The sequence below is a fragment of the Streptomyces sp. NPDC054842 genome, from assembly GCF_053611025.1.
On the sequence record NZ_JBSGZN010000003.1, the window covers coordinates 55,846 to 171,188 of the forward strand.

The 115,343-nt window shown below is 73.5% G+C and carries 89 protein-coding genes and 1 riboswitch (2 of these 90 only partly in view); of the genes, 29 read left to right on the forward strand and 60 right to left on the reverse strand.

Annotation, left to right across the window (positions count from 1 at the left end; all coding sequences use genetic code 11):
- Nucleotides 1–354: the final stretch of a hypothetical protein gene (locus tag ACWGIS_RS03370; RefSeq protein ID WP_453360735.1), read on the forward strand. Its footprint begins 360 nt before the window's first position; 354 of the gene's 714 nt are visible here — the last part of the coding sequence; its start codon lies off the left edge, out of view; its stop codon occupies nt 352–354.
- Nucleotides 355–406: 52 nt separating this feature from the next.
- Here ACWGIS_RS03370 and ACWGIS_RS03375 read toward each other — a convergent pair whose 3' ends face one another.
- Entirely contained in the window at nt 407–1,852 is a 1,446-nt protein-coding gene (locus ACWGIS_RS03375; RefSeq protein ID WP_453360736.1) for a glycine hydroxymethyltransferase, read from the reverse strand.
- A 375-nt stretch (nt 1,853–2,227) separates the two neighbouring features.
- Here ACWGIS_RS03375 and rocD point away from each other — a divergent pair, with 375 nt between their 5' ends.
- Entirely contained in the window at nt 2,228–3,442 is a 1,215-nt protein-coding gene (gene rocD, locus ACWGIS_RS03380) for an ornithine--oxo-acid transaminase (RefSeq protein ID WP_453360737.1), read from the forward strand.
- 50 nt (nt 3,443–3,492) lie between these two features.
- Here rocD and pdxR read toward each other — a convergent pair whose 3' ends face one another.
- Nucleotides 3,493–4,941 carry a MocR-like pyridoxine biosynthesis transcription factor PdxR gene (gene pdxR / locus ACWGIS_RS03385; protein WP_453360738.1) on the reverse strand — a complete coding sequence of 483 codons (1,449 nt, stop codon included), beginning with the start codon at nt 4,939–4,941 and terminating at the stop codon, nt 3,493–3,495.
- A gap of 47 nt (nt 4,942–4,988) precedes the next feature.
- Between pdxR and ACWGIS_RS03390 the strand changes: the two genes are divergently transcribed.
- Nucleotides 4,989–5,498: a carboxymuconolactone decarboxylase family protein gene (locus ACWGIS_RS03390; protein ID WP_453360739.1), complete on the forward strand. Its 510-nt coding sequence runs from the start codon at nt 4,989–4,991 to the stop codon at nt 5,496–5,498.
- A gap of 17 nt (nt 5,499–5,515) precedes the next feature.
- Here the strand turns inward: ACWGIS_RS03390 and ACWGIS_RS03395 are convergent, their stop codons facing one another.
- The 5 genes from ACWGIS_RS03395 to ACWGIS_RS03415 all read right to left on the reverse strand — a co-directional run bounded on the left by ACWGIS_RS03395 (nt 5,516) and on the right by ACWGIS_RS03415 (nt 12,774).
- Nucleotides 5,516–6,481: an ABC transporter substrate-binding protein gene (locus ACWGIS_RS03395; RefSeq protein ID WP_453360740.1), complete on the reverse strand. Its 966-nt coding sequence runs from the start codon at nt 6,479–6,481 to the stop codon at nt 5,516–5,518.
- 1 nt (nt 6,482) lies between these two features.
- Entirely contained in the window at nt 6,483–8,441 is a 1,959-nt protein-coding gene (locus ACWGIS_RS03400; protein WP_453360741.1) for an ABC transporter permease, read from the reverse strand.
- On the reverse strand, nt 8,441–9,556 hold the full coding sequence (locus ACWGIS_RS03405; RefSeq protein ID WP_453360742.1) for a quaternary amine ABC transporter ATP-binding protein: 1,116 nt from the start codon (nt 9,554–9,556) through the stop codon (nt 8,441–8,443). Before ACWGIS_RS03405 ends, ACWGIS_RS03400 begins: the two co-directional genes overlap by 1 nt.
- The gene (locus tag ACWGIS_RS03410) at nt 9,553–11,085 is read right to left on the reverse strand and encodes a GMC family oxidoreductase (protein WP_453360743.1); all 1,533 of its coding nucleotides are present in this window, start codon (nt 11,083–11,085) and stop codon (nt 9,553–9,555) included. The genes ACWGIS_RS03405 and ACWGIS_RS03410 overlap by 4 nt, the downstream gene beginning before the upstream one ends.
- 168 nt (nt 11,086–11,253) lie before the next feature.
- Nucleotides 11,254–12,774: an aldehyde dehydrogenase family protein gene (locus ACWGIS_RS03415; protein ID WP_453360893.1), complete on the reverse strand. Its 1,521-nt coding sequence runs from the start codon at nt 12,772–12,774 to the stop codon at nt 11,254–11,256.
- 261 nt (nt 12,775–13,035) lie between these two features.
- Here ACWGIS_RS03415 and ACWGIS_RS03420 point away from each other — a divergent pair, with 261 nt between their 5' ends.
- Nucleotides 13,036–13,956, forward strand: a complete 921-nt coding sequence (locus ACWGIS_RS03420) for a bifunctional helix-turn-helix transcriptional regulator/GNAT family N-acetyltransferase (protein WP_453360744.1) — start codon at nt 13,036–13,038, stop codon at nt 13,954–13,956.
- A 20-nt stretch (nt 13,957–13,976) separates the two neighbouring features.
- On the opposite strand, the gene ACWGIS_RS03425 is transcribed toward ACWGIS_RS03420, so the two are convergent.
- The 5 genes from ACWGIS_RS03425 to ACWGIS_RS03445 all read right to left on the reverse strand — a co-directional run bounded on the left by ACWGIS_RS03425 (nt 13,977) and on the right by ACWGIS_RS03445 (nt 20,869).
- Nucleotides 13,977–15,062, reverse strand: a complete 1,086-nt coding sequence (locus ACWGIS_RS03425) for a hypothetical protein (RefSeq protein ID WP_453360745.1) — start codon at nt 15,060–15,062, stop codon at nt 13,977–13,979.
- Nucleotides 15,063–15,867: 805 nt separating this feature from the next.
- Nucleotides 15,868–16,857 (reverse strand): malate dehydrogenase, encoded by a 990-nt coding sequence (locus ACWGIS_RS03430; protein WP_355790700.1) that lies wholly within the window; start codon nt 16,855–16,857, stop codon nt 15,868–15,870.
- A 442-nt stretch (nt 16,858–17,299) separates the two neighbouring features.
- The gene (locus tag ACWGIS_RS03435) at nt 17,300–18,505 is read right to left on the reverse strand and encodes a DUF2690 domain-containing protein (protein WP_453360746.1); all 1,206 of its coding nucleotides are present in this window, start codon (nt 18,503–18,505) and stop codon (nt 17,300–17,302) included.
- An 857-nt stretch (nt 18,506–19,362) separates the two neighbouring features.
- A complete protein-coding gene (locus ACWGIS_RS03440; protein WP_453360894.1) occupies nt 19,363–19,821 on the reverse strand; it encodes a DUF3017 domain-containing protein in 459 nt (152 codons plus the stop codon).
- A gap of 193 nt (nt 19,822–20,014) precedes the next feature.
- Nucleotides 20,015–20,869 carry a bifunctional methylenetetrahydrofolate dehydrogenase/methenyltetrahydrofolate cyclohydrolase gene (locus ACWGIS_RS03445; RefSeq protein ID WP_453360747.1) on the reverse strand — a complete coding sequence of 285 codons (855 nt, stop codon included), beginning with the start codon at nt 20,867–20,869 and terminating at the stop codon, nt 20,015–20,017.
- A gap of 269 nt (nt 20,870–21,138) precedes the next feature.
- On the opposite strand from ACWGIS_RS03445, the gene ACWGIS_RS03450 reads away from it, so the two are divergent.
- On the forward strand, nt 21,139–21,741 hold the full coding sequence (locus tag ACWGIS_RS03450; protein WP_453360748.1) for a hypothetical protein: 603 nt from the start codon (nt 21,139–21,141) through the stop codon (nt 21,739–21,741).
- A gap of 130 nt (nt 21,742–21,871) precedes the next feature.
- On the opposite strand, the gene purH is transcribed toward ACWGIS_RS03450, so the two are convergent.
- On the reverse strand, nt 21,872–23,434 hold the full coding sequence (purH, locus tag ACWGIS_RS03455; protein WP_453360749.1) for a bifunctional phosphoribosylaminoimidazolecarboxamide formyltransferase/IMP cyclohydrolase: 1,563 nt from the start codon (nt 23,432–23,434) through the stop codon (nt 21,872–21,874).
- A complete protein-coding gene (gene purN, locus ACWGIS_RS03460; protein WP_453360750.1) occupies nt 23,431–24,051 on the reverse strand; it encodes a phosphoribosylglycinamide formyltransferase in 621 nt (206 codons plus the stop codon). Before purN ends, purH begins: the two co-directional genes overlap by 4 nt.
- Nucleotides 24,052–24,513: 462 nt before the next feature.
- Here purN and ACWGIS_RS03465 point away from each other — a divergent pair, with 462 nt between their 5' ends.
- Nucleotides 24,514–25,368 (forward strand): hypothetical protein, encoded by an 855-nt coding sequence (locus ACWGIS_RS03465; RefSeq protein ID WP_453360751.1) that lies wholly within the window; start codon nt 24,514–24,516, stop codon nt 25,366–25,368.
- Nucleotides 25,369–25,540: 172 nt separating this feature from the next.
- On the opposite strand, the gene ACWGIS_RS03470 is transcribed toward ACWGIS_RS03465, so the two are convergent.
- Complete coding sequence (locus ACWGIS_RS03470) at nt 25,541–27,895, reverse strand: cell division protein PerM (RefSeq protein ID WP_453360752.1); 2,355 nt, start codon at nt 27,893–27,895, stop codon at nt 25,541–25,543.
- Between the two features lie 105 nt (nt 27,896–28,000).
- On the opposite strand from ACWGIS_RS03470, the gene ACWGIS_RS03475 reads away from it, so the two are divergent.
- On the forward strand, nt 28,001–29,524 hold the full coding sequence (locus ACWGIS_RS03475; protein ID WP_453360753.1) for a helix-turn-helix domain-containing protein: 1,524 nt from the start codon (nt 28,001–28,003) through the stop codon (nt 29,522–29,524).
- 167 nt (nt 29,525–29,691) lie between these two features.
- On the opposite strand, the gene sucD is transcribed toward ACWGIS_RS03475, so the two are convergent.
- From sucD to ACWGIS_RS03505, 6 genes are all read right to left on the reverse strand, one after another.
- Nucleotides 29,692–30,576, reverse strand: a complete 885-nt coding sequence (sucD, locus tag ACWGIS_RS03480) for a succinate--CoA ligase subunit alpha (RefSeq protein ID WP_121405577.1) — start codon at nt 30,574–30,576, stop codon at nt 29,692–29,694.
- A 21-nt stretch (nt 30,577–30,597) separates the two neighbouring features.
- Nucleotides 30,598–31,776 (reverse strand): ADP-forming succinate--CoA ligase subunit beta, encoded by a 1,179-nt coding sequence (gene sucC, locus ACWGIS_RS03485; RefSeq protein WP_121405576.1) that lies wholly within the window; start codon nt 31,774–31,776, stop codon nt 30,598–30,600.
- 949 nt (nt 31,777–32,725) lie between these two features.
- On the reverse strand, nt 32,726–34,381 hold the full coding sequence (locus ACWGIS_RS03490) for a hypothetical protein (RefSeq protein WP_453360754.1): 1,656 nt from the start codon (nt 34,379–34,381) through the stop codon (nt 32,726–32,728).
- A gap of 152 nt (nt 34,382–34,533) precedes the next feature.
- The gene (locus tag ACWGIS_RS03495) at nt 34,534–35,733 is read right to left on the reverse strand and encodes a VWA domain-containing protein (RefSeq protein ID WP_453360895.1); all 1,200 of its coding nucleotides are present in this window, start codon (nt 35,731–35,733) and stop codon (nt 34,534–34,536) included.
- Between the two features lie 11 nt (nt 35,734–35,744).
- On the reverse strand, nt 35,745–38,705 hold the full coding sequence (locus ACWGIS_RS03500; protein WP_453360896.1) for a DUF5682 family protein: 2,961 nt from the start codon (nt 38,703–38,705) through the stop codon (nt 35,745–35,747).
- Between the two features lie 164 nt (nt 38,706–38,869).
- Nucleotides 38,870–40,024 (reverse strand): ATP-binding protein, encoded by a 1,155-nt coding sequence (locus ACWGIS_RS03505; protein WP_453360755.1) that lies wholly within the window; start codon nt 40,022–40,024, stop codon nt 38,870–38,872.
- Between the two features lie 132 nt (nt 40,025–40,156).
- Here ACWGIS_RS03505 and ACWGIS_RS03510 point away from each other — a divergent pair, with 132 nt between their 5' ends.
- The gene (locus ACWGIS_RS03510) at nt 40,157–41,509 is read left to right on the forward strand and encodes an SWIM zinc finger family protein (protein ID WP_453360756.1); all 1,353 of its coding nucleotides are present in this window, start codon (nt 40,157–40,159) and stop codon (nt 41,507–41,509) included.
- Between the two features lie 319 nt (nt 41,510–41,828).
- Nucleotides 41,829–43,460, forward strand: coding sequence for a DUF5691 domain-containing protein (locus tag ACWGIS_RS03515; protein WP_453360757.1), 1,632 nt, complete (start codon nt 41,829–41,831; stop codon nt 43,458–43,460).
- A 384-nt stretch (nt 43,461–43,844) separates the two neighbouring features.
- On the opposite strand, the gene ACWGIS_RS03520 is transcribed toward ACWGIS_RS03515, so the two are convergent.
- Nucleotides 43,845–44,261: a cobalamin B12-binding domain-containing protein gene (locus tag ACWGIS_RS03520; protein ID WP_356131653.1), complete on the reverse strand. Its 417-nt coding sequence runs from the start codon at nt 44,259–44,261 to the stop codon at nt 43,845–43,847.
- 507 nt (nt 44,262–44,768) lie between these two features.
- Between ACWGIS_RS03520 and ACWGIS_RS03525 the strand changes: the two genes are divergently transcribed.
- Entirely contained in the window at nt 44,769–45,650 is an 882-nt protein-coding gene (locus ACWGIS_RS03525; protein WP_453360758.1) for an esterase/lipase family protein, read from the forward strand.
- A 176-nt stretch (nt 45,651–45,826) separates the two neighbouring features.
- A complete protein-coding gene (locus ACWGIS_RS03530; protein WP_453360759.1) occupies nt 45,827–47,419 on the forward strand; it encodes a M23 family metallopeptidase in 1,593 nt (530 codons plus the stop codon).
- Between the two features lie 139 nt (nt 47,420–47,558).
- Here ACWGIS_RS03530 and pcrA read toward each other — a convergent pair whose 3' ends face one another.
- On the reverse strand, nt 47,559–50,042 hold the full coding sequence (gene pcrA, locus ACWGIS_RS03535) for a DNA helicase PcrA (RefSeq protein WP_453360760.1): 2,484 nt from the start codon (nt 50,040–50,042) through the stop codon (nt 47,559–47,561).
- 463 nt (nt 50,043–50,505) lie between these two features.
- Nucleotides 50,506–50,677: riboswitch (cyclic di-AMP (ydaO/yuaA leader) on the forward strand.
- A 7-nt stretch (nt 50,678–50,684) separates the two neighbouring features.
- Between pcrA and ACWGIS_RS03540 the strand changes: the two genes are divergently transcribed.
- Nucleotides 50,685–51,845, forward strand: coding sequence for an NlpC/P60 family protein (locus tag ACWGIS_RS03540; RefSeq protein WP_453360761.1), 1,161 nt, complete (start codon nt 50,685–50,687; stop codon nt 51,843–51,845).
- A 366-nt stretch (nt 51,846–52,211) separates the two neighbouring features.
- Here the strand turns inward: ACWGIS_RS03540 and ACWGIS_RS03545 are convergent, their stop codons facing one another.
- Entirely contained in the window at nt 52,212–52,565 is a 354-nt protein-coding gene (locus ACWGIS_RS03545; protein ID WP_453360762.1) for a hypothetical protein, read from the reverse strand.
- 532 nt (nt 52,566–53,097) lie between these two features.
- Here ACWGIS_RS03545 and ACWGIS_RS03550 point away from each other — a divergent pair.
- Together ACWGIS_RS03550 and ACWGIS_RS03555 are read left to right on the forward strand one after the other, a co-directional pair.
- On the forward strand, nt 53,098–54,171 hold the full coding sequence (locus ACWGIS_RS03550) for an NlpC/P60 family protein (protein WP_453360763.1): 1,074 nt from the start codon (nt 53,098–53,100) through the stop codon (nt 54,169–54,171).
- A gap of 148 nt (nt 54,172–54,319) precedes the next feature.
- Nucleotides 54,320–54,949: a hypothetical protein gene (locus ACWGIS_RS03555; protein ID WP_453360764.1), complete on the forward strand. Its 630-nt coding sequence runs from the start codon at nt 54,320–54,322 to the stop codon at nt 54,947–54,949.
- A 403-nt stretch (nt 54,950–55,352) separates the two neighbouring features.
- On the opposite strand, the gene ACWGIS_RS03560 is transcribed toward ACWGIS_RS03555, so the two are convergent.
- On the reverse strand, nt 55,353–56,126 hold the full coding sequence (locus ACWGIS_RS03560) for a LuxR C-terminal-related transcriptional regulator (RefSeq protein ID WP_453360765.1): 774 nt from the start codon (nt 56,124–56,126) through the stop codon (nt 55,353–55,355).
- Nucleotides 56,123–57,457 carry an ATP-binding protein gene (locus ACWGIS_RS03565; protein ID WP_453360766.1) on the reverse strand — a complete coding sequence of 445 codons (1,335 nt, stop codon included), beginning with the start codon at nt 57,455–57,457 and terminating at the stop codon, nt 56,123–56,125. The genes ACWGIS_RS03560 and ACWGIS_RS03565 overlap by 4 nt, the downstream gene beginning before the upstream one ends.
- 142 nt (nt 57,458–57,599) lie before the next feature.
- On the opposite strand from ACWGIS_RS03565, the gene ACWGIS_RS03570 reads away from it, so the two are divergent.
- On the forward strand, nt 57,600–59,012 hold the full coding sequence (locus tag ACWGIS_RS03570) for a PspC domain-containing protein (protein ID WP_453360767.1): 1,413 nt from the start codon (nt 57,600–57,602) through the stop codon (nt 59,010–59,012).
- Nucleotides 58,999–59,238 carry a hypothetical protein gene (locus tag ACWGIS_RS03575; RefSeq protein ID WP_453360768.1) on the forward strand — a complete coding sequence of 80 codons (240 nt, stop codon included), beginning with the start codon at nt 58,999–59,001 and terminating at the stop codon, nt 59,236–59,238. Before ACWGIS_RS03570 ends, ACWGIS_RS03575 begins: the two co-directional genes overlap by 14 nt.
- A 28-nt stretch (nt 59,239–59,266) precedes the next feature.
- Here ACWGIS_RS03575 and ACWGIS_RS03580 read toward each other — a convergent pair whose 3' ends face one another.
- The 3 genes from ACWGIS_RS03580 to ACWGIS_RS03590 all read right to left on the reverse strand — a co-directional run bounded on the left by ACWGIS_RS03580 (nt 59,267) and on the right by ACWGIS_RS03590 (nt 62,575).
- Complete coding sequence (locus tag ACWGIS_RS03580; RefSeq protein WP_453360769.1) at nt 59,267–59,797, reverse strand: DoxX family membrane protein; 531 nt, start codon at nt 59,795–59,797, stop codon at nt 59,267–59,269.
- Nucleotides 59,798–60,005: 208 nt separating this feature from the next.
- Entirely contained in the window at nt 60,006–61,118 is a 1,113-nt protein-coding gene (locus ACWGIS_RS03585; protein ID WP_453360770.1) for a hypothetical protein, read from the reverse strand.
- 662 nt (nt 61,119–61,780) lie between these two features.
- A complete protein-coding gene (locus ACWGIS_RS03590; protein ID WP_453360771.1) occupies nt 61,781–62,575 on the reverse strand; it encodes a class II aldolase/adducin family protein in 795 nt (264 codons plus the stop codon).
- A gap of 195 nt (nt 62,576–62,770) precedes the next feature.
- Between ACWGIS_RS03590 and ACWGIS_RS03595 the strand changes: the two genes are divergently transcribed.
- On the forward strand, nt 62,771–63,259 hold the full coding sequence (locus ACWGIS_RS03595) for a pyridoxamine 5'-phosphate oxidase family protein (RefSeq protein ID WP_453360772.1): 489 nt from the start codon (nt 62,771–62,773) through the stop codon (nt 63,257–63,259).
- Between the two features lie 100 nt (nt 63,260–63,359).
- On the opposite strand, the gene guaA is transcribed toward ACWGIS_RS03595, so the two are convergent.
- On the reverse strand, nt 63,360–64,946 hold the full coding sequence (gene guaA, locus ACWGIS_RS03600; RefSeq protein ID WP_453360773.1) for a glutamine-hydrolyzing GMP synthase: 1,587 nt from the start codon (nt 64,944–64,946) through the stop codon (nt 63,360–63,362).
- Between the two features lie 356 nt (nt 64,947–65,302).
- Between guaA and ACWGIS_RS03605 the strand changes: the two genes are divergently transcribed.
- On the forward strand, nt 65,303–65,587 hold the full coding sequence (locus tag ACWGIS_RS03605; RefSeq protein WP_453360774.1) for a chorismate mutase: 285 nt from the start codon (nt 65,303–65,305) through the stop codon (nt 65,585–65,587).
- 745 nt (nt 65,588–66,332) lie between these two features.
- On the opposite strand, the gene ACWGIS_RS03610 is transcribed toward ACWGIS_RS03605, so the two are convergent.
- Nucleotides 66,333–67,130: a hypothetical protein gene (locus ACWGIS_RS03610; protein WP_453360775.1), complete on the reverse strand. Its 798-nt coding sequence runs from the start codon at nt 67,128–67,130 to the stop codon at nt 66,333–66,335.
- Nucleotides 67,131–67,419: 289 nt separating this feature from the next.
- Between ACWGIS_RS03610 and ACWGIS_RS03615 the strand changes: the two genes are divergently transcribed.
- Nucleotides 67,420–68,412 (forward strand): LAETG motif-containing sortase-dependent surface protein, encoded by a 993-nt coding sequence (locus tag ACWGIS_RS03615; RefSeq protein ID WP_453360776.1) that lies wholly within the window; start codon nt 67,420–67,422, stop codon nt 68,410–68,412.
- 95 nt (nt 68,413–68,507) lie between these two features.
- Here the strand turns inward: ACWGIS_RS03615 and ACWGIS_RS03620 are convergent, their stop codons facing one another.
- From ACWGIS_RS03620 to ACWGIS_RS03650, 7 genes are all read right to left on the reverse strand, one after another.
- Nucleotides 68,508–70,370 carry a GMC oxidoreductase gene (locus ACWGIS_RS03620; protein WP_453360777.1) on the reverse strand — a complete coding sequence of 621 codons (1,863 nt, stop codon included), beginning with the start codon at nt 70,368–70,370 and terminating at the stop codon, nt 68,508–68,510.
- 50 nt (nt 70,371–70,420) lie between these two features.
- Complete coding sequence (locus ACWGIS_RS03625) at nt 70,421–72,082, reverse strand: succinic semialdehyde dehydrogenase (RefSeq protein WP_453360778.1); 1,662 nt, start codon at nt 72,080–72,082, stop codon at nt 70,421–70,423.
- Between the two features lie 231 nt (nt 72,083–72,313).
- On the reverse strand, nt 72,314–74,086 hold the full coding sequence (locus tag ACWGIS_RS03630) for a serine/threonine-protein kinase (protein ID WP_453360779.1): 1,773 nt from the start codon (nt 74,084–74,086) through the stop codon (nt 72,314–72,316).
- Between the two features lie 190 nt (nt 74,087–74,276).
- A complete protein-coding gene (locus tag ACWGIS_RS03635; protein ID WP_453360780.1) occupies nt 74,277–75,974 on the reverse strand; it encodes a protein kinase domain-containing protein in 1,698 nt (565 codons plus the stop codon).
- Nucleotides 75,975–76,139: 165 nt separating this feature from the next.
- A complete protein-coding gene (locus tag ACWGIS_RS03640; protein WP_453360897.1) occupies nt 76,140–78,044 on the reverse strand; it encodes a serine/threonine-protein kinase in 1,905 nt (634 codons plus the stop codon).
- Between the two features lie 267 nt (nt 78,045–78,311).
- Entirely contained in the window at nt 78,312–81,353 is a 3,042-nt protein-coding gene (locus ACWGIS_RS03645; protein ID WP_453360781.1) for a protein kinase, read from the reverse strand.
- Nucleotides 81,354–81,558: 205 nt separating this feature from the next.
- Entirely contained in the window at nt 81,559–83,721 is a 2,163-nt protein-coding gene (locus tag ACWGIS_RS03650; protein ID WP_453360898.1) for a serine/threonine-protein kinase, read from the reverse strand.
- Between the two features lie 417 nt (nt 83,722–84,138).
- Here ACWGIS_RS03650 and ACWGIS_RS03655 point away from each other — a divergent pair, with 417 nt between their 5' ends.
- Entirely contained in the window at nt 84,139–85,266 is a 1,128-nt protein-coding gene (locus tag ACWGIS_RS03655; RefSeq protein WP_453360899.1) for a serine hydrolase domain-containing protein, read from the forward strand.
- 593 nt (nt 85,267–85,859) lie between these two features.
- Here ACWGIS_RS03655 and ACWGIS_RS03660 read toward each other — a convergent pair.
- Entirely contained in the window at nt 85,860–87,566 is a 1,707-nt protein-coding gene (locus ACWGIS_RS03660; protein ID WP_453360782.1) for a glycerol-3-phosphate dehydrogenase/oxidase, read from the reverse strand.
- A 272-nt stretch (nt 87,567–87,838) separates the two neighbouring features.
- On the opposite strand from ACWGIS_RS03660, the gene ACWGIS_RS03665 reads away from it, so the two are divergent.
- On the forward strand, nt 87,839–89,047 hold the full coding sequence (locus tag ACWGIS_RS03665; protein ID WP_453360783.1) for a nucleotide sugar dehydrogenase: 1,209 nt from the start codon (nt 87,839–87,841) through the stop codon (nt 89,045–89,047).
- A 121-nt stretch (nt 89,048–89,168) separates the two neighbouring features.
- On the forward strand, nt 89,169–89,747 hold the full coding sequence (locus ACWGIS_RS03670; protein ID WP_453360784.1) for a hypothetical protein: 579 nt from the start codon (nt 89,169–89,171) through the stop codon (nt 89,745–89,747).
- 66 nt (nt 89,748–89,813) lie between these two features.
- Here the strand turns inward: ACWGIS_RS03670 and ACWGIS_RS03675 are convergent, their stop codons facing one another.
- The 4 genes from ACWGIS_RS03675 to ACWGIS_RS03690 all read right to left on the reverse strand — a co-directional run bounded on the left by ACWGIS_RS03675 (nt 89,814) and on the right by ACWGIS_RS03690 (nt 94,410).
- Nucleotides 89,814–90,938, reverse strand: coding sequence for a GuaB3 family IMP dehydrogenase-related protein (locus ACWGIS_RS03675; RefSeq protein WP_355794079.1), 1,125 nt, complete (start codon nt 90,936–90,938; stop codon nt 89,814–89,816).
- 128 nt (nt 90,939–91,066) lie between these two features.
- A complete protein-coding gene (gene guaB, locus ACWGIS_RS03680) occupies nt 91,067–92,569 on the reverse strand; it encodes an IMP dehydrogenase (protein WP_453360785.1) in 1,503 nt (500 codons plus the stop codon).
- A 361-nt stretch (nt 92,570–92,930) separates the two neighbouring features.
- Nucleotides 92,931–93,518, reverse strand: a complete 588-nt coding sequence (locus ACWGIS_RS03685; protein WP_453360786.1) for a sigma-70 family RNA polymerase sigma factor — start codon at nt 93,516–93,518, stop codon at nt 92,931–92,933.
- Nucleotides 93,519–93,798: 280 nt separating this feature from the next.
- The gene (locus ACWGIS_RS03690; RefSeq protein WP_003948568.1) at nt 93,799–94,410 is read right to left on the reverse strand and encodes a response regulator transcription factor; all 612 of its coding nucleotides are present in this window, start codon (nt 94,408–94,410) and stop codon (nt 93,799–93,801) included.
- A gap of 387 nt (nt 94,411–94,797) precedes the next feature.
- On the opposite strand from ACWGIS_RS03690, the gene ACWGIS_RS03695 reads away from it, so the two are divergent.
- Complete coding sequence (locus tag ACWGIS_RS03695; RefSeq protein WP_453360787.1) at nt 94,798–95,130, forward strand: WhiB family transcriptional regulator; 333 nt, start codon at nt 94,798–94,800, stop codon at nt 95,128–95,130.
- An 87-nt stretch (nt 95,131–95,217) separates the two neighbouring features.
- Here the strand turns inward: ACWGIS_RS03695 and ACWGIS_RS03700 are convergent, their stop codons facing one another.
- Nucleotides 95,218–96,114 (reverse strand): LysR family transcriptional regulator, encoded by an 897-nt coding sequence (locus ACWGIS_RS03700; RefSeq protein ID WP_453360788.1) that lies wholly within the window; start codon nt 96,112–96,114, stop codon nt 95,218–95,220.
- An 80-nt stretch (nt 96,115–96,194) separates the two neighbouring features.
- Here ACWGIS_RS03700 and ACWGIS_RS03705 point away from each other — a divergent pair, with 80 nt between their 5' ends.
- From ACWGIS_RS03705 to ACWGIS_RS03715, 3 genes are all read left to right on the forward strand, one after another.
- Nucleotides 96,195–96,863, forward strand: coding sequence for an MOSC domain-containing protein (locus tag ACWGIS_RS03705; RefSeq protein WP_453360789.1), 669 nt, complete (start codon nt 96,195–96,197; stop codon nt 96,861–96,863).
- Nucleotides 96,864–96,959: 96 nt separating this feature from the next.
- Nucleotides 96,960–97,733, forward strand: coding sequence for an SDR family NAD(P)-dependent oxidoreductase (locus tag ACWGIS_RS03710; RefSeq protein WP_453360790.1), 774 nt, complete (start codon nt 96,960–96,962; stop codon nt 97,731–97,733).
- Nucleotides 97,734–97,850: 117 nt separating this feature from the next.
- On the forward strand, nt 97,851–98,558 hold the full coding sequence (locus tag ACWGIS_RS03715) for an ester cyclase (RefSeq protein WP_453360791.1): 708 nt from the start codon (nt 97,851–97,853) through the stop codon (nt 98,556–98,558).
- A 129-nt stretch (nt 98,559–98,687) separates the two neighbouring features.
- On the opposite strand, the gene ACWGIS_RS03720 is transcribed toward ACWGIS_RS03715, so the two are convergent.
- On the reverse strand, nt 98,688–99,551 hold the full coding sequence (locus ACWGIS_RS03720) for a helix-turn-helix domain-containing protein (protein WP_453360792.1): 864 nt from the start codon (nt 99,549–99,551) through the stop codon (nt 98,688–98,690).
- 113 nt (nt 99,552–99,664) lie between these two features.
- On the opposite strand from ACWGIS_RS03720, the gene ACWGIS_RS03725 reads away from it, so the two are divergent.
- On the forward strand, nt 99,665–100,363 hold the full coding sequence (locus ACWGIS_RS03725) for an SDR family NAD(P)-dependent oxidoreductase (protein ID WP_453360793.1): 699 nt from the start codon (nt 99,665–99,667) through the stop codon (nt 100,361–100,363).
- 130 nt (nt 100,364–100,493) lie between these two features.
- Here ACWGIS_RS03725 and groL read toward each other — a convergent pair whose 3' ends face one another.
- The 4 genes from groL to ACWGIS_RS03745 all read right to left on the reverse strand — a co-directional run bounded on the left by groL (nt 100,494) and on the right by ACWGIS_RS03745 (nt 104,577).
- Entirely contained in the window at nt 100,494–102,122 is a 1,629-nt protein-coding gene (gene groL / locus ACWGIS_RS03730) for a chaperonin GroEL (protein WP_453360794.1), read from the reverse strand.
- Nucleotides 102,123–102,234: 112 nt separating this feature from the next.
- Nucleotides 102,235–102,543 (reverse strand): co-chaperone GroES, encoded by a 309-nt coding sequence (groES, locus tag ACWGIS_RS03735; protein WP_019066754.1) that lies wholly within the window; start codon nt 102,541–102,543, stop codon nt 102,235–102,237.
- A 227-nt stretch (nt 102,544–102,770) separates the two neighbouring features.
- Nucleotides 102,771–103,556, reverse strand: coding sequence for a polysaccharide deacetylase family protein (locus tag ACWGIS_RS03740; RefSeq protein WP_453360795.1), 786 nt, complete (start codon nt 103,554–103,556; stop codon nt 102,771–102,773).
- Between the two features lie 49 nt (nt 103,557–103,605).
- Complete coding sequence (locus ACWGIS_RS03745; protein WP_453360796.1) at nt 103,606–104,577, reverse strand: polysaccharide deacetylase family protein; 972 nt, start codon at nt 104,575–104,577, stop codon at nt 103,606–103,608.
- A 90-nt stretch (nt 104,578–104,667) separates the two neighbouring features.
- Here ACWGIS_RS03745 and ACWGIS_RS03750 point away from each other — a divergent pair, with 90 nt between their 5' ends.
- Nucleotides 104,668–105,846: a class I SAM-dependent methyltransferase gene (locus ACWGIS_RS03750; RefSeq protein ID WP_453360797.1), complete on the forward strand. Its 1,179-nt coding sequence runs from the start codon at nt 104,668–104,670 to the stop codon at nt 105,844–105,846.
- A 330-nt stretch (nt 105,847–106,176) separates the two neighbouring features.
- Here ACWGIS_RS03750 and ACWGIS_RS03755 read toward each other — a convergent pair whose 3' ends face one another.
- From ACWGIS_RS03755 to tsaB, 7 genes are all read right to left on the reverse strand, one after another.
- Nucleotides 106,177–107,445: an RNA polymerase sigma factor gene (locus tag ACWGIS_RS03755; RefSeq protein WP_453360798.1), complete on the reverse strand. Its 1,269-nt coding sequence runs from the start codon at nt 107,443–107,445 to the stop codon at nt 106,177–106,179.
- A gap of 44 nt (nt 107,446–107,489) precedes the next feature.
- Nucleotides 107,490–107,846, reverse strand: coding sequence for a YciI family protein (locus ACWGIS_RS03760; protein WP_453360799.1), 357 nt, complete (start codon nt 107,844–107,846; stop codon nt 107,490–107,492).
- Between the two features lie 352 nt (nt 107,847–108,198).
- A complete protein-coding gene (locus tag ACWGIS_RS03765) occupies nt 108,199–109,257 on the reverse strand; it encodes a LacI family DNA-binding transcriptional regulator (protein WP_453360800.1) in 1,059 nt (352 codons plus the stop codon).
- A gap of 113 nt (nt 109,258–109,370) precedes the next feature.
- The gene (locus ACWGIS_RS03770) at nt 109,371–109,634 is read right to left on the reverse strand and encodes a hypothetical protein (RefSeq protein ID WP_453360801.1); all 264 of its coding nucleotides are present in this window, start codon (nt 109,632–109,634) and stop codon (nt 109,371–109,373) included.
- On the reverse strand, nt 109,631–110,737 hold the full coding sequence (tsaD, locus tag ACWGIS_RS03775; protein ID WP_453360802.1) for a tRNA (adenosine(37)-N6)-threonylcarbamoyltransferase complex transferase subunit TsaD: 1,107 nt from the start codon (nt 110,735–110,737) through the stop codon (nt 109,631–109,633). Before tsaD ends, ACWGIS_RS03770 begins: the two co-directional genes overlap by 4 nt.
- The gene (rimI, locus tag ACWGIS_RS03780; protein ID WP_453360900.1) at nt 110,730–111,236 is read right to left on the reverse strand and encodes a ribosomal protein S18-alanine N-acetyltransferase; all 507 of its coding nucleotides are present in this window, start codon (nt 111,234–111,236) and stop codon (nt 110,730–110,732) included. The genes tsaD and rimI overlap by 8 nt, the downstream gene beginning before the upstream one ends.
- A 17-nt stretch (nt 111,237–111,253) precedes the next feature.
- Complete coding sequence (tsaB, locus tag ACWGIS_RS03785) at nt 111,254–111,907, reverse strand: tRNA (adenosine(37)-N6)-threonylcarbamoyltransferase complex dimerization subunit type 1 TsaB (protein WP_453360803.1); 654 nt, start codon at nt 111,905–111,907, stop codon at nt 111,254–111,256.
- A 122-nt stretch (nt 111,908–112,029) separates the two neighbouring features.
- Here tsaB and ACWGIS_RS03790 point away from each other — a divergent pair, with 122 nt between their 5' ends.
- Entirely contained in the window at nt 112,030–112,584 is a 555-nt protein-coding gene (locus ACWGIS_RS03790) for a hypothetical protein (RefSeq protein ID WP_453360804.1), read from the forward strand.
- 117 nt (nt 112,585–112,701) lie between these two features.
- On the opposite strand, the gene ACWGIS_RS03795 is transcribed toward ACWGIS_RS03790, so the two are convergent.
- The 4 genes from ACWGIS_RS03795 to alr form a co-directional block, all read right to left on the reverse strand.
- On the reverse strand, nt 112,702–112,869 hold the full coding sequence (locus tag ACWGIS_RS03795; protein WP_453360805.1) for a hypothetical protein: 168 nt from the start codon (nt 112,867–112,869) through the stop codon (nt 112,702–112,704).
- 160 nt (nt 112,870–113,029) lie between these two features.
- Nucleotides 113,030–113,563 carry a tRNA (adenosine(37)-N6)-threonylcarbamoyltransferase complex ATPase subunit type 1 TsaE gene (gene tsaE, locus ACWGIS_RS03800; RefSeq protein ID WP_453360806.1) on the reverse strand — a complete coding sequence of 178 codons (534 nt, stop codon included), beginning with the start codon at nt 113,561–113,563 and terminating at the stop codon, nt 113,030–113,032.
- The gene (locus ACWGIS_RS03805) at nt 113,529–114,773 is read right to left on the reverse strand and encodes an alpha/beta fold hydrolase (RefSeq protein ID WP_453360901.1); all 1,245 of its coding nucleotides are present in this window, start codon (nt 114,771–114,773) and stop codon (nt 113,529–113,531) included. Before ACWGIS_RS03805 ends, tsaE begins: the two co-directional genes overlap by 35 nt.
- A 227-nt stretch (nt 114,774–115,000) precedes the next feature.
- A protein-coding gene (gene alr, locus ACWGIS_RS03810) for an alanine racemase (protein ID WP_453360807.1) crosses the window boundary here: on the reverse strand, nt 115,001–115,343 show its 3' portion. The gene runs 809 nt beyond the window's last position; 343 of the gene's 1,152 nt are visible here — the last part of the coding sequence; its start codon lies off the right edge, out of view; its stop codon occupies nt 115,001–115,003.

Here is a 115,343-nt window from a genome sequence, read left to right on the forward strand (position 1 = left end):
CGCTCGCCGGGCGGTGACGTCGCCGTCCGGCGGGCTGACCAGCTCTTCCTCGCGGCGGACGGCACGCCCTGGGTGCGTTCGGACCCGGCGCCCGACGTGCCGGACGACGACATCCGCTGGCACCGCGTGCCCCGGTCGCTCTACGAGGGCCTGGACGAGGACCTGTTCGGGCCGCTGGGCGACGCGCCGGACGCGGCGGCGGCCGGACCCCGGGAACAGGTCCGGTGGGCGCTGTGGGGGCTCGGAGCGGGCCTCGTCCTCGGCTGCGGCGGCACCGTCCTGCTGCGGGCCGCGGCGGCCCGGCGCGGGGCCGGACCGCCGCGGGAACCACGACAGGAGCTGATCGACCGGTGAGCCCGGCGGCGGACCGCCCGGCCGGTGACCGGGCGGCCGTGGACGGCCGGTGTCAGCCGAGGTCGATCTCCGGGTACAGCGGGAAGCCGGCCAGCAGGTCGGTGGCCCGGTGGGCGATCTCGTCGGCGATCTTCGGGTCGAGGACGTGCTGCGCCTTGGACGGGGCGCCCTTGGCGGTGGTGCCCGGCTCGGCGGCGGTGAGGACGCGGTCGATGAGACCGGCGATCTCGTCCATCTCGGCCGTGCCGAGACCGCGGGTGGTCAGGGCGGGCGTCCCGATGCGGATGCCGGAGGTGTACCAGGCGCCGTTCGGGTCGGCGGGGATGGCGTTGCGGTTGGTGACGATGCCCGAGTCGAGCAGCGCGGTCTCCGCCTGACGGCCGGTCAGCCCGTACGAGGACGCCACGTCGATCAGGTTCAGGTGGTTGTCGGTGCCGCCGGTGACCAGCGTGGCGCCGCGGCGCGTCAGGCCCTCGGCGAGGGCGCGGGCGTTGTCGACGACGGCGCGCGCGTAGTCGCGGAACTCGGGGCGGCGCGCCTCGGCGAGCGCGACGGCCTTGGCGGCCATGACGTGCGGGAGCGGGCCGCCGAGGACCATCGGGCAGCCGCGGTCGACCTGGTCCTTGAGGGAGTCGTCGCACAGGACCATGCCGCCGCGCGGGCCGCGCAGCGACTTGTGCGTGGTGGTGGTGACGATCTGGGCGTGCGGGACCGGGTCGAAGTCGCCGGTGAGGACCTTGCCGGCGACCAGGCCCGCGAAGTGCGCCATGTCGACCATCAGGGTCGCGCCGACCTCGTCGGCGATCTCCCGCATGAGACGGAAGTTCACCAGGCGGGGGTACGCCGAGTAGCCGGCGACGATGATCAGCGGCTTGAACTCGCGGGCGGAGACCCGCAGGGCCTCGTAGTCGATGAGCCCGGTGGCGGGGTCGGTGCCGTAGGAGCGCTGGTCGAACATCTTGCCGGAGATGTTCGGGCGGAAGCCGTGGGTGAGGTGACCGCCCGCGTCCAGGGACATGCCGAGCATGCGCTGGTTGCCGAAGGCCTGGCGCAGCTCGGCCCAGTCGGCGTCGGAGAGGTCGTTGACGTTGCGGACGCCGGCCTTCGCGAGGGCCGGGGCCTCCACGCGGTCGGCGAGGACGGCCCAGAAGGCGACGAGGTTGGCGTCGATGCCGGAGTGCGGCTGGGCGTAGGCGTGGCGGGCGCCGAAGAGTTCGCGGGCGTGCTCGGCGGCGAGGGCCTCGACGGTGTCGACGTTGCGGCAGCCGGCGTAGAAGCGGCGGCCGACGGTGCCCTCGGCGTACTTGTCGCTGAACCAGTTGCCCATGGCCAGCAGGGTGGCCGGGGAGGCGTAGTTCTCGGAGGCGATCAGCTTGAGCATCTCGCGCTGGTCGGCGACCTCCTGGCCGATGGCGTCGGCGACCCGGGGCTCGACGGCCCGGATCACGTCGAGGGCGCTGCGGAAAGCGGTGGACTCGGTGGAGAGGGGCTCTGGCATGACGGCCTCCGGTCGTGGCGTTCGATCACGGTTCGGCCCAGGCGCTCGGCACTCGGTGCCCCTGTCCTTCCGCGCGACCCTCCGGTCCCCTCGGCCTGTCCGGCCCGGGGCCCGGGGCGGTCCCCGGCAGTCCACGGCACGGGCCGCTCCCCGATGGTCGGTCCCATCCCAGCGCGCCAGTCACGGCCCGCCGTCAGCCTACCGGGCGCGCCGGATCACGGGGTTCCCCGGTCCACCATGCGAGCGACGATAGGAAGGAGCCCACAGCCCCGCCCCCGGCCGGCTCCGCCCGCCGCCTGTCCCCGCCTCCGTCCACCCACCTCCCCCGGCTCCCCCGCCCCGCCCGGCCCTTTCGCCGGGAGAAACGGAGATCACGTGACCGCTGGAAAGACCTCGCAGACGCTCATCGCCTCGGCCGAGGCGCACAGCGCGCACACCTACCACCCGCTGCCGGTCGTCGTGGCGACGGCGGACGGCGCCTGGATGACGGACGTCGAGGGGCGCCGCTTCCTCGACCTGCTGGCCGGCTACTCGGCCCTGAACTTCGGGCACGGCAACCGCCGGCTGATCGACGCGGCCAGGGCGCAGGTGGAGCGGGTGACGCTGACCTCGCGGGCGTTCCACCACGACCGGTTCGCCGCGTTCTGCGCGGAGCTGGCCGAACTGTGCGGCATGGAGCTGGTGCTGCCGATGAACACGGGCGCGGAGGCGGTGGAGACCGCGGTGAAGACGGCCCGCAAGTGGGGCTACCGCGTGAAGGGCGTTCCGGACGGGCGGGCCAGGATCGTGGTGGCGGCCGGCAACTTCCACGGGCGGACGACCACCATCGTCAGTTTCTCCACGGACGAGGAGGCCCGCGCGGACTTCGGGCCGTACACGCCGGGCTTCGACGTGGTGCCGTACGGGGATCTCGCGGCGCTGCGGGCGGCGGTCACCGAGGACACGGTCGCCGTGCTGCTGGAGCCGATCCAGGGCGAGGCGGGGGTACTGGTGCCGCCGGCGGGCTACCTGCGGGGGGTGCGGGAACTGACCCGGGAGCGCAACGTGCTGTTCGTCGCGGACGAGATCCAGTCGGGGCTCGGGCGCACCGGGCGGACCTTCGCCTGCGAGCACGAGGGTGTCGTGCCCGACGTGTACGTGCTGGGCAAGGCGCTGGGCGGCGGGGTCGTCCCCGTGTCTGCGGTGGTGTCGAGCGCCGAGGTGCTCGGCGTGTTCCGGCCCGGCGAGCACGGGTCGACGTTCGGCGGGAACCCGCTGGCGTGCGCGGTCGCGCTGGAGGTGATCGCGATGCTCAGGTCGGGCGAGTACCAGCGGCGGGCGGCGGAGCTGGGGGACCGTCTCCACCGCGAGCTGGGCCGGCTGGCGGACACCGGCCGGGTGACGGCGGTGCGCGGGCGCGGCCTGTGGGCGGGGGTCGACATCGCCCCTCGGTACGGCACCGGCCGGGAAATCTCCGAGAAGCTGATGGACCGCGGGGTGCTGGTGAAGGACACCCACGGCGCGACGATCCGGATCGCCCCGCCCCTGGTGATCGGCGAGGAGGACCTGGACTGGGGACTCGCCCAACTGCGGGCCGTGCTGGGGCTGTAGGGCCCCCCGTCCGGATGGGCCGGCCGTCGTGGGGTCGTGACCGGGTGCCGCTACGGCAGGGCCCGGCACAGGGCGTCCAGCGCTCCCGCCCAGGCGTGGTCCGGGGGTGTGCCGTAGCCGACGACGAGCGCGTCCAGGGGGTCGGTCACGGCGTCGGGGTGGCGGTGTCGGGACAGGCCGTGGAGGGCGAGGCCGTGCCAGGCCGCCGCGCGGACCGTCGCCTGCTCGGTGCCGGGCGGCAGCCGGACGACCGCGTGCAGGCCCGCCGCGATGCCGGTGGGGCGTGCCTCGGGGGCGCGGGCAGCCAGCGCGGCGACCAGGGCGTCGCGCCGCCGCCGGTAGCGCTGGCGCGCCGCGCGGACGTGGCGGTCGTACGCGCCCGAGGTGATGAACTCCGCGAGGGTCAGCTGGTCCAGCACCCCCGAGGACCAGCCGCCGCCGTCCGTCGCCGCGGTGACCTCGGCGGCCAGCGAGGGGGGCAGCACCAGCCAGCCGAGGCGCAGTCCGGGGGCGAGGGACTTGCTGGCGGTGCCCATGTACACGACCTGGTCGGGGCCGAGGCCCTGGAGCGCGCCCACCGGCTGGCGGTCGTAGCGGAACTCGCCGTCGTAGTCGTCCTCCAGGATCAGGCCGCCGGTGCGGCGGGCCCAGTCCACGACCGCGGCCCGCCGGTCGGGGTGGAGCGGCACCCCCATCGGGAACTGGTGGGCGGGCGTCATCAGCACCGCCCGGGTGCCCGCCAGGTCGTCCGGACGGGTGCCGAGGCCGTCGAAGGGCAGGGGCACGGTGCGCAGGCCCGAGCGGTGCAGCAGGTCCCAGTGCACGTCGAGCCCGTAGGACTCCACGGCGAGGGTGCGCAGGCCCCGCCGCCGCAGTATCGCGCCGAGCAGGGTCAGGCCGCCCAGGAAGCCGGCGCAGATCAGGATGCGGTCCGGGTCGGCGCGTACGCCCCGGGCCCGGGAGAGGTAGCCGGCGAGCGCGGTGCGCAGTTCGGGCCGGCCGCGGGGGTCGCCGTAGCCGAGGGCACCGGACGGCGCGGCGGACAGGGCGCGGCGCGCGGCCCTGAGCCACTCCGCGCGCGGGAAGGAGGCGAGGTCGGGGGTGCCGGGGACGAGGTCGTAGGCGGGGCGGCCCTGCCGGCGGCCGGCGGGGGGAGGGTCCGGGGCCGGCTGCGGGACCGTCCGCTCGGCCACGCGGGTGCCGGAGCCCTGGCGTGCGGTGAGCCAGCCCTCGGCGACGAGGTCCCCGTAGGCGTCGGCGACCGTGTTGCGGGCGATGCCGAGGTCGGCGGCGAGGGTGCGGGAGGAGGGCAGGCGGGTGCCCGGGGCGAGCCGGCCGCCGCGGACCGCGTCGCGCAGGGCGTCGGTCAGCCCCCGGCGCAGGCCGGGGCCGGCCGGTTCGAGGTGCAGGTCCACGCCGAGCGAGGCGCTCCGCGCGGCACCCGGCCCGCGCTCGTCCCCGCCGTCGGCGCCGGGGGAAGTGGCCCAGTGTTCCGCCATGGAAATGGACCATACTCCTGGGCTACTCCGCTCGTAGGGTCGAGGGCATGACGACGAACGACGACGACACGACGACCCCCGAGTACGCCCCCGAGGAGGGCCCCCGGCTGGACTGGACGAGGCTGGCGCCCGACGTGTACAAGGCCATGGTCAAGCTGGACGTGGCGGCCCGGCGCGGACTGGACCCCGTGCTCCTCGAACTGGTGAAGGTCCGCGCGTCCCAGCTGAACCACTGCGCGTTCTGCCTGGACATGCACTCCAAGGACGCGCTGGCCGCGGGCGAGAGCGTGGAGCGCCTCCTCCAGCTGAGCGCCTGGCGGGAGTCGCGGCACTTCTACACGGAGAAGGAGCTGGCGGCGATCGAGCTGACCGAGGCGGTGACCGTCCTGACGGACGGCTTCGTGCCGGACGAGGTCTACGCGACGGCCGCCAAGCACTTCGAGGAGGCCGAACTGGCGCAGCTGGTCGCCGCGATCACGGTGATCAACGCCTGGAACCGGTTCGGGGTGACCTGCCGGCTCGTGCCCGGCCACTACGAGGCGGGGCAGCACAAGTAAGCGGCCGGTCCCGGATGTCAGGACGGGAGCCAGGCCCGCCACGTCGACTCGTGCGAGCGGACCCACTTCTCCGCCGCCTCCTGGGGCGACAGCTTCTCGTTGGCGATCATCAGGGAGACCTCGTTCTGGTCCTCGGTCGTCCACCGGAAGTTCTTCAGGAACCGCGCCGCCTTGCCGCCCTTCTTCGCGAAGTCCGCGTTGAGGTACTTCTGCAGCGGGGTGTGCGGGTAGGCGCAGGCGACCTTCTCCGGGTCGGCGTCGCAGCCCTCCTTGTAGGCGGGCAGCTTCACCTCCGTCATGGGCACCTTCTCGAAGAGCCACTGGGGCGAGTACCAGTAGGTGAGGAAGGGCTTCTTCTCCTTGGCGAACTGCTTGATCTGGGTGATCTGCGCGGCCTCGGACCCGGCGAAGACGACCTGGTAGTCGAGCTTCAGGTTCTTCACCAGCGCCTTGTCGTTGGTGACGTAGGACGGGGAGCCGTCGAGCAGCTGGCCCTTGCCGCCGCTCTCCGCGGTGCGCAGCCGGCCCGCGTACTTGTCGAGGTTCCGCCAGTCCTTGACGTCCGGGTGCCGTTCGGCGAAGTAGGTGGGGACGTACCAGCCGATGTGCCCGGTGACGCCGAGCTTCCCGCCGCGGGTGATCGTCTTCTTGTCCTCGACGTACCGCTGCTCCTGCTCGGGGTGGCCCCAGTCCTCCAGGATCGCGTCGACGCGGCCCTGGCTGAGCGCGTCCCAGGCGGGCACCTCGTCGACCTGGACGGTGTCGACGCGGTAGCCCAGCTCGTGTTCGAGGAGGTACTGCGCGACGGCCTCGTTCGACTGCGCGCCCACCCAGGACTGCACGGACAGGGTCACCGTCTTCGCACCCCGCGCGTTGGCGAACGGCGAGCCCTGCTTCGTCATGTCGGCGGCGCCGCAGCCGGTGGCCAGCGCCAGCACCGTCAGCGCTGCGGTCATACGTGTCTTCGTCAGCGTGCGGGACATGTCACGCTCCCTTCTCGGTGCGGCGCCGGGTCGGCTGGGTCACCCGGTCGAGCATCAGGCCGAGGCAGACGATCGCCGCGCCGGCGACCAGTCCGGTGGCCAGGTCGCCCTGGGCGAGGCCGAACACGACGTCGTAGCCGAGCGCGCCGCCGCCGACCAGGCCGCCGATGATGACGACGGCGAGGACCAGGACGACGCCCTGATTGACGGCGAGCAGCAGGGCCGGGCGGGCCAGCGGGAGCTGCACTTGGCGCAGCTGCTGTCCGCCGGTGGCGCCGAGCGAGCGCGCGGCCTCCAGCGCGGCCGGGTCGACCGAGCGCAGCCCCTGCGTGGTGATGCGGACGACGGCGGGCAGCGCGTAGACGACGGCCGCCGCCACGGCGGGCGCCCGGCCGATGCCGAACAGCGCCACCACCGGGATCAGGTACACGAACTGCGGCATCGTCTGGAAGACGTCGAGGACCGGGCGCAGCACCCGCTCGACGCGTTCGCTGCGGGCCGCCGCGACGCCGGTGGCGAAGCCGACGACCAGGGTCACGGCGACGGCCGCGAGGACCTGCGAGAGCGTGTCCAGGGACGGCTTCCAGACGCCGAGGACACCGATCGCGGCCATCGCGAGGACGGCGGTGAGCGCGGTGCGCCAGGTGCCGATCAGCCAGGCGAGGGCGGCGACGAGCAGCAGCACCGCCCACCAGGGCAGCCACTGGAGGCCGTCCCGGAGCGGGTCGAGGACCCAGGTCGTGAAGTGGCCGGCCCAGTCCGCGGTGCCGCCGACGTAGGGGACGCCCGAGTAGAGGTGGTCGGTCATCCAGCCGACGGCGCGGTTCACCGGCTCGGCGATGGGCACGGTCCAGGCGTCGGGCCACTCCATGCGGCCCGCGAGCCGTCCGGCGACCGCCACGGCGACGGCCCCGGCGAGCGGGTACGCCCAGTGCGGGCCCTTCGCCTCGCCGTCCGCGCCGAGCCGCTCGCCCGCCGCGCCGGTGACCCGGTCCAGGACGACGGCGAGCAGCACGATCGGGATTCCGGCCGCGAGGGCGGCGCCCACGTCGACGGAGGCGAGGGCCTGGTAGACGCGGTCGCCGAGACCGCCGGCACCGATCACGGAGGCGATGACCGCCATGGACAGCGCCATCATGATCGTCTGGTTGAGGCCGAGGAGGAGTTCCTTGCGGGCCAGCGGCAGGCGGGCGGTGAGCAGCCGCTGGCGGGCCGTGGCGCCGAGCGAGGCGACGGCTTCCATCACGCCGGTGTCGGCGTCGCGCAGGCCGAGCGCGGTGAGCCGGGCCATGGGCGGGGCGGCGTACACGACCGTGGCGAGGACGGCCGCGGGGACGCCGATGCCGAAGACGAGGACGACCGGCAGCAGGTACGCGAAGGCGGGCAGCACCTGCATGGTGTCGAGGACCGGGCGCAGCGCCCGGAACGTGCGGTCGGACAGGCCCGCCGCGAGGCCGAGCAGCAGGCCCAGGGCGACGGAGGCGACGACGGCCACCACCATGAGCGCCAGGGTCTGCATGGTCGGCACCCACATGCCGAGCAGCCCGCAGGCGAGGAACGCGGCGGCCGTGCCGAGCGCGAGCCGCACCCCGGCGGCCCGCCAGGCGACGGCGGCGGCGACCGCGGTCACACCGGCCCAGCCCGCGGCGAGGAGCAGCAGGTAGACGCCGCGCACGCAGAGCACGACGGCGTTGCTGACGTGGCCGAAGAAGTACAGGAACAGCGGGTGGCTGTCGCGGTTGTCGACGATCCAGTCGCTGGTCCTGCCGAGCGGTCCGGTGAGGTCCACGGTCAGCGCGTGCGGCCAGGAGCCGCTGGAGAAGCGGGCGTCGAGCAGCGGGGCGGCGACGGCGGCGATCACGGCGAGCAGCAGCAGCTTGGAGGCGGCCCGGTGGCGCAGGAGGTTCCTGGCCCGGTCCGCCGGGCCCGTACGGCCGACGGGCGCGGTGGCGGTGGCCATCAGACCGTCCCCTCGCCGTCGCCGTCGCCGTCGCCGGCGCCGGCGCGGTCCGTGCCGGCCACCACCCCGAGCAGTGCCTCCGAGTCGACGACCCCGACGCACCGGCCGTCGTCCACCACGCGCGCCGGGCAGCCGGAGCGCGCGACGGCCTCGATGGCCTCGGAGACCGTCGCCCCGGGGGCCACGGCCGGGCCGCGCCCCGCCTCGGCGGCGGACGCGGCGCGCATCGCCGACCGTACGGTCATGACCTGCTCACGCGGCACGTCGCGGACGAACTCGCGGACGTAGTCGTCGGCGGGCGAGCCCACGATCTCCTCGGGGGTGCCGAGCTGGACGATCCGCCCGTCGCGCATCAGGGCGATGCGGTCGCCGAGCCGCAGCGCCTCGTTCAGGTCGTGGGTGATGAAGACCATCGTGCGGCCCTCCTCGCGGTGCAGGCGGATGACCTCCTCCTGCATGTCGCGCCGGATCAGCGGGTCGAGCGCGCTGAACGGCTCGTCGAACAGCAGGACCTCGGGGTCGACGGCGAGCGCCCTGGCGAGTCCGACGCGCTGCTGCTGGCCGCCGGAGAGCTGTCCGGGCCTGCGCTGCTCCATGCCTTCGAGGCCGACCTTGGCGACGACCTCGGCGGCCCGCTCGCGGCGCTCGGCACGGCCGACGCCCTGGATCTCCAGGCCGTAGGCGACGTTGTCGAGGACGGAGCGGTGCGGCAGCAGGCCGAAGTGCTGGAAGACCATCGCGGCGCGGCGGCGGCGCAGTTCGCGCAGTCGCCCGCGGTCCATGGCGAGCACGTCCTCGCCGTCGATGGCCAGTTCACCGGAGGTCGGCTCGATGAGCCGGGTCAGGCACCGCACCAGCGTGGACTTGCCGGAGCCGGACAGGCCCATGACGACGAAGACCTCGCCCTTGTGAACGTCGAAGCCGACGTCGCGGACGGCGGCGGTGCAGCCGGTGCGGGCGCGCAGGTCGGCGGCGGACAGCGCGGCGAGCCCGGGATCGGCGGGCACGCGCTCGGCCTTGGGGCCGAAGACCTTCCACAGGTTGCGCACGGAGAACACGGGGGACGCGTCCGCCGGTGTCCCGGGGGTCTGCGGGGTTTCCAGGATCGCGGTCATCGGGCCTCGCCTCCGAGCAGATCGGCACACTTCTCGCCCACCATGAGGACCCCGACCATGGGGTTCACGGCGGGCATGGTCGGGAAGACGGACGCGTCGGCGATCCGGATGCCGTCGAGTCCGCGGACACGCAACTGCGGGTCGACCACGGCGAGTTCGTCCTCCGGGTCGCCCATCCGGCAGGTGCCGGCGGGGTGGTACACGGTGTGCGCGACCTGGCGCGCGTACGCGCTGAGCTCCTCGTCGCCGGTGACGTCGGGCCCGGGGCACACCTCGCGCCTGAGCCAGCCGGCCAGCGGCTCGGCCTTCGCGATCTCCCGCGCGATCCTGATGCCGTCGACGAGCGTGCGGCCGTCGTAGTCGTCCTCGTCGGTGAAGTAGCGGAAGTCCAGGGCGGGCTTCTCGGCCGGGTCGGCGCTCGTCAGGTGGAGCCGTCCGCGGCTGTGCGGCTTGGGGATGTTCGGGGTCATCGAGACGCCGTGCTCGGGGCGTTCGTAGCCGAGGCGCTCCGGGTTGTCCGTGAACGGGATCTGGTAGAAGTGGAACATCAGGTCGGGGCCCGGCCGTTGGGGGTCCCGGCGCACGAACAGGCCCGCGTCGGAGTCCATCGCGGAGTTCTCGGGGATGGGTCCCTCGGTCTCCCAGACGATCACGGACTCGGGGTGGTCGAGCAGGTTCTCGCCGACACCGGGCAGGTCGTGCGCGACGGGTATGCCGAGCCGCTCCAGGTCCTGCCGGGGACCGATGCCGGAGTGCAGCAGCAGCCGCGGCGAGTCCACGGCGCCCGCGCACAGCAGCACCTCGTTCCTGGCCCGTACGAGGGTCTCGGTGCCGTCCTTGCCGCGGACGTGCACCCCGGTGGCGCGGTTGCCCTCCAGCTCCAGCCGGTACGCCCACGTCTCCAGCAGGATCGTCAGGTTGGGCCGCTCGTCCATGACGGGGTGCAGGTACGCCACGGAGGCGCTGGAGCGCTTGTTGGTCTCGGGGTGGTAGGCGAGGTCGAAGAAGCCGACGCCCTCGGTGAACGGCTCCTTGTTGAAGCCCTCCACGCGCGGTACGCCGAGCGCGGCCTGGGCGGCGTCGACGAAGTCGCGGGCGATGGCGTTCCGGTCCTTCTCGTCGACCGCCACGATGTTGTTCAGGAGCCGCTCGTAGTACGGCTCCATCGGCGCCGCGCCCCAGCCCTTCGCGCCCGCCGTCTCCCACTCGTCCCAGTCGGACGGCAGCGGCTTGAAGGCGATGAGCGTGTTGTGGGACGAGCAGCCGCCGAGCACCCGGGCGCGGCTGTGCCGGATGTGCGAGTTGCCGCGCGGCTGCTCGGTGGTCGGGTAGTCGTAGTCCAGCTCCCCGCCGAGCAGGCCCATCCAGCGGCGCAGGGTGAGGACGTCCTCGCGGTCGACGTCGCTGGGGCCGCCCTCGATGACGGCGACGGTGACGTCCGCGTTCTCGGTCAGGCGGGACGCGATGACGGAGCCCGCGGTGCCGCCGCCGATGACGACGTAGTCGTACGTGTTCTCGTGCTCGGACATGAAGGGGGATGCTCCTCTGGCGTGCAAGGTGCTGCGCGTGATCGGTGGGGGATGCGCGGCGCTGGGGGACGGTCCGGTCGGGGGTGCGCGCCGGTCCTTGGGGGGACGGTCCGGCTGAGTGCGCGCCCCGGGGGCGGTCGGTCGGGGTCGGTGCGGGGAGGGCCGGTGTCAGCCGGCGAACCAGCGGACCGGCCTGGGTGCGAGGTTCTGGTAGACGTGCTTGGTCTCGCGGTACTCGGCGAGGCCCGCGGGTCCGAGCTCGCGCCCGACGCCGCTCTTGCCGAAGCCGCCCCACTCCGCCTGCGGGAGGTAGGGGTGGAAGTCGTTGATCCAGACGGTGCCGTGCCGCAGGCGTCCGGCGACCCGGCGGGCGCGGCCGGCGTCGGCGGTCCACACGGCGCCGGCCAGCCCGTACTCGGTGTCGTTGGCGAGCTCGACGGCCTCGTCCTCGGTCCGGAAGGTCTCCACGGTCAGGACCGGCCCGAAGACCTCCTCGCGGACCACCCTCATCCCGCGGTGGCAGCCGTCCAGGACCGTCGGCTCGTAGAAGTAGCCGGTGGCGGGCCTGGCCTCGGACGGCTCGGGGCGCTTGCCGCCGCTGCGCAGCACCGCGCCCTCCGCCAGGGCGGACGCGACGTACGCCTCGGTCTTCTCCCGCTGCTGCTCCGAGACGAGGGGGCCGCACTCGACCCCGTCCACGGTGCCGCGCCCCAGCCTGATCCTCCCGGCCCGGGCGGCGAGTTCGGCGACGAAGCGCTCGCTCACGGACTCCTCCACGATGAGCCGCGAGCCGGCCGAGCACACCTGGCCGCTGTGGATGAACGCGGCGTTGAGCGCCTGGTCGACGGCGGTGTCGAAGCCCTCCGGGGTCGCGCAGGCGTCCGCGAAGACCACGTTCGGGTTCTTGCCGCCGAGTTCCAGGGCGACCTTCTTGACGGTGACGGCGGCGGCCTGCGCGACCTTCGTGCCGCTGACCAGGCCGCCGGTGAAGGAGACCAGGTCGACGCCGGGGTGCTCGGCCAGCCGCGCGCCGACGGTGTGGCCGGGACCGGTGACGATGTTGGCGACCCCGGCGGGCAGTCCGGCCTCGACGAGCAGGTCCACCAGGGCGACCGTCGTGAGCGGAGTGATCTCGCTCGGCTTGACGACGAAGGTGTTGCCCGCGGCGAGCGCCGGGGCGATCTTCCAACTGGCCTGGAGCAGCGGGTAGTTCCAGGGGGTGATCATGGCGCAGACGCCGACGGGCTCGTGCACGACGACGCTGTGGACGTCCGCGGAGCCGGCGTCCACGACGCGTCCGCCGCCCTCGCCGACGACGAGGTCGGCGAAGTACCGGAAGGCGTCGGCGACGCAGTCGATGTCGACGCGCCCCTCCTCCACGGTCTTGCCCGCGTCGCGGCTCTCCAGGAGCCCCAGTTCCTCGCGGTCGCGGACGAGGAGGCCGGCGACCCGGCGCAGCAGGGCCGCGCGCTCCGCGACGGGGGTGCGGGGCCACGGCCCCTCGTCGAAGGCGCGCCGGGCGGCCTCGACCGCCAGGTCCACGTCCTTCTCGTCACCCTCCGCGACCAGGGCGAACGGCTCGGCATCCGCGGGATCGAGGATCTCGCGCGTGGCACCGGACGCGGCGTCGCGCCACTGCCCGTCCGCGTGGATGGTCTGCTGTGCCTGTCGTTCGGTCTGTCGCGCCATGAGCGGCATCGCCTTCCGTTCCTGTTCCTGCCCCTGCGTCACGCTGGGTCACCCTTGGGGGCCGTGAGCACCTGCCCATCGGCCCTCCATGCATGCGAACCCCTGACCGAAAGTGCCCGGGGTCACTGAATAACCACGGGAAATGGGGTCACCGCCCGGCGAAACGGGGCATACCACCCCACTCGGGAGCCCTTCCGCCCCCCGGCGCCCCGCGCCCGGTCATGGACAGGCGCCCTTTTCTTTGACTAGGGTCAAAGACATATGGAGCCAGTCTCAGTGGACGACGTACGGACGCTTCGCCGCTTCAACCGGTACTTCACCCGGCGGGTCGGAGCGCTCGACGAGCACTACCTCGGCCGGGAGCGTCCGCTCGGCGAGGCCCGCCTGCTCTTCGAGGTGGGCGAGGGCACCTCGCTGCGGGAGCTGCGGTCCAGGCTCGGACTCGACGCCGGGTACCTGAGCCGGATGATCAAGACGCTGCAGGCCCAGGGACTCATCCGGGTGACCGTGCACCCCGGCGACAGCCGGCTGCGCGTCGCGGAGCTGACGTCCACCGGGCGCGCGGAGGTGACGGAGCAGAACCGCCGGGCCGACGGACTCGCCGCCGGCCTGCTGCGGGGGCTCAGCGAGAAGCAGCGCGGCGAACTGACCGCCGCCGTCGCCGTCACCGAGCGGCTGCTGCGGCTCGCCGCCATCGCCGTCGAGGTCGTCGACGGCGCCTCCCGCGACGCGCGGACCTGCCTCGCGGCGTACGCGGCCGACATCGACGCGCGCTTCCCGGAGGGCTTCGACCCCTCGACGCTGGTCCGGCCGGCCGAGGTCTCGGGCAGGGCGGGCGCCTTCGTCGTGGCGTACGAGGAGGGGCGGCCCGTGGGCTGCGGGGCGCTGCGCCGGCTCGAACGCGGTGTGGGCGAGATCCGGCACGTGTGGGTCGCCCCGGACGCGCGCCGGCTCGGACTGGCCCGGCGCATCCTGCGGGAACTGGAGCGCCAGGCCCTGGAACGCGGCCTCGGCACCGTGCGGCTCGACACGCACGCCGTCCTCACCGAGGCCCAGGCCATGTACCGGGCCTGCGGCTACACGGAGATCCCGCGCTACGACGACAACGTGTACGCCGCCCACTGGTTCGAGAAGCGCCTCGGCCGCACGCCCGGCCGGCCGGGGTCGCGCGCCGCGGGCTGACGGGCCCCTCGGCCGGCCGTTCAGGCGGCCGGGCAGCTCGCGCCCGTCGGGCAGAACGAGTTCAGGGCCGCCCGCAGCGGGCCGAGCACGTCCGTCCCCTCGGCGCCGACCGAGCGGATCGCGTACGCCGTGCCGTCCGCCGCCCGGAAACGGTGGTCGACCACCTCCAGGGCGCCGTCCTGCACGTCGTCGTACCGGTAGCCGATCTCGGCCCAGTCGCCACCGGACCGCCGGTTCAGGACCCGGTAGCCGGCCAGCTTGGTGACGAACCCGAACGACGGGTCGTTCTCGGCCTGGTACAGCGAGTCGGCCGCGCTGCTCTCGATGACCTCGAACAGTTCCAGCTCGGCACCGCCACCGGGGGCCGTGTAATGGACGACGGACGGTTTGCCCTCGCGCCGGTCCACCGAGCGGACCCAGCCCTCCGGCACGTCGACCGTGTAGCCGGCGGCGTCCACCGACCGGCTGTAGCCGGGGGACGGGGACGGGGACGGGGACGCGGAGGGGCTCGCCGTCGGCGACCCGCTCTCCGTGAGGGTGCCCCCGCCCTCCTCGCTGCCCGATCCCTGCGCCGAGGGGACCCCCTGCGTGGCGGTCACCGTCACCGACGACCGCGCTCCGCCGGAGCCGGCCCGGTCGGTGGCGTCGTCGCGGTTCAGCGCCCACACCCCGCCGCCCACTCCCCCGGCCAGCAGCGCCACGGCGACGATCACGAGGAGCAGCCGCCGGGGGCCGGCCGGCCCGGGCGGCGGTGGCTGACCGGTGCCGGGCACGGGGGCACCCCACGACTGCGGACCGGCGTAGGGGGGTTGGGGCTGCGGTTGTTGATGCGGCCGGGGCTGCGGCGGGGCCTGCGGCTGCCGCTGCGGAGGCGGGGGCGGCGCGGGCGGCGGGAAGACGGCCGACTGGGTCTGCGCCGACGCCCACCACTGCTGCTGCGGATCGCGCGGCGCCCCACCCGGGCCCGCGCCGTCCGGCCCCCCTCCGTCCCGGTCCGGGTCCCGCGCCGGTCCGGCGCCGCCCGGCTGTCCGCCCGCCCCGGCCGCTCCGGCCGCTCCGTCGTCGTCGACCCACCGCTGGCCGTCGGCGTCCCACCGCTGTCGCATGTCGTTCCCCATTCCTCACCCCCCGCGATCGCACGCGATCCGGGCCCGTCCGGCGGGGGTGCCCCTCGGATCCCCCGGGTGCCGCGGCGGCTGCCGTGCCCGGCGGCGCGGAGGCCACCGGACGGACGCGCGCCGCGGACCCCTGGCGTCCGAACGGCGTCATCCAGCGCGCGAGTTGCGCGATCGCCTGCACCGCCACCGCCACCGCCGCCGTCGACGCCGGCCCGGCCACCGCGTCGGCGGTGGCCTCCAGCCGCGGCCGTCCGAGCCGCTGCGGATCGGCGGCCCCGGTCAGCCCGGTCTCCCCCTGTACGACGGCGAGTTCACCGTCCGGTCCGGCCGTGCCCTCGGTCCGCGCGAGCAGCGGCAGCCGCTCACGCGGGGTGCGTAGGGCGTCCAGCAGCGCCTCGGTCGCCTCGCCGGCCGCCGCCCGCGACGCCTCGTGGTACTCGGCCCTGCCGTGGTCGCCGAAGCTCACCGCGCCGCGGCCGATGACCCGCGCCCCGAACCGCGCGTCCGCATGCACCTGGGCGCACAGCAGCCGAGCCGGCCCGCTGTGCGCCTACCGCCGTTCCGATCCCGTCATCGGGACCACCCCCGCCATGTGTCCCCCGGCGCCGCCGCCGGTGAACCCCGGGCGGACCGTCCGTCACGACGATAGCGAGGGTTGCTCCCCTTCCCGCGCCCATATGCCGACAAAGCACGTACGTTCGATACGTACTTTCCGTACGCATGCGTCAGCCCCCACCGGAGCGCTGTCCGGTGAGGGCTGACGGAGTGTGAGCCGGTGTCGGCCGGGTTGGACCTAGAGGAGACCGAGGCCGCGGACCGCCTCGCGCTCCTCCTCGAGCTCCTTGACGGAGGCGTCGATCCGGGCGCGCGAGAACTCGTTGATGTCCAGGCCCTGGACGATCTCGTAGGAGCCGTCCTTCGTGGTGACCGGGAAGGAGGAGATCAGGCCCTCCGGGACGCCGTAGGAGCCGTCCGACGGGATGCCCATGGAGGTCCAGTCGCCGTCCGCGGTGCCGTTGACCCACGTGTACACGTGGTCGATGGCGGCGTTGGCGGCGGAGGCGGCGGAGGACGCGCCGCGGGCCTCGATGATCGCGGCACCGCGCTTGGCGACGGTCGGGATGAAGTCCTCGGCGAGCCACTTCTCGTCGTTCACGGTCTCGGCGGCGTTCTTGCCGGCGACCGTGGCGTGGAAGATGTCCGGGTACTGGGTGGCGGAGTGGTTGCCCCAGATGGTCAGGCGCTTGATGTCGGCGACCGTCGTGCCCGTCTTCTTCGCGAGCTGCGTCAGCGCGCGGTTGTGGTCCAGGCGGGTCATCGCGGTGAAGCGCTCGGCCGGTACGTCCGGGGCGGCGGCCTGGGCGATCAGGGCGTTCGTGTTGGCCGGGTTGCCGACCACCAGGATCTTGACGTCGTCCGCGGCGTGGTCGTTGATGGCCTTGCCCTGCGGCTTGAAGATGCCGCCGTTGGCCTCCAGGAGGTCACCGCGCTCCATGCCCTTGGTGCGGGGGCGGGCGCCGACGAGCAGACCGACGTTGGTGCCGTCGAAGGCCACGTTCGGGTCGTCGGTGATGTCGATGCCCTGGAGGAGCGGGAAGGCGCAGTCGTCGAGCTCCATCGCCGTGCCCTCGGCGGCCTTGAGCGCCGGGGTGATCTCCAGCAGGCGCAGCTTGACCGGAACGTCAGCGCCGAGCAGCTGGCCGGAGGCGATGCGGAAGAGCAGTGCGTAACCGATCTGGCCGGCCGCGCCGGTGACGGTGACGTTCACGGGAGTGCGGGTCATGGCGTTCTCCGTATGACAGCTGGCGGTGGGGCGTCCCTGCCCCGGGTGCAGGATCCCCGCCGCCGCCCGGATGGCCGGCGCCGACCGCCGCGATGATCGATCAGAGGTACAGATGATCGATCTCTCGGCGTCAAGAGAGATCCGCGGTCAGGCTATCGCGCATCCACGACGCCGTACGGCCGGGTCTCGTGTGGCCCGTCCCACAGCCGCCGTACGGGGCACGAAAGAGGCGGCCGCCCGTCCGGGAGAGGGGGACGCGGCGGCCGCCAAGGGGGGTACCGGGGTGGCCGGGAAGGGGGGTCTGTCTCCCGAACGCAACCGGATCCCGTGGGGGTACGGTCCGCCTGCCCCGGCCGACGCGGGCCATGCCCCCCTACGGCGAAGTTTTTTCGCACACCGGCGCGCGGAGACAGCGAGCGCGCCCCCGCGTACGCCGTCACGCCTACCGAGTGCAGCCCTTCTGCCCTGACTTGAGGGTCGCGCACGCCTTCGCGTCACCGGCGTCCCGCACGGCCACCATCGGGGTGTACGCGTCCGTGTCCCCGTCGGCCGAGCCCCGCTGCGCCGCCGCCCCCGCCGAGGACACCTCGACCCGGTCGCCGGGCGACGCCTGGGTGACACGGGCCCAGGCGGCACCGCAGGTCTTGCTGTACCGGACCTCGACGAGCGTCGTACCGACGGTGACGCTGGTGGTGGTCCTGGCCAGTTCGCCGCCGCAGCCCATGCGCTCCGGGTCCTCGCCGGCGCAGTCCTCGCCGGCGCACTTCACCCCGGCCGGCAGGTCGGCGCGGGTGCTCGCGGAGCCGGCGGGCGTCCTGGGCGCGCCCTCGTTCTTCCCGTCCCCGCCGCCGTCCCCGAGCAGGACGACCGCCGCGACGACCCCGATCACCGCGACCGCGCCGACGGTGCCCGCGAGGGCCGTCGTGACCCGCCGCCTGCGCCGGGTGCCGTCGGGTGAACCGCCGTCCGGCGGCCGGGTGTCGGCCGGCGGCACCCCGTCCCCGGTGCCGGTCGCCGGCGGCGCGGACCCGGACGGCGTGGACGCACCGGACGCGGACGTCGCGGACGGGCGGGACGGCGGGCCGGTGAGCCCCCACCCGCCGCGCCGGGACCCTCCGGACGCCGTGCCGCCGGAGCCGCCCGCCCCGTCCCCGCCGGACCCCGGCGAGGCGTCCTCCACGTCCCGCGGCGACGGCTGGGGCGGCACCGTGGGCATCACCCCGGCCGGTCCGGCGATCCCCGGTGTCGCCGTCGCGCTGCCGCCCCTGCGGGCCTGTCTGCCGCCCGTGCCGGTGGCCGGCGGCGGCCCGAACTCCCCCAGCGCGGCGCGCGCCTGGGAGATCCGGATGGCCTCCATCGTCATGTCGTGGCGCATCTCCGAGCGGCTCCAGGCGCGCTCGGCCAGCTCCCACATGGTGACCAGGTGCAGGGGGCTGGTGCCGGTCACCTCCGCCAGCGCGACGATCGCCCCCTTGGGCGCCAGCAGCCGGCCGTTCAGATACCGCTCCCAGGACGTCTTGCTGTACCCGGTGCGGTCCGCCACCGCCGCGACGCTCAGCCCGCCGCGGTCGACGAGCCTGCGCAGCTGACCGGCGAACTCCCTGACCTGCGGATCGAGTTCATCCGGCAGGGCCTTCCAACGAGGCATTGCCTCCCCCTCTTTCCCCCCGTACGAGCTTGATCTCCGCCGCACCTTCCCCGCGTGAGGCGCCCGTCGCCGAGTCCCCGTGCTGACTACCCACAGGGATGCTCCGGGCGAGGCTCCCAGTTCCCGCGACGGGGGCGCACGGGAGTGTTTCGGCGCGGTCGCCGTACCGTCGCACGCCGCCTGGCGGCGGTCCGGAGCCCGTACCCGGCGGCCGTGCCGCGCCACCGAACCCCTGTCCCTCGCACAGGGGGTCCGGGACCGCGCTCCGGTCGAACACGCTAGCCCCGCCGCGGACCGCCTTCACGGCGGTTCCCGAACTTGACCGCACACCTGCACAAGAGGAGCGCCCGCGCGGTCACTTGAGTCACGGAACCGACCGGATGCACCAGGAGTCGCACACCGGCGACCGGGGTGGGGCCGTCGCTGGGCGGCCGGGGCCCGGCGCGTGCGGTTCCCGTTGCGGAGCGCGGACACCGTGGCGGAATGGTCACTTCCGTGCCACAGCGAACGGCCGGGTGTTGAACAGGCCGCTCACCGTGCGTGAGTGTGGAACCCGGGCGGAACACCCGCCCGGCCGCGGCTCGTCCTTACTCGGGGGAGAGGATGGGCCGCGGTCACCCCGCCCCCCTGGGCGCGGGTCCGGCCCGGCCGGCGACGGACGCCACGGCGCCGCTCCGGCTGACGACACCGGCGTGGACCCGCGTGGCGGAGCGAGGTCGCGCGACCGCGGGCCATCGCGTCGGAGGGGGAACCGGGGCCCGCGAGGGGGAGTTCGGCGCCGGACCGCAGACGTCCGCCGGTTCCGGCGATGACACAGGTGGCCCGCACTCTCCGGGGAGAGGCGGGCCACTTCCTGCTCACTGGATCGTGAAGTGCAGGGTGTCGTCCAGGAACGGGATCTCCAGCAGCGGTTCGGGCTGCGCCATCAGCGCCAGCAGCACGATGGCCACGCCCAGCACGCCGTAGGTGACCATGTCCGTGAAGCGGGAGCGCACCGCGAGCATGCCCACGTCGGGCACCGCCCAGCGCAGGACGCCACCGGCCAGCAGGGCCACCCCGATCAGGATGGTGCCGACGCGGAACGCGTCCAGCGCGGTCAGCAGGAGCCCCAGGCCGACGCCCGCCAGTACGACGAGGATCGGCCACTGGCGGGCGGGCGCGGGAGCGTCGCTGGGCGCCGCCCGGCCGCCGCCCTCGGGCCGCGCGGTGTCCCGCGTGAACAGCGGGAAGCGCCGGGTGGTGCGGCGCGGCCTGCCCTGCGCGTCCGGCGCGCTGACGGCGTCCCGGACGGTCGGCTCCGCGCTCGTGCCGATCACCTCGTCGACGCTCGTGACCGCCGTGGCCGTCTTGGCCGCCGTGGTCCCGGTGCCCGCATCCGCCGTACCGGTGCCGGCCGTGGCCGCCGTGGCCTCGGTGCCCGCATCCGCGCTGCCGGTGCCGGCCGTGTCCGCCGTGGTGTCCGGGCCCGCCGGGGAGCCCTCGGCGGGCGCGGCGTCCTCGGGCCTGCCGTCAGCCGACACTGCGCTCCGCCGCCTCGACCACGTTGACGAGCAGCTGCGCACGGGTCATCGGGCCGACGCCGCCCGGGTTCGGGGAGATCCAGCCGGCGACCTCGGCGACGCCCGGGTGGACATCGCCCACGATCTTGCCCTCGGCGCTGCGCGACACACCGACGTCGAGCACGGCGGCGCCGGGCTTCACGTCCTCGGGCCGGATCAGGTGCGCGGAACCGGCCGCGGCGACGATGATGTCGGCCCGCTTCAGGTGGGCGGAGAGGTCACGGGTGCCGGTGTGGCACTGGGTCACCGTGGCGTTCTCGGAGCGGCGGGTCAGCAGCAGCGGCATCGGGCGTCCGATGGTCACGCCGCGGCCGACGACGACGACCTCGGCGCCCTTGATCTCCACACCGTGGCTGCGGAGCAGGGTGAGGACGCCGTTCGGGGTGCAGGGCAGCGGGGCCGGCTCGTTGAGGACCAGCCGCCCGAGGTTCATCGGGTGCAGTCCGTCCGCGTCCTTGTCCGGGTCCATCAGCTCCAGGATGCGGTTCTCGTCGATGCCCCTGGGCAGCGGGAGCTGGACGATGTAGCCGGTGCAGGCCGGGTCCTCGTTCAGCTCGCGGACGACCGCCTCGATCTCCTCCTGCGTGGCGGTGGCGGGCAGTTCGCGCTGGATGGAGGCGATGCCCACCTGTGCGCAGTCGCGGTGCTTGCCCGCGACGTACTTCTGGCTGCCGGGGTCGTCGCCGACCAGGACGGTCCCCAGGCCGGGCGTGACGCCCTTCTCCTTGAGGGCCGCCACGCGGGCGGTCAGATCGGACTTGATCGCGGCTGCGGTGGCCTTGCCATCGAGAATCTGGGCGGTCATGACCCCATCCTCGCGGATGACCCGGCCCCGGTTCCAATCCGGGCTCCTCTTGCCGCCGCAGGGCCCTCTACCACGCGAGTCCGCCATGATCATGGATGTTGCACTTGCACAACACATATGGATGACCGCTGGACAAATGAGCGAGGGTTTTACCACCATGAGCCGCACAGTGCCGCGGGCAGTACCGGGGGGACGGACCGCTCTGTAGAACTCTCCTCCGAACCGTGCCGCGCGTAGTCCCCGCATCAGGCATCGGAGGAACACCCGCCATGAGCTACGGCGACCCGAACAACCCCTACGGCCCCCCGCAGGGCGGCCAGCAGCCCGGCTACGGCTACCCCCAGGGCGGCGCGCCGCAGCAGCAGCCCGGCTACGGCTACCCGCAGGCCCCGCCGCTCCAGCAGCAGCCGTACGGCGGCGGCTACCCGGGCGGCTACCCCGGCGGCCCGGCCGTGATCCCCGGCGGGGTGAAGGCCGCGCGCGTCATGCTCTTCGTCATCGGCGGCCTCCAGGTCCTCGGCGCCATCCTGATCGCGCTGTCCGCGGTGGCCGTCTCTGCCGCGAAGAACGACGAGTCCCTCAAGGACGACGTCCAGTTCCAGCAGCTCGCCGACTACTCGGCCGGCGTGCTGTGGGGCGTCACCGTCGCGGTGCTGGCCTGGGGCATCCTCGCCATCTGGCTCGGCGTGAAGGTCGGCAGCGGCGGCAACGGCGTACGCGTCACCATCCTCGTCTTCGGCATCCTCACGGCGATCCTCGGCATCTACCCGTTCGTCGTCATCGGCCTGGCGCACACCGTGATGGCGATCCTCATCGCGGTCTTCGTCGGCAAGGAGGACGGCGCCGCCTGGTTCAACCGCCCGCGGTACTGACGGCAGGCGGGCACCGGGACCGTCCGCGGTACGGGGCACACGCACATGACGGCGGCCTCCGGCACTCCCGTTCGGGGAGAGCCGGAGGCCGCCGTCGTACCCGGTGCCGCCTCGGGCCGAGGCGCGCGGATCAGTGGAAGAAGTGGCGCGTCCCGGTGAAGTACATCGTGACGCCCGCCTTCTCGGCGGCCTCGACGACCTGCTCGTCACGGACCGAACCGCCCGGCTGCACGACCGCCTTGACGCCGGCCGCGGTGAGGATCTCCAGGCCGTCGGGGAACGGGAAGAACGCGTCCGAGGCGGCGTACGAGCCACGGGCACGCTCGGCGCCCGCCCGCTCGACCGCCAGCTTCGCGGAGTCCACGCGGTTGACCTGGCCCATGCCGACGCCGACCGAGCCGCCGTCCTTGGCGAGCAGGATCGCGTTCGACTTCACCGCGCGGCACGCCTTCCAGGCGAAGGCCAGCTCGGCGAGCTCGTTGCCGGTCAGCGCCTCACCGGTGGCGAGGGTCCAGTTCGCCGGATCGTCGCCGTCGGCCTGGAGCCGGTCGGTGACCTGGAGCAGCGCGCCGCCGTCGATCGGCTTCACCTCGACCGGGTTGGCCGGCCCGCGGTCGGCGCGCAGCACCCGGATGTTCTTCTTCTTGGTCAGCGCCTCCAGGGCGCCGTCCTCGTAGCCGGGCGCCACGATGACCTCGGTGAAGATCTCCGCGACCTGCTCGGCCATCTCCTTCGACACCGGGCGGTTGACGGCGATGACACCGCCGAACGCGGACAACGGGTCGCAGGCGTGCGCCTTGCGGTGCGCCTCGGCGACGTCCGCGCCGACCGCGATGCCGCACGGGTTGGCGTGCTTGATGATCGCGACGCAGGGCTCGTCGTGGTCGTACGCGGCCCGGCGCGCGGCGTCGGTGTCGGTGAAGTTGTTGTACGACATCTCCTTGCCGTGCAGCTGCTCCGCCTCGGCGAGGCCGCCCGTGCCGTCGACGTACAGCGCGGCGCCCTGGTGCGGGTTCTCGCCGTAGCGCAGGGTGTTCTTGCGCTCGTAGGTGTGGCCGAGGAACTCGGGGAAGCCGCTGTCGTCGGCGGGCGCGTACCCGTCGGCGAACCAGGAGGCGACGGCCACGTCGTACGCGGCCGTGTGGCGGAAGGCCTCGGCGGCGAGCCGCTTGCGGGTGGCGAGGTCGAAGCCGCCGTCCTTGACGGCGGCCAGGACGTCGCCGTACCGGGCCGGGCTCGTGACGACGGCGACCGACGGGTGGTTCTTGGCGGCGGCGCGGACCATGGACGGACCGCCGATGTCGATCTGCTCCACGCACTCGTCGGGCGAGGCGCCCGAGGCGACGGTCTCGCGGAACGGGTAGAGGTTGACGACGACGAGGTCGAACGGCTCCACGCCCAGCTCGGCGAGCTGCCGGCGGTGGTCCTCCAGTCGCAGGTCGGCGAGGATGCCCGCGTGCACCTTGGGGTGCAGGGTCTTCACGCGGCCGTCCAGGCACTCGGGGAAGCCGGTGAGCTCCTCGACCTTGGTGACCGGGACGCCGGCGGCGGCGATCTTCGATGCGGTGGAGCCGGTGGAGACGAGCTCGACCCCGGCCTCGTGCAGGCCGCGGGCCAGCTCTTCGAGACCGGTCTTGTCGTAGACGCTGACGAGCGCCCGGCGAAGGGGCCGCTTGTTGCTGTCGGCGGTCACTGGATAACTACCTTTCGTCCCTCAATGCGATAGCCGTGGCGGGCGAGCCGCCCCACGACATCGACGAGCAGCCTGCGCTCGACTTCCTTGATGCGCTCGTGCAGAGCGGCTTCCTCGTCCTCGTCCCGCACCTCGACCACGCCCTGGGCGATGATCGGGCCGGTGTCGACGCCGTCGTCGACGAAGTGGACGGTGCATCCGGTGACCTTCGCGCCGTACGCGAGCGCGTCGCGCACGCCGTGGGCTCCCGGGAAACTGGGCAGCAGGGCGGGGTGCGTGTTCACGAACCGTCCGCCGAACCGGGCCAGGAACTCCTTGCCGACGATCTTCATGAACCCGGCGGAGACCACCAGGTCCGGCTCGTACCCGGCCGTCGCCTCGGCGAGCGCCGCGTCCCACTCCCCGCGGGTCCCGTAGTCCGCGACCCGCCGCACGAAGGTCGGCAGTCCGGCCTGCCGCGCGCGCTCCAGACCGGCGATGCCGTCCCGGTCCGCGCCCACGGCCACGATCTCGGCTCCGTAGGCCTCGGCGCCCTCGTCCGCGATGGCGTCGAGCAGTGCCTGGAGGTTCGTGCCTGATCCGGAGACCAGCACGACGAGGCGCTTGGCCTTGGCCACGGCGAGGCCCTTTCTCGGGGAAGCGTTTGTACGGTCGTACGAATGCTTCGCGCCCCGGGATACGGGGAAGTCTACGAAGCGGCCGACCGGCAGCAACGATACCGGCACACCGGGCGGCCCCCACGGGACGGGGGCGCGGCCGGGAGGTAGCGTGCGGTGAGGCCGCCGCCCGGAACGCCGCTCGACGCGGGGAACGCCCCGCACACGTGGGACGTTGACCGGACGGGCACGCATGCCCGGGCACGGGTCCCGGACGTCCGCGTCGGGGCCGGGCCCCGGCCGCGCGTCGCGGGCACGGGTGCCCGGGACGCGAGTCCCGCACCGCACAGCCCGGGGTGAGAGTCCCGGACCCGGACCGCCGGGGCGCGAGCCCCTGCCTCGAACACCCGGGGCGGACGCCGTGAGCGCACAGCTCGCGGCCACCCCGCCCGCCAGAACCACTTAGGGGAAGACGCACACCTGATGCCGGACCGCAGTCTCCGACTCCCTCCGCTCCTGCTGCGCGAGCGGCGCCCTTCGCCCATGTCGCCGCAGGAGAACGGGGACGCCCCCAGCACCGGGCCCGGGTCCACCGGCGGGCGCGACGGCTCGGGCGGCCGCGACTCCTCCGGCGGACGCGACTCCTCGGGTGCCGATTCCGCTTCGGGGTCCGACGCGGACCACAACCCGTTCGCCCCGCCGCCCGAGGGCACCCCGGACCAGCCGTGGCAGCCCCGCCGGCCCGCCGGCCAGGGTGGCGCCGAGGGCCAGGACGAGAACGGGCACTCCCCCTGGGGCAGCCAGTGGAGCGACCGCCAGCCCGGCCCCACGCAGGGCGGCGGCTTCGGCGACCGCCCCGGCGCCCCCGGACCGGGCGGCCCGAACGGCGGCCAGGGCGACAACCGGGAGGGCGGCCCCGGCGGCTCCGGCAGCGGTATGCGCTGGGACCCGGCGGACCCGGCCCAGCGCCGTGCCCGCTACTCCCTGCTCACCGGCATGTGGGCGTTCTTCTTCGCGCTCTTCAGCTGGCCGTACGTGGCGCTGCTGCTGGGCGCACTGGCCATGTACTGGGGCGTCAGCTCCGTGCGCGCCAAGCCCCGCACGCCGGAACCGGGCGCCCGGACCCCCGAACCGGTCGCCCGGCCGCAGACGAGCGCCGCGGTGAGCGGGTTGGTCACCGCGTCCCTGGCGCTCGCCATGGTCGCCGCCACCTTCACCGCCCAGCTCGTCTACAGCGACTACTACACCTGCACGAACGACGCGCTCACCACCACGGCCAAGCAGTCCTGCGACGACCTGCTCCCCAAGGAGCTGCGCGGAATCCTCGGCACGGGCTGACGTCGGACCGACCCCGGGCCCGACCGGACCGGGGTCAGTCAGGACCCGGGGTCGGTCAGGACCGGCTCCGGTCAGAAATCCGGGTTCGGTCAGGACCCGGGCTCCTCATGCCCGGCTTCGGCCAGGACCCGGGGTCGGTCGGGCCCAGGGTCCGGTCAGGGACCAGGTTCCGTCAGGCCCCGGGGCGCGACGGTGGGTCCGTGGAGGCCGCCGCCTCCTTCAGGGCCGCCCAGCGGGAGGCACGGGACGCGTCGTCGTGCCAGCCCGGGGCGTCGGACGGCAACAGGTCGTACGGCGCCAGATCGGGATCGTCGGCCGCGGGTACGGACACCGACCTGGCCGTCTGCCGCGCCGTGTCCCGCTCCGGAGCGCCGTCCCGCTCACGACGCGGGCGCTTCTTCCTCCGGCCGAACCAGGAACCGGACGCGGCCAGGCCCGTTCTCCGAGTGCGCCCCCGGGAAGCCGCTCCGGCCGTCTCCGGTTCCCCGGTGGCGGCCATGTCCTGCTCGGAGGCGTCCCGGCCGGCCGTCGTTCCGGGGCTCGGGCCGACGGCGCCGGGGGCCATGTGCGGGTTCGGGTGCGGGTCGAGGGCGAGGTCCGGGTCCAGGCTCGCCGCGTCGGGGGCCCGCTTCGAGGCGGGGTGCGGGTCCGGGGCCGCGGGCGAGGCAGGGTGCGTGTCCAGGCGGGGGTCCGGGGTCGGAGCCGAGGCGGGGTGCGTGTCCAGGCGCGGGTCCGGGGCCGAGGCTGAGACGGGGTGCGTATCCGGGGTCGCTTCCGGGGCGGGTTCCGACGGTGCGGTGGTCCCCGTCGGCGCCTTCCCGGAGCCCGGCTGCGACGCCGACTCCGGCTCCGGTGCCGCCGTCGCCTCTGCCCCGGGCTTACGTGGAGCGGGGTCCTGCGGCGTCCCGGCCCCGCCCGGACCCGAGGACCGGTCCGCCGCCGCCGTCGTTCCCGGGGTGCCCGCGTCCCGTACCGTCCCGGCCGCTGGTTCCGCACCGGGGTCGCCCGGGTCCCGTACCGCCGGGGGCGGCACCAGTGGCTCGCGCGTCGACGGCTTGCCCGGGGTCGAGGCTCCCGTCGTCGGGTCCTTCGGTTCCTGCTTCCGCTGCTTCCGCTTCAACGTGTGCCCCGGCTTCGCGGCCGGAGCCGGCACCGCCTGCTTCAGCTCGGTGGCACCCTGCTTCTGCCCGGTGGCGTCCTGCTTCGGCTCGGTGGCGTCCTGCCTCGGCTCGTGCGGGCGAGGCTCCCGCAGCCACCAGCTCCGCAGAATCAGTGCCACCGGGACCCCGATCAGCGCCGTCCACGCGGCGGCGGCGCCTCCGGCCTGCCACCAGACCGGACCGAACCGGGACAGCGCGGCGACGCCGAGCGGTCCGCCCGCGGCCCCGGCGAGCAGCCCGAGAGCGGCCCCGCACACCCCGGCGGCGGCCGCCGCGGTGCCCATCGTGCGCCGCCGGGGCCAGGCCGCCGCCCGGTCCCGGGAGGCGGATCTCGCCACGTGCCACGCCATGGTCACCCCGCCGGCCACCGGAACCACCACGGCCAGCCAGCCCAGCGGTGTCCCGGCGGCCTGCGGAACCGCGGCCAGCAGCGGGAACGGCGGCAGCGGGGGTCCCGTCACCGCGGCGGACAGCGGCGCCGCCACCTGACCCGCGCCCAGCGCGAATCCGGGCCCGAGCCCGTACGCCGCCGCCCACACCGCCGCGTTCGGCACGAGGGCGAGGCACAGCAGCAGGACCGCGAAGCGCCCCGACCACACCCCCGTGAGCTGCACGAAGGAGGCACGGGCCGGCCCTCCGTGCCACAGCAGGGAGATCGCGACGAGCAGCGCACCGGCGCCGACCAGGGCCGCCGTCCCCGCCCCGGCCGCCCGCAGCACCGCCGCCAGCCTGTTGCGTTCCTCGGGCGCGACGACCGCGAGGACGAGACGGCGTACGCCCGAGGGAAGCCGGCCGAGCCCCCGGCGCACGGCCGGGGGCAGGTGCCCCTCCGGTGGGCCGTTCGCGGCCCACACCCCGGCCCCGGCGGCGGACGCGGCCAGCAAGGGCAGGCACAGCACGGTCCAGACCCAGGAGGGGCGCAGTTCCCCGCCCGACGCGTACAGCGCCGCCGGACCGCCGACGGCGAGATAGCCGGCGACCACACCGGCCCACGCCGTACGGGGGACCGGCACGGACTCCACGGCGTCCCGCGCCGCCCGGTACAGCAGCCAGGCGGGCAGCGCGACCAGCAGCAGCGGGGTCACACCGACGGGGGCGGGGACGCCGGAGAGGGTCTCGGTGCGGACGAGTTCGACACCGTGGGCCAGCAGCCAGAGCGCCGCCACGACGTGCAGGGCACCGCTCGGGCCGCTGTCCGGGTACGGGGAGCTGATCCACAGCACCATCACGAGCACGGCGAACGAGCCGAGGCCGAGCCCCGCCGCGAGGGCGCCGCCCAGCATGCCCGTGCCCAGGCCCGGGGAGCGGTCGCGCCACCTGAGGCGCAGGTACGACAACGACGGGCTGCGGTCGGTCAGATGGGTCACGCACGCCATGCTGCCAACGACACGCGCTTTATCCCCGTAACAGGCAAACCCCGGATGTGTCGCTCAATATACGTTTATGTACTTTTTCGTACGAAGGGGCGCCCGGTGACGCAGAGTCCTGCCACCCCGCTTCCGTCCCCCAAGCGGCGCCGACGCCTGCGCGAGGCGGCCGGCCTGACCCAGGCACAGGTCGCGGTCCGCCTGGGCGTGAGCCGCGACACCGTGCGTTCGTGGGAGAGCGGGCGCTCGGCGCCGCGCGGCCGCGAGCGGGAGGCGTACGCGAAACTGCTGGCCGGACAGGAGGCGGGGCGCGGGCCCGAGTCCGTGGCCGCCGGCACCGGTGAGCGGGTCCAGCGGTCTCAGCTCGTCCTCGTGCCCGCCGGCGCCGACGAGGACGCGCTTCCGCCGACGGACTCCGCCACTTCCACGGAGGGCGCCGGTCCGGCCGGCACCGCACCTTCGCCGGCCGGACAGGACGGTGACGGTGACGCGAAGGCTGACGCCGACTCCGACACCGACGGCAGGAGCCCTGACAGCAAGGCGTCTGACGGCAAGGGACCCGACGGCTGGGAATCCGACAGCGAGGCGTCCGACGGCAACGGACCCGGCAGCCGGGAGCCCGACGGCCAGGCTTCCGACGGCAACGGATCCGACGGCCAGAACTCTGACGGCGAGCACCGTGACGGCCAGGACGCCGACGGCCCGGACGCCGGCAACGGGGACGGCAGCGGCGAGGACGGCAGTGGCCTGGACCCGGCCGATCCGGCGGGCGTTCCGACGGAGGGCGAGGGCGATTCCGGCGAGGAAGCCGAACCCCGGCCGCCACAGCGCCCCCTGACGCCCCCTCAGGCGTTCGACGCGCTCTACGAGTTCTGCGCCCCCGCCCTCGTACGGCAGACGTATCTGCTCACCGGGCGGCGTGAGCTGGCGCGCGAGTCCGTGGAGCGGGCCTTCCAACTGGCCTGGCAGCGCTGGCCCGAGGTGGCCGTCGACCGGGACCCGGCCGGGTGGGTGCGGGCGACGGCGTACGAGTACGCGCTCTCCCCCTGGCACCGGCTGCGGCTGCGCCACCGCCATCCCGAGGCACCGCCCGCCAACCCGGCCGACCGTGCTCTCCTCGCCGCCGTCCTGAAACTGCCGCCCGTCTACCGGCGCACCCTGCTCCTGTACGACGGCGTCGGACTCGACCTGCCGGACACCGCGGCCGAGACGGAGGCGAGCACTCCCGCGACGGCCAACCGGCTGCTGCACGCGCGGGAGGCCATGGCCACGTACCTGCCGGAGCTCTCGGCGCCCGAGGAACTGCACCGCCGCCTCGCCGCGCTGGCCGGTTCGGAACGGCTGCGGGCGGCCAAGCCGGTCGCGGTGCGCACCGGCAGCGAGCGCCGTGCCCGCAGCTGGACCCGCGCGGCCATCGCCGTCACCACGCTCCTCGTCACCACCACGACGCTGACGCTGGCCACCGCCCCCGACCACTACGAGCCCCCGCTGTCCCCGGGCGAGACGGTGCGCGGGGTACCGCCGCGCGCGGCCCCCGGCACGCTCTCGCAGGAGGAACTCGACCTGCGCACCAAGCTCAGGTCGGAGACCGAGAACGGCCCGGGAAGGCTCGTCCCGCAGGGCAGATGACACCGACGTGAGCGCCCGTACGGGGCCGCCGTCCGTCCGCGACCGTCCGTCCGCGACCGTCGGCCGGGGCCGTCCGTCGGGGCCGGACATGCCGGTGGGCCCGCACCCCGACAGGGGTACGGGCCCACCCGGTGTTCAGGCCGGACTCAGCCGAACTGGGCCGGAGTTCAGCCGGCGAGGATCTCGCGCGCCAGCTTCGCCGTCTCGGTCGGCGTCTTGCCGACCTTGACGCCGGCGGCCTCGAGGGCCTCCTTCTTCGCGGCGGCCGTGCCGGAGGAGCCGGAGACGATGGCGCCGGCGTGGCCCATGGTCTTGCCCTCGGGCGCGGTGAAGCCCGCGACGTAACCGACGACCGGCTTCGACACGTTGGCCTTGATGAAGTCGGCCGCGCGCTCCTCGGCGTCGCCGCCGATCTCACCGATCATGACGATCAGGTCGGTGTCGGGGTCGGCCTCGAACGCGGCGAGCGCGTCGATGTGCGTCGTGCCGATGACCGGGTCGCCACCGATGCCGACGGCGGACGAGAAGCCGATGTCCCGCAGCTCGTACATCATCTGGTAGGTCAGCGTGCCGGACTTCGAGACCAGGCCGATGCGGCCCGGCTTCGTGATGTCGCCCGGGATGATGCCGGCGTTGGACTGGCCCGGCGTGATGAGGCCGGGGCAGTTCGGGCCGATGATCCGGGTCTTGTTGCCCTTGGCCTTCGCGTACGCCCAGAAGGCGGCGGAGTCGTGCACCGCGATGCCCTCGGTGATGACGACCGCGAGGGGGATCTCGGCGTCGATCGCCTCGACGACGGCGGCCTTCGCGAACGCCGGCGGCACGAAGAGGACGGACACGTTGGCGCCGGTCTTCTCCATCGCCTCGGCGACCGTGCCGAAGACCGGGATCTCGTTGCCGTCGATGTCGACGGAGGTGCCGGCCTTGCGCGGGTTCACGCCGCCGACGATGTTCGTGCCGTCGGCCAGCATGAGCTTGGTGTGCTTCATGCCCGTGGCACCGGTCATGCCCTGGACGATGACCTTGCTGTCCTTGTTGAGGAAGATAGCCATGGTGGTCTGGTCCTCTATCCCTTACTTCGCGGCCGCGAGCTCGGCGGCCTTGTCGGCCGCGCCGTCCATGGTGTCCACACGCTGGACCAGCGGGTGGTTGGCGTCCGACAGGATCTTGCGACCCAGCTCCGCGTTGTTGCCGTCGAGACGGACGACCAGCGGCTTGGTGACTTCCTCGCCCTTGTCGGCGAGGAGCTGCAGCGCCTGGACGATGCCGTTGGCGACCTCGTCGCACGCGGTGATGCCGCCGAAGACGTTGACGAACACGGACTTGACGTCCGGGTCGCCGAGAATGATCTCCAGGCCGTTGGCCATGACCTGCGCGGAGGCGCCGCCGCCGATGTCGAGGAAGTTGGCGGGCTTCACGCCGCCGTGGGCCTCACCGGCGTACGCGACGACGTCGAGGGTCGACATGACCAGACCCGCGCCGTTGCCGATGATGCCGACCTCGCCGTCGAGCTTCACGTAGTTGAGGTTCTTGGCCTTGGCCGCGGCCTCGAGCGGGTCGGCCGCGTCCTTGTCCTCGAGCGCCTCGTGCTCCGGCTGGCGGAACTCGGCGTTGGCGTCCAGGGACACCTTGCCGTCGAGCGCCAGGATGTCGCCCGAGGCGACCTTGGCGAGGGGGTTCACCTCGACGAGGAGCGCGTCCTCGGCGACGAAGGTGTCCCAGAGGGTCACGAGGACCTCGGCGACCTTCTCGGCGACCTCGGCCGGGAACTTCGCCTGGGCGACGATCTCGCGGGCCTTCTCGATCGAGACGCCCTCGTTGGAGTCGACCGGGACCTTCGCGAGGGCCTCGGGGGTCTTCTCCGCGACCTCCTCGATGTCCATGCCGCCCTGCACCGAGGCCATGGCCAGGAAGGTGCGGTTGGTGCGGTCGAGGAGGTACGAGACGTAGTACTCCTCCAGGATCTCGGGAGCCGTCTCGGCGATCATCACCTTGTGGACCGTGTGGCCCTTGATGTCCATCCCGAGGATGTCCGTCGCCCGGGCGACGGCCTCGTCGGGGGTGGCGGCCAGCTTCACGCCACCGGCCTTGCCACGGCCTCCCACCTTCACCTGGGCCTTGACGACGGACTTGCCGCCAAGACGCTCGGTCGCCTCGCGGGCTGCCTCAGGCGTGTCGATGACTTCACCGGCCAGCACCGGTACACCGTGCTTGGCGAAGAGGTCCCTCGCCTGGTACTCGAACAGGTCCACGCGCGTCCGTCCCTATCAGTGATCTCGCCGCTCTGCGGTCTGCTATCTCCGTGGGCGTGCCGCGAAGGGCAACGTGACGTCCGCTGTCACAAGGGTGGCGCACACGGTGTCCGAGCGCGCGGCATGTCCGTCCCGCAGGTTATCGCCGCTCGCCGTGGGTCCCTAAATCGCAGATCACACCTGAGCGGTGATACCTGTCACAGATTGTGCCCCGGACGGGGCCTCACCGGGCTGGGGTTGGCCCGGTGAGGCTCCTGGGAGGGCCTCCGACGGCTTCGGAGGTCCCGGCCCCTCGACGGCTTCGAGAGGCCCGGCTCGCCCGGTCCCCACCCCAATGGGGACCGTGCGGGCCTGGCCGCGGGGGTCTCGGTGGACGGACCGACGGCTTTCGGCCGTCCGGGTTCTCGCCCCCGCGGGGTCGGTGGGACGCCGTACGGCGGACGCGCCCCGGCTCTTGCTCGCCGGACGCGCGCCGCTCGTCGACGCCGTGCTTCGGGACGGACCGGCCCACGGGGGACCGGCTCGCTTGACTGACCGTCCGTGACGGTTGGGACCGGTGGGACCGCTGAGACGATTGGGCCAGCTGGGGCATGTCGGCTGGGCTGAGCGGCAGCTGACGGCTCGGGGCGTGGGACGCCACCGTTGCCGCTGTTCCTGCTGTTCCTGCTGTTGCCGCTCGCGCCGCTGTGCCTGCTGTCGCCCTCTCGCCGCGGTTCCGGCGGCTGCAGAGGTGCCGCGTATGCCGCGGGTGCTGCGTATGCCGTGGTTTCCGCGGGTGCCGCAGGGGCGTGGCGGGTGTCTTCCGGGCGGCCGGGGCGGTCGTGCCGTCGTGGGCACGACACCGTCACCGGCGTGAGGACGAAACCGTCAGCCGACCTGCGCCGCCTCTCGCGAGCGCCGACCGGTTCCCTCCCGGCGCGATGGTCACCGCGCGGGACGGAGGGCTGTCCTAGCCGGGGAACTCGGGGATCTCCCGTTGCCTGTCCCGGGTTCCGGAGACGACGCCGGCCTCGGAAGCGCCGGGCACGAGCCGCCACGGGGCCCGCAGGTCCGACGTGACGGCGTGGGCATCGCCGTGGCGGGGGGCGCCGCCGTCGGCCGCCGAACCATTGGTGAGCGCGTGGGCCGGGTCACCGTCGGGCGCCCGGTGCGAGGGCACCGGCACGGTCCGTACGCCATCCGCGTAGCGCCGGCTCACCTGTCCTTCGCGTCCTGCGGCGCCAGCGCCCGCCGTGCCAGCCCTCGGGCCGTACGCGACCGCCGGACCTGCGCTCACGCCATCAGCGTGCTCCACCGGGTTCGGTCGGGCGGCGTCGGCACCCGAGTCCTGCGGGCACGCGGGGGCGGGGGCCGGAAGGACCTGGTCCGCGCCCGGCACTCCGGGCAGCTCCGGCGTCTCGGGAAGCACCGGGAGCCCGGGAAGTTGCGGCAGCCCGGGCACCGAAGGCCCGGACGGCCCCTCGGGCCACACCGGCAACTCCGCGGAAACCTCCCCGAGCCCTCCGACGACGTTCCCGACAACGTCCCCGACGAGATCACCGACGGGCTGCACGACTCCGGTGACGGGCTGGAGCACCCCGGTCACCGGCTGGAGGACGCCGGTCACGGGCTGGAGCACCCCGGTCACGGGCTGGAGGACGTCGGCGGTCGGCGGGAGTGCGGCCGTGACCGGCTGCAGGACATCGGTGGCGGGCTGGAGAGCGCCGGTGGCGGGCTGCGGGAGGTCGGTGGCCGGCGAAAGAGCGTCCGTGACCGGCTGAAGGACATCGGTGACGGGCTGCAGGACGTCGTCGGGCGCGGGCTGGGTCGCGTCACTTACGGGCGGCGCCGTGTCCGTGGCGGGCGGCGTCTGGGCGGGCGGCGTCTGGACGGGCGGCGTTGCGACGGACGTGGTGGAACGCCGGATGCCGTCTGTCACCGGACGCAGGACACCCTCCGTGACCGGGCGCAGGACACCCTCCGTGACCGGGCGCAGGACACCTTCCGTGACCGGACGCAGGACGCCGTCCGTGGCGGGGCGCCGGGTCCGGTCGGTGGCCGAGAGGGCGGGTGCGTCCGGCGCGGGGTTCGTCGGCCGGTCGCCCGACCAGCGGGCGGCGCTACCGGTGGTCCGGTGCTCCGGCCGCTCTACCGGGACCGGGACGGTGACGGTGACGGCGGGGGTGGAGAGGTTGGTGCTCTGCCTGCTGGTCGCGGTCGTCGCGGCATCACGGTGCCGGGCCGGAGTCGCGGGGGCGGCGGCGCGGACTCCGGGGACCGTCGACGGGGCCGGGCGGTGGACCGGGGTGACGGGCGTCCGGGCCGGCTCCCCCAGCACGTTCCCGACCGCGCGTACGACCGCGTCGCCCGCCGACTCGACCCCGTCACGCGGAGACGTGAGCGGGAAGGGACCCTGCACCGACCGCACGACGCCGGCCGGTGCCACCGGCGAGGCCGCGTCCGCCGCGTGGGCCTGTCCCCCGCCGATGAACCCGAGCGCGGACAAACCGCCGACGAGCACGCCCAGTTGCAGCGCACGCCGCCCGGCCGCCGTGCGCATCACGCGCAGAGCGGCACCGGTGTAGGGCGGTGCGACCGGCAGGGCCACGACGGCGAGATCTCCCATGCGGCGGAACGGGGCAGAATCCGGCGGTGCGGTGCAGAACGTGGCGCACACACCACCGAATTCGAAGAAGATGCCGATACTCGCACGGGACTGCGGAGGTTGCGCAAGCCCCCTGTTACCGATGGGTACTCATGACCGGTATCCCACCCTCCTCACGTGTTGTCCGGTATCGGCAGCGGCCGCTTCTCGATCGCCGCCGCCATCAGCTCGGGAAACAGGTCGGGCGTACACGCGAACGCCGGCGCCCCGAGCGCCGCCAGCGCCGCGGCGTGCTCCCCGTCGTACGCGGGCGCTCCTTCGTCGGACAGCGCGAGCAACGCCACGAACTGCACCCCGGACGCCTTCATCGCGGCCACCCGCTTGAGCATCTCGTTCCGTATGCCGCCCTCGTACAGGTCGCTGATCAGTACGACCACCGTGTCCGCCGGGCGGGTGATCTGCGACTGGCAGTACGCCAGTGCCCTGTTGATGTCCGTCCCGCCGCCCAACTGGGTGCCGAACAGGACGTCCACCGGGTCGTCGAGCTGGTCGGTGAGGTCGGCGACGGCCGTGTCGAAGACGACGAGCCGGGTGGCGATGGACCGCATGGACGCGAGGACCGCCCCGAAGACGGACGCGTACACGACGGACGCCGCCATCGAACCCGACTGGTCGATGCAGAGCACGACTTCCTTCTTCACGGACTGCGAGGCGCGCCCGTAGCCGATCAGCCGCTCGGGCACGATCGTGCCGTACTCGGGCAGGTAGTGCTTGAGGTTGGCCGCGATGGTGCGGTTCCAGTCGATGTCGTGATGGCGGGGTCTGCTGATCCGCGCACTGCGGTCGAGGGCGCCGGTGAGCGTCGCCCGGGTGCGGGTGGCGAGCCGCTTCTCCAGGTCCTCGACGACCTTGCGCACGACGGCCCGTGCCGTCTCCTTCGTCGTCTCGGGCATGGCCTTGTGCAGGGAGAGCAGCGTGCCCACGAGGTGCACGTCGGCCTCGACCGCCTCCAGCATCTCCGGTTCGAGGAGCAGCGTGGCCAGCCCGAGCCGGTCCATGGCGTCTCGCTGCATGACCTGGACGACGGAGGACGGGAAGTAGGTCCGGATGTCCCCGAGCCAGCGCGCGACCGACGGCGCCGACGCCCCCAGCCCCGCGGTCCGCTCCCGTCCCGACGGCGCCTTGTCGCCCTTGCCGTACAGCGCGGCGAGCGCGTCGTCCATCGCCGCGTCCTGACCGGCGAGGGTTCGCCCGGTCCCGTCGGCCGCGTCTCCCCCGAGGACGAGTCGCCATCGCCGCAGCCGCTCGTCGGCGGCGGCGTCGGCAGCCGTCGCGTCTCCCGGGCGCCCCTCCGACCCGGCACGGTTCGTCATCGCCGCGGCCATCAGGCCACTCCCCTCAAGTTGTCGCTGCCACTGTCACCGGCGCCCCCGCCGACACCGGCGTCTCCTTCGACACCCGCGCCCGCCCTCGCACCGGCGTCCACTTCGACGCCGGCCCTCGCACTGTCACGGGCGCCGGTACTGCCTTCGGCGTCCGCACTGTTGCCGGCGCCGGTGCTGCCGTGGGCGTCCGCGCTGTTCCCGCCGTTCGCGCTGTTGCCGGCGCGGGTGTCCATGCCCATACCTGCGGAGCCACCCGAGCTGCCCGGCCCGGGGACACCGCTGCTTGCCCCAGGAAGATCGCCGGTCTCCCCGGGGTCACCGGGCTCGCCGCAGCCCAACAGCAGCCGCAACACCGGCAGCACGGCGTCCGCGCGCTCGGTGTCGAGGGTGGCCGCGAATCCGGGTACGGCCGAGGAGGTGGCGGAGACACGTGCCCCCGACCCCGGTCCGCGCCGCACCAACTCCCCCAGTGTTCGCCGCACCCCCGTCTCATACGCCGAGAACGTGCGCCGCAGCAGCGGCAGTACGTCGGTGAACGCCTCGGCCGGCACCCCCGTCAGCCACGCGTCCACCAGCCCGAGCAGACGCTCGTCGTGCACGAGCAACATTCCGCCGCCCGAGCCGCCACCGACGAACCCCTCGATCCAGGCCGCCGCGTCGGCCGGTGCCGTCCCCGGCGACAGCACGAGCCCCATGAGCCGCGCGGCCTCCTCCTGCGCCAACTCCCCGCCGTCCAGCAGCAGCCGCACGGCACGCCCCCGGATCACCCCCGGCACGGTGTCCCGTCGCGACAGGACGCCGAGCACCCGGTGCCAGCGGTCCCGGATGCGCTCCCGCCCCCGCGTCTCCCCCGGCTCCACGTCCCGCCGCGCCCCGGCCTCCGCCTCCGCCAGCAGACCCACGGCCCCCTGAACGGCGTCCACATGGCGCCGCATCTCCTCAGCCGCCTCGGCGTCGAGTGCCGCACAGGCGGGAGGCAACCCGACGAACACGCGATCGGCGAGACCCACCGCCACCTCGGTCAGGGCCCGGGTGTCGGTGCCGCGCACATCGCCGTACCGCAGCGAACGGACCAGCGCGGGCAGCGCCTGCGCCAGATGGCCGACGTCCGCGTCGAGAGCGGCACGGTCGGCGAGTACGCGCATCACTACAGGGAGCGCGTCCGGCAGTTCGGCCAGCAGGCAGCGCTCGGCGAGTGCCGTGACATCGGCCAGGGAACTCGCGGCGACCGCGTCCGACTCGGCTCTGGCCGTCGCCGCGGACAGGACGGTCGTACCCCACACCCCGGCCTCGGCGACCCGCACGGACAGCTCCGGCTCCCACCTCAGCCGCCAGGTCTCCCGGAAGGTGCCCGTACTGCCGCGCGAGGCGGTTGTTTCGCCCCATCCGACGCCCAGGAGCCGCAGCCGGTGCAGCAGGCGGCTGCGCCCCGCGTCGGTCTCCTTGCGCAGGTCGAGCTCCAGCTCGCGCTCCAGCGGCTCCGGTTTCATCCGGAGCCGGCGCTGAAGCCGGGTCAGGTCGCGCTGGAGGGGCACCGCGGGCGCGGAATCCGGCACCTCCCCCAGGACGTCCCCGACGACCAGCCGGTCGTGCACGAGCGCCAGCGGCACGTCGGAGCCCTCGCACATCACGGCACGCACGGCGTCGGTCGTCTCGGTCAGACCGGGCAGCGGACGGCCGCGCATCGCGGCGAGGGTGTCCGCCAGCCGCACCGCCTCGATGACATGGGCGGACGACACCATCCGGTCCTCGTCGCGCAGCAGTCCGGCCACCCTCGTCATCCAGCGCTCGACGGGACGGTCCGGCGCGCTGAAGAGGTGCCCGTACCAGCCGGGCGAGTCGATGCCCGCGCCGTACCCGCTGGCCCGGGACAGCCGGCGGTGCGTCCACGGCACCCAGGTCATGTCGGCCTTGACCTTGGGCAGCCCCTTCAACAGGGCGCGGTCGGCGGCGACGGTGTGCTTCTCGCGCAGCGCGGGCACGTGCCACGCCCCGCACACCACGGCCACCTCGTCCCCGAACTCCTTCTGTGCCGCGCGCAACTGGAGCCGCATGTACGCCTCCCGCACCAGGTCCCGGTCGTGCCCGCCGGCCCCGTACTCCTCCCGCAACGCCGTCATCGCCTCACCCAGTACGGCGAACGGCGCGTACACGTCGGTGCCCCCGCCCCGGTGCTCGATCACGTCCTCCCACCACCGCTCGGGGTCGTCGTAACCGGCGGTCTCCGCCAGCACGGCGAGCGGATCGATACGCAGGGCCTCGTCCCCGTCTCCGCCCTCACCCCCGACACCGTCCCCCGCCTCGGCCCCGGGCTCAGAAGCCACCTCGGTCCCCGCGTCGGCCCCGGCTTCACTCGCGGGCTCCACCTCGGACCCCGGCCCGGCACAGGTGCCCGCGTCCGCCTCAGCCCCGCTTCCCGATGCACCCTCGGTCCCCGCGTCCGCCTCACCCCCGGTCCTCGTTGCCCCCTCGGTCTCTCCCGCGGCCTCCGCTCGATCCCCCGCCCCGGAACCCCCCTCGGCCCCGCTCACGGCCCCCGCCTCGCCCTCGGGCCCGCTGCCGGGCTCCGCCCCGCCCGGGGCCTCGGCCTCCGCGTGCGCCCCGGCCCCCGCCTGGCCCGGTTCAGCGGCCGGCTCCGCGTCCTCCTTCCCCCACGCCAGCGTGTGCGTCGCCGGCAGGTCGATGAAGTGGGCCGGAACGCCGTGCTCGACGGCCCAGCGGATGGCGACCCACTCCGGGGAGAAGTCGGCGAGCGGCCAGAACGCCGAGCGTCCGGGCTCGTCCACGGCGTGGGCGAGCAGGGCGACGGGCGGCCGCATGCCCGGGTCGGCGGCGAGCGGGATCAGCGGATCGGCCTCGGGCGGGCCCTCGATGAGGACCACCCGGGGCCGGGCCTCGTCCAGCACGGCCCGCACCGCCCGCGCCGACCCGGGCCCGTGGTGGCGCACCCCCAGCAGCAACGGCCCCCGGCCTCGGAGGGACGGACCCCCGTCCCATCCCTCCGAGGAGATTTTGGCGCCCTCATCGAAGCGCACCGGCTCCGCCGTCTCCCCGAGGCCCGACGGCGCAGCGTCGCGCTCCCCGGCGACGCCCGCCTCCGGCCCGGCCTCCCCCGGCGACCCGCTCACACGCTCACCTCCCGGCAGGCCCGGTAGAAGTCCTTCCAGCCGTCCCGCTCCCGCACGACCGCTTCCAGGTACTCCTGCCAGATGACCCGGTCCGCCGCCGGGTCGCGCACGACGGCACCGAGGATGCCTGCGGCGACATCGCCCGCGCGCAGGACACCGTCGCCGAAGTGGGCGGCCAGGGCGAGGCCGTTGGTGACGACGGAGATCGCCTCGGCGGTGGACAGGGTGCCGCTGGGGGACTTCAGCTTCGTACGCCCGTCGGCCGTGACGCCGTCGCGAAGCTCCCGGAAGACCGTGACGACACGGCGGATCTCGTCGATGCCCTCGGGCGCGGCAGGCAGGTCGAGGGAGCGGCCGATCTGGTCCACGCGGCGCGACACGATGTCGACCTCGGCCTCGGCGCTCTCCGGCAGGGGCAGCACCACGGTGTTGAACCGGCGGCGCAGCGCGCTGGAGAGGTCGTTCACCCCGCGGTCGCGGTCGTTGGCCGTGGCGATCAGGTTGAAGCCGCGGACCGCCTGCACCTCCTGCCCCAACTCCGGTACGGGCAGCGTCTTCTCGGACAGGATCGTGATCAGTGTGTCCTGGACGTCGGCGGGGATGCGGGTCAGCTCCTCGACCCGCACGGTCATGCCCTCGGCCATGGCGCGCATGACGGGGCTCGGCACCAGCGCGTCCCGGCTCGGGCCGTGGGCGAGCAGCTGCGCGTAGTTCCAGCCGTAGCGGATGGCCTCTTCGGGCGTGCCCGCCGTGCCCTGGACGAGCAGGGTCGAGTCGCCGCTGACGGCGGCCGCCAGATGCTCGGACACCCATGTCTTCGCGGTGCCCGGCACGCCGAGCAGGAGCAGGGCACGGTCGGTGGCGAGCGTGGTGACGGCCACCTCGACGATGCGTCGCGGCCCCACGTACTTGGGTGTGATGACCGTGCCGTCCGGCAGGGTGCCGCCCAGCAGATACGTCGCGACGGCCCACGGCGACATCCGCCAGCGGGCCGGCCGGGGCCGGTCGTCCTGCGCTGCCAGCGCGGCGAGTTCGGCGGCGAAGGCGGTCTCGGCGTGCGGCCGCAGCACCTCGCCCGCCTCTTCCGCGGGCCGTGCCGCGAGCTCCGCCGCGGACGGATTGTGGGATGACGGGTCAACGGACACGGACATGGCTCGGTCCCCCTCCAGCTCGGCCGGTTCGATCTGGGTCAACCGTGCACCACGCCACTGACAATGCGTTCTGACCTGCGAAAACGTCGTCGCGGAGGTGGATTGTCAGTGGCGGGATCTACCTTCGGTGTCATGACTCAGCAGGGGGTGCGCTGGACTGCGGATCAGGTGCTGGCACTGGCGCCTGACGCCGCGTCACGCAAGGCGGGGAGCAGGCTCGGGTCGGCCGGACCGTGGTCGGAGGCGGGCGATTCGGGCGAGGGGGCGGTGTGGGGGCTGTGCAAGGGCAGCGGCAGCAAGCCGTATCAGACGGTCATAGACATGGCGGACTCCGCCGGGCCCGCGTACAAGTGCAGTTGTCCGAGCCGGAAGTTCCCGTGCAAGCACGCGCTCGGCCTGCTGCTGCTCTGGGCGGGCCAGGACGGCACGGTGCCGCGGGGGCCGGCGCCGGACTGGGCGCGGCAGTGGCTCGAGGGGAGGCGGAAGCGCGCGGAGGAGAAACGAGCTGAGGGGGCGCCCGGTTCCCCGGGCACCGGTGATCCGGAGGCGGCCCGGCGCCGCGCCGAGCGACGGGCCGAGCGGATCACCGCGGGGGCGACGGAGCTGGAGCAGCGGCTGGCGGATCTGCTGCGCGGCGGTCTCGCCCAGGCCGAGCAGGCGGGTTACGGGATGTGGGAGGAGACGGCGGCGCGCATGGTCGACGCGCAGGCGCCCGGTCTCGCCTCTCGTGTGCGGGAGTTGGGGGCGATCCCGGCGTCGGGTCCCGGCTGGCCGGTGCGGCTGCTGGAGGAGTGCGCGCTGCTCCACCTCCTCGACAAGGGCTGGCTGGGCCGCGAGGGTCTGCCGGACGGGCTGGCGGCGACGGTCCGCTCCCGGGTGGGGCTGCCGGCCTCCGCCGACGGTCCGCCGGAGCGGGACCACTGGCTGGTCCTCGCCCAGTACGACACGTCGGAGGGCGCGCTGACGACCCGCCGGATCTGGCTGTACGGCGCCGGGTCGGGCCGTACCGCCCTGCTCCTCTCCTACGGGGCGGCCGGCCGCGCTCCGGAACTGGCTCTGCCGGTCGGCCTGGCCTTCGACGCGGAGCTGTCGGCGTACACGGGGGGCGGCGGCTCACGGGTGGCGCTGGGTGAGCAGTTCACACCCCCGGCCCCGACACGGACACGTCCGCCGGGCATCACGACGGCCGAGGCCACCGCCCGTTACGGCGAGGCGCTGCGGTCCGACCCCTGGCTGGACTCCTGCCCGGTCACGCTGGACCGGGTCGTGCCCACCCCGGCCGGCGACTCGTGGCAGCTGGCGGACGCGGACGGCGACCTGGCGCTGCCCCTGACGCCGTCCGCCGCGACGCGGCCGGGGCTGTGGCGGCTGGTCTCGCTGTCCGGCGGGGCTCCCGTCACGGTCTTCGGCGAGTGCGGTCACCGCGGCTTCACCCCCCTGACCGCCTGGCCCGGGGGCTCGGGGGAGGCGGTTCCCCTGTGCTGACCCGCCCGCGCCGTAGCCGCACCGCCCCGCGCAAGGACGGCCGCCTCTCAGCCGACCCACGTACAGCCGCCCTCCGTACGCGCCCGCACCGGACCACCCCACGCAAAGACGGCCACCTCACAACCGACCCACCTACGACCGCCCTCCGTACGCGCCCGCACCGGACCACCCCGCTCAAAGACGGCCACCCCGCAAGCGACCCGCGTATGACCGCCCTCCCCATGGAGGACCCGTTCACCACCGACCCCGATCCAAGGGCCACCGACTCCCGTACAGCAGGCCGCCGGTTCGCGGTCGGCTCGTCACCGGAAGGACGCTCATGAACAGGACGCCCGCAGACGCGCCCGTCGGCGACGCCTGGGAGGAGCTCGTCACCTCGGCGCTGCTCGGGACCGACCGGCGTACGCCACCGGGGTGGACGCCGGGACGCGAGGCTCCGGCGGCCCTCCTCGACGCGGCGGCCGTGGAGACCGTACGGCGCCGGGCCGGACTGCGTCCCGCGCGCGCCGCCGAGCGGCCGGAGCGGGCGGCGGACGATCCTCGCCGTCCGCTGCCGCCCGCCGCCGCACGACGCCTCGCGATGCTGCTGGCGGACCGGCCGGGCTCGGGGCCGGGGGGCCGCAGAGGGGCGGCACCGGACCTGATGGAGCTGCTGCCCCAGTGGCTGGCCCTGGCGAACGCACGCGGTTTCGCCCCGCCCCCGCAGGCGCTGCCCGCGCTGCTGGACGCCGCCCGGGGCCGTACCGATCTCAGGCCCGCCGCCCTGGCCTTCGCCGGTCCGCGAGCGCTGTGGCTGGCGCGGCTCAACCCGGACTGGCGGTTCGCGCTGCGTGCCGCGCCGGGCGGAGGCACGTCACTGCCGGGTCCCGGGGAACCGGAGCGGATACGGGAGCTGTGGGAGGAGGGGCTGTTCGCCGAACGCGTGGCGCTGCTCTCCGCGATCCGGGCGCAGGACCCCCCGGCCGCGCGCGAGCTGCTGTCGACGACGTGGGCGACGGAGCGCGCGGAGGACCGTCTGATGTTCCTCGACTCGCTGCGGACGGGGCTGGACGCGTCGGACGAGCCCTTCCTGGAGCGGGCGCTGGCCGACCGGAGCCGCAACGTGCGCGCCACGGCGGCCGAGTTGCTGTCCGCGCTGCCCGCCTCCGCGCTCGCCGCCCGGATGGCGGACCGCGCCGGTTCGTGTGTCGCCGTGGACCGGACGCGGAGCGTGCCGACGATCGTGGTCGAGGCACCGCACCAGTGCGACGCGGGCATGGAGCGCGACGGGGTCGTGCCCAAACCCCCGGGGGGACGAGGTGAACGGTCGTGGTGGCTCGGCCAGTTGGTGGAGGCGGCGCCGCTCGGGACGTGGTCCGGGCGGCTCGGGGGGCGTACGCCGGAGGAGATCGTGGCCTTGCCGGTGGCGGACGACTGGCGGCCGGAGCTGCACGCCGCCTGGTGCCGGGCGGCGGTGCGGCAACGGGACCCCGGCTGGTCCCGGGCGCTCCTCGGCGCGCCCTCCGCTCCGGAGGCGGGCGGACCGGGGGCGGTGTCGCTGGCGGAGCGGGCGAAGCTGCTCACCACGCTGGGTGCCGCCGAGCGGGCGGACTGGGTGGCGCGGTTCATCGCCACGCACGGGCTGTCCGAGGCGTTCCAGCTGCTCGGTGTGTGCGCGGTGCCGTGGAGCGGGCCGCTCGGCCGGGCCGTCGTGGACGCGCTCAACATCGCGCGGGACGCGGGGAGCTACCCGTGGAGCTTCAGCGGGGTGATGGGCCTCGCCGAGCGGTGCCTGGATCCGGCGGAGGCGGGACGCCTGGAGGGTCTCACCGCAGTGCCGGACGAACCGGAGGACGCCTCCCCCGGAGCCGGCGGCTACTGGGCCGAGGCGTTCCAGCGCCTGACGACCACCCTGCGCCTGCGGGCCACGATGTCCGCGGAGCTCACGGACCCCGGGGAACCGACCTCGTGAGCGGGACGCCGGGCACACCCCGTACGCCGTCCACACAGGCATCCGTACGCCTACGACCGCACGCGTACGCCTACGTCCACGGCTGTCCGCCGAGCCGCCGCAGTCCGAGCCCGCGCGCCAAGGAGGTCCCTACGGGGGAGGAAGTCACAGCCCCGCGACGACACGGCCCGCGGCGCCCCGGCGAAAGCACCCCCGCCGAAGCAGAGCCCGCCGGGCACGAGGCCGCAGGACCGGCCCGCCGCAGTTCAGCGCGCCGAAGGCAGCCCACCGGAGCCGCCGCCGGACCCATGGCGCTGCCGGACCTCCGCGCCGGCACGGCCCAGCGGACCGGCCCGGCTCGTCGCACCGGCCGGGCCCCTCAGGCGTGCGCCCCGCCGACAGCCGTCACGCTCCCGCGGGCTGGCGCACGTTCGCGCGGACCCAGTCCACGATGGACGCCGTCGTCGCGCCGGGCGTGAAGATCTCGGCGACGCCCTTCTCCTTGAGGGGCGCGATGTCCGCCTCGGGGATGATGCCGCCGCCGAAGACCTTGATGTCCTCGGCGTCGCGCTCCTTGAGGAGGGCGATGACGGCCGCGAAGAGCGTGTTGTGGGCCCCGGAGAGGATGGACAGGCCGATCGCGTCGGCGTCCTCCTGGATCGCGGTGTCCACGATCTGCTCGGGGGTCTGGTGCAGGCCCGTGTAGATGACCTCCATACCGGCGTCGCGCAGCGCACGCGCGATCACCTTGGCCCCGCGATCGTGGCCGTCGAGCCCCGGCTTGGCCACCACCACGCGGATCGGACCGGCTGCCACACCCATCACTGCCTCCATGAACCGACTACACAACCTGTTACCGGACAACCTGTATCGAACAACCTGCGCGGAAAAACCGCACCGCACAACCCGTACCAGCGGATACGGGCGGACGGCGCACACACCGCCGCTCACCACACGGGATGCACCCCGCGGCCCGGCCGCCGCGCCGCGCGGACCGGGGAAGTGAACGAACGTTATCGCCAGCATCCCGTACCCGGCAGTTTCACGGTGGAGAGCGAGGGGGAAATCACACGGTGGGACACGTTCGCCGCGCACGTCTCCGATTTCCCGCGGCACACGCGCCGTACGGGCCTCGCGGACCTGCGGCACTCACCGCAGCGGGGCGTGCGCAAAAGGAGAGCCGCTTCGTACGGCCGCACCACCGCGCTCCGAGCCGGGCGCCGTGGCGGCGGGCACCTCAGCCACCACCCGTTTCCACCGCACCGCGGCTTTCCATGAGGGCACACGGGGGACAGAGGCGTCCTCCGGCGTGCCGACAGGAGGTCGGCCATGAAGGTCACCCGGGCAGTGCGGCCCTTTCTTCCCCTCTGCCAGCGCCTGTTCCCCGGCAGCCTGGCCGGACTCTCGACGGCCCTCCTGAAGGCGACCGCCCTGGAGATCACGATCCTCGCGGGGCATCTGCTGCTCTATCCGTCCGGGATCACGCAGGAACGCCGGGCCGCCGCGCCCCCTCCTCCGTCGCCGGACACCCCGGTGCTGCCGACCGACGCCAGGCCGCCGGTCGTGCTGCTCCACGGCTTCATCGACAACCGGTCGGTCTTCGTGCTGCTGCGCCGCAGCCTCGCGCAGCACGGCAGGCAGCGCGTGGAGTCGCTCAACTACTCCCCGCTCACCTGTGACATCCGCACCGCGGCGGAACTGCTCGGGCGGCACATCGAGGAGATCTGCGAACGCACGGGCCACGCGCGGGTGGACGTCGTCGGGCACAGCCTGGGCGGGCTCATCGCCCGTTACTACGCGCAGCGCCTCGGCGGGGACAGCCGCGTCCGCACGCTCGTCACGCTCGGCACCCCGCACTCGGGCACGCGGGTCGTCCCGCTGATGAACGCCCACCCGATCGTCCGCCAGATGCGCCCCGACTCGCCGGTCATCGACGAGCTGCGCATGCCGGCGCCGGGCTGCCGCACGCGTTTCGTGAGTTTCTGGAGCGATCTCGACCAGCTGATGGACCCGCTGGAGACCGCCCGTGTGGACCACCCGGACCTGCTCGCGCAGAACGTGCAGGTGAGCGGCATCGGCCATCTCGCGCTGCCCGTCCATCCCGCGGTCGCGACCGGGATACGCCAGGCGCTCGACGCCGAGGAGACGGAAGGGACCGAGGGGATCGGAGCGCCGGAAGCCGCTCGAAGTGGCGGCCTGACGGTGGCCTGATATCGAACATTCATCGAACGCAAGGCCAAGGTCGTGCCCGCAGTCCCCCGAAACACGGCCGAATGCCCGTTTCCCGCCAGCACGAAACCTGCCGAAGATTGTCGCGCCCGCGTACCGCCGGGTACAGTCGCCGCACTGCTCTGCCAGCCCCTGTTGTCGAGGCGAAAGAGAAGTTGGTGAACGACCGTCACCCGTCGGGGACCGTTAACCCCCCGGCTTCGGCTCCCGATGCCGCTGAGGCGCACTACGCGCCGTACGGCCTGCAAGGAGCCCCGTACGGCGACTTCACCACGCACGACGGGTACCCCGCCACCGGATTTCAATCAGGCGGCGGCAGTTACGAGACCGCGAGTTTCGCGACCGACCCGCTCTTCGGTGACATGCCGGGCGCCGACGTGAGCGCGTCCACCGGTTCGTACGACGCCACGCAGTGGTCCGGCGACCCGTCCATGGGCACGGGAAGCCACCACACGTCCGGGACCGGCGAGCACGGGACGGCTTACGACCCGTACGCCGGGCAGCACCAGACCGCCTACGACACCGGTGGTTACGAGACGACCACCTGGGCCACCGGCTACCAGCAACTCGCCGGTATTCCGCCGCAGTCGCAGGGCCAGGACGGCACCGGCCAGTGGGACGCGACCGCCTGGAACCAGGCCGAGCACGTCAACCCGCTGGACCAGGGCGACCAGACGCAGCACTGGGGCACGCAGGTGCTCGACACGGGTGCGTACGACGCCACGCAGTGGAACTCCGACGGCGGCCAGGACACGTACGAGAGGTACGAGCCGGCCGCTTCGTCGTCCGAGACGTACGAGCAGCCCGCGCCCGAGCCCTTCGACCAGCTGCCGACCGCCACGTTCGAGCAGGTGCCCTCCGAACAACCCGAGGGCGGACACGGCGAGTTCGACGCGGCCGACGACGAGGACGGCCCGGCCACGGGGTCGTTGCTGCTCGACGGTGTCGAGGAACTCGCCGCCGCGCCGGCCGCGGTCGTCCCGGGTGCGCGATCGGCTTCGCGCGCCGGCAGCCGTTCCCGGCGCCGGGCCCCGGCCAAACGTTCCGCCCTGCTGACGGTGGCCGTTCCCTCGGCGTGCGTGATGGGGGTCGCGGGGATCGCCGCCGCCTCCGTCGTGAGCGTGAGCGCGGACGACACCGCGGAGACGACGGCCGCGGCGCCGGAGAAGGCGCCCGTGAAGCCGTCGGCCGCCAACAACAAGCTGGACACCCAGCTCGCCAACCTCTCCGCGGACGCCGACGACTTCGCCGACCGCGCGAGCCGGACGCAGGAACGCATCGACCTGAAGGCCGAGCAGGAGGCGGAGAAGAAGAAGGCGGCGGAGGAGGCGGCCCGCAAGGAGCGGCTGCGCCCCAAGTTCGCCCTGCCGGTCGCCCAGAAGGGGCTCAGCGCCTACTACGGGCAGTCGGGCATCAACTGGATGTCCGTGCACACCGGCATCGACTTCCCGGTCTCCTACGGGACGACGGTGATGGCCGCGACCGACGGCACCGTGCGCACGCAGTGGAACAGCGCGTACGGCAACATGGCGATCGTCACCGCCAAGGACGGTACGGAGACGTGGTACTGCCACCTCTCGACGTACCGGGTCGCCTCGGGGGCCACCGTGAAGGCGGGCGACCCGATCGCGTTCTCCGGGAACTCGGGCAACTCGACCGGCCCGCACCTGCACTTCGAGGTCCGCCCGGCCGGCGGCTCGGCGATCGACCCGCTGCCGTGGCTGCGGAGCCACGGCATCGACCCGACCTGATCGCTCACTCCGACGGGGACACCAACTGGTCCCCGCCCCCGGCCAGTTGACCGGCCTGCCCGTCAACTGGTCCCCGTCTTTGGCCCGTTGCCCGGCCCGCCCGTCAACTGGGCGAGCCGGACCCTCCAGGGCCTTCGCGTCAGAGCTTCTCGACCGGCGCGTACCGCAGGAGCAGCCGCTTCGGCTTCGGTTCACCGAAGTCGACCGTCGCCTCCGCGTTGGCGCCCGTGCCCTTCACGCCGACGACCGTGCCGAGGCCGAACTGGTCGTGCGTGACCCGGTCGCCGACGGCGAGCGAGACCACCGGCTTCTCGGCGACACCGCGCCGCGTCGCGAAGCCGGACGCGCCCGAGGCCGCGGACCGCGAGCGCGACGAGGAGAGCGAGGCCGCCACCCCTGAGACGGGCCCCGAGGACACCGGGCCCATGGAACCCTTGCGCTTCCACTCCAGGTGCGCGTCCGGGATCTCCTCCAGGAAGCGCGACGGCGGGTTGTACGACGGCTGGCCCCAGGCGCTGCGCATGGAGGACCGCGTCAGGTACAGCCGCTCCCGCGCGCGGGTGATGCCGACGTACGCCAGGCGCCGCTCCTCCTCCAGCTCCTTGGTCTGGCCGAGCGCGCGCATGTGCGGGAAGACGCCGTCCTCCATGCCGGTGAGGAAGACAACCGGGAATTCGAGGCCCTTGGCGGTGTGCAGGGTCATCAGCGTGATGACGCCGTTGCCGTCCTCCTCGTCGGGGATCTGGTCGGAGTCGGCGACGAGCGCGACCCGCTCCAGGAACTCGGAGAGGCTGCCCGCGGCCTCGCCCTCGCCGGACTCCTGCTCGAACTCCAGTGCCACGGCGGCGAGTTCCTGGAGGTTCTCGATGCGGGTCTCGTCCTGCGGGTCCGTCGACGCCTGCAACTCGGCCAGGTAGCCGGTGCGTTCGAGGACGGCCTCCAGGACGGTGGCCGGACCGGCGCCGGACTCCACGACCGTCCGCAGGTCCTCCATCAGCGTGTTGAACCGCTTGACGGCGTTCGTCGAGCGGGCCGCCATGCCGTACGCCTCGTCGACGCGGCGCAGCGCCTGCGGGAAGCTGATCTTCTCCCGCTGGGCGAGGGCGTCGATCATGGCCTCCGCCCGGTCGCCGATGCCGCGCTTGGGCACGTTCATGATGCGGCGCAGCGGGACGGAGTCCTCCGGGTTCGACAGCACGCGCAGGTACGCGAGGACGTCCCGGACCTCCTTGCGCTCGTAGAAGCGGACGCCGCCGACGACCTTGTACGGCAGGCCGACGCGGATGAAGACCTCTTCGAAGACACGGGACTGGGCGTTCGTACGGTAGAAGACGGCGACGTCTCCCGCCTTGGCGTCGCCCGCGTCGGTGAGACGGTCTATCTCGTCGGCGACGAACTGGGCCTCGTCGTGCTCCGTGTCGGCGACGTAGCCGGTGATCCGGGCGCCGGCGCCGGCGTTGGTCCACAGGTTCTTCGGGCGGCGGCTCTCGTTCCGCTCGATGACGGCGTTCGCGGCGCTGAGGATCGTCTGCGTGGAGCGGTAGTTCTGCTCCAGGAGGATCGTCGTCGCGTCCGGGTAGTCCTCCTCGAACTGGAGGATGTTGCGGATCGTCGCGCCGCGGAAGGCGTAGATCGACTGGTCGGCGTCACCGACGACGCACAGCTCCGCGGGCCCGAGGTCGCCCTCGGCGGGCGGGACGTCCACGGGGTGCCCGGCGGTGCCGACGAGCTCGCGGACCAGGGCGTACTGGGCGTGGTTGGTGTCCTGGTACTCGTCGACCAGCACGTGCCGGAAGCGGCGGTGGTAGTGCTCGGCGACGTCGGGGAAGGCGCGCAGCAGGTTGACCGTGGTCATGATCAGGTCGTCGAAGTCGAGGGCGTTGGCCTCGCGCAGCCGCGACTGGTACATGGCGTAGGCCTGGGCGAGGGTCTTCTCGAAGCCGTCGGTGGCCTGGGCGGCGAAGTCCTCCTCGTCGATCAGCTCGTTCTTCAGGTTGCTGATCTTGGCGCTGAAGGACTTCGGCGGGAAGCGCTTCGGGTCGAGGTCCAGGTCGCGGCAGACCAGGGCCATGAGGCGCTTGGAGTCGGCGGCGTCGTAGATCGAGAACGACGAGGTGAAGCCGAGCCTCTTCGACTCGCGGCGCAGGATGCGGACGCAGGCGCTGTGGAAGGTCATCACCCACATCGCGTTGGCCCGCGGGCCGACGAGCTGCTCGACCCGCTCCTTCATCTCGCCCGCGGCCTTGTTCGTGAAGGTGATCGCGAGGATCTGGCCGGGGTGCACATGGCGCTCGCCCAGCAGGTACGCGATGCGGTGGGTGAGCACGCGGGTCTTGCCCGATCCGGCGCCGGCCACGATGAGCAGCGGGGAGCCGGCGTGCACCACGGCCGCCCGCTGGTTCTCGTTCAGCCCGTCCAGCAGCGCCGCCGGGTCCACCGCGGGGCGCGCGGCGCCGTCGCGGTAGTACGCGTCCCTGCTCGGGGGCACGTCGAAGCGGCCGCCGAACAGGTCGTCCGGGAGGTGCTCCGGCGTCCCGTCCTCGGGCGGCGGCGGGGGCTCTTCCTCGTGGGCCCCGGAGGGCTTGAGGTCCGCCAGGAAGCTGTCGTCAAAGAGGCTGCTCATCGCCTTCCGAGTCTAGGCCGCCCCACTGACACCCCGCGGCCACCTCGAGAACTCCGCCGCATTCCGGGACCGGCCCGCCGGTCACCGCCGCCCCGCCGCCCGCGCAGGCCGCCCGGCGCGGTACGGCGGCCGTTTCCCTTACCGGGCCCGCCGCTTCGCCCCGGCGGGAAGACGTGCCGCCCCGTCCGGCACGGGACCCGCCGCCGGGCCGCTCTCGCCGTCCGGATCCGCCCCGTCACCTCGGGTGACGGCCGGACGAGACGCACACCACGCCCGCCGACGCGGGAGAACATGTCCGGACAATCGACCGAAAACGATCGACGGCGGCCCGGCAACCCGGTGCCCGCGAAAAAGGTCACGAAAACGTATCGGGCATATCGCACATCAACCTTCACAGGAGCCACACGCGTTGGCTAGCGTGCCGGTCAGGCCGCCCGACCCAACCGGCGAACGTCGCCGGGCCGCGCGGCCTCCGCCGAATCCGGCGCGCCCTCGCGGCAGCCGGAGCCGGGGACCCACCGACCTTGGGGTGAATCGGTCCGGCCGCCTTGTCGGGCGCGGACCGTAGGGCAAACCTTCCGAACCACCCGCCCGAACCCGACAGCTAACTCGGTAGGCGGATCGTGGAAGGAGTCGCCTCTCTTGGCGTCGCATCGCAAATGGCGTCCTGCGGGAACGCGCGTAGCGGGTGTCCGGGCCCCGGGTCTCGCCACGGCGGCCCTCACGTCCGTGGCCCTGCTCTCGCAGACGGCGAACGCCGCGCCCTCGGCCGAACCCAGGCCGAGCCTCGAGGAAGTCCAGAAGAAGGTGGACGACCTCTACCACCAGGCCGAGACGGCCACCCAGAAGTACAACGCGGCCAAGGAGAAGAGCTCCCAGCAGCGCCGGCGCGTCGACACCCTGCTGGACGACGTCGCCCAGCGCACCGAGAAGCTGAACACCGCGCGCGAGGAACTGGGTTCGTACGCCGCCGCCCAGTACCGCACCGGGGCCGCCGCCCCCGACACCGCGACCCTCCTGCTGGCGGACGACCCGCAGGACTACTTCGACCAGACCCAGCTGATGAGCCGCCTCACCAGCCGCCAGAAGGTGGCGGTGGACGACTACGTCACCGAGCAGGCCGCGACGGCGAAGAAGCGGGCGGAGGCCTCCGAGAGCCTGGAGAAGCTGACCACCTCGCAGCGGACGCTCAAGTCGACCAAGGCCGAGGTGCAGCGCAAGCTCGCCGACGCCCGCGGACTGCTCTCCGAGCTCACCGCCGAGGAGAAGGCGCGGCTCGCGGCGATCGAGGAGAAGAAGCGCGAGGAGGCCGAGCGCAAGGCCGAGGAACTGGCCAGGCAGCAGGCGGCCGCGCAGGAGCAGCAGGAGCAGGAGCAGGCCGCCCAGCAGGACCAGGGCGCCTCGGACGGCGGCTCGGGCACCACGACCCAGGACCCGGCGTACGCCACCAAGGCCGACAAGGCCATCGCCTTCGCGCGGGCCCAGATCGGCAAGCCGTACGTGTGGGGCGCGACGGGCCCGGACTCCTACGACTGCTCCGGTCTCACCCAGGCCGCCTGGAAGTCCGCGGGCGTCTCCCTGCCGCGCACCACCTGGGACCAGGTCGAGGCGGGCACCACGGTCCCGCTCTCCGACATCAAGCCCGGTGACCTGGTCTTCTTCTACGACGACATCAGCCACGTCGGTCTCTACATCGGCAACGGCATGATGATCCACGCGCCGAAGCCGGGCGCGTACGTCCGCGAGGAGTCCATCTACTACGACGGCGAGTCGTCGATCCACAGCGTGGTGCGCCCCGCGTAGGGGACCTGCCTGGCGTACGGGACCCGCCCGGCGCCGGGATGTGCCCCGCGTAGTTGGACATGCCCTGCGCGGGGGACGTGTCCCGCGCAGGGGACGCGCCCGGCGTCGGGGGCGGGACCCGTGCCGGCACCCGCCGCGGTCTTGCGGTCCGTCCGGTGCGGCCTTCGGTTCGCACCGGACGCCCGGCCGTCAGTCCCGCTGGTGCGACGGGGTACGCCTGGCGCGGACCGGCGACGACCGGGGGCGTGCCACCGGCGCGACGGCGCCGAGACCCTGATCCCGGTCCTGTCCTCGGCCCGGTCGTCCCGAACGCCCCGGGCGTCGGACGGGAGGTCGGAGCGCAGAGGTCACGTCAGAGGTCGGACGTCAGGTCCAGAGCACCGCGATGAAGATGTTCGCCGTGGTCAGCAGGCCGACCGCGGCGAAGGCGCCCTTGTCGACCTTCTCCTCGTCGCGCTTCACGTAGACGAGCCCGAGGATCACGATCAGCAGGGCGAGCTTCACGCCGAGCTTGATGTTGTCGAGCGCGTTGTCGTCGGCCTGGTTGAGACCGACCAGCACGACTCCGGTGACCAGCATGGTGAGCGCGCCGTGCAGCATCGCGGGGACGAACCGGGCGGTGCCTTGGCCCATCGCCTTCACCTGGGTGAGGAAGCCGCCGAGGAGCGCGGCGATGCCGATGATGTGCAGGCCGACGAAGAGATGGATGAGTACGTCCATGCGCCGGAGCCTAATCGGGGCTCCGAGAGCCGCCGTTCACCGCCCCTCCCTCCGGCTGCGGCGGCCGCGCCTACCGGTCCACCGGCCCTCGGTGCCTGGGAGCCCGCCGTCCCTCCGGTCCCGCCGGTCGCAGTGCTCACCCCCGCCTCGGCGGCCTCGCGCCACCTCACGCGACCGCCCAGTGGTCTCATAGCACCAGCGCCTCCGGCCCCGTCGGAGAACCCGCTCATCGGTCAGCACTCAGCGTCAAGGTGACGGCCACGGGCCCGGAGCGCGGTCACATCCGGTCACCCGGCGGACCTCTCGCGCCACTTCCGCACATGGCGTCACCGGCCGCTCACGCTCAGGTTTAGCGTCCTCCCCCAGGTGACCGGCTCTCCACCGCCGCCCGGGCCAGGGGCGGCAACCGGTCGCTTCCGCCGAAAGGTCCGGCGGCGGCCCGCTCCCCCTGTGCGGGCCGTCGCCGGACGCGTCACCGTGCCCCGCCGGGCGGCCGTGCGGAACGAGTCTTCGCGAAAGGATGTGTGCCCTCGTGGCATCGCACCGCAAGCCCAGACCACGCTCGCTCGGCGGCCAGACGGCCCGCACCGCCGCCACCCTCGCCCTCGCGGGCGCGGCGACGGCCACCGCCTTCGAGGGGACGGGGTACGCCGAACCACAGCTCTCCCCGGCCCAGGTCGAGGCCAAGGTCGACAAGCTGTACCAGGAGGCGGAGGTCGCCACCGAGAGGTACAACGGGGCGAAGGAGAAGGCCGACAAGGGGGAACGGCGGCTCAGGACGCTGCGCGACGAGGCCGCCCGCAGGACCGACCGCCTCAACTCGGCCCGCGACGCGCTGGGTTCGATCGCCACGGCGCAGTACCGCAGCGGCGGCCTCGACCCCGCCGTGCAGCTCGCGCTGTCCGACGACCCCGACCGCTACCTCGACGGAGCCGCCTTCGCCGAGCGCGCCGGAAGCCGGCAGGTCTCAGCCGTGGCCCGCGTACGCAAGCAACTGCGTGAGATCGAACAGCTGCGGGGCGCCGCCCGCGTCGAGCTGACCTCCCTCACGTCCCGGCAGGCCGAGCTCAAGCGGCAGAAGAAGGCGATCAACGCGAAGCTCGCCGAGGCACGCCGGCTGCTCTCCCGGCTCACGGACGAGCAGCGCGCGCGGCTCTCCGCGGACGGCGGCACCGGGCACGCCTCGCGGGCCGGCGCACGCGAGACGGCGGCGGCCCTCCCCTCCGGCACCGCCGCCACACCGGCCAAGGCGCCCAACTCCCGGGCGGCGGAGGCGGTCGCGTACGCCTATCAGAAGCTCGGCAGCCCCTACGTGTGGGGCGCCACCGGTCCCAACGCCTTCGACTGCTCGGGCCTCACCCAGGCCGCGTACCGCGCCGCCGGGGTGTCACTGCCGCGCACGACGTACGCCCAGATCGGGGCCGGCCGGCGGGTCTCCCGCGCCGAACTCCAGCCGGGGGACCTGGTCTTCTTCTACTCGGGAATCAGCCATGTGGGCATCTACGTCGGAGGCGGCCGGATGATCCACGCCCCCAACCCCTCGGCGCCGGTACGCCTGGCCCCGATCGACGAGATGCCGTTTGCTGGGGCTACGCGGGTGGTGTGAGGACCCCGTACGGCAGGTGGAGGATTCCAGCCGGACGCGGGTACGCGCTGATGGCATGGCCACGTTCGCGCGGTAGCGTCGACCGAAGTCGCGCACCGTCCGTCGTGGTCCAGCGGCATCGCCGCCCGTAGCCGTCCGAGAGGTCCCGATGTCCCACTCGCTCCTGCCGCTTCCGCCGCCGTGGCAGCGGCGGACCTGGCCGGACCGGTCGGCCCTGCTGGCCGACCGGGGGCGGGCCCTGGAGGAGTTGCGGGCGCGAAGCCTCGGGGTGCACCGGGTGCTGCTGCTGTGGCTGTTGTCGCTCGCGGCGATCATCGGGTGGGCCCTGCTGGTGCTGCCGCTCCAGCAGTTCGAGCAGGGTGATCCGACCGGCGCGGTGCTGGGGCCGATCTTCGCGATCCTCGGTCTCGCCTCGCTCGCCCCGTCCGTCGTCGCGGTCGCCGCGGCCGTCCGCCGTGACCGCCAGATCGAGCAACTCCTCGACGCCTGGCTGGTGCTGGACAGCCATCCGCCGACGGACGCCCGCCTGCGCTCCCCCGGCCTCAGCCTCTTCTGGCTGCTCTCGTCCACCGTCATGTGCGCGATCGGCCTGTGGGCCTCGCTCGCGGCGGTCTCGGGCGCCGCGCCGGGCCGCGACGCGCACAGCGACGTCGTCCTGGGCCTGGGCATCGGCCTGATCCTGTGGCTGACCGGCCTGCTCGGCATCGCGAAGGCCGTACGCCACTACCGGTGGGCGCTGCGGGCCCTGGGACCCGCGCCGGCCGCGACGCCCCGCTGAGACCGCTCACTCCGCCGGCTCCGACGACCGACGGCTTCCTGCCGCCCCCCGGCCCACTGCACCCCCGCGCTTCTCCCGGGCGCGGGGTCCCGGCGCGCGGATGAGGATCCCCGACTGCGGAGGCGGGATTCCCCGATGCGGGCGCGGGTTCCCCAAGTGCGGGGCGGGAGGCCCGAGCGCGGACGCGGGAGACCCGAAGCCGGCCGGGAAAGCTCAAATGGGTCGCGGACGACCCAAGGCCCGGACCGGAAAGCCCAAGTGGGGCGCGGTACCCCCGAAGCCCGCCCGGAGAGCCCGAGTGGGGCGCCGTAGACCGCAAGCCCCGCCCGGGAGGACCGAGTGGGCGCGAGGGCCCGAGTGGGGCGCGGGACGCCCGAGTACGGGCGCCGAAGCTCCCGCCCGCTCACACCAGCCGGCGTGCCGTCGCCCAGCGGGTCAGCTCGTGCCGGTTCGACAGCTGGAGCTTCCTCAGCACCGCCGAGACGTGCGACTCGACCGTCTTGACGGAGATGAACAACTGCTTGGCGATCTCCTTGTACGCGTACCCGCGGGCGATGAGGCGCAGGACCTCGCGCTCGCGCTGGGTGAGGCGGTCGAGGTCCTCGTCGACCGGCGGGGCGTCGGTCGAGGCGAAGGCGTCCAGGACGAACCCGGCCAGGCGGGGCGAGAAGACCGCGTCGCCGTCCTGGACCCGGAAGACGGAGTCCACCAGGTCGGTGCCGGTGATCGTCTTGGTGACGTAGCCCCGGGCGCCGCAGCGGATCACGCCGATCACGTCCTCCGCGGCGTCCGACACCGACAGCGCCAGGAAGCGCACCGGCTGCTCGGGGTCGGCCATCAACGGCGCGCAGCGGCGCAGTACTTCGACACCGCCGCCGCCCGGCAGGTGGACGTCGAGGAGCACGACCTCGGGCCGGGTGGCCGTGATGACCGTGACCGCCTGGTCGACGTCGGCGGCCTCGCCGACCACCTCCACGCCGGTCCGCCCGGTCTCCCCGATCTCGGCCTGCACCCCCGTACGGAACATGCGGTGGTCGTCGACGAGGACGACCCGCACCCGGCGCCCGCCCGGACCGGCCGGGTCCGTGGACTCGCCGGCCGCCGTGGCGCCCGCTTCGGCAGAACTTCCGGGTCCCGCGGGCCCCTTGGCCTCGTCCGGCCCGTTCACGTCGCTCATGACGTACTCTCCGCCCTCTCCATCTCCAGCTCGACCTCCGTGCCGCCGTCCGGCACCGCACGCAGCCGCGCCGTGCCGCCGTTGCGCTCCATGCGACCGATGATCGATTCTCTGACGCCCATGCGGTCGGCGGGTATCGCGTCGAGGTCGAAGCCGGGGCCGCGGTCCCGTACGGACACGAAGACCGTCCTGCCCTCGACTTCGGCGAAGACCTGTACCGCGCCGCCGTCGCCACCGTACTTGGCGGCGTTCACCATCGCTTCCCGCGCGGCCTGCATCTGTGCGGCGAGGCCCTCGTCGAGCGGGCAGTCCCCGACGACGACGACCTCTATGGGCACGCCGTGCTTGTCCTCGACCTCCGCGGCGTTGCGCCGGACCGCCTCGGCGAGGGTGTCGGGCTCCTCCGCCTCGTCCTTGCCGGTGCCCTCCGGTTTGTAGAGCCAGGCGCGCAGGTCGCGCTCCTGGGCGCGGGCGAGCCGGCGGACCTCGCTCGCGTTCTCCGCGTTGCGCTGGATCAGCGTCAGGGTGTGCAGCACGGAGTCGTGGACGTGCGCGGCGACCTCGGCCCGCTCCTGGGCCCGGATGCGCATCAGGCGCTCCTCGGAGAGGTCCTGGGTCATGCGGACGAGATAGGGGCCGGCGAGGAGCGCTATGCCGACCAGGACCGCGAGCGCCGCCTGGAGGACGGAACCGAGATGGGCGGCGGAGCCCTGGAGCACGAATATGCCGGACACGCCGGCGGTGACCAGCAGGACACCGGCGGCGGAGCGCAGCAGCGTCAACGTGCGTCTGCGGCGGCCGACCTCCATCCAGCGGGCCCGTCGCGCGTTGTCCGCCTGGCGCCAGACCAGGGCGACACCGGCGCCGACGAGCACGGTCGGCCAGAGATACGCCTTGGCGCCCCCGCCGAGATTCACGTTGCCGACGAAGACCAGGGCCACCACGACCATGAGCAGCAGCGCGACGATCTGGCCGCGGTCGGGCTTGCGGGCCACGAGCCTTCGCCGGCCGTCGGAGGCGGGCTCGGCACTGACCGCCGGAGGGCGCCCGGCGTCGACGCCGCCGACTCCCAGCGGCACGAAGAACCAGAACGCCGCGTAGAGCAGCGCGCCCAGCCCGTCCGCCATGAACAGGCCGACGAACATCAGCCGCAGCCACACGACGGGCAGCCCGAGATGCCCGGCGAGCCCCCGCGCCACGCCACCGAGCCAGCGTCCGTCGCTGCTGCGGTAGAGCTTGCGCGACGGCCGCGGACTCTCGAGTGGCGCGAGGGGCACTGCTGCGGCTTCCGGCATGCCATCGATGTTCACACGCCCGGCGGGCCCGGGCATCAGGGTCCGCCCCCGAGACTACCCTGATCTTCGGGGGACCGGCGTCCGCACGGTTCCCCCCGGCCTCGTCAGGGACGATCTCAGGGTCGGGCCAGGGTCATCCCGGCTCCCGTCACGGCTCCCCGCCCGTCACCATGGACGCATGACAGATCACCAGCACGCGGCGGCACCGGATCCCGGTCCGGGCCCGGGCGCCGGAGCGGCCGGGCCCGGCCCGCGGGACGCCCCGCCCGGCGGCGGCCCGGCGGCCGGCGAGCCGCGCGCGCACGGGGCGCACGGAGGTGCGGCCCCGCCCGGCCCCCCGCACCGCTTCCGCCGCGACCGCCGGCAGAAGATGCTGGGCGGGGTGTGCGCCGGGCTGGGGCGGCAGTGCGAGATGGACCCGGTGATCTTCCGGATCGTGCTGGCGGTGCTCGCCGCGACCGGCGGCCTCGGCCTCATCTTCTACGGCTTCGTCTGGCTGTTCGTCCCGACCGACGACGACGAGGAGAACGAGGTACGCAAGCTGCTGACCGGCCGTGTCGACGGCCAGGCGCTGGCGGCGGTCCTCTTCGCCCTGGTCGGCTGCGGCGTCTTCCTCTCCATGCTGAACAACGGCGGGGTGCTCGCCTTCGCCGTGATACTGGCCATCCTGCTGGCGGGCGCCGGGTACTGGTCGCAGCAGCGCGGCGACCCCGATCCCGACCCGCTCGCCGCGCAGGCCGCGGCCGACGCCCCGCCCGAGGCGAAGGCGCCACCGGTGCCGTACGCGTATCCGTCCTGGTGGCGCGACCCGATCGTCAAGGACGGCACGCACGTCGGCGGCACGGGATACCTGTGGGGTCCCCGGGACTCCCGGGACCGCGACATGGCGGCGGCGGTGAACATCGCCCGCGGCACGTCCCGCGGCCACCTGCGCGTGCCCCAGGAGCAGCGGCCGCGCGGCCCGCGCTGGATCGGCGGCTGGGTGTTCCTGACCGCGCTGCTCGCGGGCGCCCTCGGCACGGGGCTCACCTGGGACGACCACGCTCTCGGCACCAGCGTGCAGACCGGGCTCGCCTGCGCGCTCGTCGTCTTCGGCGTCGGCATCGCGCTCAGCGCCTTCCTCGGGCGTACGGGGGCCGGTTCGGTCCTCCTCGCGGTCGTCACGGCCGGGCTGCTGGCCTGCGCGGCGGCTCTCCCCGACGACATCAGCACCCACTGGGTCCGCACCACGTGGACCCCGGTGACGGCCTCCGACGTGCGGGGGACCTACGACCTCGGCACCGGGGTCGGCACGCTGGACCTCAGCCGCCTCGACCTCGCCAAGGGCCAGGAGGTGTCCACGCACGCCGAGGTCGGCGTGGGCCGCCTGAAGGTGGTGGTCCCCGAGGACGTCACCGTGCGGCTGGACATCACCGTGGGTGTCGGCGACATCCAGTTGCCGGGCGACGACAGCAAGGACGTGGACGTGCAGCCGGGCAGGAACAAACAGGTGACGCTCCCCCCGGCCACGGGTGGCGGGCGCGGCGGCACGCTCGACCTCCGGCTGGAAGTCGGCGCCGGACAGGCGGAGGTGGCCCGTGCTACGTCATGAGTTCCAGCCGGGGAAGCTGGTCGCGGGCTGCTTCCTCGCCCTCGCCGGGGTCGTCTACGCCGGTGACGCGGGCGGCCTCTGGGAGACCCCGTGGTTCGCGGTGATCCCGATCGTCACGGGCGGCCTGTGCCTGGCGGGCGCGACGGCGTTCCTGACGAGTGCGCTGCGCCGGCGCCGGTCGGCCAGGGCGGAGCGGGGCCCGTCCGAAGCGGGGGCGTCCTGCTGAGGGGGGTCAGCGGCAGGCGCCCGCGCGTCTACGCGTAACCGCCTGCGCGTCGACGGCGCCTGGTGCGCAGGGCGGCGTCGACGGACAGGACCGGGGCGCCGGCGAGGACGAGGGGGAGCCAGGCCATCAGGTAGGCGAGATCGTTCCCGTAGTAATACGGATCGGAGGCCCAGCTCACCGTCAGCCAGAGGCTGAGGGAGATCAGGGCGCCGCCGAGTGCGGCGAGGCGGGCCAGCAGGCCGAGGAGGGTGCCGATGCCGACGGCCAGCTCGCCGAGGGCGATGGCGTACCCGAAGCCGACGGGGTTCTTGAGGGCCAGGTCGACGAGGGCGGGGATCGCGGACGAGCCGCGGGCGGCGCGCATCATGTCGCCGATCGAGCCGGCTCCGGCGTCCTTCATGAAGGCGCTGTCGGTGAGCTTGTCGAGTCCGGCGTAGACGAAGGTGACGCCCAGGAAGACGCGCAGGGGGAGCAGGGCGTACCGGGTGGCGGAGTCCCGCCAGTTCCGGTCCCCCTCCAGGTACGGGTCGCGCGTGTCCGGACGCATGCCGTGAGTCATCGCTGCCGCCGCCTCTCGCCCACCCAGCCGTTGACCCCTCAAGAGACCATACGTACGCCGACGGCCCCCCGCTCACCCGCCGACGGAGCCCTCGCGTCAGGCGGCCACTCCCCCGGGCCGGCAGCGCGCCGACGCCCGCCGGACCGGACACCGGGCCGCCCACCGGACCGACAGCGCCCCCACGCCCACCGGAGGGCGCCGCTTCCGCTCAGTCCGTCACGTCGATGGCGCAGCGGTTCGTCTCGACGCCGGCCGCGGTGACGACCTGCACCTCCACCCGTCCCGGCTCCACGTCCACCGGCACCGGCACCGTCAGCACCGCGTCCGTCGGGTTGCTGAACCCTCCGGGCACCGGGACGAGGGGCACGTGGACATGGACGGGCCCGATCCGGACGACCATCCGGGACAGCCGGTCCGCCGTCCCCGCCCCCGGCGGCACGAACCCGGCCCCGCGGATCTCGATGTCGTCCCCGGTACGGATCGGCGCGTCCAGGTCCCCCGCCTCTCGCGCGCGGACGACGGACAGAATCACCGGACGCCCGCCTTCCGCGTACTTCCCCGCGACATAGGTCGCCGCCGAGACGAGGACCAGCACCGCCAGTCCCCACGGCAGATCGGGCAGCTGTTCCGGACGCCGGGCCAGCCGTACCGCCGCGAAGGCCAGCGCGACGGCACCGACGACCACGTACTGGATGTCGGCGAAGTTGCCCCGTCCCGAGTCGTCGGTGAGCAGATCGGCGGCCCGGGGACGGTCGGCCCGCACCTTCTGCAGACGCTGCCCGAGCACCCGCAGCCCCACCACGCGCCGCACGAGCACGGCGATCCCGCACACCACGGCGACGACGGTGACCACACCGGCGCCCCGGGCGAGTTCGAGCCCGGAGATGAGCCGGTCCCGCTCGGCGTGCCCGGACGCGAGCGCGAGCCGCCCCACGAGGACGAGGACGGCGTACACCACGAGGACGACCCAACTCGCGGCCACCGCACGGGAGGTGGAGAGCCGGTTGTCCTCGCCGACGACGGGGGCCAGGACCCCGCCCCGCGCCCGGTGGGCGTACCCCGCCCCGGTCAGCGCCCCGCCCACGAGCACCGCGGCCACCAGCCCCGCGGTCCGTGCGGGCGTCCACCCCGCGCCGATCGCGGTCAGCGCCTGCACCAGGAGCAGCACGCCCACGGCACCCCACACGGCGAATGCCGTACGGCGCCACAGCCGCGCCAGCCAGGCCTCGCCCTCGACGCGTCCGCGCTCGGCGACGAGGTCCGCCGACTGGGTCAGCTCGTCCGAGACCCACTGCCGGGACGCGGTGACGGAGTGCGCCACCGCGGCCGGCAGCCCCTGCCCGGCCGCGAACTCGTCGCGCTTGGCGAGGAACTCGGCGACCGCGCGCCGGTGCCCCTCCCGGGCCCCGTGCGGGCAGTCCCCGCACGTGCAGCCACCGTCGTGGCCCCCGCGCCCGGCACCGGTTCCCGGCCCCCACCCGGCCCTGAACCCGGACCCGGAACCCGAACCGCCCCCGGAACCCGGCCCAGTGCCGTACCCGGACCCGGAACCCGAACCGGCTCCGGCGCCCGGCCCGGCGCCGTACCCGGACCCGGAACCCGAACCGGCTCCGGCGCCCGGCCCGGCGCCGTACCCGGACCCGGAACCCGAACCGGCTCCGGCGCCCGACCCCGCGCCGGCCCCGTCGCCGCGCTCCCCGCCCTGTCTCGCCTCCTGCACCGCCACGCCCGCTGCCGCCTTCCCCGCAACAAAGAGAGGTCCCGCAGGTTCCTGCGAGTCCCACGAGATCCCGGGGGGACCTCGCGTCACATGCTCCCGCGTCGCCGGGCCTCCCGTACGCCTGACTGCCGTACAACTGCGTGACAACCGCCCCGCGACGACGACGCATTGTGCCGCACGGAACACGGTCCGCGTTCGCCGGGTCTGGTCAGCGCGGGTGAGAGGCCGGACTCCGTGTTGACCCGCCCCGGAGAGCTTCCGGACTAACTGAGCAGGTCCGGCTCGCTGCGGCTGATGTCCGTCCACAGGGGCTGGTAGTTGATCCAGGCCACCAGGTCGCCGCCGAGCTGTTCCCGGGTCGCGACCGCCTGTCGGTGGTCTATGACGACCGGCCGCCCCGCCGCCCGCGCGGTGAGCTGGACCTGGCAGGACCGCTCCATGGACAGGAACCACCAGGCCGCCGCGTCCACGGAGTCGCCGACGGTGAGCAGGCCGTGGTTGCGCAGGACGAGCGCCTTGCGGCTGCCGAGCGCGGAGGCGATCCGGCGCCCCTCCTCGGCGTCGACGGCGACGCCGGTGTAGCTGTCGTACAGCGCGTGGTCCTCGTAGAACGCGCAGGACTCCTGGGTGATGGGGTCGAGCAGGTCGCCGAGCGCGGCCACGGCGCGCCCGTGCACGGAGTGGCAGTGGGCGACGGCGACCACGTCCGGGCGGGCCGCGTGCACCTGGGCGTGCACGGTGAACGCCGCCTGGTTCACGTGGTAGCGGCCCTCGATCACCTGCCCGTCCTGGTTGGCGAGGACCAGGTCGCTCACGGTGACGTGCTTGAAGGGCATCCCGAACGGGTTGACCCAGAAGCAGTCGCTGTACTCCGGGTCGCGGGCGGTGATGTGGCCGGAGACCCCGTCCTCGAATCCGGACCGCCCGAAGATCCGCAGCGCTCCCGCCAGCCGCTCCTTGCGGTGGCGCCGCTCGTCCTCCAGCGACTCGTGCATCGGCGGCATGGCGAACCGCAGCCGGTCGGTGGGTACGGGCGGGGGCGGCTTGGGCCCGTGCATCTGTCCTCCAGCACTGGCGTGTTCGGTACGGAGCGGAAGTTACCCGCGGTCAGTGCAGGAGAACAGGGGCGTTCCGGGAAGAGAGTGCACAACCGTTACGCGGGATGTCCCGGCTCTCGGGTACCCGGCGACGATCCCCGGATACCCGACCGATACCCGACAGAGGATGTCCGGTATGGGGGCGAGACTCGTCGTATGACCGGTACCACGACGAACTGGGCGGCCTTCGCCGCAGCCGAACCCGGCCTCGCCCGGACGGCGGAGGCCCGCTTCGGAGCCTTCACCCACCACATCCTGGCCACCCTCCGCAAGGACGGTTCGCCCCGCACCGCAGGGCTGGAGGTGCGTTTCCTGGACGGCGAGCTGTGGCTCGGCATGATGCCGGGCTCGCTCAAGGCCCTCGACCTGCGCCGGGACCCGCGCTTCGCGCTCCAGGCGAACCCGGGGCCGGGGACGGACATGGCCGGCGGTGACGTGCGCGTCGCCGGACGGGCCGTCGAGGTGCGGGACCCCGGGCTGGTGGCGCGCTACACCGAGGCCGTGAACCCGCCCGACCCGGGGGCGTTCCACCTCTTCCGCACGGAGCTGACCGAGGTCGTACGGACGTACGTGCAGGACGACACGTATCTGGTGGTGCAGATCTGGCGGCCCGGCGCCGCGCTGCGGACCGTCAGACGCACCTGACCGCACGGGAAAGGGGCGCCGTCCGCATCGGACGGCGCCCCCTTTTCAGCTCTCCCCGGCGCACCGGGCGCTCACGCCGGCCGCGGGCCGGCGGGGAGAACTACTCCCACTCGATGGTGCCCGGCGGCTTGGAGGTCACGTCGAGGACGACCCGGTTGACGTCCGCGACCTCGTTCGTGATCCGGGTGGAGATCTTCGCGAGGACGTCGTACGGCAGCCGCGACCAGTCCGCCGTCATGGCGTCCTCGGAGGAGACGGGGCGCAGCACGATCGGGTGCCCGTAGGTCCGGCCGTCGCCCTGGACGCCGACGGAGCGGACGTCCGCGAGCAGGACCACCGGGCACTGCCAGATGTCGCGGTCGAGGCCCGCCCTGGTGAGCTCCTCGCGGGCGATGGCGTCGGCGTGCCGGAGCAGGTCGAGGCGCTCCTTGGTGACCTCGCCGACGATGCGGATGCCGAGGCCCGGACCGGGGAAGGGCTGGCGCTGGACGATCTCCTCGGGCAGGCCGAGCTCCTGGCCGACCATGCGGACCTCGTCCTTGAACAGCTTGCGCAGCGGCTCGACGAGCTGGAACTCGATGTCCTCGGGGAGGCCGCCCACGTTGTGGTGGGACTTGATGTTGGCCGTGCCGGTTCCGCCGCCGGACTCGACGACGTCCGGGTAGAGGGTGCCCTGCACCAGGAAGGCGACGTCCTCGCCCTCGGCGGCCTCGGCGATGATCTCCGCCTGCGCCTGCTCGAAGACCCGGATGAACTCGCGGCCGATGATCTTCCGCTTCTCCTCGGGGTCCGAGACGCCCTTGAGTGCGGTGAGGAAGCGCTCCTCGGCGTCGACGACCTTCAGCTGGACGCCGGTGGCCGCGACGAAGTCCTTCTCGACCTGCTCGGTCTCGCCCTGGCGCATCAGTCCGTGGTCGACGTACACACAGGTCAGCTGGGAGCCGATGGCCTTCTGCACGAGGGCCGCGGCGACCGCGGAGTCCACGCCGCCGGACAGGCCGCAGATGGCGCGCTTGGTGCCGACCTGCTCGCGGATGAGGGCGACCTGCTCCTCGATCACGTTGCCGGTGGTCCAGTTCGGCCGGAGGCCCGCGCCGCGGTACAGGAAGTGCTCCAGGACCTGCTGGCCGTGCGTGGAGTGCATGACCTCGGGGTGGTACTGGACCCCGTACAGCTTCTTCTCGTCGTTCTCGAAGGCGGCGACCGGGACGACGTCCGTGGAGCCCGTGACCGTGAAGCCCTCGGGGGCGGCGGAGCAGGCGTCGCCGTGCGACATCCAGACCGACTGCTCGTCCGGGGTGCCCTCGAAGAGGGTGGAGCCGGACTTCGAGACGTGCAGCGGGGTGCGGCCGTACTCGCGGGCACCGGTGTTGTCGACGGTGCCGCCGAGGGTCGTCGCCATCAGCTGGAAGCCGTAGCACATGCCGAAGACGGGGACCCCGGACTCGAAGATCGCGCGGTCGAGGCGGGGGGCGCCTTCCGCGTACACCGACGAGGGACCGCCGGACAGGATGATCGCCGCCGGGTTCTTGGCGAGGATCTCCTCGACCGGCATGGTGCTCGGCACGATCTCGCTGTAGACCCGGGCCTCGCGGACGCGGCGGGCGATGAGCTGGGCGTACTGCGCGCCGAAGTCGACGACCAGGACGGTGTCGGGGCTGGCGGCAGCGGAGGGTGCTGATGGCACGGTTTGCCTTCCGGCGGTGTACGGGGTCTGTACCTCCGATTCTAACGGGGCCCGCCGCCGACCCCCTGCCGTCCCCGCGGCCACCGCTCCGGGCCCGGTGAGGCCCTGGTCTCGCCGGCTGAGATCCCGTCCGGCCGGGCTTGGGTCCTCCGTGTCCGGCGGTGCATACTGCTCGCATGCTCTCGCACCAGACCTTCGTCTTTACCTATGGCAACCGGCCCACCGGCTGCCATGGTCGTGCTGCTTGAGCCACTGACAAGCGACATCCCAGGCGCCCCGGGCCGACAAGGCCCGGGGCGCCTGGCGTTTCCGGGTCCTGCCGCTCCGGGGCACCTCCACCGAGAAGGAGCCCCACCATGGCCGACGTACGGGACAGGACCGGCGCCCGCACCGACGAGGCGGCCGGTGTCATCACCGGCGCGCGGGAGCGCATCGACGCGCTGGACGACCGGATCATCGGTCTCGTCCAGGAACGGATGGCCGTCTCCGCGGTGATCCAGGAGGCCCGGATCACCTCCGGCGGCCGCCGGGTGAACCTCTCCCGCGAGATGGAGGTCCTCGGCCACTACAGGGACGCGCTCGGCAGGCCCGGCACCTCCCTGGCGATGACGCTGCTGGAGCTGTGCCGGGGCCGCGTCTGACGCCGTCCGCGCGGCACTGCCACGGGCGTCCGGTGCACCTGCGTTCGTATGCCCTCTCACCCGTACGGCGCGTGACCGGGGCGGCGCGGGCTTCGTTGTCCCCGGTGTCCGTGCCAGCCAGGGGCGGGCCCGAAAGAACCACGCGTGGCTCCGTTGGGGCGATGAGACGTACGGATCGTGCCGTGCGTCGTGGGACCTCGTCCCAGGACTGTGACCGGACGGCAGGGGACAGCAGCCCGGTCACTCCAGAGAACGGTCGGCTCCGGGGACGCCCGGGGCCGGCCGGCGGGATCTCCCCGAGGGGGGCCGAGACGGTTGCGGAGGCCGCGGCCCATTCAGCACGATGCGCAAAAAGCCCGACGTCCCACAGCAGACAACAGCAGACAACAGCAGACAACAGCAGACAACAGCAGACAACAGCAGACAACAGCAGTGTCCCCGTACCGCCCGCACGACCCGTACGGCTCCGGTCCCGTCCCCTCGGCACCCGGCCCGTACGGCCCGGCCGCCCATCGCCGACACCACGCGCGCGCCCCAGGTGCGCCGGGGCGCGGCCGGCGGTCGTCCGGACCAGCGGCGCAACCCCCCGGCGCCGCTTCTCAGGCACCGGCGCCGCCCTGCCGTCGGTGCTGACGAAGAAGGGCCCCGCGGATCCGTCCCGCGGGGCCCTTCGCTCTGCCCGGGGGCGTTCGCCGCACGTCCCTTCCCCCCGCGAAGGCGGACACAAGGGGGTTCGCGACGCGTCCTAGCCGACGGCCTTCTCCACCTTGGCCAGCTGCTTCTCGATGATCTCGGACGGCACCCTCACCTTGTCCGGGTCCAGCATGTTCATCGAGGTGAAGGACACGACGACGGTCCCGACCCGGACGACGGTGAAGGTCGTGGGCACCTCCGTGTCCTCGATCGACGCCTTGAGCCGGTACGCGACGGACTCGTCACCGAGGTGGGGGTCCTTGAGGGCCTTCACCTCGCTGTAGCGGTAGCCGGTGTGCTTGTACGACGTACACGTGGCCGTCGCCTTCCGCAGGCCCGCGAGGACCTCGTCGGCCTCGCCGGACCGGTACGACAGGAGGGCGAGGGAGGTGACCGAGGCGTCCAGGTCGTCCTTCGTGGTGAAGCCGCGGCCGACGCCCGCGTGTGCCGTGGGGTCGGTCGTGAACAGGAACATGTCGGCGACCGGCTGGCAGGCGGCCGGGGTGGCCGGCACGGAGTCCAGCGAGATGTCCGAGGCGGGCGTCCTGTCGACCGCGTAGCCTTTCACCTCGCCGTCCGCGAGGGCGGCCTTGTCCAGCTGGGCCCGGGACAGCGCGGCGGGCGCCTCGGCGGTCGCGCTCTTTTCCGGCGCGCCGGAGTCCTTCACGCCGTCACCGGCCTTCGCGTCGCCGTCGCCCTTCGGCGCGCCGGAGGCCCGCTCGCTCGCCGTCGCGGTGGCCGCCTTCGCCGGCTCGCCGCCCTCGCCGTCGCCCCCGCCGCACGCCGCAACGCATCCCAGCGCGGCCATGACCGCGACCGCCGCCGTGACGCGCGACACCTGTGACTTCACGTTCCCCACCTTCACGTTCCTCCGGACCGGGCCGCGTCGGACTGGACCGGCCCGGCGCGTCACGATCGCACAGGTGCCGGGGCGGACGGCGGCGGGGCCCCGGTCGCGGAGCGCGACCGGGGTGTGACTCAGCCCACATAAGGATTCTGTGAGCGAGAGGGCAACCATCGGCGGGCGGCGCGGGTCACACCTGCTGACACAACGGCCACAACCGCGCCCCACCGCGGAGGCCTCCCGACACTTTTCGCGTGCTGCGTCACCGCGGTGCGCCGGACTTCCCGAGGTCTTCATGAAGCTTCGCCGTGCCATGGCCGTCGCGGCCGCGACGGCCGCCATAGCCCCGCTGGCCCTGCTGTCGGCGCCGGCCGCGTTCGCGGAGGAGACGCCCTCCGGTACGCCGACCGCGACCGTCACGGAGACGGCGCCCGCGGCCACCACCCCGGAGGCCACGCCGCCGTCCAGCACGCCCGCCACCACCCCGCCGACCTCGACCCCGCCGGCGTCGACTCCCTCGGCCGGCACGACTCCCTCGGGCACGCCGTCGGCGACGCCCAGCGAGGAGCCGGGCGACCCGGAGGTCCCGTACTGCGAGGACCTGGACGAGGAGTACGGCGACGCCAAGGTGTCCGCGGACATCAAGGGCCTCCCCGGCAAGATCGTCGCGGGCAGCGGCTACCACGCGTTCGAGCTGACCGTCACCAACGAGTCGAAGATCGCCATCGAGGGCGTCGCCTTCTACGCCGAGATCGAGAACTACGAGCTCGACGAGTCGAAGTACCTGAGCCAGTACGTGGACCTGGAGTTCAAGAACCCCGAGTCCGGCAAGTGGACCCGGATCGGCGACGACTCCTGGGCCGGTGACTACTTCTTCTACGTCGAGGAACTGAAGGCGAAGCAGACCGAGTCCATCGACCTGCGCGTCAGCATCGACAAGAACGCCCCCGCGGGCGACGCCTACTCCTTCGGCTCCGGCGCCTACCTCGACAACGTCGACGGCCAGGAGTGCGTCGCCGAGGGCTGGGCCCAGTACGACTTCGTCGTCCTCAAGGCCGGCTCCGAGAACCCGAACCCGGGCGAGGCCGAGCCGGGCGACGACGACGAGAAGGACCCGATCAAGAAGCCGCAGGGTGACGTCTCCGAGCTGCCGACCGGCAACCTCGCCGAGACCGGCTCCAGCTCCGCCCTGCCGGTGATCGGCCTCGTCGGCGGAGTCGCCGTCGTCGCCGGTGCCGGTGCGGTGTTCGTGGTGCGCCGCCGCAAGTCCGGTGACGCCGCCGCGTAACGCGGACCGGGGCTCACGCCTCACATCTGAAGAAGGACCTGTGCTCGGAGGGGGGCACAGGTCCTTCTTCACGTCGTCCGGGGGCCGGGCCGCGCTCAGCCCTTCGGCGGCACCGCCGGCATCCCGAGGAACGGCAGCCTGAGGGCGCCGAACGCGTCCGCGGGGACGGCGGGCGACCGCGGCTCGACCGGCTCCAGCCGCTCGTACGCCGCCCCCTGGGCCGGGCGCGGGTCGGCCTCGCCCTTGTTGGGCCAGTACGACATCGCGCGCTCGGCCTGGGCCGTGATGGTCAGCGACGGATTGACGCCGAGGTTCGCCGAGACGGCGGCGCCGTCCACCACGGAGATGCCCGGGTGCCCGTACAGCCGGTGGTACGGGTCGATCACGCCGGTCTCCCGGGAGTCGCCGATCGCGCAGCCGCCGAGGAAGTGCGCGGTGAGCGGCGTCCCCATCAGCTCGCCGACGTTGCTGCCGGCGAAGCCGTTGATCTCGGCGGCGATGGCGGTGGCGGCCTCCGAAGCGGCCCTGATCTGCTTGGGGTTGGGCGCACCGTGTCCCTGACGAGCCGTCAGGAGTCCTTTGCCGGCGCCCGAGGGCTTCAGGTACGTCGTCAGCGAGTTGTCCAGGGACTGCATCACCAGGCCGATGATGGTGCGCTCGGACCAGCGGCGGTTGGAGAGCGAACGCAGCATCTGCACCGGGTGTTTCGCCGCGTTGACCAGCCAGCCGAGGGCCCGCGAGGAACCCTCCGCGTAGGGCACCTGGAGGATGGACAGACTGCCCATCGCGTTCGAGCCCCGGCCGTAGCGGACCGGCTCGATGTGGGTGCTGGCGTCCGGGTGGATCGACGAGGTGATCGCCACCCCGCGCGTGAAGTCGGCCTTGGGCTCGCCGTGCGCCTTGCGGTAGCGGCGGTTGTCGGTCTGCGCGCCCACCAGCGCCTCGGAGTTCGTCCGGGTCAGTTCGCCCAGCCGGTCGGACACGTACGGCAGTTGCCCGCCCGACTTCATCCGGTGCAGCAGGGTCTGCGTCCCGTAGGTGCCGGCCGCGAGGACGACCCGGCGCGCGGTGAACGTACGGCCCGCGCCCTTGCGCCGGTTGTCGGTCGGCAGGGTCCGGACCGCGTACCCGCCCCGGGAGTCGTCGGTCACCGACACGACCGTGGTCATGGGGTGGACCACGGCGCCGGCCTTCTCGGCGAGGTGGAGGTAGTTCTCGTTCAGCGTGTTCTTCGCGCCGTGGCGGCAGCCCGTCATGCACTCGCCGCATTCGAGGCACGCCCGCCGGTCGGGTCCCGCGCCGCCGAAGTAGGGGTCCGCGACCCGCTCGCCCGGGGCCGCCTTCGCGCCGCCGTCGGCGTCCTCCCCGTCACCGAAGAAGACGCCCACCGGCGCCATGTGGAAGGTGTCGCCGACGCCCATCCGCTCGGCGGCCGCCTTCAAGTGGACGTCGGAGGGGGTCGTCGTCGGGTTGAGCCGCACCCCGAGCATGCGCCGGGCCTGGTCGTAGTACGGCTTCAGCTCCCCCTCCCAGTCCGTGATGTCCTTCCACTGGGGGTCCTGGAAGAAGGGCTTCGGCGGTACGTAGAGGGTGTTGGCGTAGTTCAGGGAGCCGCCGCCGACGCCCGCGCCGGCCAGCACCATGACGTTGCCCAGCAGGTGGATGCGCTGGATGCCGTACATGCCGAGCTTCGGGGCCCACAGGTAGTTCTTGACGTCCCAGGAGTTCCTGGGCAGCGACTCGCGGGTGAAGCGGCGGCCGGCCTCCAGCACGCCGACCCGGTACCCCTTCTCGGTCAGCCGCAGGGCGGTGACGGATCCGCCGAAGCCGGAGCCGACGACCACGACGTCGTAGTCGTACGTCGCGTCGGGGCCGTCCTCGGGGGCGCCGGCGGTGTTCCCGGCGACGTCCGCGGGAGCGGCCGCGTCCGGCTTCTGGACGGAGTTCTCCTGTGACACGTGCTCTCCTCGTTGAGAAGCGGGTGCTGTCCGGAAGGGGGCGGGTCGTCCTAGCGAAGGCGCAGGGCCTTCATCGCCCGCAGGCTCCGGCTCATGAACGCGGCGTACTTCTCGTCGTCCATGCCCAGCGACGGCGCCATCGGCAGCAGCCGCTGTTGGGCGACGGTCTGCGCCTCGGTGTACTTGAGGATGCCCTCGGAGCCGTGGCGGCGGCCGAGGCCGGAGTCCTTCATGCCGCCCATCGGCGACTGGACGCTGCCGTACGCGGAGGCGTAGCCCTCGTTGACGTTGACGGTGCCGCTGCGCAGCCGGGCGGCGACGGCCCTGCCGCGCCGTCCGTCCTTCGTCCAGACCGAGGCGTTCAGGCCGTACGGCGTGGAGTTGGCGAGCTCGACCGCCTCGTCCTCGGAGCCGAAGCGGTAGACCGACACGACCGGGCCGAAGGTCTCCTCGGCGCAGACCGCCATCGGCGCCTCGACGCCGTCGAGGATGGTGGGCTCGAAGAAGTACGGTCCGATGTCCGGGCGGGCCACGCCGCCGGCGACGAGCCTGGCGCCCTTGGCGACGGCCTCCTCCACGTGCCGGATCACCGTCTCCAGCTGCCGTTCGCCGACCAGGGACCCCATGTCGGCGCCGTACGCGAGGGAGGTGCCGAGCCGCATCGCCCGGGTGCGGGCGGCGAACCGGTCGAGGAACACGTCGGCGACGGACTCGTGGACGTACAGCCGCTCGATGGAGATGCAGAGCTGGCCCGCGGAGGAGAAGCAGGCGCGGACGGCACCGGCGGCGGCCTTGTCGACGTCGGCGTCCTCCAGCACCAGCATGGCGTTCTTGCCGCCGAGTTCGAGGGAGACGCCGACCAGACGGGCGGCGGCGCCCTGCGCGACCTCGCGGCCGGTGCGCGTGGAGCCGGTGAAGGAGACGTAGTCGGCGTACCGGACGACCTCGGGGCCGACGACCGGGCCCTCGCCGATGACGACCTGGAAGACCTCGGCGGGCAGGCCGGCCTCGATGAGCAGGTCGCGCGCCCACAGCGCCGTCAGGCAGGTCTCCGTGTCGGGCTTCATGACGACGGCGTTGCCCGCGACGAAGGCGGGGAGCGCGTCGCCGACGGACAGCTCCAGCGGGTAGTTCCAGGGCGCGATCTGCCCGACGACACCGCGGGGGTGGCGCAGCTCGGTGACCTTGGTGAGCGTCGGGACGGCGCCGGTGTGCCGCTTGGGCTTCAGGTACGAGGGTGCCTTGCGGCCGTAGTGCCGGGCGGCGACGGCGACCGCCTGCACCTCCTCGTGGGCGTGCAGCCGGGCCTTGCCGGTCTCCAGCTGGATCAGGTCGAGGACCTCGGCCTGCCGGGCCAGCACCAGGTCGTGGAAGCGCAGCAGCACGGCGGCCCGCTCGCGGACCGGGACCGCGGCCCAGACGGCCTGCGCCGCACGGGCCCGCTCGAAGGCCGTACGGACGTCCTCGGGCGTCGACTCGGGCAGGTCCGCCAGCTTCTCGCCGGTGAGCGGCGTGTGGTTCACAGTGCGGCCGGAGCCGACGACGCCCTTGGTGAGCTGGGCGACCAGCTCGGGCGTGACGACGTCGGCGGCGGTGCGGGCGCCGCGGGGCGCGGGCGCGAGGGGGTTGGTGCCGAGGGCACCGGTGCCGGTGGTGCCCGTCCCGGCCGTGTCGTCGGTGCCGGTCTTCTCCGGGGCCTGCGAGTCCGTCATGAGCCGCAGGGTATGCCCGCCCGGACGCTTTGGGTACCCGTCGGTAACGGGGTTTCACCGAGTACACACACGGCGCCAGTGATCGCTGGCAACGAATGCCCTGATCAGGGCGTTGTGGGTCCGGCGATCACGGATTGGTCACTCCTGCCGGCGCTCGTGCCCACTCTCCGCCGGGGACCGCGGGCCCCCTGCCGGCCCCCCCTCCGGCCGCCGCGGTCCCCGCGGTGCCCCTCAGAGCCTGGTGATGTCCAGGTTCGCGATCGCCGTCCTGGCGACCTCCCGGCCGCGCTCCGTGAAGTCGCCCTCGCCCGGGTAGCTGACCGTGAGCTTGTACATGTCGCCGGTCTTCGCGGACTTGTAGTAGAAGATCTGCATCTCTCGGGGGCGCGGGTGCTCGCTGTCCGTGGTCTTGTACGTCAGCGTGTTCACGGCGGCCTTCCCGCCCTGGTGGGTGGACTCCTTCGGGTCCGTCCTCGGTCCCGCGGGCATGTCCAGGCTGTATTCGCCGCTCTGCTTGAACTCCGCGTTGTCGGCCCACATCTGGTCCCGCGCGGAGTCCTTGATCTGCTTACTGGAGTCCTCGGCCTTGCGGGCCACCTTCAGGCCGATCCAGACGGTGCCGCTGGGGTCGCCGTACGTCACCCAGTTCCGGTCCGACTCGTCCTCGTCCGGCCTGCCCACCTGATAGCCCGACGGCACGGCGAGCGTCGCGCCGAGCGCCTTCTCCGGCTTCTTCGCCCAGCCGTCCGGCAGCGGGCCCGCGAACGGGTCGGCGATCACCAGGTACGCCGCCAGCGCGACCGCGACGAGCGCCGCGCCCACCGCGAGCCACGCCTTGCGGCCGAGCCGGACCCCCCTGCCGCCCGGGACGGAGATCTGGACGACCTGGGTGTCCCGCGGCGGTCTGGCGGCCTCCTCCAGCAGGGTCCTGACCCGGCCGGCGGCGGGGCGGCGCGCCGGGTCCTTGTCCAGCAGGCCGTTGATCACCTCGGCGAGCGGGCCCTTCGCGGCGGACGGCGCGGCGGGCGTCGCGTTCAGGACGGACTGGAGGGTCGCGGGGGTGTTGCTGCGGCGGAACGGGGAGACGCCCTCCGTGGCCGCGTACAGCACGACACCGAGGGACCAGAGGTCGGAGGCCGGTCCGGGACGCTGGCCCAGCACTCGCTCCGGGGCGATGTACTCGGGCGAGCCGACGAAGCCGCCGGTGTCCGTCAGGTTCGTCTCGCCCTCGATCTGGGCGATGCCGAAGTCGGTGAGGACGACGCGGTCGTGCCGGCCGAGCAGGACGTTGTCGGGCTTGACGTCGCGGTGCAGGATGCCCGCCGCGTGCGCGGCCTCCAGGGCGCCGAGGATCTCCAGGCCGATCGTGGCGGCCTCGCGGACACCGAGGGTGCCCTCCTGGAGCGCGGCGCCGAGCGACCGGCCCCGCACCAGCTCCATGACGATCCACGGCTGTCCGTCCACGACCGCCACGTCGTGCACGTTCACCACGGCGGGGTGGTCGAGCCGGGCGGCGGCCCGGGCCTCGCGGCGCATCCGCTCGAAGGCGTTGGCGCGTTCACGCTCGGGAAGGTGGTCCGGTACGCGGGGCTCCTTGACGGCCACCTCGCGGTCCACCGTCTCGTCCTTGGCCCGCCACACGGTGCCCATGCCGCCGTGGCCGAGCTTCGACAGGAGCCGGTAGCGGCCGGCGATCAGCCGCCCCGCGCCGGGGTCCTGCACGGCCTGGCTCGGCACAGGCGGCTGCTGCGAACGCGAATGTTGCGGCTGGTGCGGCTGAAGCTGCTGCGTTTGTGGCTGCTGGTCCGCCTGCGGCTGCTGCGGTTGCGGCTGCTGGTCCGGAACGAGCCGGGTCGGCGTCGCGTAGGGATTGCCCGGGTAGGGCACCGCGGACGGCTGCCCCGGAGCGGGTGCCCGCACGCCCGGCGGGGCGGGCCGCGGCGGTTGCAGCCCAAAACTGGTTGGCTCGTCGGACCCGTGCGGGACTCCCCCGTCGCTGCTCATGCACCCATGCATAGCGTGGCGGGAGCCGCCGATCCACCCCGGTCGTCGCGCGGTCACAGACCCGTGACGCGACCCGCCCCATACCTCCCCTTTGCGGCGGTACGCCCGCCCCGCGGGCCCTCGCGGGGAACCGGCGCCCGCGCGGCGGGGCTTGCCCTCTGGCGTGCCGCCGATGCCGAGCACGCGCCCGTCACGACGCTGCGAAGCTGTCCACCGCGACGTCGAAGTACTTCTTCGCCTCGGCGACCCTGCCGACCGGCGCCGACACCCACACGTCGTACATCCGCCCGTCCTGCTCCCAGCACAGGTCGTACGTGTGCCGCGCGCCCTCGGCCCTGGTGAAGCCGTCCCAGCTGAACTCCCAGAGGGCGGCCGGGTTCGCGCCGTGCGTCGTGGCGGTGACCCGGCCGTCGCGGTAGCCCGGGTTGGTGGAGGGGCCCTCGGCGGCGGAGGCGCGCATCACGGCCAGCGGCCCGCCGGACCGGGGAGCGGCGATCTTGATGCCGAGCCGGAAGGCCGAGCCCGGCGACAGGTAGAAGACGCGCTCCCCCTGCGGTTCGCGGGTGAAGCCCTCCGGTACGGCGAGCGTGAACCCACCGGGGTCATGGGCCAGGCGGTACCCCTCGGGCGCCTTGCGGGCGGCGGGCGAGGCGCCCGACGAGCGGGTCACGGTCACCGTGGGCGCGGGCGGCGCCGGTTCGGACGTGGCCGGCGCGGTGCCGCTCCGCGTCGTACGGGTCGTTTCCTGCGGCGCCGAACTCGTGGGCGAGCCCGCCGCTTCGTCGTCGCCGCGCATCAGCAGCGCCGCCGCGGACAGGCCGGCGCCGGCCATCGCGGCCACGAGGGCAGCGACGACCAGCATGCTCCGCGCGGAGTGCCGCCTCGGCGGTACCGCCGCGGAGGCGGCCGGGCCGGACGGGCCGGTGCCGGCGGGCGGGGTCGGGAGCGAGGACGAAGGCGGCGAGGACGGGGGCGGCGAGGACGGCGCCGGGACGGTCCCGCCCGTCGGCACGTCCCGCCGGGTCGGCGTGTACCCGGTCCCCAGCCGCGGCGTGCGCCCCGTCTCGCGGAACGTCCGCAGCATCCCCTCGGCCTCCACCGCACCGAGCCTCCGGTCCGGATCCCGCTCCAGCAGGCCCCGTACGACGGGAAGCAAGGGTTCGGCCTGGGCGGGCGGACGCACCTCGTCGACGACCACCGCGTGCAGGATGCCGCCCAACGAGTCGCGCCGGAACGGGGATTCACCGCTCAGGGCCGTGCACAGCAGGGCGCCGAGCGACCACAGATCGGACTCGGGGCCCGTCCGGGCGCCGGACATCCGCTCGGGCGCGGTGTACTCGGGCGAGCCGACGAAGGCTCCGTTCTCGGTGAGCGTCGTCGCGCCCGCGACCTGGGCGATCCCGAAGTCGGTGAGGACGACGCGGCCGGTGCCCGCCTCCATCAGGACGTTGGCGGGCTTGAGGTCACGGTGCAGGATCCCGGCCTCGTGCGCGCGCCGCAGCGCGCCGAGCAGGTCGATGCCGATCCGGGCGGCCTCCGGCGCGTCGACGGGCCCCGCCGTGGCGATGCGGTCGGCGAGGGAGCCACCGACAATCAACTCCATGACGATGTACGGGCGTTCGTCCTCCTCGACCACGTCGTGGACGACGATGACGTGCGGGTGCCTGAGCCGGGCGACGGCCCGGGCCTCGCGCAGGGAGCGCTCACGCTGCGTGCGGGCCTCGTCCGCCGACAGCGACTCGTCCGGGCACAGCTCCTTGACCGCGACCTGCCGTCCGAGCAGCTGGTCGGCCGCCCGCCAGACGACGCCCATCCCGCCCCGGCCGATCCTGGCCTCCAGCCGGTAACGTCCCGCGATCACACGGACGTTGTCCCCCTCGGTCCCCATGCGGCCCATCATGCCGCACCGGACAGGGGGCCTCCGGTACGGCGCCACCAGGTGTCCGACATGTGACGCGGGCGAGTTCGGCCCGGACACCGGCCGGTGTCCGCGAGGGGGCCGCGGAGGCCGGACGTCACCGGCCCACCGCCCGGCCGAACGGCGCGTCTCCCCCTAGCCGTTCGGGCGCCAGCCCCGCAGGACCGCGTCGAACTGCTCCCGTGTGGTGTCCCAGTCGGCGGCGGGGGCCGACATGTAGATCACGTACTCGACGCCGTCCCGGCCGAGATACGTCTGCTCGATGGCCCGGCGCGGTCCGGGGAAGGACGTGTCCTTGCCCAGCGCCGTCCAGGTGAAGTCCCACAGGGCGCCGCGGCAGTCGCGGAAGGTGTTGGACTGGAGGCTCACCCGCCGGTAGTCCTGCAACTTCCTCACCTGCTGCTCCAGGTCCAGCTGGTGCGCGTAGGGATTGTCGAAGTCCGGCGAGTCGTCCACCGCGATCCGGACGAAGTGCCGGCCGCCGTCGGGCGTGTAGTCGATCTGGTTGCCGTTGGCCCGGCGCTTCCAGTCCTTCGACGGCAGAGCGAGGCTGAACCCCTCGACGTCGTTGACGCGTACCCAGTCGCCGGGGACCGCGCCGTTCTTCCGCTGCCCCGTGCCGCCCGTGCCGCCGGTGTCACCGGTGCCGCCGGTGCCGGTCGAGGTGCCGCCGCCCTGCTCGCCCATGCCGTCGGTGTAGTGCAGGGCCAGGGCGCCGCCGCCTCCGACGAGCGCGGCCAGGACGGCCACGAGGACGAGCGTGCGGCCCAGCCGGCGCTTCTTCGGGGCACCCGGTGCTCCGTCGCCGGGCGGGTACGCGGTGGGCGGGCCGTGGAGGGTCCCTCCCGGCGCCCCGGGCACCTGATGCCCGGGTACGTGAGTGGTCGCCCAGGACGGTGTGCCCGGTCCACCCGGCGCGCCCGGACCACGGGGGTCGGTCGCGTATCCGGACGGCCCGTACCCGGCTGCTCCGTGTGCGGACGCCCCATGTGCGGACGCTCCGTGTGGGGCGGACCCGTGTGGGGCGGACCCGTGTGCGGACGCGCCCTGTGCGGCGGACCCGTGTGCCGTGGACCCATAGGTCGCGGACCCGTGTGCGGGGGCGCCGTGACCGGTCGCCCCGTGGGTGTGGGCGCCGACCGCGTCCGTCCCCGCACGCCGGCCCGCCGCCATCCGGCCCGTGTCCACGTGCTGCGTCGGCACGTGGGCCTGCGCGGCCCGTGGCCGCCGGCCCTCCGCGGCCTCGGCGAGCATCTGCTCGGTCTCCTCGGAACCGGGCCGGGCGGCGGGATCCTTGTGCAGCAACGCCTGGATGACCGGACCCAGCGGTCCCGCGCCGCGCGGTTCGGCGGGCTCCTCGTCGACCACCGCCTGCATCGTGGTCAGCGGGGAGGTGCGACGGAACGGCGACGTGCCCTCGACGGCCGTGTAGAGCGTCGCCCCGAGGGCCCACAGGTCCGAGGCGGGCCCGGGATCGTGCCCGCGCACCCGCTCGGGGGCCAGGAAGTCGACCGAGCCGACGATCTCGCCGGTGCGGGTGATGGTCGTGTCGCCCTCGACCTGCGCGATGCCGAAGTCCGTGAGCAGCACCCGCCGGTCGGCGGCGAGCAGCACGTTGCCCGGCTTGACGTCGCGGTGCAGCACACCGGCGGCGTGCGCGGCCCGCAGCCCGCGCAGCACCCACAGGCCGATGCGGGCCGCCTCGACGGGCTCCACCCGCCCCCGCGCCTTGACCTCGTCGGCCAGCGAATTGCCCTCGACCAACTCCATGACGATCCACGGCCGGTTGTCGTGATCGAGGACGTCGTGCACGGTGACGACGGCCGAGTGGTTGATCCGGGCGGCGGCCCGGGCCTCGGCATGCGTCCGGGCGAGCAGCACCGCACGGTCACTTTCCGTGACGTACAGCGCGGCCGTCAGCTCCTTGACCGCGACGGCGCGGTGCAGCACCTCGTCGTGCGCACGCCACACCCGGCCCATGCCCCCGCTGCCGATGGATTCGACGAGGCGGTAGCGGCCCGCGAGGAGCAGGCCCTGCATCTGATTCACGTTTCCCCGCAATGGTCTTGACAGGGTCACCCTAGGGACCGCGCCGTCCCGCAGGGAACCGGCGCGGTCGTACGGAGACCGCACTGTGACGGTTCTCGCTTCCGCGAACGGGAGGCAACCACGGGCGCAACTGCGCGTCGCCGGGCGCCCGCAGACACGGGGAGCCCTCCCGGATGCGGGACCCGGGAGCGGCGGACACGGCGCGCGGACGGACCGGACGCGTGGCCGGGGCGGCCATGGGCCGGGGTGCCGGACGCCTCAGCCGGTGAGCTGGTAGGTCGCCGACGCCTGCTCGTACAGCCGTGTCACCTCGTCGCGTTCGGCCTCGGGACCGCGGACCTGCACCACGTGGTACCGGCCGCCGACCACCATCGCGAGGTTGCGCACGAACAACTCGCGCCCCTCGCCGTCGGTCCAGGTGAACTGCCCCTCGGCCATGGTCCGGCCGCCCACGTCGATGGTCCGCATCCCGCTGGACGTGGCCCAGGTCGAGTCGCGGAACGGCTGCAACTCCCGCTCCCTCTCCCGCTGGTACGCCATCGGGTCCTTGCCGTACGCCTCCGTGCTGTCCCGCCCCGGTACGACGATCAGCTCGAAGTCCCCCTGGGAGTAGACGACTTGGCCGCGGCCGTTCTTCGCCGCCCGGTCCCAGCCGCGGGCCACGGCGACCCGGAAGCCCTCGGCGTCCTTGCGCACGGTGAAGCCCTGGGCAACGTCCGGGTCGGAGGAATTCTCCCCCGAACCGGTCGACTTCGAGGGGCTCTTGTCGCCGCCGGGCGAGGTCTGGTCGGGCCGCGGCTCGCTGCTCGCCTCGCCGCCCGAGCCCGCGCCGGGATCGGAGCTGGGGTCCGCCTGCTCGGCGGCGCCCGTCCGCTCGCCGTCCGTGGCGCCGGTGGTGTCCGCCTTCGGCATGAAGTACAGGGCGTACGCGACCGCCGCGGCCAGCAGGAGCAGCACCAGCAGGACCAGGTTCCGCCCCAGTCGGCGCGGCGGGGCCGACTTCTCCTGCCTGGCCCGCTTGTGCCGGGCGGGCAGTCCGGCGCGACGCCTGCGGACGAGTTCGCCCCGGCGCCGTACGATCGGCAGCCGCCGCGGGTCGACGGGGGGCGCGGCGATGACGTGCGCGCCCGCCTCCGGCTCCGGAGCCGACCGGACCAGTGAGCGCAGCCAGCCGCGGAGTTCCTCGAAGTCCAGCCGCTCGGTGGGGTCCTGGCGCAGCAGCGACTCCACGACCGGCCGCAGCGGACCGCACTCCTCGGCGAACGCCGGTGGCTCCGCACAGACCAGCTGGACCAGCTCGGCCGTGTTCTCCTCCGGGTAGGGCGCGTGCCCCTGCACGGCGCGGAAGAGGAGGGCGCCGAGCGCCCACAGGTCGGTGGCGGGTCCGATCGGCGCGGCGAGCTGCCAGTTCTCGTGCACGGGGCCGGCCTGCTCGGGCGCCCAGCGCTCGGTCACCGGGCCGACGACGGCCATCCGCGCCTGGCGTGCCCGTTCGGCGGCCAGCGCGGTGGCGGGCCCCCGGCGGGGCGCCGTACCGGCGACCAGGTGGTCCCAGCGGGCGGTGTCCTGGGCGGACTGCGGGGCGGACGCCTGCGGCGGCACCTGGCGGCGTGCCTGCTGGTGGGGCAGGCCCGTGGCGGGGGCGGGCGTCGCGGCGGCGGCGCCGAACTCGTGGACGGACTCCTGCGCCGGTTCGAGCAGCGGGGTGCCGCCGTTCCCCGGGTCGTGGAACGCCGTGTGCGCCTGGTCGCCGGCTCCGCCCGGAAGCGGGGTCCGTCCCGGGGCACCGGCTCCGGTCCGCGGTACGGCGCCGTGCCAGGGGTTCCCCCGGCCGACCCCGTACGGGTCGGCTATCTGTCCGGGCGGCGGGTTGCCGGGTGCGTACTCGACCCCTTGCCCACCGTCGCCCCGCCGGTTCCCGGCCGCATGCCCGACGCCGGAACCGGAACCGTAGCCAGTCCCCGGCCCACCCTCGGAGCCGTACCCGGCCCGCTCACCGGCCTCAGGACCATAGGGCCCCCGACCGCCGCCGTCACCGTACGCAGGCCGCCCCTGCCCGCCCTCAGGGCCGTACCCCGACGCCTGAGGGGACCCGCCCCCGTAACCGGATCCCGGCCCACCCTCGGAGCCGTACCCGGCCCGCGCACCGGCCTCCGGGTCGGGGCCCCTGCCCTGACCGGGGTCGTAGCCGCCCGGTGCCGGCAAGGCGTGGTCGGGCGTGGGGTCCGAGGGCTCGGCGCGGCCCGGGGCCGGACGGGGCGCCGGCAGGGCGGCGCGGCTGTCGCGCTCCTCGTCCTGGACCCGGGCCGCGGCCCGCGCACCGGCCCGGTACGCGGCGATCGCCCCGGCCCGTGCCGCCCGTACGTCGTCGCCCTCGGGCGCGCGGCCACCAAGGGCCGGAACACCTCCACGAGGGCCCTCCGCTATCGGTGCGCGACCCGCGGCCCGCGCCTCGACGCCGGCCGCCCGCGCCTCCATGCCCTTCTCGCGGGCCTCGATCGCGGCCCGCCGGGCCGCTTCGGGGTCCCGGCTGAGCGGGCCGCCGCCCCCGGCGCCCGCGCCGAGCGAGTGGCCCGCGACCCCTCCGGCCACCGGGCCGCCGTACGCGCCGCCCGGACCGGGGACGCGCCCGTCCCCGGCCGGCCCGCCGCCGGGGCCCGCCTCCCCGTCCCGGGGCGGTACGGGGTCGTACCCGCACAGCGCCTCCTCGGCGGCGCCGACCGCCAGACCGCTGAGCATGACGCGGCCGTCGTCGCAGACGAGGACGGTGCGGGCGGTGATGTTCCGGTGGACCCAGCCGTGCGCGTGCAGCACCCGCAGGGCCATGAGCACGTCCGAGGCGACCTCGGCGGCCCGGTACGGGGTCAACGGCTTCTCGGCCAGCAGCGCCGCCAGCGGCCGGGCGGCCACCAGCTCGCTCACGACCCAGAGCGAACCACCCTCGGCGAACACGTCGAAGACCTGGTCGAGCCGGGGGTGGTCGGGTATCTGCGCGGCGGCCTGCGCGGCCTCGATGGCGCGCCGCACGGCCGGTTCGGCGGGGCGCCGCGTCGGCCGGGCGGTCGCGCCGGCCCGGCCGCGCCGGCCCTGGACGCCGTCCCGCGCCACGAAGCCTTCCGGCAGCCCGTCCGCGTCGAGCACCTCCGCCTCGACGACCTCGGGCAACGGCACCTGCCGGACCAGGACTTCCTGTCCGCTGTAGGTGTCGAAGGCACGGGTCTCGGCGAGTTCGTACTCGTCGGACGGCGGCAGGGGCAGGCGGTAGCGGTCGGCGAGTACCCGTCCCGCGTAGTCGTCCACGACGCCTCCCCCGGCCGCCCGGTGGTCAATTCCGTTCGGGTTGCGCTCCGTTGTGATTCCGTACGGTCCGCAACCACTCACGATACGTGCCGGAGGCAACTCGCAATGAGGTGATGCGAGATCTCAGGCCCTCAACTCCTACCCAGGAGGCGCAGGGTGAACAATCCCCTCCGAACTGTCCACCCTCACCGGCCCCGCCGCGGCGTCACTTCTTCGGTTCGAACGACCTCGTCAGCGTGCGCCAGGTGTCCCTGCGCAGGCCGCTGCCCCAATTGGCATCCTTCGCGGTGTACATGAGCGCATATCCCTGATGCGAGTTGACGACGAATCCGCGGTCTATCGACCGGTATTTCGTCCCGCTCTCCACGTAGGTGAACTCCCAGTCGGCCGTGTTCCAGCCGCGGTAGCCCACCTTCTCTATCCGTATGCGCTGGTACTGCGGGCGCGTCATGTAGCGCTCCTGGTTCTTCCAGTCCGCGACCGGGTCGTCCTTGGGCGTGGACGTCCAGCCGACCAGGAGCTTCTGCCCGTCGGGGCCGGTGAAACGCGCCCCGGCCGCGCCCGTGGACTGGTACTTCCAGCCCTTCGGCAGTCCTATGGAGAACCCTTGGCTCGCCTTGTACGTCCGTACGGCGGTGTCGTCGTCCGACTTCGTTTCGTCGTCGTCCGTGTCGCCCGAGGCGCTCGCGCTCGGCGTGCTCCCGGCGGTGCCGTCTCCGGCCGAACCGTCCGAGGCGCCGGCCGAGGGCTTCTTCTCGTCGCCGTCCGCGCCGGCGCCGGAACCCTTGTCCTTGTCACCGCTGCCGGCCGCCGTCCCGCCGGACGAGGACTTGGCGTCGCCGCCCTTGCTGTCCTCCGACCCGCCGTCACCGCCGCCGAAGGTCAGCGCGAGCACGGTGCCGATGATGGCGAGGACCACGACGACCGCCGTGATCACCAGCGTCCGCCGCGGCACCACGTCGGTCAGCGACGCCTTGGGCGCCGGCCGCGCGGGAGCCGGGGGCACCTCGGGCCAGCCGGAGCCCCGGCCCGCCGTCCCCTTGTCCACGCCGACCGTCGCACCGTCCCCGGCACCGGCCGCCCCGCTGCGGGACACCGCGGTCGCCGCGTCGGCGCTTCCGCTGGAACCGGCGGCCGCCGCACCGGCGCCGACCGCGCCCGCGGCACCCGCCCGGGACGCGCCACCGGACGCCGCGTCACCGGAACCGGGCTTGCCCGCACCGGACTTGGCGGAACCGGACGTGCCGGAGGGGAGCGCGCCCCCGCCGGACCCCGCGGCACCGGTGCCCGCGACGGGCGTGGAGCCGGACGTCCCCGTGGAACCGGACTTGCCGCGCGTGGTGGCCGCGGCCGCTCCCGCCGCCGTGGCCGCCTTCCGCACGGAACGCAGGGCCCCGCGCAGCCGCTCGCCCGCGTCCTCCCGCTTGGCACCCCTGCCGGAGTCCGCGTCCGGGAGCGGCGGCATCGCCACGACCTTCGTCGCGTCCGCCGGCTCCTGCGCCGACTCCTCGGCCCCGGGCGTGCGCAGCACCTCGGTGAGCATCGCCCGGGCGCCCGCGTCGTCGAGCCGCTGCTCGGGATCCTTGGCGAGCAGCCCGTAGATCACCTTCTCCAGCGGCCCCGCGTGCTTCGGCTGCTCCACCGGCTCGGTCATCACCGCGGTGAGCGTCGCGATGGCGGAACCCTTGTCGTACGGCGGAACGCCCTCCACCGCCGCGTACAGCAGTCCGCCGAGCGACCAGAGGTCGGCCGCGGGCCCCGGCTTGTGGCCGCGCGCCCGCTCCGGGGAGATGTACGAGGGCGCGCCGACGAGCATGCCGGTCGAGGTGATGGACGGGTCGCCCTCCACCTGCGCGATGCCGAAGTCGGTCAGCACGACCCGGCCGTCCTCGGACATCAGCACGTTGGACGGCTTCACGTCCCGGTGCAGGATGCCCTCGCGGTGCGCCGAGCGCAGCACGTCGAGGATCGCCAGGCCGACTTCCGCCGCCCGTCTCGGCGTCAGCAGCCCGTCCTCGCGGATGACCTCGGCGAGGGACTTGCCCTCGACGAGTTCCATCACGATCCAGGGCCGGTCGTCCTCGTCGACGACGTCGAACACCGTCACCGCGCCGCTGTTGCGGATCCGCGCGATGGCCTTGGCCTCGCGCAGGGTCCGGGTGATCAGCCGCCGCTTCTCGTCCTCGTCGATGCTCGACGGGAACCGCAGCTCCTTGACGGCCACCGTGCGGCCCAGGGTTTCGTCCTCGGCGCGCCACACCGTGCCCATGCCGCCGCGGCCGAGTACGTCTCCCAGCCGGTACCGCCCGGCGAGGAGACGCCCGCTCTTGTCCTGACGGGATGCTCCCGCCCGCTCCGCCTCCGACATGCGTCCCCTCATGCAACCCGCCCTGACAGAGCCTTCATTGTCCCCCACGTACGGACCACCCGACGCCCAGGGTGCCTCTGGACCCCGGGCGGGACCGGGCCTCGGTGCGCCCCACCAGGGGGACTGCCTGCCGCGCGACTCCCTACGTCGCGCATGATGGGCCCCCGACAAGGGAGGATCGCGATGCCGCTGCCCCGGACACGCCGGACACTCGTGACCATTCCGGTTGCCGCCGTCCTGCTCGGCCTGACTCCCGCCGACGCCCCCGCCGACGCGAGCGTCGCCGCGGACTCCGCCCTGACCCTGCTCGTCTCCCGGGGAAAGGCCCCGGCCGCGGCTCTCCTGGCCCGCGAGGAGACGGGTACCCGCTACGCCCACGCCGAAGCCGTCACCGACGCAACCACTTACGGCGCGAGGATCCCCTCGGCACCGGGCGCCCTCTCAGCCCGCGGCACCTCAACGGCCCCTGACACCGCGTCGGCACAGTCCGTACCCGGCACCACACCCGCCCGGACCGACGGCTCGGATGGGAGCAGCTCGGACGGAAACGGCTCGGACGGGAACGGCACCGCGTCCGCACGCGACACCGGCCCGGCCGCACCTGACACCCCCTCCGAGACGGCCGCCCCCTCTCCTTCCGGAACAACCGCTCCCGGCACCGTCCGAGACCCGGCCGCCGGGACCCGTGCCGGGACCGCCATCCGCCCCGGCGACCACTTCCGCGCCGGCAGCATCACCAAGACGTTCCTCGCGACCGTCGTGCTGCAACTCGCCGCCGAACACCGCCTCTCCCTGTCGGACTCCGTGGACCAGCACCTGCCCGGACTGGTGGCGGGAGCGGGCAACGACGGTCGCGCGCTGACCCTGCGTGCCCTGCTCACCCACACCAGCGGTCTGTACGACTTCACGGCGGCAACCAGGGGGACCGTCCCCGTCACCCCGCTTCAGGCTCTGCGCATAGCCGTCACCCACCCCCCGGCCGACTCCGGCCGCTTCTCCTACTCGAACACCAACTACGTGCTGCTGGGCCTGGTCGTACGACAGGTCACCGGCCACTCGTACGCCACCGAGATCCGGCGTCGCGTCATCACCCCCCTTCGTCTGACGGGCACCTCCCTCCCCGGCGCCCGCACCTCGCTCCCCTCCCCGCACGGCCGCGCGTACGCCGCCGACGGCTCGGACGTCACCGATCTCGACCCGCGCGTGGCCGGCGCGGCGGGTGAGCTGGTCAGCACCCTGGCCGACCTCGACCGCTTCTACGCGGCCCTGCTGGGCGGCGAGCTGCTCCCGCCGGACCGGCTGCGGGAGATGCTCGACACCCGTGCCGCGCACGGCACGTACGGCATGGGTCTCTACCCCGTGAAGCTGCCGTGCGGCACGACGGTGTGGGGTCACAACGGACGCATAGCCGGCAGCTACGTGCGCACCGCGGCCACCGTCGACGGCCGTCGTGTCCTCACCTTCCGCGTGAACACGGACGCGATAGCAGACCCCAGCCTCGAACCGGCCCTGCTCGCCGCCGAGTTCTGCCCCCGCACCCCTTAGAACGCCCGGGTTCCGAGCAAAGATCCCAGCTCACGACACCCGTTCGAGTGACATCCCGGCTCCGGACCTGCGGGGGCGGCGGACTCCGAAGCGAGCCGCGGGCCGTCCCGACGGGACCCGCCGCCGTAGCTCCACGGCGCACCGCTCTCAGACCTTCACGGCGACTCGCCGCCGCAACTTCACGGCGCACCACTTCATACCTTCGAGGCGGCTCGCCGCCGTAACTACGCGGCGCCCCGCCGCCAGGCCTCCACGGCGGCCACCCCCGACCACGGCGCCGCCCGGCGGACGTGAGCGAGGTCGGGCGGGCCGGCGAGTCGGCGGGGCGGCGGGGCGGCGGGGCGGCGGGGCGGCGGGGCGCGGCGAGTGGCACACACTCCGGCAACCGCAGCCGCCCCACCGGCAACCACGGCAGTCTCACCGGCCACCCACAGCCCTCTCGCCGACAACCACGGCCCTCTCACCACCACCACCACAGAGCGACTGCCGCGCCCGTACCACCGACACGGCCGCCACCGCCGACACCGGCAACACCACAGGCACGCCTGTGCCGCCCCGCGCTCACCCGGCACGATGTCCGTCCCGCCCCGCACTCACCTGGGCACGATGTCCGGTGCTCCCAGGCGGGCCGCGTCCGCCGTCAGGTCGTCGGGCTGGCGCTGCGACTCCCGTTCCGCCTCGACCCGCTTCTCGTAGTGCTCGACCTCGCGCTCGATCTGGTCCTTGTCCCAGCCGAGGACCGGCGCCATCAGCTCCGCCGCCTCCCGGGCGCAGCGCGTGCCCCGGTCGAAGGTCTCGATGGAGATGCGGGTCCGGCGGGTGAGGACGTCGTCGAGGTGGCGGGCGCCCTCGTGCGAGGCGGCGTAGACGATCTCGGCGCGGAGGTAGTCGTCGGCGCCCGTCAGGGGTGCGCCGAGCGAGGAGTCGGCGGCGATCAGGTCGAGCAGTTCGTCGGCGAGGGAGCCGTAGCGGTTCAGCAGGTGCTCCACCCGCACGACGTGGAGGCCGGTCTCGGACGCGATGCGGGCGCGCGCGTTCCACCGGGCGCGGTAGCCCTCGGCGCCGATCAGCGGGATGTCCTCGGTGACGCACTCGGCGACGCGCTGGTCCAGGGCGTGCACCGCCTCGTCCACCGCGTCCTTGGCCATCACGCGGTACGTCGTGTACTTGCCGCCCGCCACGACCACCAGGCCCGGCACCGGATGGGCGACGGTGTGCTCGCGGGAGAGCTTGCTGGTGGCGTCGGACTCCCCGGCGAGCAGCGGCCGCAGTCCCGCGTAGACGCCCTCGACGTCGTCGCGCGTCAGGGGCAGGGCGAGGACCGCGTTCACGTGCTCCAGCACGTAGTCGATGTCGGCGCTGGAGGCCGCCGGGTGCGCCTTGTCGAGGTCCCAGTCGGTGTCGGTGGTCCCGACGATCCAGTGCCGTCCCCAGGGGATGACGAAGAGCACGGACTTCTCGGTGCGCAGGATCAGACCGGTCGTCGAGTTGATGCGGTCCTTCGGTACGACCAGATGGATGCCCTTGGACGCCCGTACGTGGAACTGGCCGCGCTCGCCCACCATCGCCTGGGTGTCGTCGGTCCACACGCCCGTCGCGTTCACCACCTGCTTGGCGCGGATCTCGTACTCCCCGCCGCCCTCGACGTCGAGCACCCGGGCGCCGACGACGCGTTCGCCCTCGCGGAGGAAGGCGGTCACCCGCGCGCGGTTGGCCGCCTTGGCGCCGTACGCCGCGGCCGTGCGCACCAGCGTGGCCACGTAACGGGCGTCGTCCATCTGCGCGTCGTAGTACTGCAACGCACCGACCAGCGCGTCCTTCTTCAACGCGGGGGCGACGCGCAGGGCGTGGCGGCGTGTCAGGTGGCGGTGTCCGGGCAGGCCGCGGCCGCGCCCCCGGGCCATCGCCATGACGTCGTAGAGGGCGACGCCGGAGCCCGCGTACAGGCGCTCCCAGCCCTTGTGCTGCAACGGGTAGAGGAAGGGCACGGGCTTCACGAGGTGCGGGGCGAGCCGTTCCAGGAGCAGTCCGCGCTCCTTGAGGGCTTCGCGTACGAGCGCGAAGTCGAGCATCTCCAGGTAGCGCAGACCGCCGTGGATCAGCTTGCTGGACCTGCTCGACGTACCGGAAGCCCAGTCGCGCGCCTCGACGATTCCGGTGGACAGGCCGCGCGTCACGGCGTCGAGCGCGGTGCCCGCACCGACCACGCCCGCGCCCACGACCAGCACGTCCAGCTCCCGCTCGGCCATCCCCGCAAGTGACTCGGCGCGCTCCGCCGGCCCCAGTGTCGCTGTCCTCACCGCTGCCTCCCGCTATCCGTTGCGCTGGCCGCACCCGTCCGGCGAAGCCCGGCTCTCATCCCCCATGCCCAAATTCTCACCGTGTTGCCCACCTTCGGCCACTGTCCGCCGGACCGCCTGTGGACATCAATCGGGGACTCTCGGGAAAACACAGCCGAGTAATCCCGCAAATCGGTCATATTTACTCCTAGTCTGACATTGCGCTCGCTCGTTCTGTCCACCGGGCTTGCACACCTGTCCCACTACGGCTACTGGGAAGGACGGCCCACGCCATGCCCGCAGATCTCGCCGTCATCGGACTCGGTCATCTCGGCCTGCCCCTGGCCCAGGCCGCCGTCGCCGCCGGCATCCCCACCGTCGGCTACAAGACCGGCCCCGAGGGCGGCTCCCTCACCGCCGCCGAACTGCGCCGGATGCACTCGGAGGGCTTCCGGCCGACCACCAACCCGGCCGAACTCGGCCGCGTACGCACGGCGGTCATCTGTGCGCCCACCCCGCGCGGCGCGGACGGGGCCCCGGACATGAGCCAGGTGGCCGGCGCCGCCCGCACCCTGGCCGCCCGGCTCCGCCCGCACACCACGGTGATCCTGGAGTCCCCGGTGCACCCGGGGACCACGGAGGAGTTCCTGCGCCCCCTGCTGGAGGAGGGCTCGGGCCTGCGCGCCGGCCGCGACTTCCACCTCGCGTACTCGCCCAGCCGGGTCGACCCGGGCAACCGCGACTTCAGCCCGTCCAACACCCCCAAGGTGATCGGCGGCCTCACCCCCGCCTGCACCGAGTCGGCCGCCGCCTTCTACGGACGCCTCACCGACAAGGTCGTACGCGCGCGTGGACCACGCGAGGCGGAGACCGTGCAGCTCCTGGAGACCAACTTCCGGCACGTGAACATCGCCCTGGTCAACGAGATGGCCGTGCTCTGCCACGACCTCGGCGTCGACCTGTGGGACGTCATCCGGTGCGCCGAGACCAAGCCGTTCGGCTTCCAGGCGTTCCGGCCGGGGCCCGGCGTCGGCGGCCACGCCGTCGCCCAGGACCTCACCGGCCGCTCGGGCCGCACCCTGCGCATGGTCGAACTGGCCCAGCAGGTCAACGACCACATGCCGCAGTACGTCATCCAGCGCGCCGCGACCCTCCTCAACGAGCACGGGAAGTCGGCCCGCGGCGCGCGCGTGCTGCTGCTGGGCGTCACCTACAAGCAGGACCTCGCCGACCAGCAGGGCTCCCCCGCGCACGAGATCGCGCTGCGCCTGATGGAACTCGGCGCGTCCGTCAGCTACCACGACCCGCTCATCCCCGCCTGGAGCGTCCTGGACCGTCCCATCCCGCGGGCCGACTCGCTCTACGAGGCCGCGGCCGACGCCGATCTGACGATCCTGCTCCAGCAGCACCGCACGTACGACCTCCAGGGCCTGTCCGTGAAGGCCCAGCTCCTCCTGGACACCCGGGGAGCCACCCCGACCGGGGCGGCACACCGCCTCTGACCTCCCGGAAACCCCGCACGGACTGTCGGCGCGCCCTGCTAATGTGCGGCAGCTCTCGCACACACGTGCGCTCGCGTTCTCGGCGCACCCGTCGTGCGCCGCCGTCCCTGGGGGGATCCACATGAGCAACCCGTCCACGCCGCCACCCGTGCCACCGGCCGAGCAGTCCGGGAACCCGTACGCGCAGGGAACGGCTCCGCAGGATGCGCCGCCCGCGCCCGGTTTCCCGCAGCAGCAGGGCAGCCCGGCCTTCCCGATGGCCCCGATGGCCCCTATGGCCCCCACCGTGCCGGCCCGCGCCGGCCTCGGCCTCGGCCTCGCGGCAGCCGTCGGTGCCGCCCTGGTCGCCGCGGGCGTCTACGGCGTGGTCATCGGCCTCACGAAGCACGAGATCGGCTGGGCCGCCGTCGGCGTCGGCTTCGTGATCGGCCTCGCGGCGGGCCGGGTGGGCGGGCGCAACCCGGTCCTGCCGGTCGTCAGCGTCGTGCTGTCCGCGGCCTCGGTCTACTTCGGCCAGCTGATCGGCGATGCCATGCTCATCGCCAAGGAGTTCGGCGTCGGCTTCAGCGAGGTCTTCTTCGACCACCTCGACCTGGTCCAGGAGGCGTGGAAGACGGACGCCGACCCGCTGACCTTCGTCTTCTTCGCGATCGCCGCCTACGTGGCGTTCTCCAGCGCCAGGAAGGCCGGCCACCAGTAGGTCCCGCACACGAAAGGGCCCGGTCACCCCACGGCGACCGGGCCCTTGACGTCGTACGACGACGGACTAGCGCTTGTGCTGCGCGTCCGCGACCGTGACCTCGACGCGCTGGAACTCCTTGAGCTCGCTGTAGCCGGTGGTGGCCATGGCGCGGCGGAGGGCACCGAAGATGTTCATGGAGCCGTCCGGGATGTGCGAGGGACCGGTGAGGATCTCCTCGATCGTGCCGACGGTGCCGAGGTCGACCTTCTTGCCACGCGGCAGCTCCTCGTTCACCGCCTCCATGCCCCAGTGGTGGCCCCGGCCGGGCGCGTCCGTGGCACGGGCCAGCGGGGAGCCCATCATCACGGAGTCGGCACCGCAGGCGATGGCCTTCGGCAGGTCGCCGGACCAGCCGACGCCGCCGTCGGCGATGACGTGCACGTACCGGCCGCCGGACTCGTCCATGTAGTCCCGGCGGGCCGCGGCGACGTCCGCCACCGCGGTCGCCATCGGGACCTGGATGCCCAGGACGTTGCGGGTGGTGTGCGCGGCGCCGCCGCCGAAGCCGACCAGCACACCGGCCGCGCCCGTGCGCATCAGGTGCAGGGCGGCGGTGTACGTGGCGCAGCCGCCGACGATCACCGGGACGTCCAGCTCGTAGATGAACTGCTTCAGGTTCAGCGGTTCGGCGGCACCGGAGACGTGCTCGGCCGACACCGTCGTACCGCGGATGACGAAGATGTCGACGCCCGCGTCCACGACGGCCTTGGAGAACTGCGCCGTCCGCTGCGGGGACAGCGCCGCCGCGGTGACCACGCCGGAGTCGCGCACCTCCTTGATGCGCTGCCCGATCAGCTCCTCCTTGATGGGAGCCGCGTAGATCTCCTGGAGGCGGCGGGTCGCGGTGTCCGCGTCCAGCCCGGCGATCTCGTCGAGCAGCGGCTGCGGGTCCTCGTACCGCGTCCAGAGTCCTTCGAGGTTGAGGACGCCCAGGCCGCCCAGCTCGCCGATGCGGATCGCGGTGGCCGGGGAGACGACCGAGTCCATGGGGGCGGCCAGGAAGGGCAGCTCGAAGCGGTAGGCGTCGATCTGCCAGGCGATCGAGACCTCCTTCGGGTCCCGGGTCCGGCGGCTCGGGACGACGGCGATGTCGTCGAAGGCGTACGCCCGGCGGCCGCGCTTGCCGCGCCCGATCTCGATCTCAGTCACGTGTGTGGCCTTTCCGTCTGCGTTCCAGCGCCTTCCAGTATCCCCGACGCATACGGCGAGAGCGGCCCCCAAGGCTCCGGGGCCGCTCTCGATCGCACATCGAAACGCGCTTCACGCGCGCGTGGGCATCACTTACGGCTGTAGTTGGGGGCCTCGACGGTCATCTGGATGTCGTGCGGGTGGCTCTCCTTGAGACCCGCCGAGGTGATCCGCACGAAGCGGCCCTTGGTCTCCATCTCGTCGATGGTGGCGGCGCCCACGTAGCCCATGGTCTGGCGCAGACCGCCGACGAGCTGGTGCAGCACGTTGGCGAGCGGGCCGCGGTAGGGCACCTGGCCCTCGATGCCCTCGGGCACGAGCTTGTCGTCGGAGGCCACCTCGGCCTGGAAGTAGCGGTCCTTCGAGTACGACCTGCCCTGGCCGCGGGACTGCATGGCGCCCAGGGAGCCCATGCCGCGGTACGACTTGAACTGCTTGCCGTTGATGAACTGCAGCTCGCCCGGGGACTCCTCGCAGCCCGCGAGGAGGCTGCCCAGCATCACCGTGTCGGCGCCGGCGGCGAGCGCCTTGCCGATGTCGCCGGAGTACTGCAGGCCGCCGTCGCCGATCACCGGGACGCCCGCGGCGCGGGCCGCGAGGGCGGCCTCGTAGATGGCGGTGACCTGGGGGACGCCGATACCGGCGACCACGCGGGTCGTACAGATGGAGCCGGGCCCCACGCCCACCTTGACGCCGTCGACCCCGGCGTCGATCAGCGCCTGGGCGCCGTCACGCGTGGCGACGTTGCCGCCGATCACGTCGACGCCGACGCTCGACTTGATCTTGGCCATCCAGTTGAGGGCGTTGCTGTTGTGCCCGTGGGAGGTGTCGACGATCAGGAAGTCCACACCGGCCTCGGCGAGCGCCTGGGCCCGCTCCAGCGCCTCGGGGCTGGCGCCGACGGCGGCACCCACGAGGAGGCGGCCCTCGGCGTCCTTCGCGGCGTTCGGGTACTTCTCGGCCTTGACGAAGTCCTTGACCGTGATGAGGCCCTTGAGGATGCCCGCGTCGTCGACCAGCGGCAGCTTCTCGATCTTGTGGCGGCGGAGCAGCTCCACCGCGTCGTTCCCGGAGATGCCGACCTTGCCGGTGACCAGGGGCATCGGGGTCATGACCTCGCGCACCTGACGGGAGCGGTCGGTCTCGAAGGCCATGTCGCGGTTGGTGACGATGCCGAGCAGCTTCTTGTTGCCGTCGGTGACCGGCACGCCGCTGATGCGGAACTTGGCGCACAGGGCGTCCGCCTCGGCGAGCGTCGCGTCCGGGTGCACCGTGATCGGGTCGGTGACCATGCCGGACTCGGAGCGCTTCACGAGGTCGACCTGGTTGACCTGGTCCTCGATGGACAGGTTGCGGTGCAGCACGCCGACACCGCCCTGGCGGGCCATGGCGATGGCCATCCGGGACTCGGTGACCTTGTCCATCGCCGCCGAGAGCAGCGGGATGTTCACGCGCACGTTGCGGGAGATGCGGGACGAGGTGTCGACCGCGTTGGGCAGCACTTCCGATGCGCCCGGCAGCAGCAGCACGTCGTCGTAGGTCAGCCCGAGTGTCGCGAATTTCTCGGGCACTCCGTCGACGTTTGCAGTCATGACACCTTCCCCAAATGGCCTTGATCGGTGCGGATGTCCATGCTAACGGGAAGCACGGCTCTCTCATTCCACGGTTTCCGGCGCCCGCCGGCTTCGTGGCTTCCTACGAGCCGGGAGCCGGCACCGTTCACGCGCCGCCCCCGGAGTCTCCCGGTGGCACGGCGCCGGCCCGGGTCCGCCGGTCCCCCGCGTCCCGCCGTCACGGTCCTCGCCGACGCCGCGAAGCGCAACTGCCGTCCCCACGCGCGGTCCCGCACCGGCGAACGCCCGCGCGACACCGTCGTCCCGCCCCGCACCGGCCGCCGCGACAGACGGCGGCCGACGGCTTCCGGGGCGGCGGCCCCGCGCCCGGCAGGAGCCGTTACTGCTCCGCCAGGGCCCGCAGGCGGCTCAGGGCCCGGTGCTGGGCAACGCGCACCGCGCCCGGTGACATTCCCAACATCTGGCCCGTCTCCTCGGCCGTCAGCCCCACCGCGATGCGCAGCAGGAGCAGCTCCCGCTGGTTCTCCGGGAGGTTGGCCAGGAGCTTCTTGGCCCACTCGGCGTCGCTGCTGAGCAGGGCACGCTCCTCGGGACCGAGCGAGTCGTCCGGCCGCTCGGGCATCTCGTCCGAGGGCACGGCCGTCGAGCCGGGATGGCGCATCGCGGCGCGCTGGAGGTCGGCGACCTTGTGCGCGGCGATGGCGAAGACGAACGCCTCGAAGGGGCGCCCGGTGTCCTTGTAGCGCGGCAGGGCAAGCAGCACCGCCACGCAGACCTCCTGCGCGAGGTCCTCCACGAAGTGCCGCGCGTCGCCCGGGAGCCGGGACAGACGCGTGCGGCAGTACCGCAGAGCGAGGGGGTGTACGTGGGCGAGCAGGTCGTGTGTGGCCTGCTCGTCTCCGTCGACCGCGCGATGGACGAGCGCACCGATTGCCCCTGGGGCAGTGGCCGCCTCGTCGTCACGCATCGGTCCATGGTGCCTCGGCGTCGTCCGATCCGTGGCACCGCGTCCGTAGTTGTGCACCGAAGCGTTATGAGCAGGTGCGCCGGAACTCATCTCCTGCGCCCTCCCCTTCCGCTCGACCGAATCGTCCCCGAGGAACTCCACACCTCAAGGATGCGGCATCCGCCGGGAAACGGGGATCGGGCCTCGGAGGGACCGTGCGCGAAGGCCCGGCCCCGCCCGCCGGGAGGCGGGCGGGAAGCGCCGTACGGCAGGTGGGGACCGCCGTCCCGGGGCAGCTCACCTAGCGGACCAGGCCCCAGCGGAAACCGAGCGCCACGGCGTGCGCGCGGTCGGAGGCGCCGAGCTTCTTGAAGAGCCGCCGCGCGTGCGTCTTGACGGTGTCCTCGGAGAGGAACAGTTCACGTCCGATCTCCGCGTTGGAGCGGCCGTGGCTCATGCCTTCGAGGACCTGGATCTCACGCGCCGTGAGCGTCGGCGCGGCGCCCATCTCGGCCGACCTCAGCCGGCGCGGGGCGAGCCGCCAGGTCGGGTCGGCGAGCGCCTGCGTCACCGTGGCCCGCAGTTCGGCGCGCGAGGCGTCCTTGTGCAGGTAGCCGCGGGCACCGGCGGCGACGGCGAGCGCCACGCCGTCCAGGTCCTCGGCGACGGTGAGCATGATGATGCGGGCGCCCGGGTCGGCCGAGAGCAGCCGCCGGACCGTCTCCACGCCGCCCAGACCGGGCATGCGTACGTCCATCAGAATCAGGTCCGAGCGGTCGGCGCCCCAGCGGCGGAGCACTTCCTCGCCGTTGGCCGCCGTCGTCACGCGCTCGACGCCGGGCACGGTAGCAACCGCGCGGCGGAGCGCCTCTCGGGCAAGCGGGGAGTCGTCGCAGACGAGGACGGATGTCATGACCGCCCTCCGCAGCTGATGCGCGTCACCTTGAGCCTCCAGGCTGGTACGAATCGTCACCTGTGCGGTCGACACTCGCGGACGGATACTGCCGTCTGCCCGAGCGCTTGTTCCTTCAACCGCCTCGCACTCTCAACGATGGTCACTCGAAAGAGTTACGGGGCCATCCGCCGTCTTCGGCACTCTACGTGAGGGGGCGGACACGGTGCAGACATGCACAACGGACCCTCAACCTTTCACCACAAGCCATGCCCCATTTAGCCGGTTTTCTTCCCTTTTGCTGGTGTCTATGGCTAGATTCGCAATGAGTCATATTTTCATCTCCTTAGATCGTAGATGTACGGTCGGTGGGCACAGAGGCCCAGAACGGCAACAAGGGGACACGCAATGGCAGATTTCTCCCGCCTTCCCGGTCCGAACGCGGACCTCTGGGACTGGCAGCTCCTCGCGGCCTGCCGCGGGGTCGACAGCTCGCTCTTCTTCCACCCGGAGGGCGAGCGCGGTGCGGCACGGAGCGCTCGCGAGAACTCGGCCAAAGAGGTCTGCATGAGATGCCCCGTCCGCGCCCAGTGCGCGGCCCACGCCCTGGCGGTGCGCGAGCCGTACGGCGTGTGGGGCGGGCTGACCGAGGACGAGCGCGAAGAGCTGATGGGACGGGCTCGCAACCGGTTGGTCACGGCGGCGAGCAACGGCGGACCCGCGGACCGGCCGCATCACTGAAGGAACGTTTCTCCAGAAATGGGCACGCGCAGGCGTGCCCTTGCTTTTGGTGCCGTGGCGCGTGCCCCCGCCGCGGCGGGGTACGGGTCAGCGGGCCGCGGCCCGGGCCAGCCGGTCGAGGGTGGCCGCCACGGCGGGCACCTGGGCGAGGTCGGGCAGGGTGAGCGCGACGATCTCCCGCCGCACCGGAGGTTCCACCGCCACCGTGCGCACCCCCTTGGGGCGTACGGACTCCACGGCCAGCTCGGGCAGGACCGCCACGCCGAGGCCCGCGCCGACGAGGCCGACCACCGCCGGGTAGTCGTCGGTGGCGAAGTCGATGCGGGGCACGAAGCCGGCACTCCGGCAGACCTCGACCAGCTGGCCCCGGCAGCGCGGGCAGCCCGCGATCCACGGCTCCCCGGCGAGTTCCCCTATGGCCACCGAGTCCGCCGCGCCCAGCCGGTGGCCCGCCGGGACCAGCCCGACCAGCCGGTCCACCAGCAGCGGCCGCACGACCAGGTCGTGCCACTCCTCGGCGCCCGCCGCGCCCTCGTAGCGGAAGGCGAGCGCGATGTCGCAGTCGCCCTCGCGCAGCATCTCCACCGAGCGCGGCGGTTCGGCCTCCTCCAGGGAGACGCGGGTGCCGGGGTGGTCGGCGCGCAGGGCCGCGAGCGCGGTCGGCACCAGGGTGGAGCTGCCGCTGGGGAAGGAGACCAGGCGGACCCGGCCCGCGCGCAGTCCGGCGATGGCGGCCACCTCCTCCTCGGCCGCGGTCAGCCCGGCGATGATGCCCGCGGCATGCCGCACGAGGGCCTCGCCGGCCTGGGTCAGGCGCATCTCGCGGCCGGTGCGGACCAGCAGGGGCGTGCCGACGGAGGATTCGAGCGCCTTCATCTGCTGGCTGACGGCGGGCTGGGTGCAGCCCAGCTCGCGCCCCGCCGCCGAGAACGAGCCGGTGGCGGCCACGGCGCGCAGGACACGGAGATGACGGGCCTCGATCACCCGTCGAGCATAAGTGAGGCTTGGGCAGCGTGGCGAATATTGCGTCGACGCTTTGGCACGGCAGCGCTTAACGTGCGGGCATGAAGCTTCTGTCGCTGAACGTCGGCCGCCCGCGGGCGGTCTCCTACACGGACCAGCCCGAGGGGCTGACCGGAATCGACAAGCGGCCGGTGGACGGGCCCCTGGCGGTCTCGGCCCCCGGGCCCAAGGGCGTCGGGGCCGGCGGGGTGGCCGGGGACGCGGTGTGCGAGAAGCGCCATCACGGCGGGGACGACCAGGCGGTGTACGCGTTCGCGCGGGAGGACCTGGACGAGTGGGAGCGCGAGCTGGGCCGTCCGCTGACGAACGGCTCGTTCGGCGAGAACCTGACCACGTCGGGGCTCGACGTGTCCGGTGCCCGGATAGGCGAGCGGTGGCGCGTGGGGGCCGAAGTGGTCCTGGAGGTCACCTGCGGGCGCATCCCCTGCCGCACCTTCCAGGGCCACCTGGGCGAGCGGGGCTGGGTCAAGCGGTTCACCCACCGGGGCGCACCCGGCGCGTACCTGCGGGTGATCCGGCCCGGCGAGATCCGCGCGGGCGACCCGATCGAGATCCTGCACCGCCCGGACCACGACGTGACCGTGGCGCTCCAGTTCCGTGCCGTCACCATCGAGCGGACCCTGCTCCCGCGGCTGCTCGCGGCGGGGGACGCGCTGCACCCGGAGGTCCTGGAGGACGCGCGGAAGTACGTGGAGAAGTACGGGCGGTAGCGCCGGTCGGCGGGGGGCGGGGACCGGCGTCGGCGCGGGCGCGGCACCGGGCGGTGCGGGCGCCGGGACGCGCCGCCCGGTCACTAATCTTGGCCCATGACAACGGCTCTGATTACGGGATCGACCGCGGGCATCGGCGCCGCGTTCGCGCGGCGGCTGGCGGCCGACGGCCACAACCTCGTCCTGGTGGCGCGCGACACCAAGCGGCTGCGCGAGCAGGCGACCGAGCTGCACGACCGGCACGGCATCGAGGCGGAGGTGCTGACGGCGGACCTGGCGACGGACACCGGCATCGAGGCGGTCGCCACGCGCCTGGCCGACCGCAGACACCCGGTGGACCTGCTGGTCAACAACGCCGGTTTCGGCAACAAGGGCCGCTACCTCGACGTGTCGATGGCCGACGAGCTGAAGATGCTGAAGGTCCACTGCGAGGCGGTGCTGCGGCTGACCTCCGCCGCGGCCGAGGCGATGCGCGAGCGCGGCCGGGGCGGTGTCGTCAACGTCGCCTCGGTCGCCGCCTTCGTACCGCGCGGGACCTACGGGGCCTCCAAGGCGTGGGTCGTGCAGTTCACCCAGGGCGCGGCGAAGGACCTGGCCGGCAGCGGCGTGCGGCTGATGGCCCTGTGCCCCGGCTTCGTCCGCACCGAGTTCCACCAGCGGGCCGGGATGGGCACGGACAACATCCCGAAGTGGATGTGGCTCGACGCGGACAAGCTGGTCGCGGCGGCGCTGGCGGATCTGGCCCGGGGGAAGACGCTGTCCATCCCGGACCCGCGGTACAAGGCGCTGATGGGCGTGGTGAAGCTGACGCCGCGGGCCCTGCTGGGCGGGGTCACCTCGCGGACGGGGCGCAAGTACGGCCCGCAGTGAGGGAGTTCGGCGTGGGGTCGTCCCGCGGGCGGCGGGCCGCCGTGGAGTGGGTGGTGCCGTCGTTCCGGTGGGACGATGGAGGTGTTCGACCGGACCCAGGGGGCCGGAGGCGGCACCATGACATTCGTACAGCTCATCGACTGCAGGACCAGCCGGTATGACGAGATGGACCGGCTGATGGACACGTGGGTCGAGAAGACCAGGGGAAGGCGGACCGCGACGCACAGCGTCGTCGGCCGGGACCGCTCCGACGGCGACCACTTCGTGGAGATCGTGGAGTTCCCGTCGTACGAGGAGGCGATGCGGAACTCGAAACTGCCGGAGACCGACGCGATCTTCGAGGAGATGGTGGCGCTCTGTGACGGGATGCCGACGTTCACCGACCTGGACGTGGTCCGGGACGAGCGGCTGTACGCGGCGAACGTCCGTCGGTTCTTCGAGGCGGCGGCCGCCGAGGGCGAGCTGTCCCCGCTGAACGACCTGATCGCGGAGAACTACCACGACCACGATCCCGGCAACGAGCAGGACACCGTCGGCCTCGACGCTATCCGGCGCGACCTCGGGAGGTGGCGCACCGGGTTCGACTTCCGGTTCACCATCGAGGACCAGATCGCCGACGGGGACCGCGTCTGCACGCGGTGGACCTGGAACGGCACGCACAAGGGCGACTTCGCGGGCATCCCGCCGACCGGCCGCCAGGTCTCCCTGACGGGGGTGACCGTCTTCCGGTGCCAGGAGGACGGGAAGATCACCGAGGGCTGGTGGCAGTACGACCGGCTGGGGTTCATGGCGCAGCTCGGCGCGCTCGACGGCGCCGGTAACTGAGGCTCCAAGACGCCACAGCCGAGGCCCGACGCCGAAAGCAGACCCCGCGACGGCGTGTTCGACGCGGACGTCAGGCCCACGGCGATGTCGCCCACCCGGACGGGCCCGGCGTCACCGGGTCCCGCCGGATCAGTGGTGAGCGGTGGCCGGCGGGCCGGCGACGGCGGCGAGGCGGAGCCTGGTCTCGTCCTCACCGGGCGCGGCGCTCATGATGACGATCTTCAGTTCGGTGTCGCCGTCGGTCAGGACGTCGCAGTCCACGGTGACCGGTCCCACCGACGGGTGCTCGATCGTCTTGTGGTCCTCGCGGTGAGCGGCCACCTGCCCGGTCGCCCACAGCTCGGCGAACCGCGCGTTGCCCGCGTCCAGCTCGCGGACCAGCGCGGCCAGGCGGGCGTCCTTCGGGAAGCGGCCGCCGGCCCGGCGCAGGTCGGAGACGACGGCGGCGTCGGTGGCGTCGCGGTCGGCCTCCGTGACCGGCCACTGCGCGAGACGGGCGGGGCCGGCGTCGACCGGGAACCTGTCGCGGGCGAAGTTGCGCAGGCGCGGCGGCGTGGACGCGGGGTCGCCGAGCAGGGCGGCCCACCCCCGGTTCCACCACAGGAGCTGCCAGTCCGCCGCGAAGACGGCGACGGCGACGTCCCCGAGGCGGGCGAGCACGCGCTGCACGCCGGGCGGGACGTGGTCGGAGATCGCGCCGTCCGCCGGCGGGACCAGCCGGGCCAGCCGGTAGAGGTGGTCGCGCTCGGCGGTGGACAGCTGAAGCGCGCGCGCCAGGGACGCCACCACTGACGCCGAGGGGGTCGTGGCCCGCCCCTGCTCCAGGCGTACGACGTAGTCGACGGAGATTCCCGCCAGGTCGGCCAGTTCCTCCCGGCGCAGCCCGGCGGCCCGGCGTCCGACGGCCACCGGCAGTCCGGCGGCCGACGGGGGCAGCCGGTCCCGCCAGGTGCGGATCATCGCGCCCAGTCCGGTTCCGGGGATCGTCGGCATGATCCCCATGCTCCCGCATCACCGGCCGTACCGGCGGCCCCCAGGGTGGTACTGCTCTTCCCTGTGTCGGACCGTCCCTGGAACGTCTCCCGGGCCGGGTCCATGGTCGACGCATGACCATCACTTTCATCACCGGAGCCAACAAGGGTCTCGGCCGCGAGACCGCCCGCCGCCTGGCCGAGCACGGGCACACCGTGCTGGTCGGGGCCCGCGACCGCGAAGAGGGCGAGAAGGCCGCCGCGGCGATCGGCGCGCGCCACGTCACGATCGACGTCACCGACGACGCGTCCGTGGCCGCCGCCGCGGCGGACGTCGCCCGGCACGAGGGCCGGATCGACGTCCTGATCAACAACGCCGGCGTGCAGGGCCCGCTCGGCGACCCCGGCGATCTCACCGCCGCCGAGGCGCTCGCCGTCCTCGACGTCAACGTGATCGGCGTCGTGCGCACCACCACCGCGTTCCTGCCGCTGCTGCGCCGTTCCGACGACCCCGTGATCGTCAACGTCAGCAGCGGTATGGGCTCCCTCGCCCTCACCCACGACCCGGACCGGCCCGAGTCGCGTGTCGTCGCGCCGCTCTACACGTCCTCGAAGGCGGCGCTGACGATGCTGACCACCCAGTACGCCAAGGCGCTGACGGACATCCGCGTCAACGCCGCCGACCCCGGCTACACCGCGACCGACCTCAACGGGCACAGCGGCCCGCAGACCGTCACCGAGGGCACGGACGCGATCGTCGCCCTCGCCACCGAGGGGTCCGGCGCCGGCACCGGGCGCTTCGTGTCGCGGGAGGGCGAGATCGCCTGGTCCTGATCCCGGACCGGCCGGCCGCTCCGGAAACGGAGGAAGCCTCCCTCGCCCCGGACGGGGAGAGGGAGGCTTCCGGAAGGCGTGCCGCTCCTCCCCCGAGGGGGAGAGGGGCTGCCTCGGTGCGCTTGCGACCTCAGTGGGAGTGGCCGTGACCGTGGCCGTGGCCCGCGTCGCCCTCGTCCTCGGCCGGCTTCTCGACGACCAGGGTCTCGGTCGTGAGGAGCAGGGAGGCGATGGACGCCGCGTTCTCCAGGGCGGAGCGGGTGACCTTGACCGGGTCGATGACGCCGGCCTTGACCAGGTCGCCGTACTCGCCGGTCGCGGCGTTGAAGCCCTGGCCCTTGTCGAGCTCGGCGACCTTGGAGGTGATGACGTAACCCTCCAGGCCGGCGTTCTCGGCGATCCAGCGCAGCGGCTCGACGGCGGCGCGGCGGACGACCGCGACACCCGTGGCCTCGTCGCCGGTCTTGCCGAGGTTGCCCTCGAGGACCTTCACGGCGTGGACGAGCGCGGAGCCACCACCGGAGACGATGCCCTCCTCGACCGCGGCGCGGGTCGCGGAGATGGCGTCCTCCAGGCGGTGCTTCTTCTCCTTCAGCTCCACCTCGGTGGCGGCGCCGACCTTGATCACGCACACGCCGCCGGCCAGCTTCGCGAGGCGCTCCTGGAGCTTCTCGCGGTCCCAGTCGGAGTCCGTGGCCTCGATCTCGGCCTTGATCTGGTTGACCCGGCCGACGACGTCCTCGGAGTTGCCGCCACCGTCGACGAGGGTGGTGTCGTCCTTGGTGACGGTCACGCGGCGGGCGGTGCCGAGCACGTCCAGGCCGACCTGGTCGAGCTTGAGGCCGACCTCCTCGGCGATGACGGTGGCACCGGTGAGGGTGGCCATGTCGCCGAGCATCGCCTTGCGGCGGTCGCCGAAGCCGGGGGCCTTCACCGCGACGGCGTTGAACGTGCCGCGGATCTTGTTCACGACCAGGGTCGACAGGGCCTCGCCCTCGACGTCCTCGGCGATGATCAGCAGCGGCTTGGAGGAGTTGGTCTGGATGACCTTCTCCAGCAGCGGCAGCAGGTCCTGGATCGAGGAGATCTTGCCCTGGTGGATGAGGATGTACGGGTCCTCGAGGACGGCCTCCATGCGCTCCTGGTCCGTCACGAAGTACGGCGACAGGTAGCCCTTGTCGAAGGCCATGCCCTCGGTGAAGTCCAGCTCAAGACCGAAGGTGTTGGACTCCTCGACGGTGATGACACCGTCCTTGCCGACCTTGTCCATCGCCTCGGCGATGAGCTCGCCGACCTGGCTGTCCTGGGCGGACAGACCGGCGACGGCGGCGATGTCGGACTTCTCGTCGATCGGGCGGGCGGTCGCGAGGAGCTCCTCGGACACGGCCTTGACGGCGGCGTCGATGCCCTTCTTGAGCAGGGCGGGGGACGCGCCGGCGGCGACGTTCTTCAGGCCCTCGCGGACGAGCGCCTGGGCCAGCACGGTGGCGGTGGTCGTACCGTCACCCGCGATGTCGTTGGTCTTGGTCGCCACCTCCTTCACCAGCTGGGCGCCGAGGTTCTCGTACGGGTCCTCGACCTCTACCTCGCGGGCGATGGTCACACCGTCGTTGGTGATGGTGGGGGCGCCGAACTTCTTGTCGATGACGACGTTGCGGCCCTTGGGGCCGATCGTCACCTTCACCGTGTCGGCAAGCTTGTTGACGCCGCGCTCAAGGGCGCGACGGGCGTCCTCGTCGAACTTCAGGATCTTCGCCATGGAGCGATTCAGCCCTCTCGGAAAACTTGGGAGAAACGAACTGCGCCCCCAGCGCCCGGCTTATCAAGATCGCGGGGGCCAGGGGCGCAGCTCACTGCAAAACTGGGATGAACTACTTCTCGATGATCGCGAGCACGTCGCGAGCCGAGAGGACGAGGTACTCCTCGCCGCTGTACTTCACCTCGGTGCCGCCGTACTTGCTGTACAGCACGATGTCGCCGGTCTTCACGTCGAGCGGCAGGCGCTCGCCGTTCTCGAAGCGGCCCGGGCCCACGGCCAGGACGACGCCCTCCTGGGGCTTCTCCTTGGCGGTGTCCGGAATGACCAGGCCAGAGGCGGTGGTCTGCTCGGCGTCGAGCGGCTGGACCACAATGCGGTCCTCGAGCGGCTTGATGGCAACCTTGGAGCTGGTGGTCGTCACGATCCGACCTCCCCCTTCGGAGATCTCACGGGGTTAACTGTCTGAGGTGGCGACCAGGTGGATCCGTCGTCGCGGGTGCCGGACCTGCCCGTCGCTATTGGCACTCTCCAGGGGGGAGTGCCAGACCAGAGACTATGACTGCGATTAGCACTCGGTCAAGCGGAGTGCCAAACGGGCGGCGGCGCGGCGCGGGATTCACCGTCCCGTGGACGGTCCCCCGGGCCGCGTCACAGGTAGTCCTCCAGCCGGGCCGGGGTGAGGCCCTGGGCCCGGATGCGCCGCAGGAGGCGGGTGGTCGTCGCGGCGAGGTCGGGCTCGTCGGTGCCGAGCAGGATGTCGCCGGGACGCAGGCGGCCGGGGCCGGGCTCGCGGCCGAGGACCACGGCCGTGATGCCGCAGTCGGCGGCGGCGCGCAGGGTGGTGGCGTCGTAGGTTCCGTACGGCGGGCGGAGCAGCCGGGGCCGGACGCCGAAGCGCTCCTTCAGCTTGTCCTGCTGGCCGCAGATCTCGGCGCGCTGGCCCGCGTACGGCAGGCCGCGCAGGGAGGCGTGGTCGAGCGTGTGGTTCTGCACGCTCACGCCGACCGCCCGCAGCCGGGCGAAGTGCCCGTACCCCGGCCCGACGACCCGGTCCGTGAGGAACATGCTGACCGGCAGCCGCCGTTCACGGACCATGGCGACGAACCGGGGGTCGCGCTCGGCGCTGTCGTCGAAGGTCAGGAAGACCACCTTGTCGCGGGTGGCGACGCGGTCGACGACCGGCGGCAGCGCCGGGTCCCCGGAGCCCCCGGGCGGCCGTCGGCCGGGCGGCCCCGGGGCGCGGCCGGGCGGAGCGGCCCCCTGGCGGCGGTGGGTGTCCGCGGGCGGCCCCTGCTGCCCGTGCGGGCGCACGCGCTGCGCCGCCTTCTTGCCGAGCCGCTCGATCGGGTCGACGGACTGGGCGCAGCCGGTGGCGCCGGCGAGCAGGGCGAGGGCCAGGAGCGTGCCGAGCAGGGTGCGCGTCCGCCCGGTCACCGCCGGCCCTCCGCTCGCGCGGGACGGACCGACGGGCGTACCGCGCCCCTCACAGGTAGTCCTCCAGCCGCGCCACGGCGTACCCCTCGTTCGTGACCTTGTTCAGGAAGCGGCGGAGCATGTCGGCCATGGTGCCCTTCCAGTCCTCGCGGCCCCGGAAGTGGGTGAGCACGATGTCGCCGCGGTGCAGGGAGCGGTCCCACTCGCGGTAGTCCCAGTGGTCGGCGAAGACCTCCTCGTTCCACAGCGGGGCGGCCTTGATCCCGCACGACTCGGCGGCGCGCAGGGTGTCCTCGTTGTAGTTGCCGTAGGGCGGCCGGAAGAGCGTCGGCCGCTTGCCGAACTGCTTCTCCATCATGTCCTGCATGCCGCAGATCTCCCGTTTCTGCTGCTTGTACGAGAGGTTCGGCAGATAGGGGTGGTGGAGCGTGTGGTTGTTCAGGCCGACGCCCCCGGCCTGCATCCTCCTGAAGTAGCCGTAGTCCTCCTTCGCCAGGTAGTGGCTGAGGAAGGCGGTGTACGGGATCTTCAGCTCGCTCGTCATCCGCAGGAACGCGGGGTCCTTCTCGGCGCCGTCGTCGATGGTGAGGAAGACGACCTTGTCCTTGGTGGGGACGGTGGTGAAGACGGGCGGCAGCTCGTCCTGGCCGTCCACCTCGAAGCCCTTACGAGTGGTGATCACCGGCTTCTTCTCCGGCGCCGCCGGCGCGGTCAGCGGCACTCTGGCGAGCCCCCAGCGCTTGGCGGCGGCGACCCGAGCGGCGTGCGCGGCGCGCAGTTTCGAGGCGTACGCGTCCAGCGCGCGGGCGGGCGGGGCGTTCAGCGGCTGCTGCCCGGAGGCCGGCCGCACGCCGGAGCCCGCGTCCGCGCACCCGGCGGCGAGCGCGGCGGCGGTGAGCAGCACGAGGCCGCCCCGGACCCCGCGCGGCACCGTCCCGGCGGCCGCCGCCCGGCGCAGCGCCGCACCACAAAACAGCGTCCGCTCCGGGCGCTTTCCGTCATTTTGTCGTACTGGTCGCATGGTGCCGGATCCTCGCAGGTCACCCTCCGCCGCCCGGGCCGACACCGCCGCCGGACGCGCGCCGTCCACCGACTGGCCCACAATGGGCCGGTGACCGACCTGGACCCGCTGGCCTCCTTCGCCTCCCTGCACACCCCCGAGGGCCGTGCCCTCCTCGACGAGGTGCGCGGCACCGACCCGGCGCGGGAGCTGGCCGTCGCGACCCGGCTGCGCCGCGAGCACCCGGCGCCCCTGGTCACGGCGGCACTGGCGCAGGAGCGGCTGCGGCAGCGGGCGGTGGCGAAGTTCGGGGCCGGGGACGCGGAGCGGATGTTCTTCACGCCCGACGGGGTGGAGCAGTCCACCCGGACGAGCGTCGCGGCGTACCGCGCGGAGCGGTTCCGGGCGCTCGGCGTGCGCTCGGTCGCCGACCTCTGCTGCGGCATCGGCGGGGACGCGATCGCGCTGGCCCGCGCCGGGATCCGGGTCCTCGCGGTCGACCGGGACCCGCTGACGGCGGCGGCGGCCCGCGCGAACGCCGAGGCGCTGGGTCTCGCGGACCTGATCGAGGTGCGCGAGGCGGACGTCACCGAGGTGGCCACCGACGCGTACGACGCCGTCTTCGTGGACCCCGCCCGGCGCGGCGGCCGGGGCCGGATCTTCGACCCCGAGGCGTACTCGCCGCCGCTGTCCTGGGCGACCGCGACGGCGCTGAGGGCACCGCGGGCCGCGCTGAAGATCGCGCCCGGCATCCCGCACGAGGCGGTCCCGGCCGAGGCCGAGGCCGAGTGGATCTCGGACGGCGGGGACGTGAAGGAGGCCGTGCTGTGGTTCGGCACGGAGCCCGGGCTGATCCGGGCCACCCTGCTGCCGGGCCCGCGCGGACTGCGGGGCCGGGGCCTGCCCGACCCGCCGGTGCGCCCGCTCGGGCGCTACCTGTACGAGCCCGACGGCGCCGCGATCCGCGCCCATCTCGTCGCCGAGGTGGCCGAGGAGCTCGACGGGGGTCTGCTCGACGAGACGATCGCGTACATCACCTCCGACCACCTGCGCCCGACGCCGTACGCGACGGCGTACGAGATCACCGACCGGATGCCCTTCAACGTGAAGAAGCTGAAGGCGCTGCTGCGGGAGCGGGAGGTCGGCATCCTCACGGTCAAGAAGCGCGGCTCGGCCGTCGAACCGGAGGAGCTGCGCCGCAAGGTGAAGCCGCAGGGCCGCAACGCGGCGACGGTCTTCCTCACCCGGGTGGCGGGAGCACCGACGATGCTGATCGGACACCCGGCGTAGCCCGACGCCGGCCGTGACGCACGGCGCCGTGAGCGCTCCACGGGGTCCGGGACTTCACGGCGTCGGCGGCGCTCCACGGGCGACGGGCCCGGGCGCGGGCAGCCTCCACCGTGCACGGGTCCCCGACCTCTCCGGGGCTCCGCCGGTCCGGCCACCGACCGGCGCGCTCCGCCGGTCCGGCCCCGCAACCGAAGGGCTCCCCCGCGTACGGGTGCGGACCGCCCGCGGGCACGGCGCGGTCAGTCCTCCGACCGGCCCGGGCGTCGACACCGACCGGGCATCCGCGTACGGGTTCCGGGCCGCTGCTCCTCCCCCTGCCGGGGGTGGTTCTCAGCCGCACTCCGCCGCGCGATCCCGCAGCAGGTCGCGTTCGCGTTCGTTGCGGGCCAGGGACGCGGCGTGCTCGAACTCGGCGCGGGCCTCGGACGTGCGGCCGAGGCGGGCCAGCAGATCCCCGCGCACGCTGGGCAGCAAGTGGTAGCCGCGCAGGGCCGGTTCGGCGGCCAGGGCGTCCACCAGGGCGAGGGCCGGCCCGGGGCCCTCGGCCATGGAGACGGCGACCGCGCGGTTCAACTCGACCACGGGGGACGGCGACCGGGCGGCGAGGAGCCCGTACAGGGCGGCGATCGTGCGCCAGTCCGTGTCCTCGTACGCATACGCCTGGGCGTGGCAGGCGGCGATCGCGGCCTGGAGGGCGTACGGCCCGGGCGCCCCGGTGGAGACGGCGTCGGCGCGGGCGAGCGCCGCGAACCCGCGCCGGATCAGCATCCGGTTCCAGCGGCGGCGGTTCTGGTCCCGGAGCAGCACCGGCTCGCCGGACGGGCCGGTGCGGGCGGCCGACCTGGACGCCTGGAGTTCCAGCAGCGCCGCCAGCGCGTGCACCTCGGGCTCCTTGGGCATCAGCCCGGCCAGCACGCGGGCCAGCCGCAGGGCGTCCTCGCACAGGGCCGGGCGCAGCCAGTCGTCGCCCGCGGTGGCCGCGTACCCCTCGTTGAAGATCAGGTAGATGACCTCCAGGACCGATCCGAGCCGGGCCTCGCGCTCGGGACCGTACGGCACCTCGAAGGCGACGTTCTTCGTGGCCAGCATCCGCTTGGCGCGCACGATGCGCTGGGCGACCGTCGCCTCCGGGACGAGGAACGCTCGGGCGATCTCGGGCGTGGCCAGGCCGCCGACCAGCCGCAGGGTGAGGGCGATGCGCGCCTCGGCGGAGAGCACCGGGTGGCACGCGGTGAAGACGAGCCGGAGCAGGTCGTCGTCGATGTCGTCCGGGTCGGCGGGTGCGTCGAGGTGGTGCGGGGCCGTCTCCAGGTCCCGCCCGACCTCCGCCAGCTTGCGCGCGTAGCGCTCCCGGCGGCGGACGAGGTCGACGGCGCGGCGCCTGGCCGTCGTCATGAGCCAGGCACCGGGGTTGTCGGGGACCCCCTCGCGCGGCCACTGCTCCAGCGCGGCGACCAGCGCGTCCTGCGCCAGCTCCTCGGCGATCCCGACGTCCCGCACGATCCGTGCGACCCCGGCGATGATGCGGGCCGACTCCATCCGGAAGATCGTCTCGACCGCCTGGGCGGCGGAGGGCGCGGCGGTGGGCTGCTCGGTCACAGCCCACCTTGACACATCCGCCCTGCCGCGGGCCGGGCGGAGGCTCAGCCCTCCATGATCTCCCGCACCTCGGACGTGACCGTCCAGTGCTCCTCGTGGATCTTCAGGAACCGCTTCGCCCACTCGATCGCCTCGGCCTTGTCCTTTGCCTGGATCAGCGCGTAACCGCCGACGACCTCCTTGGTCTCGGTGAACGGGCCGTCGGTGACGGAGATCTGGCCGTCCTCCCAGCGGACGCGGGTGCCCTGCGCGGTCGGGGCGAGCCCGGCGGTGTCGAGCAGCACCCCGGCCTTGGTCATCTCCTCGATCAACTCGCCCATCCGCTGCATGAGTTCGGGGCTCGGTCCCTCGGCGGGGGCGTTGTTCTCGTCGATACGGACCATCGTGAGGTAGCGCGGCATGGTGGCTCCTTCGGTACGGCGGCCGGGGCGCGCCCGGCCCTTCCCGAGCGGGGCCTCTCCCCGCTCTCACCCGTGCGTCGACCAGGAGACACCGGAATCGACACGCGTTCCAAGATTCCTCGAAGTTTTTTGCGCGAGGGCCGCGCCGGCCCACCGAGGGTGTCGGGCGACCGTGCGGAGTCCGGCCGGGCGGGGAGCGGGAACGGCCGACGTGCTCCGCTCCAGCGGGGCCTTCACCGCCCAGCGGGCTCCGGGAGCCGTCGCTGCCGGCGGGCTCCAAGGGGCCGTCCCTGACCGGCGGGCTCACACGATCGCTGTCCCTGACCGGCGGACTCCACGGGCCGCCCGCGCCCTACCCGGCGGGCTCCACCGCGGGCCGGTCCCCGCTCGGGGGCGGGGCCGTGCTGCTGCGCACCACCAGGCTCGTTGCCAGCTCCACCCGCGTGGCCGCCGACGACTCCTCCTCGCGGCCCAGCTCCAGCACCAGCCGGGCCGCCGCCTCCGCCATCTCCGTGAGCGGCTGCCGGACCGTCGTCAGCGGCGGGCCGACCCAGCGCGCCACCGGCAGGTCGTCGAACCCGACGACGCTCAGGTCCTCCGGGATGCGCAGTCCCAGTTCGCGCGCGGCCTCGTACAGACCGAGGGCCTGGAGGTCGTTGCCCGCGAAGACGGCCGTCGGGCCGTCCGGCGAGCGCAGCAGTTCGAGGCCCGCGCGGTAGCCGGTCTCGTGGTGGAAGTCGCCGGCCCGGATCAGCGCCGGGTCGACGGGCAGTCCCGCCGTCTCCAGCGCCGCGCGGTAGCCGTCGACCCGGGCGCGGCTGCACATCATCCGCGAGGGCCCGCTGATCGCACCGATCCGGGTGTGCCCCAGCTCGACCAGATGACGGGTCGCGGCCAGGCCGCCCTGCCAGTTGGTGGCGCCGATGGAGGGCACGTCGGCGCCCGGGTCGCCCGCCGGGTCCATCACGACGAAGGGGATGGAGCGGCTCGTCAGCAGCGCCCGCTGCGACTCGTCCAGGCCGGACAGCACGAGGATCACGCCGTGCGGCCGGCGGGCCGCGACCTGGTCGGCCCAGGAGCGGCCGGGGGTCAGCCGGCCCGCGCTCTCGGAGAGGACGACGCTGAGGCCCGCGTCCCGCGCGACGTTCTCGACGCCCCGGATGACCTCCATCGCCCAGGCGCTCTCCAGCTCGTGGAAGACCAGGTCGATGAGGGGCGAGCGGCCCGCCTCGGCCCGGCGGCGCCGGTAGCCGTAGGCGCGGAGCAGTTCCTCGACGCGGGTGCGGGTGGCCGGGGCGACGTCGGCCCGCCCGTTGAGCACCTTCGAAACAGTCGGAGCCGACACGCCGGCCTCGCGGGCGATCTCGGCCAGCGTCGCCGACTGCGCCTCAGGGCTCTTCACGGGTTTCATGGCCGCGATCGTATCCCCGCCGCCCCGCCGGACGGACCCCCCTGACCGCCTCACGTTCCCGTAACATTCGGCGACACGCTCGAAACATTCGCGGGCCGGGTGGGCCGAGGGGTCTACGGAGACGCTTCGGGGACCGACTCGAACCGCCAGCGGTGCACCGCCCGGGCGACCAGGTCAGAGGGCGGCTCGGGCAGCTCCGGGAGCGCGGCGTCGTACGCCGCGTCCCACCACGTGATCACCAGCACCCGGTCCTGCGGCGCCCGCAGGACCTCCCGGCGCAGGGGCCGCTCCGCCGGCTGCCGCGCCCGTACCCAGGCGAGCAGGTCCTCACCGCGTCCGGCGACGGCCCGGGCCTCCCACATCAGCGCCACGGTCACGAGTACAGGTTCTCCTTGTCCGTCTCGTGCATGTGGTCGTGGGCGTGGGAGGTGCCCGGCACGTGCGGGTCCGTCACCGGCAGCGAGGAGTCCGCCGACAGGTCCCAGTCGGAGGGCGCCCGGTTGCGGGCGACCATCTCCGCGCCGAGCGCGGCGACCATGGCGCCGTTGTCCGTGCACAGCTTGGGACGCGGGACCCGCAGCCGGATCCCGGCGGCCTCGCAGCGCTCCTGCGCCAGCACCCGCAGCCGCGAGTTGGCGGCCACCCCGCCGCCGATCATCAGATGGTCGACGCCCTGGTCCTTGCAGGCACGGACGGCCTTGCGCGTCAGCACGTCCACGACCGCCTCCTGGAAGGACGCCGCCACATCGCGCACCGGCACCTCCTCGCCCGTCGCCCGCTTCGCCTCGATCCAGCGGGCCACGGCCGTCTTGAGACCGGAGAAGGAGAAGTCGTACGCCGGGTCGCGGGGGCCGGTGAGGCCGCGCGGGAACGCGATCGCGGCCGGGTCGCCCTCCTTGGCGTACCGGTCGATGACCGGGCCGCCCGGGAAGCCGAGGTTCAGCACACGGGCGATCTTGTCGAAGGCCTCACCCGCCGCGTCGTCGATGGTCGCGCCCATCGGCCGCACGTCGGAGGTGATGTCCGTGGACAGCAGCAGCGAGGAGTGGCCGCCGGACACCAGCAGCGCCATCGTCGGCTCGGGCAGCGCGCCGTGCTCCAGCTGGTCCACGCAGATGTGGGACGCCAGGTGGTTCACGCCGTACAGCGGCTTGCCGAGCGCGTAGGCGTACGCCTTGGCCGCCGAGACCCCGACGAGCAGGGCACCGGCGAGGCCCGGCCCCGCGGTCACGGCGATGCCGTCCAGGTCCTTCGCCGTCACGCCCGCGTCCTTCAGCGCCCGCTGGATGGTCGGCACCATCGCTTCGAGGTGGGCGCGGGAGGCGACCTCGGGCACGACCCCGCCGAAGCGGGCGTGCTCGTCGACGCTGGAGGCGACCGCGTCCGCGAGCAGGGTGGTGCCGCGGACGATGCCGACGCCGGTCTCGTCGCAGGAGGTCTCGATGCCGAGGACGAGGGGTTCGTCGCGCGCGTCAGCCATTGATCTCGGTTCCTTGTGTTCCTTGTACGGAGGTCGGGTTCGCGGCGGGGCCGCCGTCGGATGCCGTGTGCAGCCGCATCACCAGGGCGTCGACGTTCCCCGGCTGGTAGTAGCCGCGCCGGAACCCGATGGCCTCGAAGCCGAAGCGCTCGTACAGCTTCTGCGCCCGGACGTTGTCGACGCGGCACTCGAGCATGACCTCGGCGCACTCGAAGGCGGTCGCGGCCCGCAGCAGCTCGGTGAGCAGCCGTGCGCCGAGGCCGGTGCCCCACTGGTCGCGGGTGACGGCGATGGTCTGCACGTCGCCCACGTCCCCGGCGGCGGCCAGTCCCGCGTATCCGACGAGCCGCTCCCCCTCGTTCGCGACGACATAGCGCCGGGTGGCCTCGGGGCCGCGGGAGTGGGCCAGCTCGGACCAGAACATGCCCCGCGACCAGGCGTCGTCGGGGAAGAGGTCCTTCTCCAGCTCCAGTACGGGATCGATGTCCCACCAGCGCATCTCGCGCAGCTCGGCGGTCACTTCGGGGTGACCACCTTGTAGTTCTTGGGCACCTGGGCGTCGGGTCGGCGCAGGTACAGCGGCCTGGGGGCGGGCAGTTCCTCCCCCGCGGCGAGCCTCTCCGCGGCCAGCGCGGCCAGCGCCGCCGCCGCGACGTGCTCGGGTTCGCGGGCCACCGGGAAGGTGTCGGGGTAGAGCAGCGCGCCGGCGCCGACGGCGGGCAGCCCGGCGACCGCCTCCGCGATCTCGGCGGGCCGGTCGACGGCGGGCTCGCCCACGCGCGTCCGGGCGTCGGCGTACCGCGCCCAGTAGACCTCTTTGCGGCGCGCGTCCGTGGCGACGACGAAGGGCTCGTCGAGGCCGGAGCCGTAGGCGAGGGCGTCGAGGGTGCACAGGCCGTGCACCGGGACGCCGAGGGCGAGTCCGAAGGTGTCGGCGGTCATCAGGCCCACCCGAAGTCCCGTGTAGGGACCGGGGCCCACGCCGACGACGACGCCGGTGACGGAGTCGATCCGCGTACCCGCCTCGGCGAGGACCCGGTCGACGGCGGGCAGCAGCAGTTCCCCGTGCCGCCGTGCGTCCACCTGGCTCGACGAGGCGACGACGGACGTCCCGTCGTGCAGGGCGACGGTGACGGCGGGGGTGGCGGTATCCAGAGCGAGCAAGAGCACGCAAACAGCCTACGGCGCCGGGGGCCGGGGCACGGCCGCCCCGGTCTGCCGCGCCCCGGCTGCTACCGTCACCACAAAGGACGTACAGGGCAGGTACGTGGTACGAGAGGTGGGCACACAAGGTGGCTAGGAGCAGCTCGGGATTCGTGGCCGGGCTCACCGCGGCGGCCGTCGCCGCAGTCGGATTCCTCGCCTACCAGGCGTCGGCCAACGTGCCGGACACGCTGGGGAAACCGCATGCGGCCGCGTCGCCCTCGGCCACCACGTCGAAGGCGCCCAGGGACAAGAAGAACCCGGCGGCGCTCCCCGCCCGGTCCGGCACCGGCGAGCGCGTCGTCTACTCGCTCGACGACGACCGGGTCTGGCTCGTCGGCGCGGGCGACAAGGTCAGGCGCACCTTCAAGGTCACGCCGAGCGCGGTCGACCCGCTCCCCGCCACCTACACGGTCACGTCCCGGTCGAACGCCGTGACGGGCTCGGACGGCACACCGATCGAGCACGTGGTCCGCTTCGCCTCCAACCAGGGCGTCGCGATCGGGTTCAGCGCGGCCGTCAGCGGGTCCACCGCCGGCCCGACATCGGCCGCGAAGACCGGCGGCATCCGCGAGTCCCGCGAGGACGGCGACGCCATGTGGGACTTCGCGACGATCGGCCAGAAGGTCGTCGTCATCAAGTAACCGCCCCGCCGGGCCGCCCGGCACCCGGAGGTCAGGCGGCTTCCGGGCGCCGCGGAACCGTGCAAGCCCGGAGGCCAGGCGGCTTCCCGGCGCCGTAGGACCGTGAAAGCCCAGGGATCAGGCGGCTTCCGGGTGCCGCAGGTCCGTGGGCTCGGCGCGGGGCGGCGCGGGCGCGGGCGGCGGGGTGGACACCGCGTCGGCCGCCGCGCACGAGGCCAGCAGGTCCCGCATGGACACGGCGGCCAGCACGCGCGGCAGCGCCTCGTCTCGTTCTGAAGTCGGCATGGACGCCTCCTGGGGCCGCGGGGGCAAGCGTGGTTAGGTAGACCTAACTACGAGCTGGTGTCCATGTGACCACGGCCGGGACGCCCTGTGCAACATGTTGCCGACGTCTTGTCGGAACGTTCCCGCTCCGCCCGCACGCGGCGGCCCCGGCGCCGGCCCGTCAGCGCGCGAGCACACCCAGGTCCGCCGTCGCCCAGCGCCCGCCGAGCCCGGTCAGCGTGACGTGCCGGACCTCGTCCGTGGTGTCGCCGACGGCGCGGTGGATCACCACGTGCAGCCGGTCGTCGGTCAGCTCCTCGACCTTGCCCTCGCCCCACTCCACGACGATCAGCGAGTCGGACAGCGACACGTCGAGATCGAGGTCCTCCATCTCGTCGAGACCGCCGCCGAGCCGGTACGCGTCCACGTGCACCAGCGGCGGCCCGTCGCCGAGGGACGGGTGGACGCGGGCGATGACGAAGGTCGGGGAGGTGACCGCGCCCCGGACGCCGAGGCCCTCACCGAGCCCGCGGGTCAGCGTGGTCTTGCCCGCGCCGAGCTCGCCGTTCAGCATGACGAGGTCACCGGCGCGCAGCAGCCCGGCCATGCGGCGGCCCAGCTCCTGCATCTGTTCGGGGGAGGTGACGGTGATCCGGACGCTGACGCCCCCCGCGGCGGGCTCAGCCGGGTCGTACGGTGCTGCTGGTGCTTCCATAGCCACCCACGGTAGCCCCTGCCGGGACGGCTCCCGCGCGCATGAGGAGGTCCGCGAGGCGGTCTATGACGACCTCGGGATGCTCCAGCATCACGAGGTGCCCGGCGTCCGGCACGAGGACCAGTTCGGCCTCCGGCAGCAGGTCCGCGATGGCCTCGCTGTGCTCGCTCGGGGTCACCAGGTCGCCCACCCCGGCCAGCACCAGCACAGGCAGCTCCGCGAAGTGCACGAGCGCCTCGGTCTTGTCGTGCTCGGTGAACGCCGGGTAGAACTCGGCGACCACGTCGATCGGCGTGCCCTCGATCATCCGCTCGGCGAACCGCTCGACCGCCGGGTCCACCTCCCGGGACGCGAACGAGTACCGCTTGATGACGCCCGCGAACAGGTCCGCCGTGGCCCGCCGCCCCTTCTCCACCAGCTCCGCCCGCTGCCCCAGCGCCTTCAGCACCCCCGGCAGCACGCGCCGCACCGCGTTGACGCCGGCGACCGGCAGCCCGAAGTTGACCTCGCCGAGCCGCCCCGACGACGTACCGACCAGCGCGACGGCGACGACCCGGTCGCGGATCAGCTCGGGGTACTGGTCGGCGAGGGCCATCAGGGTCATGCCGCCCATCGAGTGGCCGACCAGCACGATCGGGCCCTCGGGGGCGGCGGCGTCGATGACGGCCTTCAGGTCGTGGCCGAGCTGGTCGATCGTGACCGGCTGCCCGTCCTGCACCTGGGCGACCCCGCGCCCGGAGCGGCCGTGGCTGCGCTGGTCCCAGTGCACGGTGCGCACCACCCCGCGCAGCGCGGCCCGCTGGTAGTGCCAGGAGTCCTGGTTGAGGCAGTAGCCGTGGCTGAAGACGACGGTGACCGGCGCCGGGGCCTTCCGGCCGAAGAGACGGCGGCGGCGCGGGCTGAGCGCGGCGTCCGTCTCGACCTCGTCCACCTCGTAGTACAGCTCGGTGCCGTCGTCGGCGTACGCCTTGCCCGGGGTGCCGCGCAGCGAGCCGTAGGGACCCGTGGAGTCGAGCGCGAGCCGGGCCTTCCTGCGCATGCCGCGGCCGACGGTGAGCCGCTCGATCGCCACGCCGGCGGCGGCGCCCGCGGCGACCACGCCTATCGCGGCACCGGCGAAACCGGCCCTGCGCCAGTTCCCCGCGGCACCGGCGGCGGAGGCGGCGGCCGCCGCGGCGTCCGCGACCGCCTCCGCGCTGCTCTCGCTCACGTACCGCTCCTCTTCGCCGGGCTGCCGGCTGTCGTCCGGGGCCGGGTCCAGGGCCGGGTCCGGATGGTCGGGTGCCGCCGTGGGCGCCGGCACCCGGGGCGCGGGCGCCGTCGGGCGGGCCATGTCCTGTTGTCCTGCGCAGGTGACCGTCACCGTATGCCGGTTACCCGCGGCTGTCCGGACTTCACCTTGTTCATTTGTCGCCGCCCGGTCCCCGGGCGGCCGCGTCAGGCGTTCGGTCCTTCTCCGACGTAGACGCGCGGGACGCGGGTTCCGATGCGGGTGACGATCTCGTACGCGATCGTGCCGGCCGCCTGCGCCCAGTCCTCGGCGGTCGGTTCACCGCGGTCGCCCGGGCCGAACAGCACCGCCTCGGCACCGGCCGGCGGCTCGTCCCCGCCGAGGTCGACGGCGAACTGGTCCATCGCGACCCGGCCGGCGACCGTCCGCCACTTCCCGCCGACCAGCACGGGACCGGTGCCCGAGGCGTGGCGCGGGATGCCGTCCGCGTAGCCGACGGGCACGAGACCGAGGGTCGTCTCGCCCGGGGTGACGTAGTGGTGCCCGTAG

Bases quoted from the DNA above. Each gene is read 5' to 3' on its own strand.
- ACWGIS_RS03375 (WP_453360736.1), bottom strand. From the start codon at position 1,852: ATGCCAGAGCCCCTCTCCACCGAGTCCACCGCTTTCCGCAGCGCCCTC.
- pdxR (WP_453360738.1), bottom strand. From the start codon at position 4,941: ATGGCGGAACACTGGGCCACTTCCCCCGGCGCCGACGGCGGGGACGAG.
- ACWGIS_RS03390 (WP_453360739.1), top strand. From the start codon at position 4,989: ATGACGACGAACGACGACGACACGACGACCCCCGAGTACGCCCCCGAG.
- ACWGIS_RS03395 (WP_453360740.1), bottom strand. From the start codon at position 6,481: ATGTCCCGCACGCTGACGAAGACACGTATGACCGCAGCGCTGACGGTG.
- ACWGIS_RS03400 (WP_453360741.1), bottom strand. From the start codon at position 8,441: ATGGCCACCGCCACCGCGCCCGTCGGCCGTACGGGCCCGGCGGACCGG.
- ACWGIS_RS03405 (WP_453360742.1), bottom strand. From the start codon at position 9,556: ATGACCGCGATCCTGGAAACCCCGCAGACCCCCGGGACACCGGCGGAC.
- ACWGIS_RS03410 (WP_453360743.1), bottom strand. From the start codon at position 11,085: ATGTCCGAGCACGAGAACACGTACGACTACGTCGTCATCGGCGGCGGC.
- ACWGIS_RS03415 (WP_453360893.1), bottom strand. From the start codon at position 12,774: ATGGCGCGACAGACCGAACGACAGGCACAGCAGACCATCCACGCGGAC.
- ACWGIS_RS03420 (WP_453360744.1), top strand. From the start codon at position 13,036: ATGGAGCCAGTCTCAGTGGACGACGTACGGACGCTTCGCCGCTTCAAC.
- ACWGIS_RS03425 (WP_453360745.1), bottom strand. From the start codon at position 15,062: ATGCGACAGCGGTGGGACGCCGACGGCCAGCGGTGGGTCGACGACGAC.
- ACWGIS_RS03430 (WP_355790700.1), bottom strand. From the start codon at position 16,857: ATGACCCGCACTCCCGTGAACGTCACCGTCACCGGCGCGGCCGGCCAG.
- ACWGIS_RS03435 (WP_453360746.1), bottom strand. From the start codon at position 18,505: ATGCCTCGTTGGAAGGCCCTGCCGGATGAACTCGATCCGCAGGTCAGG.
- ACWGIS_RS03445 (WP_453360747.1), bottom strand. From the start codon at position 20,869: ATGACCGCCCAGATTCTCGATGGCAAGGCCACCGCAGCCGCGATCAAG.
- ACWGIS_RS03450 (WP_453360748.1), top strand. From the start codon at position 21,139: ATGAGCTACGGCGACCCGAACAACCCCTACGGCCCCCCGCAGGGCGGC.
- ACWGIS_RS03465 (WP_453360751.1), top strand. From the start codon at position 24,514: ATGCCGGACCGCAGTCTCCGACTCCCTCCGCTCCTGCTGCGCGAGCGG.
- sucD (WP_121405577.1), bottom strand. From the start codon at position 30,576: ATGGCTATCTTCCTCAACAAGGACAGCAAGGTCATCGTCCAGGGCATG.
- ACWGIS_RS03490 (WP_453360754.1), bottom strand. From the start codon at position 34,381: ATGGGAGATCTCGCCGTCGTGGCCCTGCCGGTCGCACCGCCCTACACC.
- ACWGIS_RS03495 (WP_453360895.1), bottom strand. From the start codon at position 35,733: ATGACGAACCGTGCCGGGTCGGAGGGGCGCCCGGGAGACGCGACGGCT.
- ACWGIS_RS03505 (WP_453360755.1), bottom strand. From the start codon at position 40,024: ATGTCCGTGTCCGTTGACCCGTCATCCCACAATCCGTCCGCGGCGGAG.
- ACWGIS_RS03510 (WP_453360756.1), top strand. From the start codon at position 40,157: ATGACTCAGCAGGGGGTGCGCTGGACTGCGGATCAGGTGCTGGCACTG.
- ACWGIS_RS03515 (WP_453360757.1), top strand. From the start codon at position 41,829: ATGAACAGGACGCCCGCAGACGCGCCCGTCGGCGACGCCTGGGAGGAG.
- ACWGIS_RS03520 (WP_356131653.1), bottom strand. From the start codon at position 44,261: ATGGGTGTGGCAGCCGGTCCGATCCGCGTGGTGGTGGCCAAGCCGGGG.
- ACWGIS_RS03525 (WP_453360758.1), top strand. From the start codon at position 44,769: ATGAAGGTCACCCGGGCAGTGCGGCCCTTTCTTCCCCTCTGCCAGCGC.
- pcrA (WP_453360760.1), bottom strand. From the start codon at position 50,042: ATGAGCAGCCTCTTTGACGACAGCTTCCTGGCGGACCTCAAGCCCTCC.
- ACWGIS_RS03545 (WP_453360762.1), bottom strand. From the start codon at position 52,565: ATGGACGTACTCATCCATCTCTTCGTCGGCCTGCACATCATCGGCATC.
- ACWGIS_RS03555 (WP_453360764.1), top strand. From the start codon at position 54,320: ATGTCCCACTCGCTCCTGCCGCTTCCGCCGCCGTGGCAGCGGCGGACC.
- ACWGIS_RS03560 (WP_453360765.1), bottom strand. From the start codon at position 56,126: ATGAGCGACGTGAACGGGCCGGACGAGGCCAAGGGGCCCGCGGGACCC.
- ACWGIS_RS03565 (WP_453360766.1), bottom strand. From the start codon at position 57,457: ATGCCCGGGCCCGCCGGGCGTGTGAACATCGATGGCATGCCGGAAGCC.
- ACWGIS_RS03570 (WP_453360767.1), top strand. From the start codon at position 57,600: ATGACAGATCACCAGCACGCGGCGGCACCGGATCCCGGTCCGGGCCCG.
- ACWGIS_RS03580 (WP_453360769.1), bottom strand. From the start codon at position 59,797: ATGACTCACGGCATGCGTCCGGACACGCGCGACCCGTACCTGGAGGGG.
- ACWGIS_RS03590 (WP_453360771.1), bottom strand. From the start codon at position 62,575: ATGCACGGGCCCAAGCCGCCCCCGCCCGTACCCACCGACCGGCTGCGG.
- ACWGIS_RS03595 (WP_453360772.1), top strand. From the start codon at position 62,771: ATGACCGGTACCACGACGAACTGGGCGGCCTTCGCCGCAGCCGAACCC.
- ACWGIS_RS03605 (WP_453360774.1), top strand. From the start codon at position 65,303: ATGGCCGACGTACGGGACAGGACCGGCGCCCGCACCGACGAGGCGGCC.
- ACWGIS_RS03615 (WP_453360776.1), top strand. From the start codon at position 67,420: ATGAAGCTTCGCCGTGCCATGGCCGTCGCGGCCGCGACGGCCGCCATA.
- ACWGIS_RS03625 (WP_453360778.1), bottom strand. From the start codon at position 72,082: ATGACGGACTCGCAGGCCCCGGAGAAGACCGGCACCGACGACACGGCC.
- ACWGIS_RS03630 (WP_453360779.1), bottom strand. From the start codon at position 74,086: ATGAGCAGCGACGGGGGAGTCCCGCACGGGTCCGACGAGCCAACCAGT.
- ACWGIS_RS03635 (WP_453360780.1), bottom strand. From the start codon at position 75,974: ATGGGGACCGAGGGGGACAACGTCCGTGTGATCGCGGGACGTTACCGG.
- ACWGIS_RS03640 (WP_453360897.1), bottom strand. From the start codon at position 78,044: ATGCAGGGCCTGCTCCTCGCGGGCCGCTACCGCCTCGTCGAATCCATC.
- ACWGIS_RS03650 (WP_453360898.1), bottom strand. From the start codon at position 83,721: ATGTCGGAGGCGGAGCGGGCGGGAGCATCCCGTCAGGACAAGAGCGGG.
- ACWGIS_RS03665 (WP_453360783.1), top strand. From the start codon at position 87,839: ATGCCCGCAGATCTCGCCGTCATCGGACTCGGTCATCTCGGCCTGCCC.
- ACWGIS_RS03670 (WP_453360784.1), top strand. From the start codon at position 89,169: ATGAGCAACCCGTCCACGCCGCCACCCGTGCCACCGGCCGAGCAGTCC.
- guaB (WP_453360785.1), bottom strand. From the start codon at position 92,569: ATGACTGCAAACGTCGACGGAGTGCCCGAGAAATTCGCGACACTCGGG.
- ACWGIS_RS03685 (WP_453360786.1), bottom strand. From the start codon at position 93,518: ATGCGTGACGACGAGGCGGCCACTGCCCCAGGGGCAATCGGTGCGCTC.
- ACWGIS_RS03690 (WP_003948568.1), bottom strand. From the start codon at position 94,410: ATGACATCCGTCCTCGTCTGCGACGACTCCCCGCTTGCCCGAGAGGCG.
- ACWGIS_RS03695 (WP_453360787.1), top strand. From the start codon at position 94,798: ATGGCAGATTTCTCCCGCCTTCCCGGTCCGAACGCGGACCTCTGGGAC.
- ACWGIS_RS03705 (WP_453360789.1), top strand. From the start codon at position 96,195: ATGAAGCTTCTGTCGCTGAACGTCGGCCGCCCGCGGGCGGTCTCCTAC.
- ACWGIS_RS03710 (WP_453360790.1), top strand. From the start codon at position 96,960: ATGACAACGGCTCTGATTACGGGATCGACCGCGGGCATCGGCGCCGCG.
- ACWGIS_RS03715 (WP_453360791.1), top strand. From the start codon at position 97,851: ATGACATTCGTACAGCTCATCGACTGCAGGACCAGCCGGTATGACGAG.
- ACWGIS_RS03720 (WP_453360792.1), bottom strand. From the start codon at position 99,551: ATGCCGACGATCCCCGGAACCGGACTGGGCGCGATGATCCGCACCTGG.
- ACWGIS_RS03725 (WP_453360793.1), top strand. From the start codon at position 99,665: ATGACCATCACTTTCATCACCGGAGCCAACAAGGGTCTCGGCCGCGAG.
- groL (WP_453360794.1), bottom strand. From the start codon at position 102,122: ATGGCGAAGATCCTGAAGTTCGACGAGGACGCCCGTCGCGCCCTTGAG.
- ACWGIS_RS03745 (WP_453360796.1), bottom strand. From the start codon at position 104,577: ATGCGACCAGTACGACAAAATGACGGAAAGCGCCCGGAGCGGACGCTG.
- ACWGIS_RS03760 (WP_453360799.1), bottom strand. From the start codon at position 107,846: ATGCCGCGCTACCTCACGATGGTCCGTATCGACGAGAACAACGCCCCC.
- ACWGIS_RS03765 (WP_453360800.1), bottom strand. From the start codon at position 109,257: ATGAAACCCGTGAAGAGCCCTGAGGCGCAGTCGGCGACGCTGGCCGAG.
- tsaD (WP_453360802.1), bottom strand. From the start codon at position 110,737: ATGGCTGACGCGCGCGACGAACCCCTCGTCCTCGGCATCGAGACCTCC.
- rimI (WP_453360900.1), bottom strand. From the start codon at position 111,236: ATGCGCTGGTGGGACATCGATCCCGTACTGGAGCTGGAGAAGGACCTC.
- ACWGIS_RS03795 (WP_453360805.1), bottom strand. From the start codon at position 112,869: ATGCCGACTTCAGAACGAGACGAGGCGCTGCCGCGCGTGCTGGCCGCC.
- tsaE (WP_453360806.1), bottom strand. From the start codon at position 113,563: ATGGAAGCACCAGCAGCACCGTACGACCCGGCTGAGCCCGCCGCGGGG.